The sequence below is a fragment of the Ruegeria sp. HKCCA5929 genome (assembly GCF_013034525.1).
GTDB lineage: Bacteria > Pseudomonadota > Alphaproteobacteria > Rhodobacterales > Rhodobacteraceae > Ruegeria.
Genome location: NZ_WQGE01000003.1, coordinates 287300 through 402642, shown reverse-complemented (window position 1 = coordinate 402642; position 115343 = coordinate 287300). Strand labels below are relative to the sequence as shown.

The window sequence follows — 115343 nt, the reverse complement described above, 5'->3', positions numbered from 1 at the left end:
CAAGTAATTTGGTATTGGGCGGACCATCCGGAGACTTGATCCGATCAATCAGCATCTCTGCGGCCATTTCCCCGGCTTGGCGGACAGATGATCGGGTCGCTGTGAAAATCGGGATGTCTTGCCCGTTCTTCAGATACGAAAGGTCATCGTCATGTGCGATGACCGAAACGTCGCGCCCCATAACTAAGCCTGCTTCGTCAATCGCGCGTCTGACCCCGATGGCGGAAATCATCGAGGATGCCAAAATAGCTGTTGGAGGGTCATCAAGCTGCAACATGCCGTGCGTTTCCCGATGCCCGAAAACCTCGGTCATCTCGGCGCTGCGCATCAGGTCAGGGTCTGCGATTATACCGCCTTGCTCCAGCGCCGCCAGATACCCCGCACGTCTGCGCTGTGCAAAATCCATCTCCTCCAGCCCGTTGATAAGGGCGATCCTGCGGTGTCCAAGATCAATCAAAAACCGGGTCGCCCGCAAAAACGAGCTTTTGTTGTTTACATCTATCCAGTCGTAAGGCGTATCCGCGCCCGTTGAACGCCCATGCACGATGAACGGCACTCTCATACGTTTGAGGACCTCGATCCGAGCTTCGTTCACTTTTGGACCTTGCAGCACAATACCATCAACGGCCCCTCGCTGAAAAAGGCTGCGATAGGCTTCTTCGATCGAGGTATCGTCAGCGTTGGTGAACATCATGTCGTACCCATGTTCCGCATATTTCTTTGCTGCTCCAGCGACAAAATCTCCGAAGATCGGGTTCACCATTTCATGTTGCGACGAACTGGGGATCACATGTCCGATAACCATGGATCGACCGGTTGCCAGCCCCTTTGCTCGGCTGTTGGGACGATACCCATGTTTCTGAGCGGCGGCTTGCACACGTACACGCGTTCCCTCGCTGACCTCGGGATAGCCGTTCAGCGCACGGCTTACCGTTGTTTGCGAAAGACCCAGAATTTCTGAGAGCTGCTTTAGGTTCATTATGCTATTCAAAGCGCCTTCAATTGTGTGCACGCACTTGTTGTGTGGGCAATTTAAGCGTCCGTCAACTTGTTTTGCCGCAAATGCCAGATTTATTAATATTGCTGGATCGGGAAAGCGAATTATTGACAGAGAGAAAATGTTAGCGGATAACACATCGCATCCAAAGCGCTTTGAAACTGAGTCTGCAAGCGCGCGAAAACTAGGGAGGAGGATGAGATGAGACACTCGCTTTATGCAGGTGCGGCGGTGTTCGCCCTGATGGCTGGGTCTGTTCAGGCGGAAGGTGAATTGATCCACGCCGTAGGTGAGGGCAGCTTTGACTGGGACGGGTTTCAGGCTTTTGCCGATGCAAACGATCTGTCCGGGGAAAGCCTGACCATTTTTGGTCCTTGGCTGGCGGGTGAAGGCAAATCCTTTGAGAACCTTGTTGCGTATTTCGACGAGGCAACAGGCGCGAGTTCCAGCTATGTGGGTTCAGATTCGCTTGAGCAGCAAATCCTCATTGACGCGGCAGCAGGCTCGGCGCCGAACCTGACGGTATTTCCACAGCCCGGTCTGGCGGCAAATCTTGCGAAGCAGGGGTATCTGACACCGCTGGCCGAAGGATCGGCTGACTGGATCAAAGATAACTTTGCCGCAGGTCAGTCCTGGGTCGATCTGGGCACCTTCGAGAACGATCAAGGCGCTGCCGAGTTCTATGGTTTCTTCTTCAACGTGAACGTGAAATCTCTGGTCTGGTACATCCCGGAGAATTTTGAAGATTTCGGGTACGACGTGCCTCAGACCATGGAAGAGTTCAAGGCGCTGATGGACCAGATGGTCGAAGATGGCGAAACCCCCTTGTGTGTTGGTCTGGCTTCAGGTGGTGCAACCGGATGGCCTGCAACCGACTGGGTTGAAGACCTGATGCTGCGCACCCAGCCGCCGGAAGTCTATGACCAGTGGGTGTCGAATGAGATGAAATTTGACGATCCGCGCGTGATCGCCGCAATCGAGGAGTATGGCAGCTTTACCCGCAACGACGACTACGTTGTCGGGGATGCTGACGACACCGCCGCGATTGACTTCCGCGACAGCCCCAAGGGTTTGTTCGACAGTCCTCCGGCCTGCATGATGCACCGCCAAGCGTCGTTTATTCCGGCGTACTTCCCTGAGGGCACCGAATTGGGCGTTGATGCCGATTTCTTCTATTTCCCGGCATATGCTGAAAAGGATCTGGGTACTCCGGTACTTGGGGCGGGCACGCTGTTTACCGTCACCAACCCGAATCCTGCCGCCGAAGCGTTCATGGAGTTCCTCAAGACACCTTTTGCGCATGAGATCATGATGTCTCAAGACGGCTTCCTGACGCCTCACCTGGGTGCTAACCCTGAAAACTATTCCAACGACACCCAGCGTGGGCAGGGTGAAATCCTGACCAATGCCACCACTTTCCGCTTTGACGGGTCTGACCTGATGCCAGGTGCCGTTGGTGCGGGAACGTTCTGGACCGGGATGGTGGATTATTCGTCGGGTGCAAAAGACGCAGCCACCGTGGCCAGCGAAATCCAGTCGTCCTGGGACGCGGCCAAGTGATCAACCGCTGGGGCGGTCTTAGGATCGCCCCGCTTGCCAAACGGATGAGCGCACCATGACACCGGCACTTCAAGGCCTGCTGACGATCGCCATCGGCGTGTCGGGTTGTGTGGGCTATTTCTACCTCTCCAACCAGTTTCTGGACAAAGTCCTGTTCCCGCCGCGCGGGCCGAATGCGGGGCGCAACATCAACCGGGCCAACATGATCCGGCCATGGCTGTTTCTGTTCCCTGCGCTTGCTGCGCTGGGACTGTATCTGGCCTATCCGGTTGTTGAAACCCTGCGCCTGTCACTCACGGAGCGTGTGCCCGGCGGCGGGTACAGATGGGTTGGTCTGGACAACTACTCTCAAATGGCGGCTGAGCCCAAATTTTGGGAGGCCATGCGCAACAACATGTTCTGGCTGATTGTTGTGCCGGCCATGTCCACGGCCTTTGGTCTGCTTGTCGCGCAATTAACCGACCGCATCCGCTGGGGTAACTTCGCCAAATCTCTGATCTTCATGCCGATGGCGATTTCTTTTGTCGGCGCTTCAGTGATCTGGAAACTGGTCTATGATGCGCGACCTGCAGAACAAGACCAGATTGGCATCTTGAACGCGCTCTATATCTTTTTTGGCGGGGCCGAACCGCAAACCTGGCTGACGGTCCCGTTCTGGAACAGCTTTTTCCTGATGATCGTTTTGGTCTGGATTCAGACCGGTTTTGCCATGGTCATTCTTTCCGCAGCCCTGCGCGGTATTCCCGAAGAAACTATCGAAGCAGCCATTCTGGATGGCGCGAATCCGTTCCAGATCTTCTTCAAGATCAAGGTGCCCCAGATCAAGACAACCATCCTTGTTGTTTGGACGACGATCACAATCACCGTGCTCAAGGTCTTTGACATCGTTTTTGCGATGACCAACGGCCAGTGGGAGACACAGGTTTTGGCTAACTATATGTACGACAAGCTTTTCCGGGCAAATGACTGGGGCGTCGGATCAGCCTCGGCCATGGTGATTATGCTGCTGGTTGCTCCGATCCTGGTGTGGAATGTGCGCAACGCCCGAAAGGAGATGGAGTAAGCCATGAGCGATATTGCAGGAACCAAACCGGCGCTCAGATGGGTTGTGCATCTTTCGGTCGTCTTTCTTGTGGTGCTGTGGGTCATTCCGACTTTGGGTCTGTTGGTCTCGTCCTTTCGGACAGCCGACCAAATCTCATCAAGCGGGTGGTGGCGATCGCTGTTTCCATCCGAGCAGAACCTGACCCTTCGCAGCGCTGCGCCTGAAACACAGGTGTTGGAAAACGGCGTATACGTGATTGAAGGCCAATTGTTTGACGCGGGCGAGCAGGCAAAGATTTCGAGCTGGGGCATCAGTGCGCGCGAAGTCGACGCCTTTGCGCCCGGCCAAACGGCTGAACTACGCCGAGGTGGCACGATCACAGTGGACGCTGATGGTAATTACCGGATGGAAAACACCGAAGAGTTCACTGGAAACCGCGGCGCACGTATCTTTGTGACGGCTGAGTTGCCGCCCGAATTCACTTTGGACAACTACCAGAAAGTACTTCTGGATCAGAGCAGTACGGACAGCATGGCCAAGGCGTTCTTCAATACGCTGACCGTGACGATCCCGGCAACAATCATCCCGATTCTGGTTGCCGCCTTTGCGGCCTATGCGCTGGCCTGGATGGATTTTCCCGGTCGGGCATTGTTAATCGCGGCGGTTGTTGGGCTGTTGGTTGTTCCGCTTCAATTGGCCCTGATACCCTTGCTGAAATTTCACCTGAATATCGGCATCGGTAAGGGTTATCTGGGCGTCTGGCTGGCACATACCGGGTTCGGGATGCCTTTGGCGATTTATCTGCTTCGCAACTACATGGCCGGATTGCCGCGTGACCTGATCGAAAATGCCCGCGTCGACGGTGCGACCGAGTTCCAGATCTTCACCAAACTGATCCTGCCGCTCAGCTTCCCGGCGCTGGCGTCTTTCGCGATCTTCCAGTTCCTTTGGACATGGAACGACCTTCTGGTTGCGAAGGTCTTCCTGATCGATGCAACCGGCCAGACGACCGTGATGACCAACCGCATCGTCGAGCTTTTGGGGACGCGAGGTGGCAACTGGGAAATTCTTGCGACCGCCGCCTTTGTCTCGATCTTTGTGCCGCTGGTCGTTTTCTTCGCAATGCAAAAATACCTGGTCCGGGGCCTGTTGGCCGGATCTGTAAAATAGAGGCGTCTGATGAACGTGCAGAACAACTTTGAACACGGCAAAGCAACAAAACTGTCTTCGGATTGGTGGCGAGGAGGGGTGATCTATCAGATCTACCCGCGGAGTTTTCAGGACAGCAACGGCGATGGGATCGGTGACTTGAAAGGCATCACCGCGCGACTGGATTATATCGCGTCGCTCGGCGTCGATGCGATCTGGATCTCACCGTTTTTCAAGTCACCAATGAAAGACTTTGGATACGATGTCAGCGATTATCGCGATGTCGACCCCATGTTCGGAACGCTTGAGGACTTCAAAGAGCTTCTGGATCAGGCGCATGCCAAAGGACTGAAGATCATGATCGATCTGGTTCTGTCGCACACGTCGGACCAGCACCCTTGGTTCAGCGAAAGCCGCAGCAGCCGTGAGAACCCGAAATCCGACTGGTATGTGTGGGCTGACCCCAAGCCGGATGGCACACCACCAAACAACTGGCTTTCGATCTTTGGCGGCTCGGCGTGGCAATGGGATTCTCGCCGCCTGCAGTACTATCTGCACAACTTCCTGACATCGCAGCCGGATTTGAACTTCCACTGCCCGGATGTTCAGGATGCTTTGTTGGACGTCGCACGGTTCTGGCTTGATCTTGGCGTAGACGGCTTTCGGTTGGACACAATCAATTTTTACTTCCATGACAAGGAATTACGCGACAACCCAGCCCTGCCGATGGATCAGCGCAACGCATCGATTGCACCAGCAGTCAACCCGTACAACCATCAGGACCACCTGTTCTCGAAAAGCCAACCCGAAAATATCGCATTCCTTGAACGGCTGCGCGCGCTGACGGACGAATACGAAGGCCGCGCGTGTCTGGGCGAGGTCGGCGATGCGCAGCGTGGGCTCGAGATCATGGGTGAATACACCTCGGGCGATCAGCGGATGCACATGTGCTATGCGTTTGAGTTCCTCGAGAAACGCGCGCTGACGGCCAGTTACACCAAACATGTCTTTGACCAATTGCAGGCCAAGGCAGGGGATGCATGGCCCTGTTGGGCGTTTTCGAACCATGACGTGCAACGCCATGCCTCTCGCTGGAATTTGGATGATGCCGCGGCCCGGCAACATGCGGTTCTCATGATGTGCCTACGTGGCTCGGCTTGCCTGTATCAAGGCGAAGAATTGGGCCTGCACGAAGCAGATGTGCCGTTTGAGAAGCTACAAGACCCCTATGGCATCGAGTTCTGGCCCGAGTTTAAAGGCCGCGACGGTTGCCGTACGCCAATGGTTTGGCAAGCGCAGGATGAACAGTCCGGCTTCAGCACCGCAGAACCCTGGCTGCCGGTCAGCGTCCAGCAGGCTGAACACGCGGTAGACCGGGCCGAGGCGGATCCGCAATCGATGCTGAACCACTATCGCCGCGCCATTGCACTGCGTCATGCACACCCGGCTTTGGCATCTGGACGCCTGTCTGAGATGAACGAAATAGGTCCGGTTCTGACTTTCCTGCGTGAGGATAGTTCCGAGCAAGTTTTCTGTGCGTTCAACCTCGGATCAGACACCACAGAGGTGAAGGTACCGGACGGCAATTGGCAGTCCATCGGTCTGGAATTGGGTGGCATTCAAGGCGACAATTCAATCACTTTGGCGGCTTCGCAATTCTGTCTGTTGGTTCGGGGAAAGGGATAAGACATGTCTGAACTCAACCTAACGGATGTCGCCAAGTCTTATGGCCCTGTTGACGTTCTGAAGAACATCAATCTCGACATTGAGCAGGGCGAACTGATCGTTTTTGTTGGTCCTTCCGGTTGTGGGAAATCCACTCTGCTTCGGATGATCGCCGGTTTAGAAAAGATTACAGGCGGCACGCTGGAAATCGAAGGGCAGGTCATGAACGATGTGCCGCCCGCACAACGGGGCATCGCGATGGTTTTTCAAAGCTACGCCCTGTATCCCCACATGACCGTGCGCGAGAACATGGCGTTTGCCCTGAAAATCGCCAAGATGCCTACGGCCGAGATTGATGCTGCGGTAGAGCGTGCCGCCAAGATTCTGCAACTGGACCCCTTTCTGGACCGGTTGCCCAAAGCTCTGTCCGGCGGTCAGCGACAACGCGTTGCGATCGGGCGCGCGATCGTGCGCGACCCAAAGGTGTATCTGTTTGATGAGCCTCTGTCGAACCTTGACGCAGCCCTCCGGGTCGCCACACGGATCGAAATCGCGCGGCTGAAAGAGGCCATGCCCGACAGCACCATGATCTACGTCACCCACGATCAGGTCGAAGCGATGACATTGGCCAGCCGGATTGTGGTTTTGGCCAACAAGGGTATTGCGCAAGTTGGCACGCCGCTTGAGCTTTATGAAACGCCCGACAACGAGTTTGTGGCCCAATTCATTGGCTCGCCTTCAATGAACCTTTTGCCCGGAACGATCACCGGAACAGGGGCGACAACGACTGTCGAGCTTGCCTCGGGCGGCACCGCCGTTTCCGCGATTCCGACCGAGGACAGTGATCAGGGTAAGCAGGTCAAGATCGGGGTGCGCCCTGAAGATTTTGTCATCACAGAAAGCACCGCGATCCTGACTGGAACCGTTGATTTCACCGAGGCTTTGGGTGAAGTCACACTGTTGTACTTTGAAAAAACCGCGGACGCAGAAGCGCCAATTGCCAAGCTGCCTGGTGTTCAAAGGAATATGCGCGGGCAAACGGTTTCTGTTACCGCAGCCCCTGAAAAAGTACACCTGTTCCACAACGGCGTATCGATGCGAAAGTGATAGCAACTGGCGTTCAACGCGACGCTTGACAACGCGATAGTTCGTATTCCACCATAATTGAAACGTTTCAATGGTGGTGAATGAGAGTTTCAGCCCAGCTTTATACCGTTCGGCAATGTGGCGATCTGTCAGATCAGCTGCGTCTGGTAGCAGCTTGCGGTTTTACTGATGTCGAAACCACTGGCCTGCATGATCTCAGCCCGCGGCAGATGGCACGCATTGTTCATCAATCGGGTTTAAACGTTCGGTCGGCGCATTTTGACTGGGAAGAGTTCGACACCCGTTTCGATGAGGTCGTCGAAGTTATGGGTCTTTTGGAATGCCAGGTGGCCGTCATGCCTTGGCTGGCGCCCCAGGTGCGGCCCGACACTGCCCGGGGATGGATGGCAGTGTCGGGCCAGTTATCTGAATGGGCCGATCAGCTTGGTGAACACGGCATCCGCCTTGCCTATCACAATCATGATTTTGATTTGGTGGGAAACCCCGGTGAAACGCCTCTGGATCAAATACTGGCCCAGGGGAACGTTTATTGGCAGCCGGATGTCGGCTGGCTGCAAGCTTCAGGTCTAGACCCTGCGGCAACACTCACTCTCCACGCGGACCGAATCCTGTCGGTCCATGCAAAAGACATCGATCCGGATGCTGGGACAGGTGACGAATGTTGGCGCGATCTGGGTGAGGGCGTTGTGGACTGGGGTGCCACATTAAATGCCCTCGCGCACAGCAACTGCACCGATCTGTTTGTAGAACATGACGAAAGTTCTAATCACAGACGCACGTTGAACACAGGGCGGATGTTCCTGACCGAACAGCTGATCGGGGCCACCTGATGGCGCGGGCGACGATCAAATCGATTGCCAAGAAGACAGGCTATTCTGTTGGCACAGTCTCGAACGCGTTGCGGGATGCCCCGTCAGTGAAACAAGAAACGCGGGAGGAGGTTCAAAAGGCCGCCGCCGCCTTAGGCTATCGCGTCAACCTGGATGGGCTCAAGCTGCGCACCAACAAATCCTATCGGATCGCGGTATTGGTGAGCGTGTCGGAAGAGTCCGCCGAGGAATGGGAAGGCGTAGAATTCACGCGTATTTTGGCCGGAATTTCAGGCGCGGTTCAGGGGTCGCGCTATCAACTCAGCGTTTTCAGCATCAGCGAAAGCGACACTGAACTGGAGACCTTGCGCTCAATCGTGCAAGAGGGTTTGGCCGATGGCGTGATCTTCTCGGGCACCCGTGTGAACGACCCACGCATCGCATACTTGCAGGCCAAAGGATTCCCTTTTGTCACATATGGTATGAGCGACAGTACCCGGCCGCATGCCTATGTAGACCTCGACAGTCAGGCGGCTGCCTTCGATGCGACCGCGCGACTGATCCGCCTGGGTCATCGTCGGATCGCATTGATCAACCCTCCTGATGATCTGATCTATGCGCAACAACGCCTCAAGGGTTATGCAGATGCTTTGTCAGAGGCAGGTGTGGGTTTCGACCCGACACTGATAGAAACCGGGCCAACGACAGCAGAGACAGGCCAAGTTGCCTTTTCCGCACTAATGAAATTGCCGAACCCACCAAGCGCAATAATTTGCGCTAACGAGGCGATGACCCTTGGTGCCTTGTCAGCCGCAGCCAAAACAAGAGTGAGGGTCGGGCAGGACGTTGTGATCATTTCAAATGATGACCTGAAACTCAGCCAGTACTTTGTGCCCCCGCCCAGCACCTATTACCTGCCCATAGGTGAAACAAGTCGCCTATTGGGAGAGTTCATGCTGAAAGCCTTGGACGGCGCTGACCCGCCAGAGATTCAAAAAAAGATCAGGGCCAAATTGATCGAGCGGCAACCTGACACGCCTGCGTCACAAGATGCGCAAGTAACCTAAACCAACAGAGGAGAGACCAAACATGTTCAAACACCTGATTGCCGCGGCGACGCTTGCCGCGATGGCAGCGCCCGCAGCTTTTGCCGCTGATCTAGAAGGTCGCGTGCTCAAGATCGGGACGGACGCGACCTATCCGCCGATGGAAACCGTGGATGAAACAACCGGTGAGATTGTGGGTTTTGACGTTGACGTCATGAACGCCATTTGCGAGCGCGTGAACTGCGTTCCAAACTTCGTCAACACGGCGTGGGATGGCATCTTTGCAGCCCTTCAGCAAGGCGAGTTCGATCTGGTGATCTCGGGCGTCTCAATCACGCCGGAACGAGAAGAAACAATGGATTTCTCCGAGCCATACATCGTGGTCAGTCAGGCGATCCTGCTTCAGGTCGACAACGCGGACATGACGTTGGACGATTTCAAGGCGGGTGGCCAGAAGCTTGCCGCACAAACCGGAACGACCAACGCGCAACTGGCCGAAGAACTGGTGGGCCGTGAGAATGTCAGCCTGTATGACAACTTCTCGGCCGCCATTCTGGCGCTGCAAAACGCAGACGTTCAGGGTGTGATTATCGATGGCACATCTGCATCCGCATACGAGCAGGAATTTGCTGGCGAACTGACGGTCGGGATAACCGGTCTGCAATCCGACCCGCTGGGTATTGTTTTTCAGGAAGGCGACCCAACCGTCGACGCAATCAACACTGGCCTCGCCGCCATCAAGGAAGACGGCACGCTGGACAAGCTGATGGCCCAATACTGGGGCACCAACTGATCCTCTGAACACCTACAGCCCCGGCGGAGTTTATTCGCCGGGGTTTTGACTTAGCGGAGAACCCCATGTCGCGCCTGAGCTCGATCCGCCCGAGCAATCTTGTGTTGCTCGCTGCCGCGCCGTTCATCATTTACCTGTTTGCCACCTCATCCAAGTATTTGCGATCTCTGGTCGCCATCCTGGGGATCGGCAACAATGCGGGGCCTATCTTTGTCGGGTTTTTGCTGATCCTGACAACGGCGATCCTGGGCTATCTCTGCGCCCGCCACTCTCGTTTCCAATTGCAGGCGCCAGCCTGGTTGCGTGTCGCGGCAATGGCGGCATTTCCGGCTGCGGTCGGGCTGTCGATCCTTTCCTTTGTTGCGCCTCAGATTCTTTTACCTTTCGCCGAGTCAGTGTTTTTTCATGCACTTAACGAAAACACTTCAACTTTGATTGACCGATCCAGCCAGACCTGGGTGCTGTTCCCCGAAGTGGTAAATCAGGTCCAGACAGGTTTACAGATTTTACTGGCGATCTACGCGGTTGTCGTCGCGCTGTGCTTTGTGTCGGGCCGTCTGACCAATCCATTGCGCAGTTATGTGCAAATTGGGTTTGAGGTTCTGACCGGAGCTTCTTTGTTCTACCTGATGTTCATGGCCCATTGGCAATTCGCCACCGGGGTTGCGATCACGTTCCGCGCGGCGATCTTTGCTTATATCTTCGCCGCTATCCTTGGGCTTATCTGGGTCGGGCTACAATCATTCAAACCCAAAGCGCGCACAATGATGGTCTATGGTGCGATAAGCTTGGGTCTTTTGGGCGTCTCGACCTTCTTCTTCATGCAGCCACAGGTGAATTATGTCCTTGTTGGCAGCACGGACGCCCGCATTGCCATTGTGCGCGGCACCCCGCAGGCGCAGGCAGACATTATCCGTTTCGGTGAATTCGAAGGTGGCGGAGAACAAAACTATCGCATTCGCAGCGCCACAGACGCAGAGGCGGCGCTTGAGCAAATAGAAACCGTTGACAGCGTGTCAGGGGCATTTGTCCCGGTTGAGGCGCATACTCAGGGTTATCCTGTGCTCTGGCAAACCAGCTTTTTGCCGGACAAGTTTCGCAATCCGGCGCTGGCTTTCGCAGTTTTTGGCTTTCTGCTTTTAACGCTGACCATAGGCGGAGCGCAGCATAAATTGCACCCGCTTGCAGTCGGGGCCGAGTTCTTTGTGGATACCATCCGGGGCATCCCGATGCTGGTGATCATTCTCTATATTGGTCTGCCGCTGGCCGGTGCGGTCAAGGACGCCACAGGGGGCGGTATAGACATGACGAATATGACACGCGGGATCATCGCCATCTCGGTGGGTTATTCCGCTTATATGGCCGAGATCTTCCGATCTGGAATCGAGGCGATCCCTAAAGGACAGTTGGAAGCGGGCAGTTCTCTGGGGCTGTCTCGGTGGCAAACTGCACGGCTGATCGTCCTGCCACAGGCATTGCGGATTGTGACACCGCCTTTGGGTAACGAATTCATTGCGATGATCAAGGACACCTCTCTGCTGTCGATCCTTTCAGTCCGGGACATGACCCAGAGAATGCGAGAGTTTCAAGCCGCCAGTTTCCTGCCGTTCGCCCCATTTAACACAGCGGCCATCCTTTATGTCGTGATTACATTGGGATGCGCCAGCTTCTTGAAGTGGATCGAGCGGCGCACCGCAAAGGACGATAGATGAGCAAGCTTGAACTGGGGGTTTGCTATTACCCCGAGCAATGGGACCCGTCCCAATGGCGCGACGATGCCAGACGCATGGTCGAGATGGGGTTGGATTGGGTGCGGATCGCCGAATTCACCTGGGGTCTGATCGAACCCGCGCGTGGGCAATTCCGTTGGGATTGGCTGGACGAGGTGATCGAAATTTTGGGGGATGCCGGTCTAAAAGTTATGATGTCGACCCCCACGGCCGCCCCGCCAAAGTGGCTGATCGATGAGCACCCCGAAATTCTGCCAGTTGGGCCGGACGGTCGGGTCAGAGGATATGGCGCGCGCAGGCATTACTGCTTTTCCAGCGAAATCTATTTGTCCGAAGCCCAAAGGATCGCAACCGAATATGCCCGCAGGTATGGAACAAACCCTCATGTCCACGCCTGGCAGATCGACAATGAATATAACGACCACGATACGGTGCTTAGCTATTCAGAAGCGGCACGCATCGGATTTCGGCGCTGGCTGGAACAGCAATACGGAACTATAGACGCGTTGAATCAGACATGGGGAACAGTGTTTTGGGGATCGCTTTACTCTACGTTTGAACAAATCGAGCTGCCAATCGGCTTGGTCGCAGCCCCGAACCCGACGCAGGCGCTGGACTTCATGCGGTATTCTTCAGACAGGGTACGTTTGTTCAACAAAGCGCAAGTCGACGTTCTGCGGAAATATGCTCCGGGCCGCGAGATCACGCACAACTTTATGGCCGGCAGTTTCGAGTTTGACCACCATGCCATCGCCGCCGATTTGGATGTTGTTGGATTCGACAGCTATCCTTTGGGGAACCTGATGGGCTCAACCTTGTCCGATGACGAAAAGCGTCGTTATCTGCGAACAGGTGCTCCAGATTACCAGGGCTTTCATTGCGATCTGTATCGCAGTCAGGGACGTGGCCGGATGTGGATTCTGGAGCAACAGCCGGGGCCGGTGGACTGGGCGGCTAAGAATCCCGCTCCGGCTGAGGGTATGGTGCGGCTTTGGACTTGGGCAGCTTATGCTCATGGGGCGCAAGCGGTTATGTTCTTTCGCTGGCGGCAAGCAAAATTTGCACAGGAACAATACCATACCGCCTTGCTGCGTTCAGATAACAGCCCGGATCAAGCCGCAACAGAACTGGCCCAGATCGTGAAAGATCGCAACGCGCTGCCCCCCGTTGAACGGTGCAAGGCCAAGGTGGCGATACTGCTGGACTATAGTTCGATCTGGGCGGCGGACATCCTGCCACATGATGAGGACTTTCCGAACGCGCATATTTTCCGAGAATGGTATACGGGCTTGCGCCAGCTTGGCGCAGACGTCGACTTCCTCGGGCCGGAAGATGATTTGGATGGCTACGCGCTGATCCTTCTTCCTCAGAGCATGATTGTTAGTGCAAACCTTGCCGCCAGAATTTCTGATTCGGGTGCGAAACTGGTGATCGGGGCGCGGTCCGGCAGCAAAACGCCTCGGATGCATACCCCAGAAAACCTCGCACCCGGTGCTTTGGCCGCGCTGACCGGAGTTCGTGTGACCCGTGTCGAGTCTCTTCCACATTTGGCGCAAGAGACTGTGCAACTGGCCGACGGTCAACGGTTTGCTTTCTGTGGATGGCGCGAGATTGTCGAGACCAAGGAACACGTTCTTGCCCGCTTTGACAGCGCCTATTGCGACGGAAGCCCTGCGGTCGTTCGATCAGACCGGGCGATCTATTTGGCCATGATCCCTCGCGACAGATTGCTTTTGTCCATTTTGCGACAGGCAATGGAATGGGCTGGCATAAGCACTTTGGAATGCGATCCTGACATTCGTTTGACCCGGCGTGGAAACTTGCATTTTGCGTTCAATTTTGGGGACGTTCCGAAACACTTGCCCGTCGGAGAGCACCGCACATTTTTGTTGGGCGCTGATCCAGTTGGCGCCAGGGATTTGGCTGTTTGGCAAGAAGATGTGACACCAAAAAGAACAATCTGAACGTGTTCTTGTAAGGAACTGGACTTAAGATTTCTGAAAACTGTCACTTTTGGACTGCCGTACTGACACGGAAAGTCCTATAAACAAAAAATAAAAACAAAACAGTCCATCAATGGGAGAATTCTAATGGCTGATAAATCGACTCTTTCCAGACGCTCGGTGTTAAAAAGCGCGGGCGCAGCTGCTTTGGCGGCACCGCTGTACAGCAAGAGCGCGCTGGCGTCTTCGGGTGAGATTAACATTCTGATGTGGTCGGACTATCTTCCACCCAGCTTTATCGAAGAGTTTCAGACCCTGACCGGCATCAAAGTCAACTACACCGGCATCGGTTCGAACGAAGAAATCATCAACAAGATGAAGGCCACCAAGGGCCAGGGCTTTGACATTGTCTCGCCCACCAACAACCGCTCTTTGCAGTGGGAACCTTTGGAGCTGCTGCAACCCTTTGACATGAACAAGGTTCCGATTGATCTGGTGAACCCGGCAATGGCCAAGATCGGTACTGACGCTTGGAACTTCGGCGGATCAGGCGCGCATTGGCTGCCGCATATCTGGGGCACAGAAGGTATCGCATATCGCACCGATTTGTGGCTGCCGGAAGGTGATGCGCCGTCTTATGGCGATGTCTGGTCGGAAGAAAACGCGGGCAAGACCATGGGTCGCGCGCATTCGATGATGCTGGGCGCGGGTCTGTTCATGGAGCGTTCTGGCGAAATGGAGCCGGGCTCGGTCTGGGCTGCGTATGGCGACGAAGACACAATGCGCAAGGTCTGGGGTCAGATCACCGACTGGTGCATCGCGCGCAAGGATCGCATCAAATTGATCTGGAATGACGCCGATACGCAGAAGAACGGTCTGCTGAACGAAGGTGTGATCGTTGGCCAAACTTGGGATGGCCCGCCACTGGCGCTGAAGTCCGCCGGTGAGCCCGTGCACTACCAGGCGCCTGTCGAAGGTGCGATGGCCTGGGTTGACGGTATGTCGATTCCAACAGGTGCTGCGAATATCGATCAGATCTACGCGTTCATTGACTTTGCCTATCAGGCGAAACCTGCTGGTGTTGCTATCGACAGCCATGGATACAACTCGCCGGTTCTGGGTGCCGATCAATATTCGGGCGACACTTACAAGAAGAACTTTGCCGAAGCCTATCCGGGTGACTCGTTGGCCAACCTTAACCCGTGGCCGGCCGAAGCACCTTGGTATGCAGAAACACGGACCGAGTTCGTCAACAAATTCAAGAGCGCTTAACCGCTTAGAAAACGGCCCTCCGCAAACCGCGGGGGGCCACAATCTGCGCGCCGTCCCGGCGTGACGGAAAGCAATGTGGTGTGAAGACAATGCGCACCTCAGGGAGATACCTAAAATGAGTGCAGGGGTCGGCGTCGATCTTGAAAACCTGTGGATCCGCTTTGGTGATTTCGTCGCTGTGCGGGACGCGAATGTGAACATCAACGGGGGCGATTTCTTCTCGTTTCTCGGGCCATCGGGCTGTGGCAAAACGACGATCCTGCGCGCCGTTTCAGGTTTTCTGGAGCCTAGTGAAGGCAAAGTGCTGATCGGCGGCAATGACATGCGTGGCATCGGCCCTAACAAGCGACCCACGGCGTTGATCTTTCAGAACCTGGCGTTGTTTCCGCTGATGAAAGTGTGGGAAAACATTACTTTTTCGATGGAAATTAAAGGCGCCAGTGCAGCCGAACGTCGTAAGCGAGCCGATGAGCTTCTGGACATGATCGCGCTGCCGGGACAAGGCGACAAACTGCCCAGCGAACTGTCCGGCGGACAACGCCAACGTGTGGCCATTGCTCGTGCGCTCTGCGCTGAGCCTGATGTTTTGCTGCTAGATGAGCCGCTGTCGGCACTGGACCTGAAACTGCGTCAGCACATGCGGACCGAGCTGCGTGAGATTCAGCAGCGCGTGGGTATCACCTTTATCTACATCACCCACGATCAGGGTGAGGCGCTCACCATGTCGGACAACATCGCGGTCATGCGTGCAGGCGTGATTGATCAGATTGCGGATGGCAAAACTATCTACAACGACCCGAACACCGCGTTTGCCGCCTCTTTTGTTGGCGAAAACAACGTATTCCGCGGTAAAATTAAACAAGTCATGGGAAATGAGGCGCTGATTGCGACCAACCGATCGGGCGAACTGGTGGCGCGCATTTCAACAGCCAATCAGGGTAAGATGAAAGAGGGCGACGACGCGATGATGTTCGTGCGCCCCGAAGCCTTTACCATCGCTCCGGATGGCAGCACAGGGGACCATTTCGTGACCGCCCGGGTTAAGCACGAGGAGTTCGAAGGAAACGTCTTCAATATCTTCACCGAAGGCGATGGTGGCAAAGAGATCAAAGTGTCTCTGCCAAACCTCGGACAGTCCTTTGAAGACCACACCGGCCAGACTATCACGCTGGAATACGAGACCCGCAATGCGGTTCTGGTGCCAGCGGGTGAACTGGCCGCAGAGTAGGGGTGTAGCAGATGCCCCAGTTTCTAAAAGAATTCTTCAACCGCAATGGCACGGGCATGGGGTTGGCGATCTTGGGTCTGGTCCTGTTTTGGACCATCGGCCTGATTATCCTGCCGCAGCTGTCGATGTTGGACTTTTCGTTCCGTCCGAACCTTCCGCCGCCCGAGATCGGCGGCCCCAAGGACGTCTATACGCTTGAGAACTACAAGTATCTGATTTACGGCCCAGAAGGTGGCAGTCAGGACTACAACACAGTCGATCTGAGGGTGTTTTTCCGCACCCTTATCGCAGCAGTTTGTGTGACGATCTTCAACCTGATTATCTGCTATCCAATCGCCTATTACCTTGGGCAATCCGAAGGCAGCCATATCCGCATCTTTGCGATCATGCTGATCATCCCCTACTGGATCAACGAAATCCTGCGGGCTTTTGCCCTGCGGATCATCTTTGGTGAAACCGGGGTGCTGAACACGTTGTTCATGGGCTTGGGAATCTGGGATACGCCGTTTGATTTTATCCGAAACGACATCGCGCTCTATGCCGGTCTGGGTTACGCCTATATCCTTCTGATGGTCTTCCCGATGTATAACGTCATAGAAAGTCTCGATAAAAACCAGATCGAGGCCGCCCGTGACCTAGGTGCGCCGTGGTGGCGGATTCACTGGCGTGTGGTCATTCCTTATGCGAAGCCGGGGATCAGTTCAGGCTGTACCATGGTTTTCATGCTCAGTGCCGGTGCGCTGGCCGCACCTCAGATTCTGGGCGGACCGTCGTCGCTTTGGTTCACGCAGCTGATCTATCAGCAGTTCAACGACAACAATGACTGGCCTCAGGGTGCCGCCTACGCCATCGTTCTGTTGGTGACGTGTATCCTGTTCGTGCTGGCGGTCATGCGCCTGTTCAAGGTGAACATGGGGGATATCGGGAAATGAACAATTCCTTCCTCCGTATAAGCGTCTGGGCATATCTGGCGATCTTCTTCCTGTATCTGCTGGGACCGCTTGTGATCATGTCGATCACCGCGTTCAACTCATCCGGTTTCCCAAGGATGAGCCCATGGGAATGCCTGACCTTCCAGTGGTTTGGTGAGTTGTTTCAGGACCAACGTATCCTGAACGGCATCAAGAACTCGGTGATTGTCGGTCTGGGGACAGTGATCCTGTCGGTAGCAATGGGACTGGCGGGCGCGTTGATGCTGACGCAGATCTGGCCCAAGCTGCGCGCGACCTACTATACGATCATCATTGCGCCAATCCTGATCCCCGGTGTGGTTCTGGGTATCTCGACTCTGGTGTTCTGGGACCGGATCAACCGGATGCTGGGGTTGGGTGCAGATAGCTTTCTGTCGAACGGTATCTTCCTGACGGTGATCGGCCAGTCCACCTTTATCGCAAGCTATTGCATGCTGGTGCTGGTGGCGCGATTGCAGCGCTACGATATTGCCCTGACCGAAGCAGCATTGGACCTTGGGGCCAGCCACGCACAGGCGTTCCGCAAGATATTGCTGCCGTTCATGCGCCCGGCGATTGCCTCGGCGGCGGTGCTGGCATTCCTCGCTTCGTTCGAGAACTACAACACCACCACCTTTACGTTTGGTGAATACCCGACGTTGACAATCGAGCTGGCCCAAAAAGTTCGCTATGGTATCACACCCGCGATTTCAGCGCTGGCGTTCATTATTGTGGCATTAACGGTGTTCTTTGCTTTGCTGAATGAAGCGAAACTCAAGCGTCAGGAACTGGTGGCAGCGGCGCGCAAGAACGCAACGGTTGAGGAACTGGCAGGCAAGATCAAATTGCCCAGCTTCTTTGCTGGAAACGCAGCTGCGGTTCTGGTGGTTGTTTTTGCGATTGCAACGATCACGGTTGTCGGCACCGCAACGGCCTACGACCCTGGTCAGTGCATTGCTGACGTACGCGAGCAGAAACAGCTGGAGGCCGAACAGCGCATTCAGCAACTGCGCGAGCAACGCGAAGAGCGCCGCAAGCAGCGCGAAGCCGAAGAAGCCGAACAGGGCGGGGCACAATCCACGCCGAAGCCGTCGAACAACAGTGGCTTTGGAAACGTGTTTGCCCCCAACTCTCTGGGCGGAGACGAAAGCGAAAGCGACGATGGTTCGTCCGAGGCCGACCCGGCCCCATCGAACAACAGCGGGTTCGGCAACGTCTTCGACCCCAACAGCCTGCAAAACGACGACTAACTTTGCCGGTTGATAGCTAAGGCATCCGCCCGGATCAGGATCAACCCTGTCCGAGCGGATTGCGTTTCAGGATGGCGACATCGCAGCCTTGAACAGTTTGCCCATTCCAGATCACCGGGTTTGCGTTGTAGTTGATCAGAAACACAAGATCAGCTGTCTCGCGCATCCTCAGGCCTTGAGGCATGGCCTGCACGCTCAACCCTGTGTGCCTTGCCGCCATCGCAATGACCCGATCCCAAAGCTGTTCGTCAGGAAACCCCGCCAGATACCAAACCCCGTTTTCCCCTTTGAGCGCGGCTGCCCCATCTTCGAAATTCAGCAAGTCCGTGGCGGAACCTGACAGTCGATCAACCCAATGCAGGGCTGCGCCACCGCCATTAACAGGTCGCTCAACTGTCGGAGGAAGCGTTTCGACCAGATCGACGTCACAGTCCAATGCACTCAATCCGGGGCGGCCATTCTCGGGAATTTGGAAATCGCGCGTTATGGCACCACTTCGAGGGCCGAGGATGGCGAGTTTACATGCCGATTGCAGATGGCGTTCCAAATCCTGATCAAGCGTCGCCAGCCCCGGCGCAAGGATCAGATCGTATTTTCCTGAGAGGTCATGAGTAGATACGAAATCCACCGACATCCCCGCGCGCCGCAGCGCGCGATAGGCCGCAAAGACCAATCGAAAGTAATCAAACCCGGCCCCCTGCGGCTGAGTGGCCCATGCCCAGTCCGATGCATAGTCGAACACGATAGCCACCTTGGCTTGCTCTTGCCGCACTTCACCCAATTCTGACAGTGCATCTGCAGTTTGGCGGGCTTCGGTCAAAGCAGGCGCGGGGCGGTTATTCGGCGTCAGCAAGCCTGCGTGCATCTGCTCTTGGGCGAAGGGGGCTTGTCGCCAACGAAAATAGCTCACCACTTCAGCGCCATGAGCAACGGCCTCAAGAGACCACAGCCGTACCATTCCGGGAAGGGGCGCCGGGTTATAAGGCGCCCAGTTTACGGGACCGGGTTGCTGTTCCATCACCCACCAACGTCCGCGTCCGACGGCCCTGTAAAGGTCATGATGAAACGCCTGCATATCCGGATCGCCTTGCTGCAGAAAAGCGATCTTGTGCCTGTCGTCATCTTCCAGCCGATCCGACAAAAACCCAATTGGGTAGCTGTCCCAGGTTGCAATATCCAGATCTGCACCGACCTCGAAGTGATCGAAATCCAGAACGCGGCCCATGTAATTGTGCAGCAGCGGGACGTCGGTCAGCTGCCGCAAGACGTCAACCTGAGCCTTGTTGAACGCCACAACCTGATCCGAGCTGAACCGCCGGAACGCCAAAACGTGGGCCGGGTTCGGTTCGGTCACGGTTTGATTGGGCAGGTCGATCTCATCGAAGCTGGCGTATTCCATCGACCAAAACACATTGCCCCATGCAGTGTTGAGCGCTTCGATCGACCCGTATTGTTTCGCAAGCCATTGTCGGAACGCGTGCAGAGCAGGGGCACTGTAGCTGACCGTCGTGTCATGGCACCCATATTCGTTGTCGATCTGCCATGCGGCCACGTGTGGGTTGTGGCCATATCGCTCGCCCATGATACGGGCAATGCGTGAGCATTCATCGACATAGCCTTGATGGCTAAAGCAATAATGCCGTCGCGACCCAAACTTACGGGGATGCCCCTGTTCATCCACGGCAAGCATATCCGGGTGTTTATCCACCATCCAGCGGGGCGGCGTTGCCGTTGGCGTGCCCAGCACCACCTTCAATCCGGCGGAACCAAGCGTTTCGATCGCGCGATCCAGCCATTCGAGTTGCAAGTGACCCGGCTGAGGCTCCATACGGCTCCATGCAAACTCACCGATCCGAACCCAGGTCAGGCCGGTGGCAATCATGCGTGCAGCGTCCTCCGCCCACATCGCCTCGGGCCAGTGTTCGGGATAATAGCAAACGCCAAGTTCCGGCTTCATAAAATGACCCTGTGTTCTGCCTGACCCCGCCCGACATTCAGCGCGGCAAAGGTCATTCCGTTGTTTGGTTGCGCTTCGATTTCGTCGGCACTTAACCCCTGACGCGCTGTTGTGCAGAACAGCGTACTCAGATCACTGCCGCCAAAGGCCGGGCAGGATGTATGCGCCGCGTCGTAAGAAACGGCACGCAGGAATTGTCCCTCAGATGTATAACAGGCAACCCGGCTGGCACCCCATTGGGCAATCCAGATGTTGCCAGCGGCATCAACCACAGCACCGTCAGGGTTCAACCCTTCGGCCCGAAGGTCCAGAAAGACCGTATGATCCCGTTCAGGCCAACCGGTTTCCGCGTCCAGCTTCCAACGCCGAACCTGCCCCGTCACGGTATCGCAAAAATATGCAACCGACCGATCCGGAGCAAAACAGATCGCGTTTGAGATTGTCACATCCGCAACCAAACACCTCAACGCGCCTTTCCAGAACCGATAGATCGATCCTGCCCCGGGTTCGGCTTCCTTCCCCATCGTTCCGATCCAGAAGCCACCCCAAGGATCAGCACGGCCATCATTTGAGCGGGTCACGGGGTTGTCTGCCTCCAATGGCGTGATCAGGCTGCGGTCCGCGGTATTGAGGTCAAAACGCCAAAGCCCCGTTTCCGACGCCAGAAGCAGCGTATCGCGGTCTACCCACCCGGCGGCCGAGACATGTTCATCAAATGCCCAGCTATGCGGTTCTTGCCCGTCACGGGTCATCAGGCGTTTGCCGATGATGTCAAACCAATACAACTGTTGCCGCTCGGGGTGCCACAAAGGGCCTTCGCCCAGTTCACAGGGGCGATCATCGAAAACAGTGCTCATCCCGCCGCCTTGTCATAGGCGGCAACGATCTGGTGGGCGCGATCAGCGATTTCGGTCACGTCCATCCCAGGTTTATACAGCGCCGATCCGATCCCGAACCCATCCGCACCGGCCTTGATCCACTGATCGAAATTCTCAGGTCCCGCACCACCCACGGCAAAGACCAGCGCACCGTCAGGCAAAACCGGGCGCAAAGCGGCCAGTCCGGCGGGTCCTGCCATCACTCCGGGAAACAGCTTTAGCCCTGTCGCCCCGGCCTTTAAGGCCGCAAACGCTTCGGTCGGGGTGTAGATACCCGGCCAGCTTTGCAGCCCCAAGGCAACCGAACGTCCGATCACGTCCGCATCATAGTTTGGGGACACGATCAGTTTGCCCCCAACAGTTGAAACAGCTTCAACTTGATCGACGGACAACACAGTGCCCGCTCCGATCAGTGCCTGATCCCCGAATGACCCGGCCAGAATGGCGATGCTGTCTAACGGGTCGGGTGAATTGAGCGGTACTTCGATCCGGTCAATCCCTGCGTCAAGTATCGCGTGCCCAACGGCTTCGGCCTCGGTCGGATTAAGCCCACGAAGAATGGCGATGATGGGACGGCTCATGAATTCACCTTGTCTTTTGCCAGAGCAAGCCCTGCCAGCGTTGCCGCAGTGACGTTTTCAGTTTCGACAAACGCGCCCTGCAATTTAAGAGCAGTTGCATAGATCTGCGACACACCGTCGGCACCAATCACGGCCAGCTGTTGTCCCAACCAATAGGGTCGGGTGGCGGCCAGCTCGGCACCGATCAGCAACCCCGAAAGCTGCGCGCGTGCGGTGCCTTTGTCCTGTCCTTGCAACAAGTCTGCAGCGCGTAGACCGAATAGGCGTGCTGCCAGTTGTTCGGGCTTGGACAGTGTATCTGCAACGGCGTCTACAAACGCGTTCTCATCCCAACCTTCGCAAACCGAATGCCGGAGCACCGATTGACCGGACAAAAGGTCGAACATCTCTCCCGTCATAAACGTCCGAAAGCTGACAACTTCGCCCGCGCTGACCTGAACCCATTTTGTATGCGTTCCGGGCAAGCAGATCACCCCATCCCAATTCTGACGAGTGGCAACAAATCCCGCGATCTGCGTTTCTTCGCCCCGCATAACGTCCGGTGGTGTTACCTGTTTCAACCCCGGCACGACAAAAGCGCGGATGCGCGGATCGGTGTCTGGAACTTGCACCGGCGCACCGGGCAGAGGTTGGGTTGGAACAGCGCCATAAGGTGCTTCCACCCAGCCTTGCCGTGCTCCGACCATACCGCAGGCAATCACATCGATGCGGGTATCTGTAAGCCACGTTTCAATGAGATCCAGCAAAGCCGCTTGAAATCCACCTTTGCCAACATGAGCCATACCAGCACCGGACTGCGCCTGATCCAGAACCTCAGTCCCCTGCATGGCCCAAGCCCGCAGATGAGAGGTGCCCCAATCAACAGCGATCCAATCTGCTTTCATCCCATCACCCCGTTACAACAACGCCACCGTCAACGACCATGCACTGCCCGGTCATCGCGCGGCTGGCCTTAGACGCCAGAAACAAGGTGGGTGCAATCATATCGTCAGGTGTCAGATGCTCTTTCAGGCACTGCCGATCCAGATGTGCAGCCAAATCTTCGGGCGTGGCCCACATGTCCAGCTGTTTCTGTGTCAGAACCCAGCCAGGGGCCAGAGCGTTGACCCGGATGTTCTGCGGCCCAAGTTCGCGCGCCAACGAGCGTGTCATACCGGTAATTCCGGCATTTGATGTCGTGTAGATTGGATAACCTGCGTTGCCCATCATGTAGCTGATCGAGCTGAAATTGATAATCGCTCCGCCTTCTTTCATCTGCCGGGCCGCTTCCTGACAGGCGAAGTAGTAGGCTTTCAGGTTGACCTCGATCATCCAGTCCCAGAACTCTGGCGTTGTTTCGTCCAAGGCGTGCCGCTGATCGTTGGCCGCGTTATTGACCAACACATTCAAGGGACCATGCGCCTCAGCTGCCTTTTGCATAGTAGCGTGCAGCAGTTGGGTGTCAGTCATGTCACCCTGCATGAAAAGGGGGGCGCGGCCATGTTTGTCGCGCATCTCTTCGACAAACGCATTGGCATCCGAGCGACCGATGAAGGCCACATTGGCGCCTTGAGCCATGAAACCGTCGGTCAGCGCAGCGCCCACGCCGGAGCCACCGCCTGTGATGTAAACGGACGCCCCGTTCAGGTCGTGAAATGTTGCTGGTTGTGGCATCAGTGGCTCTCTCTGGTCACAAGGCGTGTGTCTTTGCCCACAAGGAAATCAAGGTCGGCCCCCTGATCGGCTTGCAGAACGTGGTCGATATAAAGTTTCGCATAACCGCGGGTATAGTGAGGTTCGTCCGGTTGCCACGCGGTGCGGCGCGCGTCCAGTTCCGCTTCATCAACCAGTAAATCCATCTCACCCTTGCTGGCCGAGATACGAATGCGGTCACCGGTTTTCACCAGTGCCAGTGTACCACCGGCTTGCGCTTCGGGGCTGACATGCAGAATGACGGTTCCATAAGCGGTACCGGACATGCGCGCGTCTGAGATGCGGATCATGTCACGCACACCTTCTTTCACCAGCTTGGCCGGGATCGGCATGTTGCCTACTTCGGGCATGCCGGGATACCCTTTGGGACCGCAGCCTTTCAAGACCAGAATGGTTTCGGGTGTGACCGGCAAGTCATCCCGGTCGATATTGGCTTTCAGGTCCTCAATATTTTCAAAAACATAAGCCTCGGCTTCCGTTTCCAGAAGTTCATCAGTCGCCGCCGAAGGCTTCACGATGGCCCCGTTGGGCGCCAAGTTGCCTCGCAAGACGCGCAGACCGGCGGCAGGTTTCACCGGATCGTTGAAAGGGCGGATGACGTCCGTGTTGAAGCACTCGGCCCCTTCATAATGGGCTGAAATGTCCTTGTTCAACACGGTTTTTGCCGGGCGAAGGAAAGGTTTAAGCTCGTTCAGCACGACGGGAACCCCGCCTGCGTAGCAGAAGTCCTCCATCAGGTATTTGCCCGAAGGCATACAGTTCACCAACAGGGGAATTTCCGATCCGATCTCAAAATCCTTGAGCGTCAGATCAACGCCCACACGGCCTGCCAGAGCCAACAGATGAACGACGGCGTTGGTAGACCCACCCACGGCGGCATTGGCCAGAATGGCGTTTTCAAAAGCTTCCTTGGTCAGAATGTCCGAGGGTTTCAGGTCTTCGTCCACCATCTCGACGATCCTTTTGCCGGTCAGATGCGCCAGCGCCATACGGCGGGCATCCACGGCAGGCAGGGCAGCATTGGTAGGCAGGGACATACCCATCGCCTCAACCAGCGATGCCATAGTGGAGGCTGTTCCCATTGTCATGCAAACGCCTGCGCTGCGAGACATGCCGGATTCGGCGTTCATGAAGTCCTGCAGGGTCATTTCTCCAGCACGGACCGCTTCCGAGAATTTCCAAACATCTGTGCCCGAGCCGATATCCTGCCCGCGGTACTTGCCGTTCAGCATCGGGCCAGAGCTGACCACGATTGACGGCAGATCGACCGAGGCCGCGCCCATCAACTGCCCCGGTGTTGTCTTGTCACACCCACCCAGAAGGACAACGCCGTCGATGCCGTAAGCGCGAATACTTTCTTCGACGTCCATCGCCAGCAGATTGCGGAACAGCATGGCGGTCGGCTTCATCTGTGTCTCGCCCAGTGACATAACGGGGAATTCGACCGGAAAGCCACCTGCCTCCCACACGCCACGTTTGACGCCTTCGGCCAGATCGCGCAGGCCCGAATTGCAGGGGGTCAATTCCGACCACGTGTTGCAGATTCCAATGATAGGTCGCCCGTCGAAAGCGTGATCGGGAAAGCCCTGGTTTTTCATCCAGGAGCGATGAATGAACCCGTCCTTGTCGAGCTTTCCGTACCAATGCTGTGAGCGGCGTTTTGTCATTTTTGCGGTACTTTTCTTGGCTGCGGTTGGAATTGAGTATTTTCAAAAAGATGAAGATCAGGCGGCCCGCGCGGGGCGGCACCAATCGGGCAGCCAGTCGGCATGGGCTGTTAATAGGTCACTCACCAGGTTGCGGATTTGGCGCAGGTCGAGTTCGGCCGCGGTATGCGGATCTATCATGGCGGCGTGATAGATGTATTCGGGGTTCTGATCGATCAGAGCCCGAACGGTCAGTTCCTGCACGTTGATCTGAGTGCGCATTAAGGCAATCAGTTGCGGCGGGATATCGGTGATGACCGAAGGCTGCACACCGTTGCTGTCGACTAGGCAGGGCGATTCAACCGCTGCACCCAGTGGAAGTTGGGGAATTTGGCCTGTGTTGGGCAAGTTGCCATAGGCTGTATAGGGCGTATCCGTGACGATGGCGTTCATCAGGTCAGCGGCAAATTCGTGGCTGCGGATGACTTCAATGTCACGACCGTCGGTCAATGTCTTGGCTTGTTCTTTCCAGTTGGCCACCTGTTCAACGCAGCGGGTCGGGTACTCGTCCAGCGGGATCGAGAATTGCTCGATCAGGTCCTGACGTCCGTCCTTGATGAACCACGGGACGTACTCCGCCAGATGTTCCGAGCTTTCAGTGCAAAAATAGCCAAGGTGATCCATGACCTCGTAACGTACTTTGTTGGGGCAGCGTGGCATCAGCAGCGGGGCCTTGGGAATTTGGCCACTTGCATAGCCTTGCCGCAACGCGGGGTAGAGGTCGCGCCCCTGATGTTCGAGTTTCAGGAAAAAGGCGACGTGATTTACACCGGCAACCTTGTAGCGGAATTCGTCTTTGGGCAGGTCAAGATCATGGGCCAGTTCTTCGACCGTATTCTGAACCGAATGGCACAGGCCAACCTGTTTCAGCGCCGGGAATTGTTCGGCCAGCGCCCAGGTGTTGATTGCCATAGGGTTCACGTATTGTAGCAGCGTCGCGTTGGGGCACAGCTGCATCATGTCGCGTGCGACGTCCCACAACACCGGAACCGTGCGCAACCCGCGCATGATGCCGCCGACGCCCAGTGTGTCGGCGATGGTCTGGCGGAGACCATATTGTTTGGGTATCTCAAAATCGGTGACCGTGCAGGGCTCATACCCACCGATCTGAAAGGCAGTGATGACAAAATCCGCGCCGTCCAATGCGGCGCGTCGGTCTGTATGCGTGGTAACTGTCGCACCCGTGCCGACCGAGCGGATCATGGCGCGCGCCACAGCTTCGCTTTCGGCAAGCCGCTCGGGATCAATATCCATCAGCGCAAAGTGGCTGTTTGCCAGTGCAGGGGTCAGCAGGGTGTCACCAACGATATTCTGCATGAAAATCGTGGAACCTGCACCGATAAAGGTGATCTTTGTCATCTTACAAACTCTTGGTTTGACGTTATTTTACTGCACCGAGGGTCAGGCCCGCGATGAAGTGTTTCTGCATCAGGAAGAACATGGCAACAGGCGGCAGGGCTGCGACGATCGAGCCTGCACTCATCAATTGGTAAGCAGCTCTGAACTGGGCGTTAAAACTGGTGATCCCCGCCGTAACAGGCTGGCTTTCTGCGCCTTGGGTTAGAACAACGGCCCAGAAATAGTCGTTCCAGATAAAGGTAAAGATCAGCACGCTGAGCGCAGCGATTGCAGGCTTCATCAAGGGCAAAACGACATACCAGAAGATACGGATTTCGCTGATACCCTCGACCCGCGCAGCTTCGATCAACTCGAAGGGCAGGGCGCGAATGAAGTTCCGCATGAACAGGGTGCAGAACCCTGTCTGGAACGCGATGTGGAACAGGACAAGGCCAGTTTTGGTGTTGTAGAGACCGAGTTCAAGCGTGAGATCACGGACAGGCACCATCAGAATCTGGAAGGGTACGAAGTTGCCCGCAACGAACATGAAAAAGATCCAGAGGTTCGATTTGAACTTGTAGATCCCAAGCGCAAAGCCAGTCATGCAGCTTAGCGCGACAGCTCCGATCACCGTCGGGACGGTGATCATAAACGAGTTCAACAAATAGCGCGGCATGTCCGAGTTGAAGAACACCTGCCCATAGTTGAACGCACCTTCAAAGCTTGATGGCAATCCCCAGTAATTGGCGTTTGTGAAGTCTGCGGCGGGCTTGACCGAAAACAGGGCAACCGCCAGCAATGGACCAAGCCACAGCAACAGGGCCAGTGGCAGCATGGCCTGATAGGTGATCTGCGCCGCGCGAGGTTGTTTTTCGATGGGTTTGGGAAACATTTCAGTGCCCCTTTTCTTCGCGGTACATCGACCACAGGAAGTAGGCGATGAAGCAGAGCATGATGAGGAAGAGGATCACTGCGATCGCGGCGCCATATCCCATGCGGAAGCCGTATTCAGACAGGGCAACCTCGAACATGTAGTAGGCCAGCACCCGAGATGATCCGAAGGGCCCGCCTTGGGTCATGATCGAGATCAGGTCGAAGCTGCGCAACGCGCCGATGATTGTAACTACGAAAGCGATGAAGGTGGCGGGGCGCAATTGTGGCAGGATGATATGCCACAGCATTCTCCACCCTTTTGCGCCGTCCAATCGCCCGGCCTCGATCTGTTCTGGATCCACTGCGTTCAAGCCCGTCAGATACAGGATCATGCAATATGCGGTTTGCGGCCAAAGACCGGCGAAGATGATGCCATAGGTGACGAACCGTTCGTCGCCCAGCACATTCAGCGGGCCAAGGCCGAAGAAACCAAGGAATTCGTTCAAGAGCCCGAAGGTCGGGTCATAAAACCATGTAAATACAAGGCCGACGACCACCTGAGAGATCACGAACGGGAAGAAGAACAGGGATTTGTACAGGCGGATGCCCCAAACCGTCTGGTTCAGGAATAATGCGATGAACAGGCCCGCCGGAATCGCCAGAAGATAAAGGACCAGCCAGATCAGGTTGTTTTTCAGCGAGATGAAAAAAGCATCCCGATCCACCCATTCCCAATACAGGTCTTCGTAATTCCGGAACCCGACATATTCGGCTGCGCCCAAACCGTCCCATTCGTAAAGGGACAGGTTGAAGGATTGGAATACCGGGATTATCACATAGACCATGAAGAACAGCAGACCCGGTGCCAGAAACAACCACGGCGCAATTCGCTGCTGGTTGCGGTGAAACCAGCTTTCTTGTTCTGGGATGTCGGCGGCAACGGTCATGACGGTGTTCCGGGTGATAAGGGGTGGCGGACTGAAGCCCGTCCTATATTTCAGGGGCTAGGTAGGCCGGGCAATTAGCCCGGCCCGATCCGCTTAGTTGTCGTAGATGCGCTGACGAGCGCGTTCCAGTTTCGCCAGAATACGATCAGCATTGTCCGGCTTGACCATGAATTCCTGGAAGCCTTCCATCGACACTTTGGCCATTTCAGCCGGTGCATCGCGATCCCAGAACTGAGCGACACCGCCCGGGCTGTTTGATGACAACATTTGGAAGCCCTGCTGCAGGAACTTGTCGTCATCCACCGAAGACTGCGCGTTCACAGGCAGCTGACCAAGGTTTGCACCATTGTTGATCTCGGTCTGCTCGTCTGCCGAAACCACAAAGCGCAGGAACTCACGCGCGGCTTCTTTGTTGGACGCATTGGCCGGGATGTGGAACGTGTCTGTCGGCGCGTCTTCGGCCAATTCGACGTCAGGATTGATCGAAACGAACTGGTAGAAGTCCAGTTGATCATCCGTCAGCCCCGCATCCCGCAACGGCGCAACGGCGAAATTGCCCATAAGGTAAGCAGCGGCTTCGCCGTTGACCATGAAGGGCAGGGCCTCTTGCCAGCTATAGGTCTGGTGGTTGTCGATGAACGCACCCATGTCGATCAGCTGTTTCCAGTTGGCGAAGGTCTGTTTGACGCGATCATCTTCCCAGCTGATTTCGCCATTGGCGAGTTGGTTGTGGAAGTCAAACCCGTTGGTGCGCATGTTCAGGTAGTCGAACCAGCCACCGGCGGTCCACAGGAACTTGGTGCCGATGGTATAGCAGGCGCGACCTGAATCGACGATCTTCTGGCAGTTGGCCAGTTCTTCTTCCCAGGTCGTCGGCTCGCTCAGACCCAGCTCATCAAAGATGTCTTTGCGATAGTAAACGCCCCACTGGTAGTAGGTGTACGGCACACCCCACTGCTTGCCATCGATTGTCATCGCGCCTTTGGTCGAAGCCAGGTTCTCGGCAATTTCGGGCTCGGCCCACAGGTCTGATACGTCTTCGAACAGGCCAGCCTCAACATACGGTTTCATACGGTTGGCCGCGTACCACGTGGCCACGTCCGGAGTATCGGCCGTGAGGAAATTGCGGATCTGCGTTTTATAAGCTTCGCGGTCGATCACGGTGGTTTCGATTTCCAAACCTGGATGCTGTTCCGCAAACCGCTCGATCATCGCTTCCATCGTCGCACGCGGCGCCGGGTTAGACGTGTCCAGGAAAATGCGCAGCTCTCCGGTCAGTTCCGCAGCTGCTGGCGCCGCCAGTGCGACGCCAAGCGCCAGCGCAGCCGTTGTGCGCTTGAAAGTGGAATACATGGTCTCCTCCCTGTTGCTCCCATGTGAGGTTCCAAATATTGAAACCAAGTTTTATATATTGAAAACTACACATCGACTCGGTTAGTCTTGTCAAGACCCATCGAGAGGAAGCGATGGAAAACGGAGGAGAACGCAAGGCCGTGTCAGGTGATGGAACCATAGGCAAAGCATGTGACGTGTTGGATCACGTCGCGGCTTTTCAACGCCCTGTGCGGTTTTCTGAACTGCTGGACAGCAGTGCCTTTCCCAAGGCAACGCTCTACCGATTCCTTCAATCCCTGACGAATCAGGGAATGTTGTCTTACGACCCGGACAGACAAACCTATGCGCCTGGAATGAGGTTGGTTCGGCTGGCCCATGCCGCATGGACACAAAGTTCTCTGGCACCGATTGCCCGCCCGTTTCTTGATGGGTTGAGCCGGGAAACCGGGGAAACCGTGCACCTGGCACAGCTCGATTCGGGGCAGGTTCTGTATGTCGACAAACGCAATGCGGCGCAGCCCATAGAAATGTATTCGCAAGCTGGCAAAGTCGGCCCAGCTTACTGCACTGGGGTCGGCAAGGCGATGATGGCGTTTTTAGAAGAGGAAGCGCTGAACAGGGTGATTTCTCAGCAAAGCTATCACCGTTTCACCGAAAAAACCCTGACTTCCGAACAAGCGCTGCGTGAAGATCTTGATCGGATAAGAACCCGGGGATTTGCGGTAGACGACGAAGAACACGAACCCGGCATCATTTGTATCGCCTGCCCGGTATTGACGTCGAACAATCGAATGCTGGGCGCGATTTCCGTGACAGGCTCGACGGAACGGATGGATTTCAAACAACTCGAAGCCTGGGTGCCGCGTGTACGCCGCGTGGCTGAACAGATCGGGGCCGAAGCGCAGGCATGGCGCTTTCCCGAAACAGGTCCAAACCATAGCAATGACAGGATGCAAGTGACATGACAGGAGTAACTCTGAACCAGGCGATCAAGCGGTATGGTCAGACGCAGGTCATTCACGGGATTGACCTGCAGATCGACGATGGTGAGTTCTGCGTTTTTGTTGGCCCCTCGGGATGCGGCAAGTCCACATTGTTGCGCATGATTGCAGGGCTTGAAGAGACCTCGGAAGGTCAGATTCACATCGGTGCGCGGGACGTCACGCATATGGACCCTGCAAAACGTGGGGTCGCGATGGTGTTTCAAACCTATGCGCTTTACCCGCACATGACGGTCGCCGAAAACATGGGGTTCGGCCTGCGTATGAACGGTGTCGCAAAACCCGAGATTGATAAGAAGGTTCAGGAAGCTTCGAACATTCTGAAGCTGGATCAATACCTCAAGCGTAAACCCAAGGCTCTGTCAGGGGGTCAACGGCAGAGGGTTGCAATCGGTCGGGCCATTGTTCGCGGACCAGAGGTTTTTCTGTTTGATGAACCCTTGTCGAACCTGGACGCCGAGTTGCGGGTCGAGATGCGGGTCGAGATCGCGCGTCTACATCAGGAAATCGGCGCTACCATGATTTACGTGACACACGACCAGGTAGAAGCGATGACTATGGCCGACAAAATCGTAGTCCTGCGCGATGGTCGTATCGAGCAGGTGGGTGCCCCAATGGACCTCTACCGAGATCCCGACAACCGCTTTGTTGCCGGCTTTATTGGCTCACCCGCGATGAACTTCCTGGAATGTGAGTATGCCGATGGGCACGTTACCCATCCTGCCCTGGCTCAGCCTTTGCCGATCACTGCAACGGTTCCTGCCGGACAGAGCAAAGTAACTTTGGGGATGCGCCCGGAACATATCCAGATCGACCGCTCGGCGCAGACCTGCACCGTGGATCTGACCGAGGCACTAGGGGGCGTTTCCTACTCCTATCTGCTGACACCAAATGGCGACAAACTGATCGTCGAGGAGCGGGACGATCAACGCAGTAAAACGGGTGACCGGATTGGCATTTCAATCCTGCCTGAACGTGCCATGGTGTTCGACCCCGAGACAGGGCAGAGGTTTCGGTAGCAAGCAATTCAGGGGCGCCGAACTCTGCCAGGACACATATAAGTCGTTAACAAACTCGCGTTTTGTGATCTTTAACTGGTCCGCTTACGGCGAATGCGCGAAAGGTATGAACTATTGCGTCAGGCAGCATCCAAATCCGACCCGTGGCAAAACGCGCGCATGTAGGCAATTGATTCCAAGCCAAACCTGATTTAAGGGAAGCCCTGTCAAAACAGAGTCACCCAGGGGCGGTATCGTGGTCGCGCCCCTCCCGCGCCGCGCTATTGCGGCCCTTAACTCTTAGATCGCACGCCCCGAAAGGCTTAAAAAAGGTAAAAGAATATGGCAGATAAATCGAACTTCGACATATTGTATACCATTGTAGACGAAGCGCCCGAGCTGGCCAGCGCCTCGTTCCTGCCCATCATCCGCAAGTTCGCATCTGCAGCGGGCGTCAGCGTTGGAACCAAGGACATTTCACTGGCTGGGCGCATTCTGGCAACCTTCCCCGAGAAGTTGACAGATGCGCAGCGCATCACCGACGATCTGGCCGCTTTGGGGGATCTGGTAAAAACACCGGACGCCAATGTCATCAAGCTGCCGAATATCTCGGCCTCGGTCCCACAGTTGGTTGCCGCCATCGAAGAGCTTCAGTCGCAGGGATATGACATCCCCGCTTACCCGGAAGAACCTTCCACGGACGAAGAAAAAGCAATTCGCGCTCGGTATGACGCGATCAAGGGTTCCGCTGTGAACCCAGTTCTTCGTGAGGGCAACAGCGACCGCCGCGCCGCTCGTGCCGTAAAGAACTATGCCCAAAAGAATCCCCATTCTATGGGTGAGTGGGTCTCGGACAGCAAAACCAAAGTGTCGTCCATGACCGGCAATGACTTTTATGCCAATGAAAAATCCGCAACCATTTCCGCTGCTCAGGCCGGTGACGCCAAGATCGAGTTTGTCGGCAAAGACGGCAGCGTCACCGTTCTGAAAGACGTCTGGCCGCTGGAAGAAGGCACTGTGGCCGACGCTACCTTCATGTCGGTCAAGGCTTTGTCGTCTTTCCTGGCCGACGCTATCGAGGACACCAAGAAAGACGGCACCATGTTCTCGCTGCACATGAAGGCGACGATGATGAAGGTCAGCGACCCGATCATCTTCGGCTATGCCGTCAAAGCGTGGCTGGCCCCGGTGTTTGAGCAATTCGGTGCCGAATTGGACGCACTGGGTGTGAACCCGAACTCGGGCCTGGGTGACTTGTTGGATCGTGTGAAAGACAACGCCGATATCATGGCCGCCATCAATGCGATCAAAGGTGATCGTCCGTCGATGTACATGGTCGACTCGGATCGTGGTATCACCAACCTGCACGTGCCCTCAGACGTAATCATCGACGCCTCTATGCCTGCCGTGATCCGTGCAGGCGGCAAGGGTTGGGATGAGACAGGCGCCAAGGGTGACACCAATTGTGTGATCCCTGACCGCTGCTACGCGCCGGTCTATGACGAAACCATCAAGTTCTTCAAAGCCAACGGTGCGTTAAACCCAGCGACCGCAGGTGCAGTCGCTAACGTCGGCCTGATGGCACAGAAGGCCGAAGAATATGGCTCGCACCCGACCACGTTCCAAGCCCCTGCCGATGGTACGATCCGCATCGTTCTTGCGAATGGTGAAACGTTGCATAGCCACGAGGTCGAGGCCGGTGATATCTGGCGGTCTTGCACCGTCAAGAAAGCACCGATCGAGAACTGGATCCAACTGGCGATGGACCGTCAGCGCCTGACCGGGTCCGAGGCGATTTTCTGGCTGGACGCAAACCGCGCCCATGATGCCGAACTGATCAAATACGTCAAACCGGCGCTCGAGGCCGCTGGCGTTGCCGACAAGTTCCTGATCATGGCCCCGCGCGAAGCCACCCGTCAATCGCTGGAAACCATCACGGCTGGCAACGACTCGATTGCCATCACCGGCAACGTGCTGCGGGACTATCTGACCGACCTGTTCCCGATCCTCGAGCTGGGCACTTCGGCCAAGATGCTGTCGATTGTGAAACTGATGAATGGCGGCGGATTGTTTGAAACCGGGGCAGGAGGGTCCGCTCCGAAGCATGTGCAGCAGTTGGTTGAGGAAAACCACCTGCGCTGGGACTCGATGGGTGAGTTCTGTGCGCTTGGTGAATCTCTGAACTTCCTTGCTGACAGCAAAGGCAACGCCAAGGCAGGTGTTCTGGGTGCTGCTGCCGAAGCTGCAACGCAGGGCATTCTGGACAACAATCGCTCACCAAGCCGCAAAGTGGGTCAGCCGGACAACCGCGACAGCCACTATTGGTTCGCACGCTACTGGGCAGAAGCTTTGGCAGCCCAATCCGATGACGGCGAACTCGCAGCCGAATTCGCGCCCTTAGCAGACGAACTGGCAGGGAAGGAAGAGCAAATTCTGTCTGAACTGGCTGCTGCTCAGGGTGCTGCTGCGGATCTGGGAGGGTACTATCACACAGACCCGGGCAAGACGGCCGCTGTGATGCGCCCCAGCGCAACACTGAACGCGATTATCGGCTAATCAAAATAACAGCAGGTGCTTAGGCATTTGCCATGTATGCCACCAGGGGTCAGCACACAGTGCGGCCCCTATTTTTTTTGGGGTCGGTCAGCCCAAAGTTATGGTGTCACAAAAATTTGGAACTTTCTCTAGGTCTCGGGTGCTCGTTTGAAACTCACAGGAGTCCGAGAACACGGGTGGAATAAAATTAGAAAATCTTTTCAATACGATGGAGTGAAACTGCACTGACCTACGGGATTCCCCCAATAGCTGCGACCATCACACTACGTTAAACGTGTGGTAACAGAGAATTTCACTGGTGAGGCCTTAGGGCTATATCACTCACTCAGAAAATGACCAGCATTTGGGGTGCTGGTCATTTTGCTTTTTGAAGCCCGAGATCGGGAAAAGTCCGTAACAACCAACACGGAGATACAGAGCACGCAAACGCTGTTGGGTGCAGTAAACCAATTTTTGAAAATACGATGCCCGTCAGGCGAATTTGCGTGACTTGGCCTTTGCAAAGGAAGTTCGCATCCGGTTCACCCCTGAGGCCGCGACACCTTCATATTGAAGGTAGGACATGCGGCGCGCCTCTCGCCGCGCAAGGGCAAGAGATTGCAGGATAAGTGCGCAGACTATCGACAGCATCGAAGCAACAAACCCCGATACGGCAACAACCAGTGATGGAATCCGGTCAACCAGCCCTGTATCCAGAAACTCGCGGAAAACCGAAATAAAGACCAACAGCGAAGGTAAGAAAGCCAACGCGGCCAAGGACAGGAAAAACGAGATGGGTTTTTCGTCTTTGATCAGAAGGCCGATCATCTTCAAAATGCGCCAACCATCCGAAAAAGTGGCCAGTTTGGAGTTCGAATCCGGCAGTCGTGAAAAGTAGCGGGTTTCCACTTCGCCAATCGGCATACGCATCTGCATCGCGTGCACGGTGAGTTCAGTTTCAATCTCAAACCCGTTCGATACTGCCGGAAAGCTTTTGACAAAACGCCTGCTAAAAACCCGATAGCCGGACAGCAGATCGTTGATTTTGCTCTTGAAAAAGAACTTCACGAGCCCGCTGAACAGGGCGTTCCCGAATTTGTGCCCGCGACGGTAAGCATCCGTTTGATCATTCACGCGCGCGCCATTGACCATGTCCAGGTTCTGCGAAACCAACAGGTTGATTAAGTCCGGAGCAGCCGAGCTGTCATACGTCGCATCTCCGTCCGCCATGACGTAGACATCAGCATCTACATCGGCAAACATTCTGCGCACAACGTTGCCTTTGCCCTGATAAGGCTCAGAGAAGACCAGCGCACCAGCCTCTTCCGCGATCTTGACCGAGTCGTCTGTGGAATTGTTGTCAAATACGTAAATGACTGCATCAGGCAGGGCGGCACGAAACTGTTTTACGGTTTCACCAATGGCAATCGCTTCATTGTAGCACGGTAAGATCACGGCAATATCCAGGTCCGGCCTGTTCACAGGCGTGACCGATTTTTTCCTAAGATCCAAGGCACCTTGTATCATGCGTCACTCATGCTTTTGCGGTCCCGCAAGGGGAATGATGATTGCGCTTCAGGCTCAGAATGCTGTGCCTATGAGGCGGTTATGCAGCAGATAAACGGCCAAAATTTGTCTTCCGAAGAAATTGGACGCTTCCTGAAAGAAAAAAGGGCCGGTTCAAAGACCGGCCCGTAGTTTCAGCTGAACCGAGGGATCAGTTCGAAGCTGCGTTCAGTTTTGCATTTTGTTCACGTAGCGAGTCTGAAATAATCGCGTACCATTCACCGGACTCGCGCATTTCGTTCAGGCCTTTGTTCATCATCGCAATATACTCACGCGCGAACGGGTTTGTACGATGCGCAAGGAAACTCATCGATGACAGCGTCGAAACATAGGGGTTTTCAATGATGTCAGACGAGGTCAAACCCATGTCGTTCATTGTGGATGCGAATAGATCAACCTCGAACGCGGCCACATCGGCCGTGCCGGTCAAAACCGCATCCAGGCATTCACGCGCGGAATTCGGCTGGACAACAGTTGTATTCTCACGGTTCAAGCCGACTTCTTCCAGGACAACCATGCTCCAACCTGCCATCCGACAGATGGTGGATCCTTCAAAATCCTTGAAATCCGTAGCGTTAGCATACTGGCTTTCTGGCAGGGTGAAGAAGCCACCAACGATGTCGTAAACTGGAACCGAAGCAACAAACTGGGTACAGCGCGCGGTTGTTTCAGCTGACCATTCGTATGTGCGGTTCGTACAATCTGGGATAGTCCAAGCGATGGAGATGTCAAACGCACCAAGTGGCAACAGGGTATCAAGGTGCGAGCTCCAGTCATCAACGAAACTGACCGAATAATCGCGTTGGTTACCCGCGCGCTGAAGGCTGGTCGTCGCCAGACGAGTCATGATGCCGCCACCGCTAAGGTTCTCGGTTGTAAACGGCTCCCAGCCGTTACCGGCAACCATCTTGATGGGAGGCGCATAGACGTTGGAACGCTTGACACTCGCCGCGCGCTCTTCTTCTTCTGCGATGATTTCCTGAGCAGTTCGGCCGTTTGGCAGGCTCCCGTCTTCGCAAGGCAGCGCCAGTACCAGGCCCGGCTCCAGAGCGTTCGGGTTGATGATCTCGTTGCGGTTCGCGTTGAAGATCGGCTGATAGTTCGAGGTGCCATAGGCTGCGATTGCGATAGTCGCCATCGTGTCGCCGTCCTGAACGGTGTAGTTGGTACAAGCTTCCTGCGCTGCGGCTGCACCAGCAGTCAGTGCTGTAACGGCGGTGGCCGACAGGGCTACTTTTTTAAGGTTGAATTCAAACATGTCCACGTCCTCCAGACTTTAGTTTTGTCAGGCCAGTTGGGGCCTTATCCATTTTCCATTTGATGCCGCAGAGCGGTCGACACGATGTCGCGCCACTCTCCGGATTGCTGCATGATTGCCAGACCCTGATTAAGCGTCTCAAGGATCGCCTCCCCATCAGGATTATCTTTGTGGGTCATGACGTTAAGCGACTTAATCGCCGCTAGGTTGGGGTTTTCGATGATGCGGTGTTCGTATCCCAGGCGTTGGATTGCTTCGACCGCCAGATGGGCTTCGATTGCGACAATGTCCGCGCGGCCTTCGATCACCGCGTGAAAGCAATCGTCCGGCGAAACCGGGCGCAACAAAGTGACGATCGGCTCGTAAAGGCTGACAGCATCCATGTGAGAGGTCGACCAACCTTCGGGACGGCAAATCGTTGTGCCTGCAAAGTCGGCATAGCTCAGCGCCTCTTCATACCCCGAGCCTTCGAAGGCAAAGAAGGTGTCCACAACTTCGTAGAACGGGTTCGAGAAGTTATAGGTTTCACAGCGCGAGCGATCGCTTTCGGACAGAGCTTCTGGCTCTTCGCAATTCGGGCGCGACCAAGGGAAGGTTCCGTCAAATGCTAGCGTTGGCATCAACAGATCCAGATGAGATGACCAGTCGTTCACAAACTGGATCTTGTAGGACTGTTCCGGTGCAGCGCGCAGCATGGCCGTTTCTACAAGGTTGGTATACAACCCACGGTTTGGCAGCGCCTCGTCAGTAAAGGGGGCATAGTTCCCGCCGGTGATCAACAAAAGCTGCCGGTCCCGAATTTCCGGACGCTCTCCTGCGTCGGCATTCCGGATCAACGCAGCGGCTTCTGATCGGGCGGCCTCAATTTCTTCTTTGGCCGCGGCTCGGGCTTCGACGACTGCCGCTTCACTGGCTTTCTTTGCTTCTGCTTCGGCTGCTGCCACACGGGCTTCGGCCTCAGCCACAGCTTTTGCGGCGCGTTCCTCGGCGGCTTTCACCAGCTCTGCTGCCATTTCCGCAGCAAGACGTTCTGCTTCGGTATCGGCAAGGGCCGGAGCTCGGCCGACATCTTCCAGACACGGCAACTCCAGTACATCGCCAACACGGATTATGTTTGGATTCGACCCAATGACGTCACGGTTGGCGTCGAAGATAATGCGGAAGTCTTCGGTAGAATAAACTTCAATCGCCAATTCTCTGAGGCTGTCACCACGTTGGATTTCGTAGCTGGTACAAGCCTCTTGCGCTGACGCTGCGCCGGTGGCGGCAGCAAAAGCAAGGCTGGATATGATGAGGTGCTTTTTCATGGGTCCTGTTGCTTTGCCTGATTATGTTCTTGTGAATTTCGCGACAGCGATGGACAGATTGTCCTGATCCGGATCGTCTTTGGCCTGAACCGCCAACAGCAACGCCTCGGCGATATCCTGAGCCAGAGAGTGTTGGTGCTTGCACAGAACCGATTGAATTTCGGCGTCGCTGAGATACTGCAGGCCATCACTGCCAAGGATCAGAATATCCGTTGATGTGACCTGCATGGGATGTTCGGGGCAATCCACTTTGGGAATAGCGCCGCCCATGATCACGGAAGTCAGTTGGTTTCGGTCCAAATCCCGCGCGTCAGCCTCTGTGATCTCTCCCGCGCTTAGTTTCGCATCGATCACGGGCGCCATTGAGTGATCTTCATTGATCTGCGTCAACGTGTTGTCGCGGAACAGAAACAAAGGGCTGTCCCCGATGGAAATCCAGAAAACGCGTTGTCCCATAAGCAAGACACCCAACAAGGTCGAGCCCATGTTAAAGCCCTGTCCCTGCGCCTCGTTATGGTTGGCGATCGCTGCATTTGCCTGCATGGCCGCCAATGGAAGGGCATCAATCGCGGATCCTTCGTTCAGCGTTTCGGCCTCAAGTTCTGCGTCCAACGCGTCACGCCAAGCTGAAATCACCATCTCTGACGCGACTTCACCGGCGTCGTGACCGCCCATACCATCGGCAATCACGACATAGCCCGCATCTGACGCGTCGAACATGCGCGCCGCGATGGCGTCTTCCTGCGTCTCTCGCTGACCCTGGTTCAGGATCAGCGCAACATCATATGCCGGAGTTGCCAGCATCTATCAGGAATCCCGCCAATCAAAACCTTCGTCGCAGAAGGCTGTAAATCGGATGGAGGTTTCGCTGATACGGATCAAATCACCGCTGGACAAGGCCACGGTGCTCAACACGGGCTTGCCGTTCAAACGAACAAGGTTGGCCTTGCCGCCATGACCCAGGTAACACTTTCGATCTTCAGGGTCATAGGCAATGACGGCATGGTTCGAACGAGAGATACCGGTATCGCCAAAGTCGAGTTGGATTGCCTGGTCATCATTTCGACCAATCTGCATCAGGCCTTCGGTCAATGTGATGCTGGCACCGCGACCGGGCCCGGACGTAACGACCAGCCAGCCAACGGGGAAGGTCTCTTGTGCGGCTTCAGTCTTGGCGACGGGTTCCGAGGTTTCGATCAACTCTTGCACGTGCGTATCTGCACGCTCAAAACCCAGGAAGGTTGTTTTGACGCGCGAACGGCGGTCTTCCGTCGGAGCAGGGGCAGCGGCAGGGGGCGTAGGCTGGGCTGCCTCAGCAACCGGTTCAACGGTCTGTTCCGGCTCTTGCACCGGGGCCTCTGCAGCTTCGGTAACCACCTCTTGCGCGGCTTCCTCAGCTTCCGGTTCCACCGTTTCAACCATAGTGCTTGCTGAGGTCACTTCTACAGGGGTCATCGCCGGGTCTTCGGCGATATGCAAGGTGATGATCTGTTCGTCTTCGACCACTTCCTCTTCTTCAGCGATTTCAGCGGTCAGGATTTCTTCCGGTGCGTCATCCTCGCTTGCCGTGTCTTCGGCGGAAATGGACTGTTCGACGTTTTCAGCGACCTCGGCCTCGGCCTCGTCGAATTCGGGCATTTTCTCTTCGGGGATCAGTTCATCCGTTTCCTCGTAGGACTCGGACGTCATGTTCCCACCAGCCAGCGCCGCCCGTAGAGCGTTAAAGTCCGCAATGGGCTCTTGTTTTTCGCCTTCAGCTGCAGGGGTTTCTACCGCGTCTGTGGTTTCCGAAGTATCTTCTTCTTTGGATTTGCCGGCACCTTCTAGAAGCCGGCTCAGAGGGCTTTTGTATTTGAACATGGTGTCGACACCTTTGATTTGGCGGCACGAATTTCCTGTGCCGTAGGCTGCTACTTATCCCGCACACGCAAGCGCGGAGACACTCATCGGGTACTCAAGGGAACTGGTACTCTCTGCGGCGGGCCGGTCCCCGCCGGGGTGACAAAACTGGCTGCCACCCTCAGCAAACACACGCTGGCAGATCACAAACGAACCGGTCAGATCACTCCTGTGCAAGCTGCATGGTTGCAGCGGCTTCTGCACCATTGCGCAGGACGGTTAGATTAGCTTCCGGCTGACCCTCAGCGACCAGCTCTAAGAGCATCGCGTCCAGGCTTTCCGATCCATCCAGGTTCATGCGGGATTGGCTTTCGCTCAGCAGGACGTCACCTCTTTGCAGGCCGCCTGCGGCGTCGGACGGAACTGATTCCACCACAGTTTTCCAGCCCTCATCATCCGAACTGCTGACGGTAAAGGTGTAACCGTTCTCGAGCCCGACCGAGCGCACCACTGGCAGGGCAAGCAGCCCATTTTGTGCCCGGGTTTGTCCAAGCGGACGATAGCGGGCGGCCACACGGGTATAGCCGTCAGGGTCGATGCTCAACTTGTCCAATACCTGAGCCGCAAAAGTGGCGTCCTCGCGGACGGGCTTTCCATTCAATGTAAAGATCACCGCGCCGCGCTGCACCCAATCGCCAATCACACTCATGTCCTGATTTGGGTTGAGGCCGGTCACAGCGATGGTAGGCCCGGTCGAACCGCGACGGCGAGACGTCTGGAAAGGAATTTCTACATCCCAATGGGCAAAAGATACCTGCTGTTCCGCTGGAGTAGCACCAGATGCAGCGACCTCTGGTTCCGCCACTGCGACGGTAGCGACCTGAGCCTCAGTTTCCGACGTGTCAGGGGTTGCGGGCGCTGTTTCTGTGACAACTGTCTCCGCAGTCTCGGCTTGTGCCTGCTCGACAGGCTCTTCTGCTAGAGGTGCAGTTTCTGGCTCTGGCACTGCTGCGGTTTCAGCTTCGGGCTCTTCCGTTATTGTGCTGGTGACCTCACTTGCTGGCGTTGCAGCTTCGGTTGCCTGCGCTTCTTCAGCAGCTTGCGCAACAGGTGCCTCAACCTGTGCTTCAGGCTTATCACCAGACATCGCAAAATATCCACCAGCCGCCAGAGCAACCGCAACCACTGCCACACCAGCGATCAGTTTGCCGCTGCCGCCAGAACCGCTTTGAACCACAGTATCGACAGCGACAGGCGTTTCTTCTTTCACGGTGAGTTTTGCCAGATCCTCATTCTTCTTGTCGTCGTTGCCAACAACGATATCGGAGTTTCCAGCCAGCAGCGCAGTCACGACGGCTTCGGCGTTTTCACTTTCCGCCTTGATCCGCGCCTTTTCTTCTTCTTTGTCTTTCCGGTCCATGCCCACGATCACCGAGACCGGGCGATAGGCAAAGGTATCAAACATAACACCCGGGCCGCGGAACATGCGCAACCAATCCAGCGCTGTCTGCAAGCGATCTGTCGTGTGAACTTCCATCGCCTTGTCAATCGCTTCAAGGAATCCGTCGGGATACCCTTCGAAACGACCCGCAAGGGGGGAATAGGGATCGTCCTGTCCGTTGTTAAAGGCGTTCAAGCGGCTCTGGCCATCGACCGGGCGTTCACCACTGATGGCATGGTACAGCGTTGCAGCCAGTACATACAGGTCGCTGCTCGGCCCCTGCTCGGCGCCCCGTACATAGAATTCGTGCGGAGAATACCCGTCTTTGATGACACGAAGGGTGAGCAAAGCCGCGGATTTGTTTGCAGCCTGCTCCCGCGCCGCGCCAAAGTCGATCAGGACCGGATCGCTGTTCTCATCGATCAGGATGTTGTCCGGTGAAATGTCGCGGTGCAACATGCCGCTTTGGTGGATGAACGAAACCGCAGACAGCATCTTCTCCGTGACTTGCACGATGAAATCGGGGCCTGCATCGTTTTCCGGGTTTTCAACATAATCCAGCAGATCGCAGCCGCGTATCAGATCCATCGCGATGTATGCGGTGTCATTGTCTTCAAACACCTGATGCACATCGACGATGTTGGGATGCACAAGGCGTGCGTGATTGCGGGCTTCCTGAATAAACAGGTCAATGATCGCGCGCAGGTCTTCTTTGTAAGAGGGGTCGTTTGGCTCGACCAGATCACCGTTGCGCCGACACAAAGCACCAGGGAAACACTCTTTGATCACCACGTCGCGCTCCAGGCTGTCGCGCGCTAGATAGGTGATCCCAAATCCCCCGTTGCTTAGAAAGCGGAGGATCTCATACTGACCGCGCAGCAATTTTGCGCCCGGTTGCAATCCTTCAATTTTTGGTTCGTCGTGCGTCGCACCGACAGCCTGGTTGTGGCTCATTTCAATCCGCCCGTTCTACTCGTTTTGCGGCTAAATCTAACAGGGCCAACTGCCCACGAACTCACAACCAAAAACAACCGCAGGACACTTAAGAACGGTTAGACGTTTCAAATTTGACTTTATTGGGGCCGCCTGATGGCTTCACTATGGATCGTTTTTCGATCTATAGCATATATAGTTATTTGGGTGTCAAAATATCTATATATTGATAAATGGGGCGACGGCATTGAAAACGTACACCCCAAATTTAGCCGGTTGGTCTACGAACTCGAAACAATAAAGGACCGATTCCTCGGCCCTTCGAATCGCTGAAATGCGCTCAATCTTAACGGGAGATTATCAGGTTCCGGTTTTGGACTGAGCTGCGGCAACCGTGCTGCCGGCCCATGCCAGGTTGTCTCCCAACTGTGCAAGTATGCTGATTGCATCCTTTAATGGTGCATCGCCGCTTTCGAACTGCAACAACAAAAGCAAGTCGGTTGCCTTTTCAAACTCGGCAGGAATCCAATCCGCTTCAGGGTCAATTTCGCCGCCTTGCTCCAGCCGTTCCGCAAAGTCTTCGACAATCTCCTGACAGCTTTGCAAGAAGGCGGCGGGCTCAATATCCGAGGACTCGCGCAGATCTTCGTAAATGCTTGCAATCGCGGCCAGCCAGTCTTCAAGAATGGGGTTGTTCAAGGGGGGCAGGGCGGAGCCTAATGCGGATTGCATTGTTGAAGTATCCGAAAGAGCCGGTTCCGGTTCGGGTCCCTGTAGCTCTTTAAGATACGGCAGGAATTCATCCTGCAAGTCTTTCTGAGCGGCCTCCAGGTCATTGCGACGCCGGTTCGAAGCTACGTCCAGAACTTGTTCGGCAAGGTTCTGTCCTCCGCAAGTTTCCCAAAGTGCGAAGTCGGGTTCCGGCTCTTGAGCCATTGCCTTGACCGCCACCGGAGTGCCAATCGGAACGACCTCGCGGAACATCCCTTCCTTTTCCTTGTTAAGACGAGCCAAAACGCGGTCCAGTGAACCCTGTACCGGCGGCAAGTCTGCGTGTGTTACTGCAAGCAGGCTATTCGAGCGTAGTTCAGGTGGCACTTTCGACCACAGGTGGCGCTCAGTCTCGCGCCACGCGTTTGTACCGTTTGTGCACCAGATGGCGCAGTCGACAAATTTCAGCAGATCCAGCGTATTTTTGTAGGTGTCGTCCAAAGCACCCGAACCAGGAAGATCAAACAGGGAAATTTCCTTAAGCGCAGGCGTATTGATCCCCACCGAGATGAAATCAGGCTCGTCCGCCGCCGCTTTTTCAAGGGCGATACCGGAATATGTCTTCGGCTCTTTGTTCCACCAGCCTACAGTTGTTTCAGGCGTTTCGGCGTAAGCTACAATCACCAGCGGCAGTTTCAGATGTTGCGGACCGGTGGGCAGAATATCTGCACCGGCCAGCATGTTTGCGAGGCTCGACTTGCCCGCACCAAATTCCCCGGCAAACCCGATATTGACCGCGTTGGACAGCCGTTCAGCGTGGGCCAGAGCCCTTGCGCGCATATCCTCCAAAGTCTCGTCCGACGACAGTTTTTCAGTCGCGGTCAGAAAGCGCTCCAGCTGGTGCACTTCCTGTTCGGTTCCGGGAAATTCAATCATTCCGCAGCCTCTGCTTGTCGTTCGTCCGCATTGCCAGTTCCAAAGACGCTCTCCAGATCCGAAGCAATTCGGCGTGCTCTGTCGAATGCAGCTTGTGCTTCGGCCTGAGCATTCAATTCACCGGCACCAGAACGGTGTTCAAAATGACCCGCCAACAGCGCGACATAGTGATCCAAAACTGTGTTCAGCCGTTCCAGCAAGTTGTCTCGTGTGGTGTCGATCAAATCGTCTCCGATCAGTTCGAACTCTTGCACAATCATTCGTTCTGCCCGCGTAACGACACTGTTGCGCGAGATCAGGCGCGACAACCAGTTTACACGCAATTCAACCGTAATTCCACGGGTGAGGGCAGTGGTATCTGGTCTGAACCAGCGAACTGCGCTGGTGTTCATGCGATTGTCGACGGGCTCCTGCCAACCCGGCAATGCGCGTAAAGCTGCGTTGCATTGCATGTCGATCGCATAGAGTTCGCTCAGCATACGCTGGCGGACCACTTGCGATGCACCTTGCACCAGTTCCCGCATGTGTTCGCGCAACGGGGTAAAGTTCAGCTCAGTTGCGCCCCCCTTGGCCAGCAGAGGTGATTGACCATTTGGTCCACGCACCACGGCCGAGACGGATTCAGCAACCGTGTCATCCATCACACCACGCAGATTGGACAGGACATCATCCATGTCACGCGTGATGTCCTGGGTCTTATCGGCAACCAACTTGCGCAATTCGCCAAGCGTCTTGTCACTGTCTTCAGTGTTGCGCGTACCCGAGCTGTTTTCGTCCTTCAACGCACGCAAATGAACCCGTGATCGCTCAAGCTCGCCCCTTGCGAAACTGTCAAGGTGTTGCCATGCCATACGAAGCTGTTCGTCAATTGGCCCGTCAGTGAGGGCTTTGGTGACGTGCCGGCGCAGATCAGGCAGACCAGAGGCGATCATTGCTGCAAAGCGCAATACAGCCTCTCGACTGATCGGACCTGGGCCTTGTTTAATTTCGGCCACGCCGTTTAGGTATTGTTTCATCTGTTCCGGATGCGCCCGCAGCCACGCCAGAACATGATCATGGTTCACACCGGTCTCATCGCCGGTCAAAGCATAGTGCGCCCATTGAGCACTGCCCATCAGCACATCGATATCAGAATTGCCGAGCGCTTTTTCCAACCCGTCCAGAACATCAAAACGGACCTTGGCCGCATCCTCGGGGCCGTCGCCCAATTCATCAACTCGGTTGATGAACACAACAATCTGGCCAAGCTCCAAAGCCTGCATAAGACGGAATAGTTTCAGGTCTGCGCGCGACAAAGCCTGATGTGCGGACAGAACCACCACAAAGAAATCAGATTCCTTGAGGTATTGGCGCGAAATCTCTTCACGGATCAGCAGGGGGTCATTGACCCCCGGAGTATCCGTTACAGATAAGGGAAACGGGAAATGCCCGATGTCAAAATAGACTTCGGCCTTCCGGGTGATGTCACTGTAAAGTCCGCGATCACTGCCGGGGTCAACGCTGCCATCCTCAGCAGGATCATCGCCGGCGCAGACGTAACGCGCCAGGTCGTCTGAGTTCAGTTCATCCAGATCGTGGTGTTGCCCCAACAACTGCTCATAGCTGTCACCCAGGCGCAGACGGGCCCGGGTCTTCATGGCCTCGACCTGTTCTTCAATCATCTCGCGCTTATAGCTGTCCTCGTCATCGGGGAACATGTTACGCAGTTCTTCACCTTCGGCGATCAGGGATTGCCATTGGTGGTTGTCGAAGAAATGAAATTCAGCCCCATCGGTGCGACCGGATGGATGCCCGAAATGCATATCGGTGATCACGGTGGTCCATGGATTGACGTCCGATGGCAGGTACTCCGCCTGCCCGGTGAACCCGTTGATCAGACGGGATTTACCAGCCTTGATCTGACCGACAAAGGCGATTGACGGCTTCAGACTTCCCAGATCTCCGATGATACGCGAAATGAAATGGCGCGTTTCATCATTGCTGGTTTCGTTCATGTCTTCTGCGATGCGAATAAGCTCGCGGCGATGTGTTTCACTCATTACTTACTACCTTGGTCACACAAAATCGGATTGAATTAATCGAAAATTTGAATGCTCGGGGGGAAGTCATCCCTTTTCCCCCTGTAAAGACGTCCAAAGATTGACGACTGCCCCCAGTTTGCGCGCGTCGTGGATAGCAACGGCGATCTGCCCGCTGTCGCTGAGCGCAGCAATTCCAGCACCCTTACCTCCAGATGGGCGCATGACGATAAGGTGGGGGCCGTCAAACTCGTCCCGAGTGTCGTTATCCCAGCCTGCAAGATCCACAGCAAAACGAGCTACGACGTTCTGGTCGGGATGCACATCTTCGGAAGGCTGACAAGAGTCCGCACAGGACAGGGCGGTTTTTTCCACACTGTCGATCAAAACACGGCCAGATGCAAAACGCCTGGCACCGTCAAAAAACTTTTGTGCCAGAAGTGTTTCTGTATCTTCCATCTGAGCTGGCAGAGGTTCGTCCTCCGTGAGCATCTTCACATCCGGCACCACCGAAACAATCGGTTCAGCAGACAATTCGATGGCCGCGCAGGCCCCTTCGATTTCACTGTAAGTCAAGCCAACGTCGTCTGCCTCAAGATCTGAATCCGGCTTGCCGGACATCATTTCAAGCGGGGCAGGGGCGTTCGCGATGTCAGACACAAGTTGAGCCAGTTTTTCGACCAACTCACCGCGCCCTTCGGTTTCGAAGTCAGGCTTCGGTCCAGTCGGCACCTGGAAAACATCTGTGACACGTGAACTGTTCACTTCGATGGCCAGACACGCGCCATTAGAAGCCGTGAATTCCAGCCGACGAGGTAGAACAGTACCACGAATAGCATGCAAAACAGCGCTACGCCTCGCTGCAGCGGACTCGCCCGCGATCGTTACCGCTGGTGACAGCCGCGCAACCGAGGACCGCCCGATGTCTTCGAGCATGTCCAGAATGTCAGTGTCCATCATACCGTGACCCCCTCTGGTCCCGTTCAAACTGCGGCCGCGACCGGCCCCAGACTGAGATGTGATTTTGTAAGCGCCAACCCGACATTTGCGCTGTTGCGGCAGATATAGCAGACCACGTGATCAGGATATTCCTTGGTCCGCAGGAAAATATTAAGGCGATCTTTTGAAAACACTGCGATTTCCCCAAACCCTGCGTTTTCCGACTCTTCGACCCCGGCCTGACGCAAAAGCGCCTCGAACGCAGCCACACCGCGCCCTTGAAACAGGTTGGCCACAGCGATTGCCAACGTATCCAGAGATTCCGTGCTGTTTGGCTCCGAAATGCAACTGCCCAGCAACATCCCGGTTTCCATATCGATATACCCGGCTGCGATGCAGTCGGGTATTGATTCGATCGCTGTGCTCAAGGCGTCCTGAATAGACATTTAAGTCCTTGTTTTTATTAAAGTGTTTCAGTTAGATCGATTCGGCTTTCATTACAATACGTGCCACTCTGCTGCGCTGTTCTCTTTGGCTTTCGGAATGGGCCGCAATGCGTCCTTTGTCTGCTTTTCGCTGTGTTCGATCGCGATTTGGTCGAACTCTGCCAAAAACGCTTGGAACACGTTTCTGAGCCCATCTGCATCCTTGGGCAGATCCGCGCTGTTCGCAATCTCACGCCACATGTCCGATGCGCTCAGGGGTGAGCCAACCGCGACTTCCGGCAATTCCCCAAGCACTGCAATATTCGCGTCCACCTGATCCGGCAATGCAGCTTCAATCAGCCCGCTGGTTTCGGGCTCCGGTTCATAGTCGTCGGCATTGTTTCCGGGCTGAGCCGCCATCAAAGCTGCAATAGACGAAACCGATACTTCAATCCCACGATCTTCAGGTTCGTCGACGTCTCGGATGTGAGCAACCGAGGCGTCCTCATCAACGGTCTCGTTTTGCAAGGTTGTGTTCAACGAAGCCAGAACATCCTCAGATGTATCTTCCTCGTCAGCCGCAGCGCTGACGTCTTCGATGTCGGTGTCCTCGTCAAGAAGATCGTCTGTTTCATCGTCGAAATCGGTACCGCCTGACAAGTCGAATTCATCGACGGTGTCATCCAACCCGGCCACACTGGTCAGTTCCAAAGGATCATTCGATGTGTCCTTGAAAAAGGCACGTAGATCATCGCTTGTATCTGGTTCTTCCAGCGTCGGCGGCTCGGGTTCCGAGACCATTTCAGCCCGCAAACGCTCAGCCTCTTCCGCGTTTATACGCACGCGTTCGGCTTCGTCCGTGCGTCGTTCCACTCTGGCGGGACGAACGGGAAAGCTTGTAACGACCGCAGCATCATCCTGTTCTGACTGAGCTTCCGAGTCCACTGGGTTGACCAACCGCAACGGTGCGGCTTCTGACTGTACCTCGCTGTCAGATTTCCCCGCTGGCCGCACGGGTTGCACTTTCGGCGCATCCGATTGACTCTTGTCGATCTGATACCGGGCCAGTTGATCGGCGCGGTTTTCCATGATCTGCTCTGTGATCTCAAGGAAGCTGTCGATCATCTTTCCGCCGCCGCTACGCGACCACATTTCGGCGTCACCGGTTTTGTCGCGGGCGACGATCGCATCGCGCGCAGAAAACAGAATGGACCGATTGAACAAGTGGCCCGCTTCACGGTTCACGCGGCGCAGAACTTTTTGACGGTCTTTGATATTCAGCGCATCCGCCCGTGTGATCAAAAGCAACGAGTTGTGCTGTAGGCGTTCGGGCAAGGAAACCCAAGTCGCACGCTCGGTCTCGCGCCAGGCTTGGGTCGCATGGGTGCACCACAAAACACCATTAGCCTGGCCGACGGCGCGTTGCCAAACATCGGTTGAGATTTTTGGATCCGAAATACCGGGGGTGTCGATCAGGTCGACCGCCTCAAGAATGTCGGCTTCAAGAAAGACACGTATGAACTGTGCATCGTTGACGCCAACGCTCTCAAGGTCGTCCAGCTCAATGACTTCAATGCTTCCGTCGTGACGTTTGACGTAAGGAGCGCGATTGCCCCAGCTGAACCAAACCGGAGGCAATTGGGTCGCGGTGACCTGCGTCGGCAAGGTCTGCGTTCGCAGCAGAAAGTTCATCAACGTGGACTTGCCGGCGCTGAATTCGCCCATCAGGGCAAAAACCGGCTTGCGGCGGGACCAATGCTCGATACGTTCCCATGCCTTCGGTGAAACAAAGCGTGTTTGTGAATCTTTTGCCATTTTTCTACTTATGCCGCTTCGTTGCTTAGATCTTTTAGGATGTCACCCAGAATCTCATCTTTGGATTTCTGAGGCTGCAAACCCGCCATCGCCGCTGCAGTTTGGCCTGCATTTTTGTCAGCCGATGCCGAAATGCTCAGCAGTGTTTCTTTCTGCTCGCGCATGAAGTCCGTCAGAGTCGCGCGGACGTTTTCAAGCACCGCGGCAATCTGGTTTTCTTCAATGTCCTTGGTGATTGAGTTGGCTTCGGACGCGATCAGACGTGTGTAGTCTGCAGCATAAGCCTCGAACCCTTTGCGTCTTTGCCACCATCGACGCCACCAAGTGCTTTGCAAATCCAGCGCGATGGTCCGGCCAATGCCCAGCGGAGGTGGAACACGGGGTACGATGGGTGCTTCGATGCTGAATTCACCCAGATGATTGCCCAGAATCTTGTGATACAACGCTTCGACATCCGCAGCTGCGGTGGCATATAGCGCCCCGGCGTCTTTGCGCATCGCGCGGGCAAAGCTGAAATAGGCTGCCTTTTGCAGCGTCCGCAATCCCGCAGGGTCGTATTGCCACGTACCTTGTTCACCGTTTTTCTCAAGATGGGCGATCAAAGAGTCTGTTGCGCGTTTGACAAAGCTGGATTCAGCCGAGTTCAAACGTTCCAGCACTTTGTCGCGCAGGGCATTTGTCAGTTCTGCCGCTTTCTTTTCATATTCCGCCGACACGGTGTTGATTGCGTCTTCTGGTGACACGCCGTCCAGGTCTCTGGTAACACCTTCACCTTCGGACAGGTTTTTCGCGACTGCTGTAGCTCGGATTTGGCTTGCGATATTGCGTGCACGGTGACGCACACGGTCCATCAGCCGTGTTCCTGCGCCTTCGGCAATACGCTCATTGATAGCCAAAAGCAGATCGGGCAGGCCGGACAGGGCCCAAATCTTGTCCAACGATGCAGCTTGATCACCGAAACCTGCGGCCAAGTAGAATGTGTTCAGCGCTTCGCGCGACTCTTCGGTCAGAATGTCCGGGTTTCCGGTCAAGGCTGCCTCGGCCCACAAAGCACTGCCAAACACCACGCTTGTATTGGTGTCGATATTGTTTTGCTTCAGTGTATCCTGAATACGATCGCGGATTTCTGGAACTTGGTTGACGGGATCAGAAAGCTCGTCAATCCGGTTGACGAACAGAACAATCTGTCGATTTTCGAACTGCGCAATAATGCGCATCAAAGCCATGTCCATTGTGGTCAGCGCCTGGCTTGCAGCAAGGACGACTACACAAACCTCAGACCCGCGCAGACTGCGCAGCGTGATCTGTTCGCGCACCATGAATGTATCGTTGACACCCGGTGTGTCACACAGCTTCAGCGCGATGGGATATTGCGGAATATCCATGTAAAGCTCAGCCGATTTTGTGACGTCGGCAAATCGACCGGTTTTCGGATCAATATCCGGATCATCTTCGTCGCCCAGGCACACATAGCGTTGGATCAGTTCTTCGTCGAAGTGATCGTACTGATGGCTCTGACCCAGGATCAGGTCAAAATGCTTGCCAAGGCGTTCTTCTGATTTGGCTTTCATCTCGCCAATCTGACGGCGGATGTCATCCATTTCGTCATCTGCACCAGCCCGGTTCGCTAGTTCGCCTAAACGACCGCCGCCGACCATCAGGTTGTCCCATTCCTCCTGCTCAAAGAATGTGAACTTGGCTTTGGTGTCGCCTGGCGGGCGTGTGTTGATGTTCAGGGTCGTGACCACAGATGTCCACGGGTTGACGTCCGACGGCAGCAGGGCAGGGCGCCCGGCCAGAATATTCACAATGGATGATTTGCCTGCTTTGACCTGGCCCACCATTGTGATGCTGGCGGTGAAATTTTCCATCCGCGTCTTGAGGGTCGCCAGACGTGCCGAGGAGCGCGCATCAGCCACCTCAGTCAGTTGATCGATCTGCGCCGTCAGCGACGTCATGGCAGAGGTCATCGGTGCCAGTGCTTCGTTGCCGACAGACAAAAGGTGATCGTTGCGCGCCATGCTTAACCTCCGGTTCCCGTAGCAGCAATCTGGGGTTCGTGCGGCACGCGACCCGCAGGGATACTTGTCAGAGTGTCGATGCGTGCGATCAAATCCAGGGCATTGCTCAAAATCTCGGCCTCGGCACGCGGAGAAATGGTTTCGTAAGCTTTGGAGTCCGCCAAGACTTCGATCGAGCTGAAACGATCGCCGTTCTCAAGGCACGCGACACGACGTCCAGTGGGAAATCCGTGTGATTTCGCGGCAGGCAAAGGCATTCTGGCATTCGCCAAAAGATAGTGTTCACCCGAGTGGGTGCGCAGCGAAATACCAAAGCCCGTATTGGGATGATCTCGGTTCAGTGTCTTGAGTTCACCAAGAAAACTCTCGCGAGCGAAGAAGACAGCGTCTTGCTCGGCGGCAACGGTAGGGTTTAGATCGGTCACAATAGAAAACCTTGTACTGGAGTTGAGCAGAAGACTCGTACCGATGCCAAAGTGGCGAAAAAGACTCATTAACTCCTGTCACACAAGAAGACCCTTCAAGGCGGTCTTATTTTGACGCGAATAAGATTTTTTGGCGGTTGAAATGTGGCGGCTTCATGGCGAGCCTCGCATAAGAATGCCTCAACCCATGCGAGCATAGCAATTTTCTTCGCTTACCGTGCCTGCTGTCGGCAACTATGTAGAGTCTTTGAGTATGGTGTGTGGCAAGTGGATTGCTAAAGTTCTGATTAATATTCAGTAATGTGGATATAATGCTGTTCGGGAACTGTGTTGAGGGCAATTTGTCCGCCTCGCAAGGACGAATTACGCCTCACCGTTGAAGCCAAAGAAGGAAACACTTTCTTTGATCGCTCAACGTAAACGCGTCAGCGAGGATGGCGAAAAACTGGAGCTTTCGAATGGATCCCGCGAAGAATAAGGATGGAAGAAACGGCTCAAGGCGACCAGAAGTTCCCGTGAACTTAGTTCAAGTCGTTTTGTTGGGGGTTCAAATCGACCTTGTTTTGCTTGTGCTCCAAATCAGAGCGACAGGCGTGCTTCAATCAAGGCAACAAAGTTCACGTTTAGCCCAATTTACCTCTCGCACTCGGACGCAAGCTTTGTTATCAGCGCCCCAGTCTGGCGCTGCGGCGCTTGGTTGCGGGTGTGGCGAAATTGGTAGACGCACCAGATTTAGGTTCTGGCGCCGCAAGGCGTGGGGGTTCAAGTCCCTCCACCCGCACCATATTCAACATAATCTTGATTATACCGTTGAGTTCGTGAATTCGATCCTAATTGTTCTGAGGTCTTCGCCACGGGATTCCAACCGCGGCTCACAATCCAGACCTCACCCTTGTAAGCCGAAGCAAATCGGTAAAACGTCGTGCTACCAGTGGCTTGTCTTGGACAACGGCTCCGATGCGAAGACTAAGAGGTTTCGCACCAACCTAGGGAAATTCCTATATTCTTCGACTTTGTCGATTGCGCGATTTTAATACCAGCATTCAATCCAATGCGTGGCGGCACCTAAGTGCAAGGTTTCGCGTAACAAATCGAAAGGAGACCAAGCTTCATGGAAGCTTTTAATGTGTTATTGGTTATTGCCTTTGTATTGGGCTCAATTTTCATACTGATGAACCAAGCCAAAAAAGCCAGGGAAATCTACGGCTTCAACATGGTTTTTAATTGGACATTTGTTTTGGTTGTCCTCAGCCTTGGAACATTGTTGTTTGGCGCTTTGATGAGCAACCCGAACTCCGAAACTTATGATCCTACAAATGCATTGGTTCTGAAGATTGCTACTGTTGCGCTGGTTGCCGGGGCTGGCTTTATCAACGTTCGGCGATCAACTGTAGGCTTTGGAATTTGGTTCACATTTTTACAGTATGTCGCCGCGATTGGTATCATTGTACCGATATTCGTCATCTTTAGCCAAATCCGCTCAAAAGGCGTGTTGTCAAACATGACGCGCTAAATGCAGCCCTGCCCTGCCAAAACAGTACAGCGCCAGGATTTTGGAACTTGCATACCGATAGTTCCCGGTTTCTAGGGCACTGCTTCAGGCAGTAGCATCAAGGAGCAACATAGTGGACAGCTATAGGAACAGGAGCCTGTGCCAAGTGTTTGGCGTTCGGACAAAAATCGGTTTCGCCGTACTCTTTTCATTCATTTTTTTGGCGGCCTGCAAGCCCAAAGAAATCTCGTTGCGCCATATTGGTTCGGTGAAAAGCAGCAGCTCTTTATTTGGTATGAGCCTCGAGAATTGCGCTGTGCGATTTGAGCTGGAAAACGGCAATTCAGAAATCATTCACCACCTGGGCTTTGAGGTCACTGTAATGGACCCTCTGGCGGCACAGGAACCTAAGTACGATATATTCAAGGATAAATGGACAGGTGGTCCGCGTAACGCCTACTCAAGATCCGACCATGTGCGCTATGTCGACCTGCCCAGCGGGAAAAGCACCTTGTTTGTGGAGTTCCCGAAACAAGCTTGCGAAGCCTCATTCGAGGTTCACTTAACGGACATAAGCTGTCGCATCGGCGAAGAAGACTGTGCAGAAGCCGTTGTTTATGAGAACTGAGACTTTGGATTTAAAAACGCTTGGACAAGCGAGGATAACTATGAAGATCGTTAGGTTTACGGCCATCCCATCTGTGGCTCTAGTGCTTGCCGGGTGTTGGGGAGACCGAGACAAGTCTGCATTTGTTGATTTTTGCCTAAAAATGGGGGCAAGCTCGAAGGGGTATTGTACATGTCAATACGAACTGGCCAAAACCGATCTTGATGAGGAAGTTTTTGCCATTGTCATGGCTGGTGCAAAAGGAGACCAGGTCGAAGCCGAAAGGCTTCGAAAAGAGGCTGGATTTGAAGGGTTTCTCGATATGGCGGCCTTATCTATGATTTTGCTGAACTTTGAAAGCAAGACAAAGAAACAGTGCGGCAGTTGACATTCTGCCAGCCTTTGAAAAATTTACGTAGTTTTGCAATCTTCGCCTTTTGTCAGCGGGTACAGCAAATCGAAGCGCCACTTGGCTGCGCATTGTTATCATTTTGCGCGAACGTGTGTGTGCAACTTCGGCGATTTCCCTTTGATCTAAATAACTTGACGGACTGATCATTTCGACGCCAAGATAAACGGCATTGGTGAGTGGTATTTGTTAAGTGCGAAATGAAAAGAATTACTTATATCGACAAAGAAAGAACAAGTAATCTTCTTGAGTTTTCTGAAAAGCTGTCAAATGCAGCAACCGTTGATCTTGCTTGGTCACACTATTCCGACACTTTGTCTCAACTCGGAGTAAAGAGCGCAGTTTATGGCTTTTTCCCAAAGACTGTTGGCCGTTCGATTGCTTCCGAGGTTGTCGCGATGTCGTCTCATGTTGAAGAGTTCAACAAGCTGTACCTTGACGAGGGCTACATTGATCACGACCCATTTGCTCAATATGCGTTGACCGAAGATTACCGACCGATCTCATGGCGAGACCCCCGCGCAAAAAAGTACCAGACTGAAAAATCGGATTTCTTTCTGAATTCTCTGAAAGAGTTTGGAATGGCCTACGGAATTACTGTTCCCGTTCGGGATGCATCGAACTGGAAACTGGGCGGGACAGGCGTGTGTTTTGACGCTGAAAACGACAAAGAAGGGGACAAGATTGTTGCGCGCGCAACTCCGCTGATTGAAAGCATCGCCATGCTGTTTCATTCCCGAGTGCAAGAGGGCGATATGATGCGACAGTTTTTTCCGCTCTCTTCCCGCGAAAAAGAGTGTTTGCTGTGGGTTGCCGCTGGTCTGACCAACAAGGAAATCGCTTTCAAGCTGTCCGTTGCGGACAAAACAATCGAACTGCACATAAAGAACGCGGCTAAACGCTTGAATGCGCGCAACAGAGCGCATGCAGTGTCGCGCGCGTTAATCTATGGTGTCATCGAGCCGTAAGTTGAAACTAAGAACCTCGCTTCCTTTGGGCATCCCGAACAAGTGCCGCGAGACGATAGAACCCATGCGCCATTTTGGTGTATGGTGTCAGCAGGAAGAACGCCAGAACCGAACCCAGATGGATCGCGAGCAGCTGGGGCATTAGAGCCGTCGAGCCAAGGGCGTAGAGCACCAAGCCGCTGAACCCCACAAACCCCAGCAGCAGGATGAAGGCGATATCGCCGCCCCATGCCGACGGGTCGCCAAGATTTCGGTCAGATTTTCGCTTGAGAAGCACCATTGCGCCACACCCGAGTGTCAGAAGAATCCCACCGGAAATCCCGAATAACTTGGGCAAAGACCAGAAACTGTAGGGTGCGTGCAGACCAAAGCCGTAATGCATGACCGTCGCCACCGAGGTCGATGCAAAACACAGCAGGAACCCATACATGATGGCGTGGTGAATGTGCCGTCGGCCCTGGCTGAACCGGTCTTCATCCTCGAAATTGCAGCCCTCACCATGGCCTGCGGCCAAATCCTGCATCTTGCCTGCGCGTTTGAAAGCAGTTGTCAGGTCAGAGATTTGAATCGGTTTGCCGTCAACCTCGGCCCAATAGCGCCTGAGGCTGATGGCTATGCCGAACAGAGGCAGCAGGAAAGCGGGCGCAAAGATAGCGACCATCGCATTGTGGGACAGGACGGCGTAAAACCCCTCACCTCCGCTGGACCCGATGGCGCGGATAGCCCAGAACAACAGGGCAAATCCAATCACAAGTGCCAAAGCGATAACTCCGCCTTGCGTATGGAACCGGCGCGCCAGCGGCTGCGGCCATGCGAAGCTTTCCCAACTGTCCCTCCGCACCTCGGCCAAGGCTTTGGGAAGGTTCAGGTCGAACTCGTGGGGGGCTGTGTACTGGCAGGCATAGTAACAACCCCGGCAGTTGTGGCAAAGGTTGGCAAGTTGGGTAATGTTTCCGTCCGAGAACGCGCGTTCCGCGTGGAGTGACGGGAAGACCGAACAATACCCTTCGCAATACCGGCAAGCATTACAAATCTCGGCCTGTCTGCGGGCTTCCTGTATCAATTCAGTTTGCATAAGTGGCGGCCTCACGTCCTGCGATGCGTCCGAAAACGGTTCCGATGGTCATCCCAAACCCTGCCAGATACCCCTGCCCCAAAATCGACCCGGCCATGGTTTCCCCAGCGGCCCAAAGGTTCTTGATTTTGCCGTTCGGGGTCGAACACTGCGCTGTATCGTCTACTTTCAGCCCGAGATAGGTGAAGGTCACGCCAGTTCGCAGTGAGTAGCCATAAAACGGAGGCTCCGTAATCGGGCGCGCCCAGTTGGTCTTAGGTGGGGTCAAGCCCGAGGTCGCGACGCCGTCCAATTCGGTTGGATGGAAGCCGCTGGTGTCACCACAGGCTGCGTTGAACTCGGCAACTGTTGCTGTCAGCTTGTCTGCCGGAAGGCTCATCTTCGCGGCCAATTCTTCCAACGTGTCCGCCTTCAGCGGCGGAAAAACAGACGGCATGAATAAGTTCAGCGATTTTGCGTCAATGATAACGAAGCCAACCTGGTCCGGTTGCGCCGCCACCAGACGACCCCAGATCGCGTACCGCTTGGGCCAAACGTCCTCACCTTCGTCATAAAACCGTTCGGCGTTCTTATTCACAACGAATGAAAACGGAACGCAGTCCAGGCGGGTCACAATACCCCCGTCGAATTTCGGTGCACGCCCATCAATGGCAACGGCGTGGCACTGCGTAGGATCCCCGACGCTTTCAACGCCTTGTTCCAGTAGATCGGCCAAAACAACGCCCCGGTTATATGGGGTCCCTCTGATCAGGAAGTTCTTCGCGGGCTCTCCCCATGCGCGGGTCAGCCAATCGGTGTCGGCCTGGAATCCACCTGAGGCAACGATGGCGGCCTTTGGAGTGATGCGATGAGACTGGCCTTCATAGGTATAGTCCACCCATTCGATCTGATCGCCGTTCAGCTCTAAATGCGTCACAGCGGCCTCGTATAGCACATCGACGCCCAGACCCGCCGCTGTCCTGTAATACGCATTCACCAAAGACTTGCCGCCGCCCATGAAAAACGCGTTTGTCCGCGCCAGCGAGAGTGTTCCCGACAAAGACGGTTGAAAGCGAACCCCCCTCTCCTCCATCCACGGCAGGCATTCCTCTGACGTTCGAATGGCCAACCGAGCCAGATGTTCGTCGGTTTTCCCATCAGTGACCTTGAGCAGGTCCGAAAGGTATTCGTCCTCGCCGTAGGCATCGACCAAAGGGCCCAAAGGGCTCTGGTGCATACAACGAAAATTACGCGTGTGGCGCGAGTTCCCCCCGCGATAAGGTTTTGGAGCCGTCTCGAGGATCAGAACACGGGCACCGGCCTCGGCCGCCGTCATTGCCGCACACAGAGCCGCGTTTCCTCCGCCAATCACGGCAATATCGTAAGCTTCGGTTTGGGTTGCCATGGTCTATCTGCCTACTGATTTTCGTCGATTGAACGGTCGCGTTCCTGCAACGCACGAATCCGCATTCGCTGTGCTGCCTGAATATGTGCGCGCATTTCGGTTTCAGCCGAAGCACCATCACGGGCTTTCAGTGCGGCCATGATGCGCCGATGCTCGGTCACCGCTGCCGCTGCTCTCTCGCTGTCCAACAATTGCGAGGGCCCCAGGATCAGAAGCGCCTTTTGTAAAGACAACATTGACTTGGCCAAAAACCGATTCTTGGTGGCATCCAGAAGCGTGGCGTGAAAAACCCTGTTGATCTGAGCCGCGTCAGGACCCGTGCCCGCCTCGGCAAGCCGATCATTCAATATGTCCAACTCATCCAGCTCTATGTCCGACGCCGCACGGGCCGCCAGTCGTGCCGCAGTGCCCTCCAGCACCGCGCGCATTTCGTACAACTCCATCACCTCGGCATAATCCAAACTGCGCACAGTCGCGCCCTGTCGTGGGACATGCGTGACCAATCCGTCCGCCTCTAACTGTCGGATCGCCTCGCGCACGGGGGTTCGGCTGACACCCAGGCGCTCGGACAGTTCAATCTCGCGCAGGCGGTCACCGGGCAAAAGTATTCCATCGCGAATCTCTTCCAGCAGACGTTGGTACGTGGAATTGCCTTGTGGACCGGGCTGTAAGGCGGCGTCCTGGATCGTCATCACGGGCTCTCTTGCTTCTTTGCGTGCACTTGTATACACTTGGATACACAATACGTCAACGACGTCGGAACCTGAATCTTGCGTATCCTGTCAAACCAACCTTCTCTCATGACCAAGCGGGCCATGACGTTCAGCCTTGCGGTTTTGGGCACGGGATTGTTCTGGATGTTGAACCTACCCCTGCCCTTTTTGTTTGGCCCGATGAGTGCGTGTCTCATTGCAGCTCTGGCGCATGCCCCCATGGAAGGGTTTGGGCAGATTTCGGTGGCCGCTCGAACGATACTGGGTGTTGCGGTTGGGGCGTCAATTACACCCGCCTTGTTTGCCCAACTGCCCAAAATGGCTTCATCGATACTACTGGTTCCATTCTTTATCTTGCTCATCGCGTTGGTTGGTGTTCCGTTTTTTCGCAAGTTTTGGGGTTTTGACGCGAAAACCTCGTTCTACGCGGCGATGCCCGGCGGGCTTCAGGATATGATCATCTTCGGCACCGAAGCTGGCGCCAACCCTCGTACGCTGTCGCTGATCCACGGAACGCGTGTCCTGATCATTGTAACCCTCGCCCCAATAATATTGACGGTGTTCTACGATGCAGATCTGACCAACCCGATCGGGCAACCCGCACGTGACCTTCCGGTGCATGAACTGATGCTTATGGTGGTCGCAGCATTTGTCGGCTGGAAAGGTGGTGAGCGGATTGGCCTGTTCGGCGCATCGATCTTGGGGCCCATGATTTTGACGGCGGCGCTATCCTTGGGTGATTTCATTCATACCCGGCCACCACGCGAAGCCATATTGGCCGCGCAATTCTTCATTGGCTGTGCAATCGGAGTAAAATTTGTAGGGGTCACATGGACCGAACTACGCCGTGTTGTGGCGGCGGGCGTAACTTACGTGTTCGTTCTTGCCATTCTGGCGGCAGTGTTCACAGCAATAGTCACCACACTGGGGCTGGGGCACCCTGTTGAAGCCTTTCTGGCTTTCGCTCCGGGCGGTCAGGCCGAAATGACTGTTCTAGCGATCGTGTCAGGTGCCGATCTGGGCTTTGTTATTACCCATCACCTAACGCGGATCGTATTGGTCATCATAGGTGCACCCATTGCCGCCAATCTCATTTTGAAATGGACAAAACCCGGAGGATGACTCAGCGCAACACCCTTGAACCTTAGATTTGCGCGACTCAGATCACTTCATTCGGTGTGCCGACCTCATTACGGCACAGGGCTACTTAGCGTAAATTTCGAACAAAGGCTGAAAGGTGCTGTTTTTACCCTCGCGCGTGCGGTTTCTTGCTCAAAAAAACATGTGCAAACTTGGCAAGGCTGAACTAGTTTTTTAAATGCGCGATGCTTGCTGGATTGATGGGGATCGAAAACAGTGAAATCTGAACACCGCCTATCCGCGCCTCCGCGCCATGAACTGCGCAATGTGCGGAATCAAGGCGTCGCGTTTCTGGGGCTGGCGTTTCTGTTCAGCATCTTCGTTAATTTGCTGATGCTGACAGGCCCGTTGTTCATGCTACAGGTTTATGACCGGGTTTTGGGCTCGCGAGCGATTGAGACTTTGACTGCGCTTTTCTTGCTGGTTGCCATGCTTTACGCTCTTATGGCGATGCTCGATTTTGCGCGCGGCCGTATCGTCGCGCGGTTTGGTGCGCGGTTCCAATCCCAATTGGACGAGCGTGTGTTCGAAGCGACGATGCGTCGGTCCCTTGTTCCGCAGGTGCGTTCTGCCCCGGCGACGGCGCTACGCGATCTGGAGTCTATTCGAAATCTATGCTCGTCGCCGGTGCTTTTGGCCGTTATGGATATTCCGTGGACGCCGGTCTTTTTGGGTGCGATCTTCCTGTTTCATCCACTGCTTGGATGGTTGGCCGTCGGCAGCGGTGTCTTGCTTGTTGTAATCGCGCTGCTCAATCAGGCGATGACCAGCCGAAAAGTGGCCGAGGCCCAATCTGCAACTGCGCGGGCCAACGCTTTTTCTGAACATGCCAGGCAAGCAGCCGAGGTTGTGCGTTCGCAAGGAATGCAAGCAGACGTCACAAAACGATGGTTGAGCCAGCGTTCAGACGCCCTGCGTCAGTCAATTGCTGCAAGCGATTGGACTGGAAGTTTTACGTCTCTTACCAAATCACTACGGCTGTTTCTTCAATCAGCCATGTTGGCTTTGGGTGCTTGGCTGGTGCTGCAGAACGAGATGACCCCCGGCGCGATGATTGCGGGTTCGATCCTTCTGGGGCGTGCCCTGGCCCCTGTTGAGCAGGCCGTTGGTCAGTGGGGGGCTGTCGAGCGCGCCCGAACAGCGTGGGTCTCATTGAACCAATTCCTTGATCATACCCCACCGGAAGAAGAACGCATTCGACTGCCGGTGCCAAAAGCGCAGCTTGAGGCCAAATCTCTGACTGTCATCCCACCGGGCGCTTCAACGCCGACATTGCGGAATGTGAACCTGAAGCTCGAGCCCGGCAAAGCCTTGGGCGTCATTGGGAAAAGCGGGTCGGGAAAGACGACATTGGCCAAGGCACTGCTGGGGCTTTGGCATCCTGCCGCCGGTGAAATCAGGTTGGGCGGTGCCACGTTGGATCAGTACGACCCCAACGATCTTGGCAGCCACATAGGGTATTTGCCGCAGCAGGTGACCCTGTTCAACGGGACAGTTGCTGAAAACATTGCACGTATGTCGGAAAACCCGGATCCCGACGCGGTTGTGGCAGCGGCGAAGAAAGCCAACGCGCATGAATTGATCCTGTCGCTGGACAAAGGCTACGGCACCTTCCTGGAGGGCAATGACAGCCAATTGTCTGGCGGTCAGAAACAACGGATCGCTCTGGCGCGCGCACTTTACGGAAACCCCGTTCTGCTCATTCTGGATGAACCGAACTCGGCCTTGGATGCAGATGGGACCGATGCGCTGAACGCGGCGGTACGGGGTCTTAAGGCTGCGGGCAAGTCGACTATCATCATGACGCATCGACCACAGGCCATTTCTGAATGCGATGATCTGGCGGTTGTTGAAAAAGGACAGGTGGTCAAGTCGGGCAGCCGAGATGAAGTCCTGAGCGCGATGGTGCAGAACGCTGGCGCAATCAAACGCAAGCTCAGCCCCGTAGGTGAATGATGGCGAAAAAATCCACTAAAAACCCAGCGCAGGTCTGGAACATGAGAGTACCTGCGTTTGTCGGATTCTTGGCGCTTGCCCTGCTGGTCGGCGGTTTGGGGTATTGGGCCGTCGAGACACGTTTGGCCGGGGCCATTGTGTCTTCGGGCGTGATCGAGGTGCAAAGCAATCGTCAGGTTGTCGAGCACCCTGACGGCGGCGTCGTCGGTGAGATTTTTGTGCGCGATGGCGATGTGGTGGCGTCCGGCGATATGCTTTTGCGCCTGGATGATACTTTCCTGTCTTCCGAACAGACCATCGTCGAGGCACAGCTATTCGAGCTTTTGGTCCGGCGCGCCCGGTTGGAGGCAGAGCGGGATGGTCTGACAACCGCTGAACTTGCAACCTTGCTGAGTGAAGTTCAGCGGGAATACGATATTGATGCCGACCTGATTTCAGGGCAGCAGAACCTATTCGACGCCAGACTAGAGACGCTGTCCCGGCAGGACGAACAACTCCGCAAACAAGTCGTGCAAATCGAAAGCGAGATCGAAGGCACGCAAGCCCAATTGGTGTCACTGCGGCGTCAGGTTGAACTGATCGAAGATGAGCTTGAAGATCAGCAAAGCCTGCTGAATCGCGGACTGACACAAACCAGCCGTGTGCTTGCCTTGCAACGCGAAGAAGCCAGCCTGAACGGCGAGATTGGCCGGTTAGAGGCCGCTGTTGCGCGACTGCGAGGACAGATCGCCTCGACCGAGATCCAGATCGTTGAACTGACCGCAACCCGTCGCGAAGAAGCGATTACCACATTGCGGGATCTGCAGGCACAGGTCGCGGAATTGTCCGAACGCAGATTGTCCTTGTCCGAGCGTCTGACCCGCCTGGACATTCGCGCCCCTGTGACCGGAAGGGTTTACGGAAGTCAGGTATTTGCGCTGCAGTCGGTCGTACAACCGGGCGAGCCAATGATGTATGTGGTGCCTCAAGATACGCCTTTGCTGGTGGCCGCACGCGTGGACGCGATCCATGTGGATCAGCTTCATGTTGGACAGCCTGTGGCGTTGCGTTTCCCTGCGTTCAATCAGCGTGAAACGCCTGAATTGGACGGGCAGGTGTACAATGTTTCGGCTGATACATTCACCGACGAACAATCAGGGTTTACGTTCTATCGTGCAGAAGTCGAGCTGAACGACGGCCAGATTGATCGGTTGAACGGGCAAGAGCTTTTGCCCGGCATGCCGGTGGAGGCGCTGATCAAAACCGATGAGCGTACACCGTTGTCTTATCTAGTCAAACCAATGGCTGACTATTTCAATCGCGCCTTCCGCGAATAAGTCAGACTCCGCTAGTTCTGGATAACTGCGCTTTCCCACTCTGCCAGGAATCTGCGACGCTTCAACCTGTCCAGAAACGTAAGCAGCGCGGGATCCAAGCCGATTGCTTCACGCTCGGACTCAGTGTCATAGGGCGCCAGAGGCGGTAGTGAAAAAGCACCCGTGCCCAGGCCAGACTGGTTTTCAACAAGGTGGCGCACAAATGACGAAGCGGCTTCGGTCTCTGGAGTACCCTCCATGACCAATGCCGTACGCATCATGATGGTTTGAAAGTCTGACGGTTGGATGATCTCCAAAACATCCTTACCGCCCGCTCTGGCAGAGGCGTAGCTGCCCAGTACATTATAGGCTACGGCAATCTGTCCGGTGACAAGATCATCAATCATGTCGGCAGAGCAGCAATATAGACGAACATCCAGCCCGCCCATAACCTCCATCAGACGCCAGTAGGTTTCTGACGCGCGCGCATCCTGCGTGGCGAACAAATAGCCCAGACCGGATTGCCGGATGTCATAGGTCCCTACCCGCCCAAAGAAATCTTCCGGTCGGGCACGCAAGATTTCGATAAGCTGCTGGCGGGTCTCGGGTAAAGGGCCATCTTCGAAAGCGGCACGATTGATCACGATCGTTGCGGGCTCGAACGTAAAGGCAAACAAGCTTTGGTGCCATTGCGCCCATGCCGGTAATTGAACGCCTTCAATGGCCCGGCCAAATCCATCATTTGCCAGTTTCAGCTGCAAGTCCATTGCACTGGAAATAACGATATCAAAATCATCGGGGGCCGCTCGGACAATTCGGTCAATATCAGCTGTACCCGTCACCATGTAATCGACCGAAATACCGGGGTTGTCCGCGACAAACGCGGCAATCAACGGCTCGAACAGAAAGGTATCCGTGCTCGAGATCACGCGCAGAGGTGTTTGGCCCGCTTCTGCATTGAAAACTTGTCGGTCCTCCCAAGCTTGAGCCAACACAGCCGCTGGTAAGACGCACAAAATCAAAGCGATAATGTTACGCATGCGCCGCCCCCTTGCCGATTGGCCAGTTCAAGCGTGCCACCATGTGCCGTTGCTACGTCCTGCACGATGGTCAGACCCAGGCCGGAGCCAATTGTGCCACTTGCGTTTTTGCCGCGCTCAAACCGGCGCGTCAGTGTATCGATTTCGTTTGGCGGGAACCCGGGTCCGCGGTCTTTAACGCGGATTTGAATATGCGGGACTGACGACACTTCGATGCGGACGGCACTGTCAGGCGGTGCATACTTCAGGGCATTGTCGATCATGTTTCGCACGGCGTTCTGGATGAGGATGGGATCACCCGAGTACAGAACCTGAGGATCGCCGTCCAAGGACAGCGACAGGTCCTTCATTTCGGCGATGGGTGTTAAACGTTGCACCAGGTCGTTGATCAGGGCGACAAGGTCGATTTCTTCCCGTTCCAGATGATCGGCGCGAAACGTGATCATCGCATGATCCAGTAACTGCCCCGCGGCCCGAGAGCTTTCATCAATGGCGCGCACCATCGAACGCAAAGCCTCGCGGTTCTCTTCTTTTTCCACCCTTTGTAACGTCGCATCAGCATAAGACCTGACCGTAGCCAACGGCGTCCGCACGCGGTGGGCTGCCTCGGCGATAAAGTCTTCGGATTGGCTTAGGGATTGATCAAGCCGACCCATCAAAGAGTTCAGTGAAGCCACCAATGGTGCCATTTCCCGGGGCACCGGTTTCCTGAACGGGCTAAGGTCCTGCGGCCCCCGGCGGGTGACAGAGGTCGTCAACCTGTTCAGCTGACCAATGGTCGAAGACGTGGCCCAAAAGGACAAGGCCGCCGCAAGGGCGAAAAACCCAATCCCAAGGACCGCTGCATTGCGTGAAATCTGTTCCAGAGTTTCTGCCAGTGCATCCTGCGTTTGCCCCAGTACGATTTCGATTACAGTCTGTTTTTCTAACCCGACCAAAGTGCGGCTGGCACTGACCTGACGGATGGTTTCGCCTCGAATTGTACTGGATTGAAACTGCCACCGGCTGTCACGCTGCCCTGTCAACAGTGACAGGTCCTCGTATCCAGAAAGGAATTCACCGTCCTGAAATATTGCATAAAAAACCCGGTCGTCCGCCGGCGTGCTGAGCATTGCAAAAGCGCCGTATGGAATATCAACCTCAAGCTCGCCTTCACGCAGGGCCGCCGCATCTAGAATAGAGGTCACCGAAGCACCCAGAATATTGTCCTGTCCTTGTTGCGCGACCTGGGCCGCATAGTTGCGGACAGCGACAAACAGCAAAAACGCAAGAAGAGCAGCACCCCCGATGAGTGTCAGAACCAATCTGTTCCGCAGTGATCCTGAGACATTTGGCTCAAGTGGCATGATCCAACCTATACCCCAGACCGCGAAGTGTCGTGATCTTCAGTTCAGATGGCTCAAGATGTTTGCGTAGGCGGGCCACGTAAACCTCGATCGCGTTGTCTGACACCATGTCGTCGTAAGAAAACAGTCGATCTGTCAGTTTTTGCTTGGAAAACACCTGACCCGGCGCATTGATGAACAACTCTAGCAGCCGCAGTTCGCGGTTGCGCAGAGAAACTGTTTGGTCGCCGACAGTCAGGTGGCCTGCCAGCGGATCGAACACGATGCCCCCCACTTCGATCCGTGTTCTTGCGTTCCCAGATTTTCGTCGCAGAACCGCCCGGCAGCGGGCTTCAAGTTCGGCGTGGTCGAAGGGCTTTGTCACATAGTCATCCGCCCCTAGATCCAGCGATCCGATTCGATCCGATACCTGACTGCGGGCCGTCAGAACAATGACGGGGGTGTCCCTATTGCCCGCGCGATGTCGTTTCAGAAAGTCACGCCCATCCCCGTCTGGCAGCATGATGTCCAGCAGTATCAGGTCATAATCCTGGGTTTCTACAAAACCCGTCGCATCATCCAAATTTGCTGCATGATCAACAACATGTCCGTCCAACCTCATCCGTGAACAGATCGCGTTGGCAAGGTCTGGATTGTCTTCAACAAGCAAGAATTTCATGAGGCCTTGGTACTATTTTCAGGCGTGACAGGTTGATGTCAGGTTGATGTGTTTTTGTTCCGTCCAATCTGAGCCGCGACGCGGCCGGTTGTCAAATGGGAGGACATCATGACGACATTCACACTGGGCCGCCGCGCCCTGATCGCAGCTGTGGCCGCAATTGGCCTGACAGGGCCGGCTCTAGCTGATGGCCATCAGGTTGTGGACAGCATCCACTTTCTGATCCCTGGGGGCGCTGGTGGCGGCTGGGACGGTACCGCACGTGGCACCGGCGAGGCGCTGACTAATGCAGGTTTGGTGGGTACGGCATCTTACGAAAACATGTCGGGTGGCGGCGGCGGCAAAGCCATCGGCTATCTGATTGAAAACGCCGACAGTAATCACGGAACGCTGATGGTGAACTCAACACCGATCGTGATCCGTTCACTGACCGGCGTGTTCCCGCATAACTTCCGCGACCTGACTCTGGTCTCGGGCACCATCGGTGACTATGCCGCGATTGTTGTGGGCAAAGACAGCCCCATCAACTCGATGGATGAGCTGCTTGCCGCCTTTGACGCCGATCCGGGCGGAACAGCGATTGGTGGCGGTTCGGTTCCCGGCGGCATGGACCACTTGGTGGCCGCGATGGTGATGGAAGCCGCGGGCAAGGATGCACTCGGGGTGAAATACATCCCGTATGACGCGGGCGGCAAAGCCATGGCAGCCCTGCTTTCGGGCGAGATCGCGGCGCTGTCCACTGGATTTTCAGAAGCCGTTGATCTGGCAAACGCTGGCGAGGTTAAAATCATCGGCGTGACGTCGGAAGAGCGCGTTGATGCCGCTCCGGATGCGATGACCATGAAGGAACAAGGCATCGACACCACCTTCGTGAACTGGCGTGGTTTCTTCGCGGCCCCGGGCCTGCCCGAAGATAAGCTGGCCGCCTATCAGGCCGCGATTGCCAAGATGTATGACACCCCGGAATGGGAAGAAGTTCGCGCACGTAACGGTTGGGTGAATATCCACAACTCGGGCGACGATTTCCAGTCGTTCCTGGAGCAGCAAGAACAGCAGATCGGCGATCTGATGAAAAAGCTGGGCTTCCTCTGATACCACAATTGGCAGAGCGGGCCGCCGCTCTGCCATCCCAACGACAAGAAAGGAGGGGGCCTTATGGCGCTGGATCGCTGGATCGCGCTCATTCTTCTGGGTGTGTGTTTAACATATGGCTACGCCGCTTGGTTCACGATGGATGGCAGCCTGCCCCCTTTCATGCAGAGAAACCCCATCTGGCCCAGCACCTTCCCAAAAGTGCTGTCGGTTCTGGGTATCATCACCACCACGATCATTCTGCTGGGTTTTGAAAAGGCCGAGCCCAAAGAGGCTGATATCGATTACAGAAGGTTGGGTGAGTACCACCTTGATCAAGCGCTCATGCTCCTCGCTCTGATGGTGATCTACGCGCTTTGCTTGCGCCCTGTTGGGTTTCTGATCTCGACCTCGGCTTTCCTGATCCTGGGATCGTTCATTCTGGGCGAACGTAAGTGGCACATCATGCTTCCTGTCGCTTTCATCGCGACAGGTGCCGTCTGGTATCTGGTGCAGGAAGTTCTTGGCATCTACATGCGCCCCCTGCCGGGCATTTTCGGAGGCTGACATGCTTGAAGGACTTCTGATCGGCCTGCAAACGGCATTCTCAATTCAGAACCTGCTGATGGTCATCGCAGGATGTCTGATCGGTACATTCATCGGCATGCTGCCGGGCCTCGGCCCGATGTCAATCATCGCCATCATGATCCCGGTTGCGATTTCCATGGGTGACCCTTCAGCCGCGTTGATCCTGTTGGCCGGGGTCTACTATGGCGCCATCTTTGGCGGCTCGACATCTTCAATCCTGCTTAACGCGCCGGGGGTCGCGGGTACGGTGGCCTCCAGCTTTGACGGCTACCCAATGGCGCGACAGGGCAAAGCAGGTAAAGCCCTAACTGTTGCCGCCATAGCAAGTTTCGCGGGCGGCACTTTGGGCGCGGTCCTGTTGATGGTCTTTGCCCCTGCCCTGTCATCCGTGGCCTTGCTGTTCCACTCGGCAGAGTATTTTGCCCTGATGGTGGTTGGCTTATCGGCCATTGCCGCCTTCGCGGGTACGGGTCAGGTGGCGAAAGCCGTCATCATGACGGTATTAGGCTTGATCATGGCCACTGTCGGCGAAGGTGCGTTGTTCAACCTGCCGCGTTTCACCATGGGCATTATGGATCTGCAATCAGGCTTTGGCTTCATCACGCTTGCTATGGCCATGTTCGCTTTGCCCGAAGCACTTTTCCTAGTCTTAAAACCAAAGGACCTGAAAGGCGACGATGGTGAAATCAAGGACCTGCGGATCACCAAGGCCGAGGCCAAGGACATAGCGCCAGTGGTCGGTCGTCAATCGGTTCAAGGGTTCTTCATCGGCGTTCTGCCCGGCGCAGGCGCAACCATTGCCAGCTTTCTGGGTTATGCGGTCGAGCGCAACATCGCGCCGAAAGAGGAGCAGGAAGAATTCGGCAAAGGGTCAATCAAAGGGCTGGCCGCACCCGAAACAGCGAACAACGCCGCGTGTACCGGTTCATTTGTGCCCCTACTGACGCTGGGCATTCCCGGCTCTGGCACGACTGCGATCCTGCTTGGCGCTTTGATCGCCTTGAACGTCACGCCCGGCCCGCGTCTGATGCTGGACGAGCCGCAAATTTTCTGGGCCGTGATCATGTCGATGTTCATCGGCAACCTCGTTCTGCTGGTGCTGAACCTGCCGCTGATCCCTTACATCGCCAAGGTTCTCTCGGTTCCGCGCAACTATCTGATCCCTTTCATTTTGTTCTTCACTCTGATGGGGGCCTATATTGGCCAGAACAATGCGACTGAGCTTTTGATACTTGTTGGCTTCGGTGTTTGCGCCACGGCGTTGAAATTCGCCGACTATCCGCTGGCACCGCTGCTGATCGGTTTCATCCTTGGCGGGATGATGGAAGACAATTTCGCGCGCTCGATGCAGCTCTATGATGGCATCGCCTTTATCTGGGAACGCCCGATGACTCTGGGTTTGCTGGTCATCGCAGCACTGCTTGTGCTTCTGCCCAGCTATCGCGCACGCCGTGCACGGGCGCGGGCGGCTGGGGTTGCTGAAGGTGACTGAACCGCTGGCAGGAATACGGGTTCTCGATCTGACAAATGTCCTTGCGGGTCCGTATTGCTGCTATCAACTGGCGCTGATGGGTGCCGAAGTGATCAAGGTCGAACGCCCCGGTGGCGGCGATCTTGCCCGCGTTCTGGGCGCTGATCCCGACAGAAACAAGGCGGGCATGGGGATCAGCTTTCTGGCGCAAAATGCTGATAAGAAATCGGTAACGCTCGATATGAAATCGGAAAAAGGCAAGGCGTTGCTGAAACGCCTTGTCCAAACCGCAGATGTTCTGGTCGAAAATTTTAGACCTGGCGTCATGGATCGGCTGGGCCTTGGCTACAACGTCCTGCGTGAGGTCAATCCAAACCTGATCTACTGCGCCATAAGCGGGTTCGGTCAGGATGGCCCACGAAAGGACGATCCGGCCTATGATCAGATCGTTCAGGGCGTCAGTGGCGTGATGTCCATCACCGGGGCACCAGACACTGCCCCCTACCGCGTAGGCTACCCTTTGGCGGATACGGTTGGCGGGATGACGGCCGCTTTTGCCGTGTCTACTGCACTGAACGCGAACCCGCGTGGAACTTTTCTGGATGTTGCGATGTCCGAGGCCGTCGTTTCCACTATGGGTTGGGTCGTGTCGAACTTTATAGTTGGTGGTGTCACACCCGCAGCGCATGGAAATGAAAACACAACGTCTGCCCCATCGGGTACGTTTGCCACGCGCGACAGCCCAATAAACATCGCTGCAAACCGAGATGAACAGTGGCAGGCCCTTGCAAGACATCTGGGGCGGGACGATCTTTTAAACAACCCCGACTACGCAACCCGCGAGGACCGCAAACAAAACCGTCATGCCTTACGCGACGCGCTGGAGCAAACTCTTCGAACCAGAGCCGCAACCGACTGGGTGCGGGAACTCAACGCAATTGGCGTGCCAACCGGGCAGGTTCTGACCGTTCCCGAAGCTCTCGCCGATGAACAACTTTCTGGGCGTGGCCTGATCGGCTCTGTGCGGGTTCAAAGCGAAGATATGAAGCTTGCGGGAAGTCCCGTTGTCATGGACGGCACGCGGCGCACGCCACAAAGCGCACCACCTGAACTGGGGGCTGACAACAATGCGATCTGGTCTGAAATCGGACTGTCCAACGCAGAAATTGAAGCGTTGAACAAGGAGGGGGTCATATGAGCGATGTTTCCGATTGGTGGACGACATCTATCATCGACATGGAGCCCGGCCGGATCGATCTGCGCGGTGAACCAATCCAGAACCTGATCGGAGACCTCAGCTTCGCCGAAATGATCTGGTTCATGGTGCGCGGGGATCGTCCTTCGGACGCGCAGGCCCGATTGTTCGAGGCCGCGTTGGTTGCGGCAGTAGACCATGGGCCTCAGGCACCATCGATTGCAACTGCACGCATGGCAGTGACTTGTGGCTTACCTCTCAACAACGCGATGGCAAGCGCCGTAAATATGTTGGGCGACATTCACGGCGGGGCTGGTGAGCAAGCCGTAACTCTCTACCATTTCGTTGCGGAACATCCCGGTCGCTTGGAACAGGCATTGGACGACTGGATTGAAAGCGAAGGAAAGATACTGCCAGGTTTTGGCCACCGGTTTCACACCCCAACGGATCCGCGCGCTCCGCGTTTGATGGCAATGGTGTCAAACGCGGTACAGGACCAAGCGTGTGATGGTCGGTTCATGCGGATTGGACAGGCGATCGAGGTGGAATTGGCTAAACGGAAAGGAAAGCCCGTTCCGATGAACATAGATGGCGCAACCGCTGTTATCTACGCCGAACTTGGTTTTGCGCCCCCGCTGGCGCGTGGTCTGTTCTGCCTGTCCCGATCTGTTGGAATTTTAGCCCATGCGTGGGAACAGATGCAGCAAGGGGGCCGGAACAAGGGCCCTACCCCACCCGCCTATCGCTGGACCTATAAGCCTACATGAACTGCCGCTAAGCGGTTTTCAGATGCGGACGGCGGGCCAACAGGTCCGCTGCAGCGCGGGCAATCATCAGTTCTTCATTCGTCGGGATCGCCATGACCACAACGCGGGACAGATCGGTTGAGATGATCAGATCATTATCTGCATTCGCATCCGGGTTCAGCTCGATCCCCAGCCACCCCATTCCGGAACACACCCGGTCACGTACCAGACGAGAGTTCTCTCCGATCCCTCCGGTAAACACCAAGGCGTCGATACCGCCCAGAATGGCCGCCATAGCCCCAAGCTCCCGTCGAATACGGAAGGTGAAATAGCTGATCGCTTGACGGCTTTCGGGCGTGTCTGCCTTTTCCAAGGTGCGCATATCATTCGATAGCCCCGAAAGGCCCAGCAACCCCGATTTCCGGAACAGAAGGTCGGAGATTTCGTCGGCGCTTAACCCTTCCTGATCCATCAGGTACAGCACCACACCGGGATCAAGCTGGCCACAACGCGAGCCCATCGGCAGCCCATCCAAAGCCGAAAACCCCATGGTCGAACCGACAGATCGGCCCCCGATCATTGCACACATAGATGCACCGTTGCCCAGATGGGCAACGACCACTCGCCCTTCATGCAAAAGCGGTGCAGTCTTTGCCATATGATCCGAGATGTACTCATAGCTCAGCCCGTGAAAGCCATAGCGACGGACGCCCTTGTCGTAGTACTCACGCGGTAGGGCAAAGACGTCATTCTCCCAAGGATGATTGCGGTGAAAAGCTGTGTCGAAACAGGCGATCTGAACGGCATCAGGAAAACGTTCCATCGCCGCCTTCGCCCCGGCCAGATTGTGCGGTTGGTGCAAGGGTGCGAACGGAGACAGCTTGTCCAGCGCTTCTATGGCAGCTTCGGTCAGCGGCAGCGGCGCGTCGATATTTGGCCCACCGTGGACAACACGATGCCCAAATGCAGTCACCTCGCTGTTTGGAAATGAACGTGCCAGCAGATTCAGCACCCAATCCAGGGCCGCAGCGTGATCATGGATTTCGCCCGCAGTGCCGGTTGCAAGAACACTACCATCTGAAGATTTCGCCTTAACCAGCGGATCGCCCTCGCCAATCCGTTCAACCGCTCCGGTGCAAACCATAATCGGATCGTCATTGGTCAACTCGAACAGACCAAATTTCATCGAAGACGATCCAGCGTTCAATGTCACGACATGTGTCATGCGTGTGCTCCGGTTTGCGGCATAGTAAATGCATCGTGCAGGGCGGCTACTGCGCAGGATGCCAGCCGCGCCTTGTCGTCATCAGCCCGGCTGGTCAGAATGATGGGCGCTTTGGCCCCCATCACCACCCCTGCCCCTTCGGCATTGGCGATATAGGTCAGTTGCTTGGCCATCATGTTTCCGGCATCCAGATTGGGCACCACCAGAATATCTGTTTTGCCCGCAACGTCCGAGACTATTCCTTTAGATCGCGCAGCGGCGAGGCTGACGGCATTGTCCATGGCCAGGGGGCCATCAACCAACCCACCTGTGATCTGACCGCGTTCTGCCATTTTCGACAGCAAGGCCGCATCCACCGAGGAACGGATCGCCGGGTTGACGGTTTCGATGGCCGACAGAATACCCGCTCTGGGATTCTCAATCCCCAGCGACCGGGCCAGATCGATAGCGTTTTGGACAATATCAATCTTGGTTTCCAGATCCGGTTCGATGTTGATCGCCGCATCCGTCACCAAAAGCGGTCTGGGCTGTCCGGGCACGTCCATGACAAAGACATGGGTGAAACGGCGATCCGTGCGTAAGCCATTTTCACGCCTTAGTGCAGCTTTTAACAATTCGTCCGTATGCAAGTGCCCTTTCATCAAGGCTTTTGCGCGACCCGCAGCCACAAGATCGACTGCAGTGTTGGCCGCACTGAAATGATTGCGCTCTGGCACAATCTCAAACCCGTCCAGTGAAACCTCGATTTCAGCGGCGGCAGCGTGAATTTTGTCCGGGTCTCCGATCAAAATGGGGGTAATGATTGTTTCATGCGACGCCAGCAACGCCCCACCCAGGGAATTCGGCTCTTCCGGGGCTACGATGGCCGTGGGCATGGGGGGAAGCGGGCGGACCTTGTCCAGCATCTCGTCAAAATGGCGATGGCGTTTGACCACAAGCCCGGGCAACTCCAGTTCCGCAAACACCAGCTCTTTGTCCGGCGCGACCACAACGGCCTGCCCACTGACTATTACGGCACCATCGGACGGGCGTGACACGATTGTATCAAAGACAACTTCGCGGTTTGGCCGCTTTTCAACAACCGTGACTTTCGAGACCAGTTCATCCCCAGCATGCGCCCGTTCCACAAAGTCAAAGCTCTGTGATTTGTAGAGCGTCCCGGCCCCCGGCAGTACGTTCCCCAAAACAGCCGAGATCAAAGCCCCCACGAACATGGCAGGCGCAACCGCTTCGTTGATATGGTCGCCGTTACCATCTTCACTGGCCAGATGCAGCGGATTGTGGTTGCCGGAATTGTTGGCGAAGACATAAAAATCGTCGACCGAGCAGGTGCGAACCAGCTCGGCAGTATCGCCGACCTGAAGCTTGTCATAGGGTTTGTTGTGATACTGCATGAAATTTCGTTTCTGTTTCGGCACTTGGGGCGGCGCAGTGAACTCTCTTGCTGATACTCAGTTCAGCACTCAATGAAAACAAATCAATATGGCCGCCCGTGTTGGTCGATACATTATGTCCGGTATGCAACGGCTTCGTGTCGTCGCGCCCGGAAACTGAGCACATTGCTGATCAGGCGCGCCTCTTTCCACCGCCTCCCTGTTTTCGCATCGTCAAACCGATCCGTTTTCTTGGCACATCCACCTCAACAACCCGGACCTTTACAACCTGCCCGGTTTTAACGACCTCATGCGGGTCTTTGACAAAGCGGTCCGCCAACTGGCTGACATGAACCAACCCATCCTGATGTACTCCCACATCCACAAATGCGCCAAACGCTGCCACGTTTGTCACGGTGCCTTCCAATACCATTCCGGGCTTCAGGTCAGTGATCTCTTCAACGCCATCGGCAAAGGAGGCGGTGACGAAACTTGGGCGGGGATCGCGCCCGGGTTTTTCCAGCTCGGCAAAGATATCCCGAACTGTCGGCAGACCGAATTCTTCAGTTACGAACTGCTCGGCCCGCAGCCCCTTCAAAGCGCCATCGTGACCCATGATGCGTCGGATATCGCGCCCACAAGCCGCGACAACGCGTCGGGCGACGTCATATGCCTCGGGATGAACCGAGGACGCATCCAGCGGTTCCGCACCGTCCCGGATACGCAGGAATCCGGCGCATTGTTCAAATGCACGCGGGCCCAGCCGTGCAACGGACAACAGATCCTTGCGAGATTGAAATGGTCCATTCAGATCACGATGGGTGACGATGGCTTCGGCCTGAGCAGTCCCGAGACCAGAAACACGCGACAACAAAGGGGCAGAGGCGGTATTCAGATCGACCCCAACCGCGTTCACCACATCTTCAATCGCGGAATCCAGTGACTGGGAAAGCCGGTGTTGATCTACGTCGTGCTGATATTGCCCAACGCCGATGGATTTGGGCTCGATTTTGACCAGCTCCGCCAATGGGTCCTGCAACCGCCGTGCGATGGAAACGGCCCCGCGCAGCGAAACATCCAGATCCGGAAACTCGCGCGCAGCCAGTTCCGAAGCGGAATAGACCGAAGCCCCGGCCTCGGACACCACCACCTTTGTCGGCGCTTTCACCGTCTTCGGCAGCAGGGAAAGTGTGTCTGCGACCAGTCGCTCGGTCTCGCGGCTGGCGGTTCCGTTCCCGATGGCGATCAGTTCGATCTGGTGGGTCGAGATCAGGTTGAGAATGGCCGCCTGCGCCCCGCGCAGATCATTCTTTGGCTGAAACGGATAAAGCGTATCGGTGGCCACCACTTTCCCGGTTGCATCAACAACGGCTGCCTTCACACCCGTACGAATACCCGGATCAAGGCCCAAAGTCGCCTTGGCCCCCGCCGGAGCGGCAAAGAGCAAATCCTTGAGATTGCGCGAAAAGACCTGAATAGCCTCGTCCTGCGCACGACCGCGCAGATCCCCCATAAGCTCGACCATCATGGATAGCGAAAGCTTGACCCGCCATGTCCAACCGGCGACCTTACGCAGCCATGCATCCCCCGGCCCCTTGCCGCGCGTCTGCAGATGTGCGGCGACAATTGTTTCGGCACGCGCCGCGCCGAATTCCGGTTCCGGAGCGATGTCCAGTGTGACAATCCCCTCTTTTGACGCGCGCAGCATCGCCAACGCCCGATGCGACGGTACATCGGCCCAAAGCTCGGAGTGGTCGAAGTAATCGCTGAATTTCGCGCCTTCCTTTTCCTTACCGTCGATAACCTTGGCACTCAGCATGGCTTCGCGCTGCATGAAGGCCCGCAGTTCCCCCAACAGGCCAGCGTTTTCCGTCAATCGCTCGGTCAGAATATCCCGAGCTCCGTTCAACGCGTCGCGCTGGGTCGGTACGGCCTCGGAAAGATATGCCTCGGCTAGCATCTCGGGCTCTGCATTGCGGTCGGCCAGAATAGCATCCGCCAAAGGCTCCAGCCCGTTTTCGCGCGCAATCATCGCCTTGGTGCGCCGCTTGGGTTTGTACGGCAGGTAGATGTCTTCCAATTGCGCTTTGGTCTCGGCCCGCGCGATGGATTTGCTCAGATCCTCGGTCAGCTTTCCCTGATCTCGGATCGAGTTCAGGATGGTTTCGCGTCGCGCCTCAAGTTCGCGCATATAGGTCAGCCGATCAGAAAGTAAGCGCAATTGCGTATCGTCCAACCCGCCGGTGGCTTCTTTCCGGTAACGGGCGACAAACGGCACGGTAGCGCCATCGTCCAGCAGTTTAATCGCGGCCCCGACCTGTTCGGAACGGGCGTTGATCTCGGTAGCAATTGTGTGGGCGATACGGTCCAAGGGGGCCTCCTGAAAGGACGGTGGAAGGGTTTCTTAACCACCCGTTTCAACAAGTGAAAGACCCCAGACCTTTCAAGATCGCAATAATTTGGGCGGTTACTCGCGTCGCAAAACCGAAGCTTCCAAAGTCGCCTTCAGCAATTGCGCGTCAATGGGCTTGTAAAGCAATGGAAGGTCAGCCTGCGCGCAGTAATCGACAATATCCGGGGACCTGTTGGCCGAGATGATGCACCCCGGTAGCGGGCCAAACGCACGGACCAAAGCGTTTACAGCATCGATTCCGGTTTCATCATTGTTCAACTGATAGTCTGCGACAATGACATCGGGCAGGATGCCTATTTCGTGCAAAAGTTGGACAGCACCCTCGCCACTTTCGGCTTCCAGAACCTCAACGCCCCAGGCCTCAATGGTCATGCGCAAGGCACTGCGCAAGTTCTCGTCGTTTTCAATCAGCAAGGTGACGGTGTTGCAAGGCAAACTGGGATTTGGTGTTTGACGTGCAGATGGAACGCGGGCCCCCGCCGGTTTTGTCTTTGCCAGAGGGGTTTCAACCGAAAAACCGGTGCCCTTACCTACCTCTGACCGCAAGTTGATCGGGTGGTGCAACAGACCGCAGGCCCGTTCGACGATCGCAAGACCCAAACCCATACCTTCCGCTGCGCTGGCATCTGAGTGTAAACGCTGGAACTCCTGAAAAACGGTGTCTCTGTGATCAGGCGCGATCCCAATCCCAGTATCCCAAACTTCAAGAGACACAGTTTTCTTGCGCCGCCTTACACCGACCAAAACCTTTCCCGTTTCAGTATAACGGATCGCATTCGACAACAGGTTTTGAAGGATGCGTCGCAAATAGCTGGCATCACTGGTCACAACGGCGCTTGTGTCCACAAAGCGCAAATCCAAGCCTTTGGCCTGCGCAATCGGGCGAAATGCATCTTCGATTTGAGAAAACATCTGCCTCAGTGAAACCGGGGACAAATGTACGCGGGCCCGTCCCGAGTCCAGTTTCGAGATATCCAGCAAAGCCTCGAGAATGTGTTCCACGCTGTTCAAGGCGCTCTCTGCTTTTGCGGCAACCGTCTGAGCATCCACTTGGTTCAATCCACTGCCCAGTGAAGCGACGTATAGTTTTGCAGCCGACAAAGGTTGCAGCAAATCGTGGCTGGCGGCGGCCACAAATCGCGATTTTGATGCGTTTGCTCGTTCGGCCTCGTTTAGCGCATCCGCCAGCTCCATCGTGCGCGATGCCACGCGCTGTTCCAGCAGTTCCTTTGCCTCATAAAGCGCCTCGGCTGATTTTCGTTCTGCCGTGACGTCGGTGAACGAGATCACAAACCCTCGGTCCGGCATTTCCTGAGCAAAAACAGATAGGATTTTGGAACGACCCCGATGCATCTGAAACTGCAGCGGCCGTCGTGAGGTTCTTCGGCGAACCCAATTCAGCAGATCTTGTTCATTTATTCCCTTTTGAAAGGAAATATTCGCGCTAAGGCGTTGAGACAGCGTGTCAAAACGTGTTCCCATCTGAAACTGGGTCATTGGAATAGCCAGCAATTCGCTCGCACGATTGTTCCAACCGATCAGGCGGTGTTTGTTGTCAAAAATACAAACGCCCTGTTCGATGTGTTCCAAGGTTGCCCGGATCAGCCGGGCCTTGTCATCCAGAATCCGATCCCTCTCCTGCCGTTCGATGCGCATAATGTCGGTCACATCGGTCTGCAGGATCACAGTTCCACCATCTGGGGTGCGGTGTTCGGACACCTGCACCCAGCGATTGCCAACCAGCCGGACGTTGAAGACCACATGATCTTCGCTGTGCCGGTCCAGACGGGCTTGACCCCAATCATCTGGGGTTACCCCTTCCGGCAATGACAAGAATTTGGACTGGCTTAACAGCTGGACATAGTCAGCAAAACCGAGCCCCGGGTTCAGCCATTTTTGAATGTCAGGCATGTGCGACCCGAAACGGCTATTGCAAAGCACCAGCTGCTCATCCCGATTGAACAGGGCAAACCCTTCCTGCACCGTTTCGATTGCATTGGCGAGGTCGGCCCGCGCGGCTTCGGTTTCCTTGTTGGCTTGTGCCAACCTCGCGTTGGAGTCGTTCAACAGCTCAAGCGCGCGCTCAAGATCATCCGTTCGGGCGCGGACCTCTTGTTCCAGAACGGCCGCACGTTGGAACTGCGCATAAGCGGCCCCAGATGCATCGGTGGACTCTTCGACGCGCCGCATCAACGCCTCGACGATTTTGCGCAGCTTCTCATTCTGACGCTCTATGGAGTCCGAAGGATCCGTAAGATGCTCGATCATGGGTTACTCTTTCTCGGGCGGATAGATCGCAACACCTGTAAGGGTCTGGTTCACGTGGATCGAATTGTATTGTTCGCCGTAGGTCGAGAACCCAAACACATGATTGCGCGCCAGGATGTCCGAGATGTCCCGCGTTTTCTGTTTTTCCTGCGCTTCCAATCGGCGCAGGATACAGTCGCAGCCCAGAATCGTGTCGGGTTGTTGCCTTTCGGACAGCGCCCCGATTTCCTCCTCCAGATGTTCAACCATGTCCCGCGGCTCTGCCAGTGTCAGAACGAGACCTTCATCGATGGCCGAGAAAAACACCAAATCCCCATTACCCGCCACCTGCTGAATCGCACGCACATGGTGCTGCCCGCCAATTTGGACGACCACAGGATGGGCGGCAAATGTAAAGGTTGTCAGTTGCTCTGGGTCTTTCCCCAGTATGCGCGCGTATTCGCGGGCGGCTGGCTCTGCGTTGATCTCTTGCACAATCCGCTTGCCCGGATCAGCCTTGGTCACGACCATGCGCCGCTGGGCAGGTACAAGGTGATCGGTTTTGAACACCCTGATCGGACAGCGCGTGCGGACCTGGGTCAGAATGGCAGCATTGCTTCGCGCGCGGCCCTCGTGCAGCACATAAGTTTGCCCAAACCGCGTGCCATCACCGGCTGAACCACCAAACAGAGGCACAGGCCCCAAGCCAACTGCAAGCTCAGAAGTCAGTGCATCCTCTTTGGTCGATAATCCATCAATCATCAGGAATGTGAACTCATGTAGCCAGTCGGGCGAGGACTCCATCATGTAATGACGGTTGTTGATCATCTTGTTGATGATGTTCTCTGCATCGAAATCGTCCAGGTCGGGAACCAGGACGGTGCGGGTTTCAAAGTGGCTCTTTGGCATGGCAATAGCGACGATCTTGTCTTCACTATAGCCATCATCAGCCAGCTCTCCGGCGGTGGTGCAACCCACGACGGGTGTTGGGGCAAAAACCTCCTCAGCCTCTGATATGACGGCAGACGCATCCGCACTTGAGCTCACGAAAAGAATGACAAGCGCAAAAGGCCCGTCACCCAGGTTACGTTCAAGCGTTTTGATTGCCTGAGCGCTGTCGTATTGGACGAAAGCCGTTTTGACGATGCCTGGCGCACGGGCCGGGGCCTCTGCCCACCCGAAAGCTTGGTCCATCGTGCCTCCTCCCTCAAAGCGCGACGATGGGGCGAGACTATGACGCTTAGCCCTGTTCTTGCAAGACACTGGCAAAAGACGCTTTCTTGGCAATCAAAACCGCTTGCGTACGGCTTTGCACGCCCAGTTTCCGCATAATTGCAGTCACATGCGCCTTTACTGTGGTCTCAGCAATTGAAAGATCATAGGCGATTTGTTTGTTTAGCTTACCTTCGCAGATTAGCTGTAGAATACGCGATTGCTGATTTGTCAGCGTTGCCAAACGGTTGACTGCATCGCTGTGTTCATCGTCGTCTTCCGCTTCGATCAGCACGCAACCTTCAGGTACAAAGATATTGCCGGATTGCACCGTCTCGATTGCGGTACGAAACACATCGCGTTGACTGTGCTTGGGCACATAGCCTGATGCCCCGGCCTGTATTACCTGACTGACGACTCGGCTGTCCGTCAGCGAAGAAACGACAATAACCGGAACACTCGCGGCCGCTTTCAGGCGGACCAGCCCGTCCAGCCCATCCACGTCCGGCAGGTTAAGGTCCAGCATGACGGCATCCGGCTTCAACCCCTGCGCCAGTAGGTCCATGGCCCCTTCCAGCCTGTCTGCTGTGTGGATGTCGCCGATCTGCGCCACGGTTTGCAACGTCATCGAAAGCGCGTCGCAGAACAGGGGGTGGTCATCAACAATCAGTACGTTCTTGAAATCTGCCCGGCGGGCGGAATCGGCAAGCATTTGGTATCGCCTTTTGTAATCGGGTTGGCTCCAGCCTAAACAATCCTAACACTCAATGAAAACCACCCCTACTGGGCGAAGGTCGTAGATGACAAATGCGTTGCCTGCGGCGCAATGGGGCGTCAGAGTAGTTAACATTGCCCCCGCTCACGGCGATGACTACGCCCAAGGTCTTATAGGCATGGCAGTCAACACCGCGTAGCGTAACAAAAAATGTTCGGAGACGTTTAATGGAACTCAGTGACAGTCGCGTCATAGCCGCGCCACGATCTAAGGTCTGGGATGCGCTTTTGTCGGCAGACGTTCTGAAGGAATGTGTGCCGGGGTGTCAGGAAATGACAGGCTCGGTAGAAGAAGGTTTCGAAGCGACAGTCGTGCAGAAAGTTGGACCTGTCAAAGCGACCTTCAAAGGGGCCGTTACCCTTTCTGATCTCGTGGCGCTTGAAAGCGTGAAGCTCTCGGGTGAAGGTAAGGGCGGAGCGGCAGGGTTCGCCAAAGGATCTGCAGAGGTCAGTCTGGCAGACGCCCCCGAAGGCACTTTGCTGACATACAACGTCGACGCGCGTGTTGGCGGAAAGCTGGCCCAGTTGGGAGGACGGGTCATCGACGGCGTTGCCAGAAAACTGGCTGACCAGTTTTTTGAGAATTTTCAGAACGCTGTCGAACCTCAACCAGAGCCCGAGGCGGAAACTTCGGATGGCGTTGAGGACAAGGAAGAAAAGAAAGGCTGGTTCAAACGCGTATTGGGCGATTGAACCAAAAGAATTCAGGGAGGAGAAATTCATGAAGATTTCAATGACCGTGAACGGCAAAGCCGTAAGCGGAGACGTCGAAGGGCGGACTTTGTTGTCCGGTTTTCTGCGCGAGCATCTGTCTTTGACGGGCACTCACGTAGGTTGCGACACAGCGCAATGCGGTGCCTGCGTGGTGCATGTGAACGGCGAGGCTGTGAAGTCTTGCAACATGCTTGCGGCTGAAGCCGACGGGGCCGACGTAGGAACGATCGAAGGTCAGGCCAATGCGGATGGGTCGTTGAACGTGATCCAGCAGGCGTTTCAGGACCATCATGGACTTCAGTGTGGGTTCTGCACTCCGGGGATGGTGATGAGCGCAGCCGCGCTGTTGAAGGACAATCCGCGTCCCACCGAGGCTGAAATCCGGAAATATCTGGAAGGCAACCTGTGCCGCTGCACCGGCTACCACAACATTGTCAAAGCGATCATGGCCGCATCCGGTCAGGACGTTTCCAGCATCGCCGCCGAGTGAGGCGGGCAAGAGTTTTCGACGAAAATTCTTTTCCAGGGAGGAGAACAAGCAATGCCCAAAGACAGTGGCATCGGAGCCAGTTCCAAGCGGCGTGAGGACGTACGCTTTCTGACCGGAGCAGGTAACTATACCGACGATATCAACGTACATGGTCAGGCCTATGTACATTTTCTGCGGTCCGACATTGCGCATGGTCGGATCAAATCAATAGACACCTCTGCCGCCGCAGCCATGCCCGGTGTGGTAAAGGTATTCACCGGCAAGGATTTCGAAGGCGTAGGCGGGATGCCCTGCGGCTGGGAGGTGACCGACAAGCACGGCGCACCCATGCAAGAGCCTCCGCACCCCATTCTGGCACAAGGCAAAGTGCGCCATGTGGGCGATCCGATTGCCGCAGTTGTGGCCGACAGCCTTGAACAGGCGCGTGACGCTGCCGAAGCTATCGATCTGGACATCGAAGAACTGCCCGCTGTGATCGACATGAAGGCTGCAGCGCAGGATGGCGCAACGCTGGTTCATGACGATCTGAAGAACAACATCTGTTACGATTGGCAGTTGGGTGAAACTGACGACGCCAAGGTCGATGAAGTCTTTGCCAATGCCGCGCATGTGACAACGCTGGATCTGGTCAACAACCGTCTGGTCGCGAACCCGATGGAACCGCGCGTCGCCGTTGGTGAATACAAGCGTGGAACGGACGAATATACGCTCTATACCACGTCGCAAAACCCGCATGTGATCCGCTTGTTGATGTGCGCTTTTGTTCTGGGCCTGCCCGAGCATAAGGTGCGCGTTGTAGCCCCTGATGTAGGCGGTGGTTTTGGCACGAAGATCTTTCATTATGCGGAAGAAGCGTTTTGCACCTTTGCTGCCAAGGCCTGTGGTCGTCCGGTCAAATGGACCTCCAGCCGGTCCGAAGCGTTCATGTCAGATGCCCATGGCCGTGACCATGTCAGCACTATCGAACTGGCGCTGGATGCAGATAACAATTTCATCGGTCTGCGAACCAACACCTTTGCCAATTTGGGCGCGTATCTGTCGACCTTCTCAAGCTCGGTTCCAACCTGGCTGCATGGGACACTGATGGCGGGCAACTACAAGACGCCGGTGATTCAGGTGAATGTGAAAGCAATGTTCACCAACACAGTGCCCGTGGATGCCTATCGTGGTGCAGGTCGCCCCGAAGCGACGTTCCAGTTGGAGCGCGTAGTGGATAAGGCGGCGCGCGAGTTGGGCGTCGACCCGATAGCGCTGCGTCGTCAGAACTTTGTCACTCAGTTCCCCTATGACACACCGGTGGCGCTGACCTATGACACCGGGGACTATAACGGGACGATGGACAAGCTTGAGGCCGCTGCTGATCTGGCAGGCTTTGCCGCGCGTCGCTCGCAAAGCGAAGCCAACGGCAAACTGCGGGGCTTGGGCATCAACTGCTACATCGAAGCGTGTGGCATTGCGCCATCCAACATTGTTGGGATGCTCGGGGCCCGCGCGGGTCTTTATGATGCAGCCACTGTTCGCGTGAACGCCACCGGTTCAATCAGTGTTATGGTCGGCGCACACAGTCATGGGCAAGGGCACGAGACCGCCTTCCCGCAGGTTGTGGCCGACATGATTGGCATTGATGAGTCGATGGTCGAAATCGTACATGGCGATACGTCGAAGATTCCGTTTGGCATGGGCACATATGGTTCTCGTTCGTTGGCTGTCTGCGGCTCGGCTATGGTCAAGGCAACTGAGAAGGTGATCGAAAAAGCCAAAAAGATCGCCGCACACCTGTTGGAAGCGTCCGAGGCCGATATCGAGCTGAAAGACGGTCAATTCAGTGTGGCAGGCACCGACAAGTCAGTGGCCTGGGGTGACGTGACCCTGACAGCGTACGTCCCGCACAACTTCCCGCTGGAAGTCGAACCAGGACTGGAAGAAACTGCCTTCTATGATCCGGCCAATTTCACCTTCCCGGCTGGTGCTTATGCCTGTGAGGTTGAGGTCGATCCGGACACCGGTCAGGTCAGCATCGAAAAGTTCACGGCAGCCGATGATTTCGGCAACATCATCAACCCGATGATTGTTGACGGTCAGGTGCATGGAGGCATCGGCCAGGGTATCGGTCAGGCCCTGCTTGAGAATTGCGCCTATGATGAGAACGGCCAACTGCTCAGTGCGTCCTATATGGATTATGCGATGCCACGCGCGGATGATGTACCGTTTTATGGTGTCGACCATTCCAGCCAGACGCCCTGTACGCACAATCCACTTGGTGTGAAGGGTTGCGGTGAAGCTGGTGCAATTGGCTCGCCACCTGCGGTGGTCAATGCGGTACTGGATGCGTTGAACTCGGGCGGCAAGGCGGTGGATCACATCGATATGCCAATGAGCCCGTCTCGCGTCTGGTCGGCGATGAACAGCTGAGGTGTTGGGGTGCGAGGGGCCAGCCCCTCGCGCTCCCCGGAGTATTTCCAAAAAGATGAAGGCCAAAGAGCGCCTTTCGGAAAGGAAAACGAAATGTACAATTTCGAGTTTGAAAAACCCTCGACCATTGCCGACGCCGTGGCTGCGTTAGGGGCTGAGGACGCGCAAGCGTTGGGAGGTGGGCAGACCTTGATCCCGACGCTGAAGCAGCGGCTTGCCGCACCGTCCAAGCTGGTGTCGATGAGTGGCATTGCCGAAATGCAGGGTGTCTGCGTTGAAGATGACGGGTCTGTCTCAATCGGTGGGGCAACGACACACGCCACTGTGGCGCGCGAGGCCGCGGGGACTTATCCCGCGCTTGCGGCGTTGGCAGGGCAGATCGGTGATCCTGCGGTGCGTAACCGCGGTACCGTCGGTGGGTCGGTGGCCAACAACGATCCGGCGGCCTGTTATCCGGCCGGGGTTCTCGGGTCTGCGGCAACCATTGTGACCAACACACGCCAGATCGCGGCGGATGCGTTCTTTGAGGGCATGTTCAGCACCGCACTTGAAGAAGGTGAAATCATAACCTCGATCCGGTTCCCTGTGCCGCAGGCTGCAAGCTATCAAAAGTTCCTGCAACCTGCGTCTCGGTTTGCGCTGGTCGGCGTTTACCTTGCCCGTTTTGCCGACGGCGTGCGGGTGGCTGTCACTGGCGCAAGTGAGGATGGCGTGTTCCGTTGGTCCGAGGCCGAAGACGCATTAAGTAAGGAATTCCGCCCGGACGCGTTGATGGATCTTCGGGTCAACCCAGCCAACATGATCTCGGACTTGCATGGTAGCAAAACGTATCGCGCGCATCTTGTATCTGTGATGACTAAACGCGCCGTTGAAGCCTGCATGTAAGTCTTTACACCTAAACCCGAAAGGCCCCGGTTCTGCCGGGGCTTTTTTCATGCCAGGCTAAAAACTTATCACCTTCGTTCTTACAAACTATCAGGCCGCCCATTTGGACGGCCTGACTAATCTGACGATAACTGGCGTGACTATTCAGCCGCCTGCGTGCTCACTGATCCGTGTTTGTCACGCTGGCTGTCCCGGAACAGAGCTTTACCCAACGCAAGGCACATAAGACCCATCACCATGGTAAACGGCAGCGCGCCGATGATCATGGCGTTGCGCAATGCGTCCAGTGGGTTGTTCGCACCGGCTGCCAGAATAAGCGCACCGATCACTGCAGTCAGGATCACGCCCCAGATTATCCGATGCTTGACGCCGGTTTCCTGGCTGCCACCAGACATGATGGTGTTCATCACCAAAATGCCTGAGTCAGCTGAAGTGACCAGAAAGGTCAGGATCAGGATCACGCACATCACGTTCAGCATGGACAGGAGCCCACCGTCGATCATGTAAGACAGCGTCACGAACAGTTTGTTGGTGTTCGAAGCGCCAATGATCGCACCTTCGGCCGCGCCAGCCAGTTCAAGGTCAATTGCCGTGCCGCCCAGAACAGTCATCCAGGCAAAGCAGACAAGCGCAGGGGCGAACACACAGCCCAAGATAAATTCACGCACGGACCGGCCTTTGGAGATACGCGCAAGGAACAGACCCACAAAGGGCGAGAACGCGATCCACCAGGCCCAGTAGAACGTGGTCCAACCGGCCTGCCAACCAAATTGACGCCCTTGTTCACCTGCAGCGTATGCCGCCTCAAGGGTTGCTTGGTCCAACTGCGCGGCAGCGCCTTCCAAGCCACTTTTGAAGCCGTCAAAGCTGCCCCAAGCGTTGGTCGCACCACCCATGAGGTCTTTTGCGTGAGCCTGCGCTTCGGCAGGCAAAGCTGCTGCAAAGGCTTCCGCCGATAGCGGGCCATAAGCGTTAAAGCTAAGCGACAGGAAGTGCAGGATGTAATCGACCATTGCCGACCCATAGGTGGTCATGGCGAAAACGAACGAGCCAAAAACGATGAACGTACCCAGCAAGATGACCGAGAGAACAAGGTTCAAGTTCGACAGATATTTGACACCGCGCCCAACGCCCGACACAGCAGACAGGATCGACAAGGTCATAATCACGACCAGCCCTGTAATCAGACCCACTTTGCTGGGGGTTGGCACCTTACCGCTCAGGTCCATGATCCAATCCATACCAGTGATGGCGTACAGACCGTCAATGAATTGGCTGACGCCGTATCCAATGGTGACGGACACACCAAGGATCGTAGCAACAACGCCCAGAACATCGACAACATGACCGAAAAAGCCGTTGACGAAACGACCGAACAGCGGGGTCAGGGCCGAGCGAATAGTCAGTGGCATATCACGGGTGTAAGCGTAATAGGCCAGCGACAAGCCGGTCACGACGTAGATTGCCCAGGCATGGAAGCCATAGTGCAGGTAAGTGAAGCGGTAGGCCGATTGCAGAGCTTCGGGCGAGTTTCCTTCGACCGCGCCGGATACCACCACCGGGTTCGACCCCCATAGCCCGAGGGGTTCAGCCGTGGCAAATACCATAAGCCCCACGCCCAGACCTGCGCCAAACATCATGGAAAACCAAGAAAAGTTTGAAAACTCGGGCTTTTCACCCGGCGTTCCCATAATCCGACGCCCCGTTGCCGGAATAATTGCGACGATGGCGAGGAAAAAGAAAAACAGGCCTACAATGATGACGTAGAAACTGTTGAAAATTTCAAGCAGCTTTCCATTCAAACTGCCCAGAGTGCTGTTTGCATTGGCAGGGAAAACCAAGGCCCACAAAACCAGGCCGACCATGATCGCCTTGCTGAGCAGGGCAATCGGGACGCTGTAATTCTCATAGAAACCGGCATTCGCCGTTTCTATTTCAACGTCCGTAAAGGGTTCAGGTATCGACATGTTGCTTGCTCCTCCTTGCATATGCCGTTTTTTTTGGTGTGCGAAACTGAACTGAGAGGCGACGGGGCACAGAGCAAAACGCTTTGTTGCACCCACCATACCCTGAACGGGCTCTGCCCACTTTGGCTTGAGCTACGGTAATTTCACCACGTCTCCCGGCATGGTGTACCGTTGGATTCCTCCCGCTTTTTTCACCACTTGCGATGCTTTCGGTTCTTGGAGGCAGACTAAAAAGCCGCCGTACCAGCACTTAAAGCTGCAAGAGATTTTGCGTGTTTCGATTGGAGGACCCTATAAACGAGGGGGGAACAGGTCATTCAAAAAACCGACGCTTACGCCGAGCGAAGCGACCAACACATTCACACACCTTAGTGTTAGCGTAACCAAATGGGATTGGAGCACACCGACGTTCGGAACCGACTGAAGCGGCCGGTCTGCCGCCGGGGTGGACGCGTCTTGTTCAGCATATGCTGGCCGCGGGTCAGTTAACGGTACATGGCACATTCAGCGTATCCACCCCGAAGAGTTTTCCTTGTCGGACCGTGCCGCGCTTAAGTACGACCCGAACAGCCTAAGGCGCTTGGTGACCGAGCCTCATAAGCCCTTTGCTACTTCCGTCAACGCATGGTGAACCGAGATCGCGTAGCTGCGCGGTGCATAGACAGAAAAGGTCGTCCCCGCCTGATTGCAGCGCAGCAGGCATCCCACGTGATGAATTGCGGTGCGGGTGAATGCGCCCGCCGACATCTGTTCGACATCTAGGACGGTAAGGCGTTGAAACAGGTCGACGACACCTTGTCCGGACACATCAATCCGAACAAAGGCATCCGTCTGATCCGTGATTGACGCGATGCCTGCCAGTGCATCCGCAAGGCGACGGGCCAAAACCAACGGGCCAGAAAACGCCTCTTCACACAGATATTGATTTGCGCCAAGCCAGTGCAAACTGTTGGCTGTACCGTCTTCGCTGCATCCAGGCGCGGGGATTGCGACGGAGCACAGGCTGGCCAACTTGGCTTTCAGCGCCTCCTCCTGACCCAAACGGGCTGAGATCGACGCCAAAGCGATGTCGTCACGCTCTTGAAAGGTCAGCGCTCCAATCACGTCCTTCCGAGGTTCGGTACCGCCCAAGGCGGCCTTGGCAACAAAATCACGCACGGAGCCTGTCTCCTTCAGGGTCAACGAAGTGAGCGCTGACAAGGGTTGCTTGGATGTTCACGTTGTCCACCGGGCTCACGATCTGAACCGTCTCGCCCAGACGCTCGGCGCCGCGCTGGACAAACGCAAGGCCGATGCTGCTGGACAAGTGTGGCGAATAGCCGGCCGAAGTGACATAGCCCTGATCGTTCTGCGGCAGATGTGACGCGCCTTCCGCAAAGACATGCGACCCGGCCAACACAGTATCTGAGGCATCAACGGGTTGGATGCCGACCAAAGCCAATCCATCAGGGTCAACCAAGGCCTCTCGTGCGCTGAGCGGTGCGCCGATACTGTCTTTTTTGGTCGAAACCATACGGCCCATACCCAAGTTATGGGCGCTGACAGTTCCGTTGAGTTCATTCCCCGTCACATGACCTTTCTCGATCCGCAACACACCCAGCGCTTCCATCCCGTATGGGGTGACCCCCAAGGGTTGACCAAGCTCCATCAGGTGCCGGATCAACGCATCGCCATACCGCGTGGGCACTGCAAGTTCAAAAGCCAACTCACCCGAGAACGAGATGCGGAACAACCGCGCCGGGATGCCGCCTGCAATGGTGATTTCGGCGCACCCCATGAAGGGAAAGGCCTCGTTGCTGATGTCAAAATCTCGATCAACGACCTGCTGCAACAGCTCACGAGATTTCGGGCCGGCAACGGCAAACTGCGCCCAGGCGTCGGTGGCCGAAATCAACTGCACGTCCATGTCCGGGAACAAGCATTGATGTACAAATTCCATATGACGATAGACGCCCACCGCGTTGGCTGTGGTTGTGGTGACCACAAAGTGATCCTCGGCCAGACGCGCTGCAGTGCCGTCATCCATGACAAGGCCGTCTTCTCGCAGCATGAGCCCATAGCGGGTTTTGCCTACGGGCAGCTTGGCAAAACCGTTGCAATAGATCTTGTTCAAGAAGGCGGCTGCATCTGCACCCTGAACGTCGATCTTACCCAATGTGGTGACGTCGCAGACACCCACACTGCTGCGCACGGCCAGGACCTCGCGGTCCACCGATTGACGCCAATGGGTTTCACCGGGCTGGGGGAACCATTGCGCACGCAACCACGGGCCAACCTCGACGAACACAGCGCCCTGTTCTTCAGCCCATTGGTGGCTGGGCGTCAGACGGGTGGGTTTGAAATCTTTCCCGACCGACCGTCCTGCCCACGCGCCCATCGACACCGGCGAATACGGCGGTCGGAAGATGGTGGTGCCTGTTTCAGGTATGCTCTTGCCCGTGATCTCGGCCATAACGGCCAGCGCGCCTACGTTTGCTGTCTTGCCCTGATCGGTCGCCATACCCAGCGTGGTATAGCGTTTCAGGTGCTCGACACTTCGGAACCCTTCCTGCTCTGCCAGCTTGACGTCCTTGACCGTCACATCGTTCTGAAAATCCAACCAGGCGCGGCCCTTACCAGGCACATGCCAGAGCGGAGATATTTGGTATTCTTCGTCTTTGCTTTCCGGCAAATCGATCCGTTTGGCTTTGATCCCCAAATCTTTCAAGGCAGCAAGCGCCGCATCCTTGCCGGACGCAAGCGCGCCGGAATTGGTAAGCTCGCCTGCCGCGGCCCCTGCAACACACATACCCGTTGGCAGATCTGCCGACGGCACGAAAGCTGCAAGCGTGTCTGACCATTGCGGACGACCGCGTTGGTGACACGTCAGTTGCACATTCGGGTTCCACCCACCCGAGACACCCAATCCGCTTACCTCAATCGGTCGGGTCTGACCGTCGGACAATTGCACGGTGATCATTTTCAATCCAAGACGGCCCCGCGCATCTGTGACCTGTGCGCCCGCCAGTAACTCGCACTCGGCAATGCGTGGCACGTCGTGACGAGGGTCGATCACAGCGACGACTTTTACCCCTGCGCGGATCAAGTCTTGCGCGGCAAAGTGGCCTTCGTCGTTGTTGGTGAAGATCGCAACGCGCTGACCCGGTGTAACCGCCCAACGGTTTGCATATTCGCGCATCGCACCTGCCAGCATGATGCCCGGTCGATCATTGTTGGCGAACGCGATGGGCCGTTCCGTCGCCCCGGCACACAATACCGAACGCTTGGCGTAAACGCGCCACAGAATCTGCCGCGGCTTGCCCGCTTCGGGCACCGCGAGGTGATCTGACACGCGCTCGAGCGCACCAAAGATGCCATGGTCGTACACACCAAACACAGTGGTGCGTGTCAGCAGGCGGACATTGTCCATCGACGCCAGCTCGCCCAACGTCTGGGCAACCCAATCGGCATTCGATACACCCTCGAACCGGTCACTGTCGGCCAACAAGCGACCGCCCATCTGGCTGTCTTCGTCCGCCAGAATGACTCGTGCCCCGGACCGGGCTGCCGTCAATGCGGCGATCAATCCCGATGGACCCGCCCCGATCACAAGCACATCGCAATGCAGGTAACCTTTGTCGTAGATGTCCGGATCGTCTTCTTGTGACAGACTGCCCAAACCCGCGGCCTTGCGGATCATTGGCTCGTACAGCTTTTCCCAGAACGCTTTGGGCCACATAAAGGTCTTATAATAGAACCCTGCCGTCAGAAACGGCGACAACCGGTCGTTGATCGACATCGCATCAAACGCCAATGAGGGCCAGCGGTTCTGCGATTTCGCCTCAAGCCCGTCAAACAGTTCGATCGTCGTCGCGCGCGTGTTCGGTTCCTGCCTGTTGCCCGTCCGCAATTCGACAAGCGCGTTGGGTTCTTCCGAACCCGCAGCCAGAACGCCGCGCGGACGGTGATACTTGAAGGAACGGCCAACCAGCCGCACGTCATTGGCAAGAAGGGCCGAGGCCAGCGTGTCGCCCTGATAGCCTTCGTATGACTTCCCATCGAAGGTAAAACGCAGCTTTTTCGAGCGGTCGACCAAGCCCCCTTGCAAGCGATTTTTCTGAGTCATTTCCCGCGCCCCATCTTGCGGGCAACGTCCCGCGCCAGTTCCGTTGCCAGGATTTCATGCGTCAATGTATTGCGGGTAACCACCAGCCAGGACCGGTCACCCTGTTCATGAAACCAAAGCTCGCGATGCGTGCCCGCAGGGTTGTCCCGCAGGTAGACATAGTCGTGAAATTCGTCTTTCGCCGTTTCTGACTGCCAATCTGGCCGTTCGATCAACGAGGCGTCGCCCAGATAGGTGAACTCGGATGCATCACGCGGGCCAAGCAATGGGTGATTGATAATCATGTCCTGGCTTCCTCAGTGCAGATTCGGTTGCGGGCCTGCGCCTCTTTCGTCAATCATCCGACCGGTTTTGAAGCGGTCGAGGCGATATCCGGTGGCGACCTCATGCGGGCGATCAGTGGCCATCAAATGCGCAAAGCAAAAGCCCGAAGCGGGGGTTGCCTTGAAGCCGCCGTAACACCAACCCCCATTGAAATAGAGGCCCTCGATGCCCGTGTGATCGATAAAGGGTGATCCGTCCATCGACATGTCCATCACACCGCCCCACATCCGAAGCAGGCGCGTTCGGCCAATCATCGGCATGACAGCCATGCCCCCTTCAACAACATCCTCTACCACCGGCAAATTGCCCCTTTGGGCATAGGTGTTGTAGCCGTCGATATCGCCACCAAACACCAGCCCGCCTTTGTCGGACTGGCTGATGTAAAAATGCCCGGCCCCATAGGTGATTACACCGTCCAAAACAGGCTTTAGACCTTCAGACACAAAAGCCTGCAAAACATGACTTTCGATAGGCAGACGCATTCCCGCCTGCCCCATCACGCGACCAGACGAACCTGCAACAGCAACGCCCACCTTTTTGGCTCCGATGTAACCTCGGGTGGTTTCAACACCCAGAACTTTGCCGTTTTCGATACGAAACCCGGTGACTTCACAGTTCTGAATGATATCGACGCCCCGCTGGTCCGCCGCGCGTGCATAGCCCCAGGCCACCCCGTCATGTCGCGCCGTGCCACCACGCCGGTGCAGCAAGCCGCCAAGGATCGGGAACCGCGCGTTGTCAAAATTCAGGAAGGGATACATCGCGCGCACGCCCTCTGCATCCAGGAGTTCGGCGCCTGAGTCGGTGAACATCATCGCGTTGCCCCGACGACGGTAAGCGTCGCGCTGCGAATCCGTGTGACAAAGGTTAAGAATACCGCGTTGGCTGACCATCGCGTTATAGTTCAGGTCCTGTTCAAGGTTTTCCCATAGCTTGAGTGAGAGCTCATAAAACGGCTGGTTGCCGTCCAGCAGGTAGTTGGCCCGGATGATCGTTGTGTTCCGACCGACGTTACCACCACCGATCCAGCCTTTTTCCAAGACCGCGATTCTGGCTGCACCATGTTCCTTAGCCAAATAGTAGGCAGTTGCCAGACCGTGACCGCCACCGCCAATAACGATGAAATCATAGTCTGATTGCGGCTCGGGATCTCGCCACGCGGGGCCCCAACCCCTGTGACCATTCAGAACCTGTCGCAAAATAGCGAGAGCCGAATACCGCATCTGGATGTGTTCCTAACTGTCTGTGCACCGGCGCATATTGAGGCAGGTGAATGGCCGCGTCAGTGCTTATTCCGTCATGCACTTTAACAAGAGCGACAAATTGCAGACGAGTATGTGACTGTTCTGATGAGATGTGAATGCAAGAAGCCTTTTGTTTTTCTCAGGAGCGGGAAACTATCGAGTTGAAAATCTACCAAACCGTTCATGCCCCAGATAACGCTTAGCGGATCGTTTGCCTGACCGGCTTTACGATTCAAACTCCGGATTTCTGCACGTTTGCGGCGAAACAGTATCCGATTCCATGAACCGTCTTGATAAATGTCGGCTGGGTCGGGTCGGGTTCGATTTTTTTGCGAAGCCGTAATACGTGGACGTCAATTGTGCGGTCGCCGACTACGGTCTCGCGCCCCCGCGCCTTGTCCAGCAACTGATCGCGTGAAAAAACCATATGCGGGCTTGTGACAAAAGCTTGCAATACGTCAAACTCAGTCGTTGTCAGGGGCGTTTGCTGTCCACTGTCTTTGGAGGTCAGCGTCCGTTCATGAGGGTTCAAAACCCAATCACCGAATGTGATTAGCGCAGATTCAGACCCGTTTTCAGAGGTTGCGCTCTCTTCAGTTCGGCTTCTGCGCAGTACGGTTCTGATACGCGCCAGAACCTCACGTGCTTCAAAGGGTTTGGTGATGTAATCGTCGGCCCCGAATTCCAGGCCGACAACCCGATCAAATATGTCATCGCGGCCCGACAAAACGATAATCGGGATATTGGATTCAACGCGAAGCTCACGCGTAATGTCAAAGCCATTGCGCCCCGGCAAGCCGATATCCAGCAGGATCAGATCCACGCCCCCATGGGCCAGAACCGCATCCATTGCAGTGCCATCCGCCGCGCATGTGACCTGACAACCCTGTTTCTCAAGATACCTCTGCAAGAACGAGGTGATCTGCGGATCATCATCAACAACAAGAATATGTTCTTTGACCATAAGGGTTTCCGGGCGGGCGTTACTGGCTGGCGCAGACCTGTTGTAACCGCGCGCGCTTGGATCGTGCAAGCCGCGAGCGGTAACAGTTTTCAGCATAACGTGCGACATCAGAACCTTAGAAAGCCCAGCCCCTGCCCTGGGGACATTGTTTCGGTTTCGGCCGGGATGACCGCCAAGCCGTCGGCCTGCGCCAGCAACGCGACCCGCCCGCTATAGGACGGGGCCATCAGCCGCAGGCGCGGCGAGCCATCTGCCGAAAAGCCTTCGATCTGGACCGGTCGGTATTCTTGCCGGCCAGCGCGGCGTTGCAGCGGCTCCGCCAGAACCGCTTGTTCCGGCACTTGAGGTGCGCGATGCAATCCGGCTCGTCTTGCCGTCATTTGCGATCCGATAATTTGCCAGGTCACATAGGCCGACACTGGATTGCCTGGCAACCCGACATAAAGAGCATCCCCGCGCCGTCCGAACATGATCGGTTTGCCGGGCTTCATCGCAACCTTCATCACTTCGGTCCGGCCGCCGATCGCCTCAAACAAGCGTGGCATGTGGTCTTCATCCCCAACCGAAACACCGCCGGTCGTGATGATCAGATCAGATGTCTCACACGCATCACGCAAAACCTGCTCCAACAAGGCTGGGTCATCTTCGACCGGCCCCTTGTCGGTCAAATCGATCCAGGGCTTGTCCAACAGCGCCCGTAGCATATAGCGGTTCGAGTTGTAGATCTGACCGGGCCCGAGATCGTCACCCGGCTGTTTCAGCTCGCTTCCCGTTGAAAAGATCGTGACCTTCAGCTTGCGCACCACTTTCACCACACCATACCCGGCAGAGGCAAGGGCCGCTGCTTCTCGTGCAGTAATCTCGCATCCCCGACGCAGGATTGGGGCGCCTGCCTTCAGATCTTCGCCCACCCTGCGGATATGCTGCCCCGGTTTCGGCCGGCGGGTGAACCGGATGCCGTTCTCTGTGACGTCGCAATCTTCCTGCATCAACACCGCGTCGAAATCGCTTGGAACCGGCGCGCCGGTGAAGATACGCAGGGCACTGCCCAGCGGGGCCGAATGCGCACCGCTGTCTCCCGCTGCAATGCGCCCGCCAACCAGCAAATCGAACAGCGGACCGTCGCCCAGATCCTGAGTCCGAACCGCATAGCCGTCCATTGCCGAATTATCGAAGGTTGGCATGTCGACCTTGCTTGTGCAGTCCTCTGCCAGCACCCGTCCGATCGCTTGGATCAACGGTAATGTTTCCGTGTCGGTCAACGGATCAGAGACGGCCAAGCCGCGATTCAGTGCCTGTTCGACGGACAGGTACATATGAGCGTGGCGGTCACAGGCGCATCCATCAGCCATTTTGGTTCTCCAATTGTTCGAACAGCGCTTCAAACCCAGCCTGCTCGGCCTCACCGAGCTTGGGCAGATAGGCGCGCGCTTCTTCCAGGTTCGAGTTGGGATCGCCAACAACCAGCAGCATCACCATTCCGTGTCGGCCATGCACGCGGCAGCGAATACCATAGACGCCCTCTTTCTCGAAGGTCAGGTCCATCTCGGGCTTGCCCCTGATCTCGAAACTACGGGCTCCGACGGGGATCATTCGGATAATCGACGTTACCGTGTGACGCCCGGTCGACCCCTTGAAACGCACGGTTGCACCGGCGGGTACACGCAACAGGTTCGGCTCAAACCGAAAGGTATGCGCCGGGGTATCGGCATTCAAATCGATGATTTGATGCACAACGACAACCTCGGGAACGTCCGCGGCCTGCGCGACAGGAGCAAATGCCAATGCCCCTGCCAATATCGCTGCACATGGTTTCAGCGAAAATGTCATCTGTCCCTCCGGGTTCAGGCCGCCCGTGAAGGTTCCCCCAACAAATCGGCCAGCGCGCTTATCATTACCGGCCATTCGGCGCGGTGGTCTTCGTCGCGCAACTCGGTCAGCAATTGGCGACCAATGGACATCACTGCAGGGGCGTCGTCTTTGACATAGGTCAGGATTCGCTGCTCGGGGTTGGCCAGAAGGAACGGCACAATGGCAGCGCCTGCCTGATCCGGTGCTGTCACCGACAAAAGACGCATCGCTGCTTGCCGTACCGGGGCCGAGATGTCATCCAGCAGGCTGCGCGCCACGTCCGGGGTGCCATCCCATTGGGTTAGGACGTGCATGGCGTCGATGCGAAAGGCGGTATCTCCGGTTTTTATCATCGCCCGCAACTTACCTCTCAGCGCGTCTTGCGGTGGCAGATCGGCCTTTTGCAGCAGTTTCAACGCTTGCAGCGAAAGGGTGGAATCTGTGTGCGAAAGCCCCTGAGTGATCAGGTCGACAAGTTGCGCTTCGTCCAACTCAAGCCCGTTGCGCACAATCGAAACGCCAAGCGCTGCAAAGGCGTGTTGTGCTATGTCGGTTTCGGGGTCCTTGGCAATCTGAGCAAGCATGATCTGCATCCCGCGAATTTCGCCCAACAGGCGGATGGCAGACATGCGAGTTTCCCTTTCTAACGCCTCGGCATCGTCGTCCAACGCCACGCGACGGCGTTTGGGATGACGGGTCGCCTTGGCCAACAGAGCTTGTTCGCGTGGGCTAAGCGGCTGGACGTCGTCTTCCGAGGCCTCTTGTGTCATTTCAGCAGCAATAGCGTCATGACCCAAGATCGCGCCGAGGCTGGATGTCGGGCCGTTCTCGCCGCCTTCTGACACATCAAGACCCGCGTCTTGCAACGCGGCGATGTCGGTTAGCGGAGCGTCTCTTTCTTCCTCTTCTATTGCAACCGGCATCGGGGCCAACGCGTAGGACAGCAACAACTCGCGTCCCTGTTGTTGGTTTACATGCGGGCGATCCATGTCAGTAACGATCAAGGCAAGAGACGCCACAGCCTTGAGCCGAACGGACCGGAAGGGCGAGCGACATGCACGCTGCAACCATTCAGCCGCTTCGCGCAGGGGCGAAGTCGCAAGAGCATCCACGATAGCCCATTGCACGCGCTCAGCCTTGAGGTCATCGCTTTCAACAGAAAAAAGCGCATTCAGGCGATCCGCCACCAAAGTCGGCGCCAAAGCTGACAACAGGCCCAACGCCTGCGCCGAGACCTCGGGCTGTTGACCGGTGGCAAGGAAGTCCAGCACTTGCCAGCGCAAGTCTTCCTGATCCGCGATAGGCTGGCTACGATCCAGTCGATCGATCAGCGCCATTTGAACCTTGGCGCCGGGGTCACGCATCATACGATCCAGCAGTTCGGGTTCCGAAAAACCGGACTGATTGAGCGCGGCAATCCGAATTTCTTCCACAGAGTCCGTCAATGCCCGCTCGACCAGAACCGGATTGTTAGGCATCAGTGCCTCATAGGCAATCAAACGAACGGCACCATCCTTATCATTCAAAGCCTTGCGCAGAAGACCTTCGGCTTCTTCACCACCAATCGTCGCCAGGGTACGTAAGGTGCGGTGGCGCAGGCGGCGGTTTGAAGACTGTGTGAAAACGCCCAGAGTTGGCACGGCTGGTACGCCAATCCGTCCCAAAGCCTCGCAGGCAACATCGCCCAACTCCTGCCCGTCTTCGTCCATCAAAGCCATGACAATGGGTTCAATCGCGGCTGCATCCCCCATCTGGCCCAACGCCTTGATGGCCGCGATTTGGGTGTCCAACCAGTCGTCCCACTCATCCTGATGCAGCTCGTCTTCGTCCCACGTGATCTCGTCGCCTCGTCCGGTTACGAGCGTACGCAGATAGGGCGCGGCATCCGCTGCCTTCAACTCGGCCAAGGCGGTAACGCAGGCCAGTTTGACCTCACCACACGGGTCGTGGATCAGGTTTTCAAGCAATTGCGGGGCGGCTTCTTTCACACCCAATGCCCCTAAGGCTTGGGCGGCATCCTGTCGGACGTCCTCATCGTCGTCCAGCAGCGCTTCGATCAGGGCCGGGCTATTGCTGGCTCCAATGGTCGTCAGGGCCTGAATCGCGCGCAGGCGAATGACGTCATATTCGGATTTTGCATATTCGGAAAACAGGCCGGTGGCCTCGTCTCTCAGGGCGGTGTTGGTCTGAATGTTCATATCAAGCTGCCATGTTTGTGTTGGGAAGGTTGGGAAGTGGAAGGCAGGTTTCCCAACCGATACCTGCCTTCCAGGTGGTCCCTTCTGCAGTGGGACCGAACCAGAGGGGCGGCATGTCGTCCGCCCCCCGGTATGCTGTCATCAGGCGATGTCACGCGGTGCAAAGGACATCGTGCGGAACGACGTCTTGTAGGGGCTGGGCCCAAGTTTGCGGACTTTGGCAACACCCATCTTGTAGTTGTAGTTGCCGCTGATCCAGTCGACGATCCGGCCCTCAAGCGCGTTCGCAGGCTGCTGCATGTGCAGGAAGTCCATGTAGACCACGCTTTTCTTGATGGCGGGCGTGACCATGGCCACGGCGGTGATCGCCGCTTTGGTCAATTCGATATGCCCGTTCTCCATCAGTTTCGAGAACTGGAAGTCATCGCCTTCCACACCCAGCAGCGTGTGTTTGTTGCCCGGAACGCGTTCCGAATACACCATCACATAGTCGCCGCTTTCGATGCCGCGTTCAGCCGCATCGTCGGGATGGATTTCGACCCAGTTTTCCGGCCAACGCTGCACGATGTACGGGCGACGGCGGTCGTCAAAACCGGATTGCCAGCGTTCGTTGATCCGACCCGAGGTGGCCCACAGCTCGCCTTCTTCCTTGTTCGGGCTGAGCCATTCCCAATAGTCCGAGAACAGGTTCCAGGGCGATTTCTGGATGTTGCACTTGCCGGTCTGGCTGTTGAAATGCGTCAGCTTTTTGTTGAACACATCCGCGCCTGCCGCTCCGGTATCGGGCAATGTGCGGGTTGTGTCGTGCAGACGCTTGGTTTCAATCAGCGTGACACCATCGGCATCCAGCATGACCGGGCATTGTACACCATCGGTGCCGAACTCACGGACCTTCTGGTGCAGGCCTTTGCCCTCTTTCTTGGCCAAACGGTAAACAGCGTGGAAGTCCTTGCGCGACCCACGGGTAAAGCGCACGGCCTCTTCCGCTACCTCGTTCGAGTTCTGCCAATCGAACCCGTCAAAGCCCATCCGCTGCGCCAACTGCCCAACAATCCACCAGTCAGGTTTCGCTGAACCGGGCGCATCATAGAACTTCTGATACAGACGCAGGCGGCGTTCGCCGTTTGCACGCAGGAAGTCTTCTTCACCCCAGGTCGCTGCGGGGAACACGATGTCGGCATAGCGGTTGCCGATCGGGTCCTGCAGATAGATGTCCTGGTTGATCACCACCATGCCACCACTGTCGGCGCGGGCCTTCAACGTGTCGATCATCTCTTGCTTGTCGAAAGAGGCGATCTGGTGCGGGTTGCGAACGGTGAGTTCTTCGAACTTGTCTGCCAGCTGCTGGCTACCGCACATGGATTGGATCCAGGTGGTGCCGATAACGTGGGCCATACGGGTATGGCCCGCGATCAGATACCGGTCAGTATCCATGGCACGGCGACGACGACCCGGCAGTTTCTCAGGCGATTTGTTGCGCGGGTATTTCCCGCCCTTCACGCCGCCCCGCTGGTGGCCACCGGCCCGGCCAATGACCTGACCCGGACGACCGCCACACCCACAGATGATGCCCAGAGCGGAAATCGCCTGCGTGTTGCCGGTATTGTTGGACCAATAGAACCCTTTCTCGATCATGATCGAGGTTTTCGGGCGCGAGCCGTCATCCTTGGGTTTAGCAAGCCGTTCGGCGGCCGTGTAAATCTTCTGCACGTCGATCTCGGCCATGGCCGCAGCGGTCTCAGGCGCGAACTCGTCCTGCGACAGAAGCCATTCCTTCCAGTCGTCAAAGCCCTTGGTCTGGAACTTGCCCCAGGTTGTCCGCCACTGCCATGGCGTGTTCCGGGTGCCCTGACCAAAGCCGGATGAGCTTTCCCATTTGTTGTTGACCCATTTCTTGATCCAGTCGCTGTCTTCCCAGCCATTTTCCACGATGACACGGGCAATGGCGTTGACGACAAGCAGGTCAGTGCCCGGCAGAACGTCGATATGCAGACCGCCCATTTTCTCGGCATGGGCAACACCGGCAGACCGGCGTGGGATCAGATAGATTTCTTTCTGACCGTTCTGCATCCCTTTCATCATCCACTGGGTATAGAGGATGGTCTTGGTCTCATACGGGTCGGTGCCACAGACCAGCAGGGTTTCCGCATCGCGCCAGTCCTCATAGGAGGGGCCAAAGTTGTCAAAGCCCGCATCCCTGAAACCGGGGGTCGAGGTCACGTCAGACGGCGTGTCGTGGAAGGTGAAGTTGGCAGTGTTGATATGCCGCAGCGCGTATTTCGAGATCGCATAGGTGTTCTCGATATACTGGTAGCTGAAGGTTTTCACGCCATAAGCGTTGGTGCCGTGCTTGGCAATGACGTGGTTGCCCACCTCAGCCGCCACATCCAGCGCCAGATCCCACGGAACCGGCATCAATGTGCCATAAATCCGCATCAGCGGGGTCTTCAGACGGTCACGTGTCGGTGTCTGCGGGTTATAGCATTTCTGCGCGATACACCCGCCCCGCAAGGAGCTGTCGCCGTCAGTGTTGACGTATTGCGTGTCCTTGTCAGGAATGATCACCACGTGGTGCGGCTGACCTTTGTGCAGCACGATATTGTGCTGGTTCGGCGCGACCCAGGCACCCAAGGGTGCAACCGGGAAATCTTCGCCAAATGCGTTCTCGTCCGCAGTGGGGCCACCGGGCTTGGCCGTCACGGGCCAGCGGTAGACTTTGTAACCACAGGCCACGATGCAGTAATCGCAGGCGGTCGAGATGACCTCGGCACCTTTGGGCGGCAGCGGAACGTTGGTTTCGGGTACGTAATACGGGGTTGCCATGATACCGTCTCCCCTTATGCAATCAGGTTGTCGTAGCGGCCGTAGATCAGGCCGAACATGCCAACGGCGTAAATGTCATCACCGTCCAGTTCCAAAAGAACCTGAGGCAAAGACTGGTAGGCTTGCCCCGAAACGAGGATACCGTGCCGTGTCACGTCATAGGTGGACAGGTGCAGCGGGCATGGGCCCAGCACCTTATGTTCGGGTTTGTAGCTGTCGTACATCGACCCGCCCTGGTGGGTGCAGGTGAGGTTGAAAGCCACAACATCCCTTTCCGGACCGATGCCACCGCCGCTTTCCACGCCGGTCTTGACCAGGATCGAGTCCGAATAATCGCCCTCATCCGGGTAGTAGAATTCGACCGGAACATCCTGTTCCAGCTCGGACAGTTTGCCGATCAGCTTGCGCGGATAGGTGGATACTAGGGCGGGAACCTGTTCGGCCTGGCCGTGACGGGTGGGCATGGCCACCATCACGGCAAAGGTCGCGGCCCCCGAGGCGAACAGGAACTGACGGCGGTTCACGGTGCAGGCCTTTTTGGCCTCGCCCGAACAGCTGTATCCGGTTGCGTTATGATCTGTCATGACGCTTACTCCTCTGCTGCCGCAGGAAGCGGCTGGTAATCCGGCAGATCAGGTTCCTCGACCAGGATCTCGTCACCGGACAGGGATTTCAGGAAGGCCACCAGATCCGCCTTTTCCTGATCATTCAGGCCAAGGGGTTGGATCAGCTGGGTTTTGTTGGCCGAGAACTCATTCTCGCCACCGCCCTGGTTGTAGAATTCGACCACATCCTCAAGCGTCTCTAACATGCCATTGTGCATGTAAGGTTCGGTATAGAGGGTGTAGCGCAGGCTTGGTGTTCGGAACTTGCCCTTGTCAGCCTTTTCCTTGGTGCGGAAATAAAAGCCGGGGTCGTCCTTGGTGTGGCGATACATCTCTTCGGTCGAGCCTTTGGCATAAAGCTCATACCGGAAAGTGACTTGAGCCAAACCATCATCCTGCCAACCGTCATAGGGGGGCACGCCGGTGTTGTAATATTTCTCATCCGACAGCAGCGCACCGTTGTGGCATTCGGAACATTGCGCCTTGCCAGTGAACAACTCCAACCCGCGCTTTTGCTCGTCCGTCAGTGCCGCATCATCCCCGCGCAGATAATTGTCGAAGGGCGTGTCGGTCTGAACAATGGTGCGCTCAAACGCGGCGATGGCGCGCCATGCGTTCGAGATACGCGGCCATTGATCGCCAAAGACATCATTGAACCGTTCGACATATTCAGGAACGAAGGCCAAACGCGCCTCCATCATGTCGGCCTCGCCATTGCCGGCGACTGCACCGCCTGCGGCGGATTTCGCTTGGCTCTCAAGACTCTTGGACGAACCCGCCCAGAACAGTTTTCCATAGTAAGCCGAGTTCACAACGGTCTGGCTGTTGCGCCAGTGGGTTGTACCCGGATAGCCAAACGAGATCGGTGCCTCGACATCCCAGCCCACTTCGGGCAGGTGACAGGCTGAACACGGGGTCGATGGGTTACCGCCCAAACGCGGGTCGAAGAACAGCATTTTGCCCAGTTCGATCTTGGCGTCGGTTTGCGGGTTGTCCAGCGGGATGGGTGGTTCACCCAGCGCTACCAGTGGCGCATCCGGGTCGGGGTCTGCCCCGCCGATACCGGCCTCAATCTCCATACTGGTTTCCGCGATGGCCTGCGAACCAAGGACGGCAAACAGGGCAGCGGTGGCGATTGTGCCTGAAAGGTAAGACTTAAGGTCTTTCATGGGTCCACTCCTCAGTTTGTTGCGTCTTGCCAGTTTTCGATCGGCGCATAGTCCGTATCGATCTCTTCGGCGACGAATTCGGGGCCGGTCAGTGGCTCGCCGGACAATGCCTTGAGGAAGGCCACCAGTTGTGCTTGCTCGGTCTCGTTCAGGTTCAGCGGTTTGATGCGCGGATCCTTGTTTTCGTCGTCACCGCCACCGGCGTTGTAGAAAGCGACCACATCCTCCAGCGTCGCGATTGAGGCGTTATGCATATACGGTGCCGTATAGGTCAGCTCGCGCAGCGTTGGGGTCATGAAGGTGCCGAACGTGTCAGCGGTGTGGGTGCGGATATACGCACCAGGATCGGCGCGCAGGTTCATGTAGTTCTCGACGCCGAGGAACTTCATCATGGTCACGAAAGTGATGTGACGTTCCGGAGTTGCCCAGATATCGGGATTGTCGCCAACACCGATATTGTGCGGCAGGTCATCGGTGAACCGCTCACCCGAGTGGCACGAGTTACAGCCGCTTGCGTTGAACAACTCGTACCCCGCTTTGGCCTCATCCGACATCTCACCCGAGTCAAAAGGTGCCCCGCGCGAAATCAGCGTTTTCAGGTATTCCGGGATCGCGTTGCGAACACCGCCGTTCGAAGGTTCGCCAAATCCGGCGGCTTCGAACATCTCGACGTAGACCGGGTCCTGCTTGATGCGTTCCTGCATCAGGCGCATGTCCATATTCATCGAGTATGTCTCGGTGATGCTTTCGCGGGTCACATCGTTGAGGTTGGTGCCTATGCGACCGTCGTGGAACCACGCTGCGCGCTTGGCGCTGTTGATCAGCGTCGGCACGTTGCGGAAATGCAGGCTGCCCGCATATGCGTCTGACAGCGCTTGTCCGTCGGTGAACCCGTTTTCCGGCTGGTGGCAGCTGGCACAAGACAGCTCGGTGTCGCCTGACAGTCTTGGATCAAAAAACAGTCGTTTGCCAAGGGCCGCCTTGGCTGGGTCGAACTCTATGGCTTCTACCGGGCCCGGCTCATCCGCCTGGGCCTGGTGAACCGGGAACGCGACGCCCATCGTCAGCAGCGAAACTGTCGATAGCGCCGAGAACCATGTTCTGGCTTTGGTCATCATCTAAAAGCCCCTTTTTCGCTATTCCGATCTCTCGGCGTGGCCAAGGACCGGCTAAGCAAATACTAAGGAGCAGTTGTTTCGTGAGAATTTGAGCTTTGTTAAACTATGAGAAGAGATGTTAAATTATGTTACAAGCTCAGGTCATTTGAGATCGGATGATCCGGGCAAGCGACTGAACTTCCAGTGGTTTTTGAACCATGATGGGCGAGGCTCCGGCAACCGTTACCTCGGCATCGTCGAAATAACTGCTGATCAAAATCGCAGGCAAATCAGACCGCACTGCGCGTACGGATTCGATCAGATCTGTACCCCGAAGGCCAGGCATCATCAGGTCGCTGATCAGGATGTCATAGCCGTCGGGGTTCTCGCGAAACGCATCACGCGCTTTTAGCGGATCGGAATACGCCTCGACCCGATAGCCATATCTCGTCAGCAATCGACGGGTCACGTAAAGGATGTTCTCATCATCGTCGACCAACAGGACATGTTCGTCACCGGCTACGGCCTCGACCTCGGCCTGATCTTCAAGGCTGAGCGCAGGCATCAACGGATAGTACAGGCTGAAACAGGTGCCTTTGCCTGGCTCCGAAAGCAGTTCAACACGACCATGGCATTCCTCAACCGTGTTGTGCACGATGGTCAGGCCCAGACCGGTGCCTTTGCCAACAGGCTTCGTGGAAAAAAAGGGTTGGAATACCTGTTCCTGCAGGTCCTGGGCAATCCCCGGGCCCGTGTCACTGACATCCAGACGGATTACGCCGATGGCGCCGTCTGGCAGGTCATCCAGCGCATCCTTTTCGGCCAAGCCTATGCGCAACACAACTTCGCCGGGCTGATCGCCGATAGCTTCAAACGCATTGTGACACAGGTTCAAAAGAGTCTGGAAGAACAGGGTGCCATCAAAATCGGAAAAAGCAGTTTCGATCTCTACATCAAAGCGTGTTTGGACACTGGGTGGTGCAGACACCCGAATAAGGTCCAGTGCTTCCTGGGTGGCTTTGACCATATCGCCACGGCGCGGGTTACGTGGTCTTTGCCGGGCGAAGGTCAACATCTTGCGGACTAACGCTTGCGCGCGGCGCGCAGCGATTCGAATATGGTTGACCGAGGTCTGGATGTCGTCATTCCCTTCCGCATCCAGTTCGATCAAATCGGCATTCCCGGTGATACTCATCAACACGTTGTTGAAATCATGCGCAACTGAGCCTGCCAGAATGCCCACTGCTTCCATCTTCTGCACTTGGGCAAATTGCTCATGCGTGCGCCGGGTTTCGGTGATGTCTTCGCCAATCCCAATGTAGTGGGTAACTTTGCCGTTTTGATCGACCAAAGGAAAAATCGCGGTCGACACCCAGAAATGATTGCCGTCTTTGCTCAGGTTCCGAAAGATGCCGTACCAGCTTTGCCCACGTTGCAGTTTCTGCCTTAGATCGGTGTAAACCCCCTGCCCCGAATGTCCTGATTGCAGCATTTTGGGGGTGCGTCCATAGATCTCGTCGGCTTCGTATCCGCTGAGATCAAAGAACTTGCGATTGGCATATTCGATCTTCAGTTCCGTGTCCGTGATTATGATCGAGGCCGGGCTTTGCTCGACTGCCCGTGCAAGTTTGCGCTCGGCCAGTTCCACCTGTTCACGCAACTCCAATTCGGCTTTCAGACGACGATTGGTGCGTAGGATATTGGCGATAAGCAACGTGGTCAGGATCGCGATCACGCCGACAACAACAATCAAGCCAACCAGCAGGACAGAAAAACGCCGCACCAGCTGTTCCCCTTCCGAGAACGCCTGCACCATATCTGACAAGCTTTGATCCCGCTCGGTGATCCAAAGCGCCTCGAGCTGGGACAGCGCTTCTAGTGCGTCGCTGTCATCGACCCGCACCAGAGCATCTATTTCTTCGGCACGCAGGCCGTCGGCTATGCCCGCTTCGATCTTGGGAATATTCCCAATATACTCGCGCGCCACCTTTTCGATCCGCTGCAACGCATCCAGTTCGATCTGCGAAGGGGCAGCATTTCGATAGGTCTCAATCGTTGTAAGCAGGTTCTGCGACTGCGTTTGCAAGATCGGACTGTATTCGGCGTCAAGCCGCAAGACGTAGTTCTTGAAGTTGTGGATCAGCCCGCCATACCCAAAATATCCCCGGATTTCCGATATCCAATATCCGCGTGGGGTCGTCTCGACAGAATAACCCTGCCAAACCTTTCGCATCTCGCCGATACGGTCTGTTGTTTCTCGGGACATGTACAAAAATACCGAGAGTATAAATGCTAGCGCGACACCCATCGCGATGGCCACACCAAGCGGTGCGGTCAAAGATTTTTCTGGTGGGGCACCTTTGGTTGTCGCGGGTTGGCTCATTGTGAACACCATTGTTCCTCCGACCTGATCCTTGCCGTTTGGACTTACCCTTGGTACCCGGACGACACACTTTTTGCGAAGCGCTTTTAGCGCGGCAAATCGTGCCTTCTTTGGGATATGCGGATTTGCTCAGACAATCTTGGCTGAGTGCCAGACGTTTTTGACCGTCATGTAATTCTCAAGCCCTTCGGTTCCGCCCTCACGGCCGGACCCGCTGGACTTGACCCCTCCGAAGGGTGTTTCCGGCATCGACGCTTCAAGAGTGTTAATCGACAGGTTGCCAACCTCAACCTCATCGACAAGTCGGTCGATGTAGTCTGCCCTGTTGGTAAAGGCGTATCCGGCCAGGCCATAGGGAACAGAATTTGCCTGTTCGATCGCTTCGTCCAACGACGATACAGGGTTGATGACGGCCACTGGACCAAATGGTTCTTCCTGCATGATCCGCGCAGTCTCAGGAACGTTCAACAAGACCGTAGGTTGGAAGAAGTAACCTTGGTTTCCCAAAGGCGCGCCTCCTGTGGCGACAATCGCGCCTTTGGCGCGCGCGTCTTCGACCAATTCACTCAGCGCGGGCACGCGTCGGTCGTTGGCAAGTGGGCCCATTTCGACCTCAGCATCCAAACCGTTACCAACAACGGTGTCAGCAGCCCGCTGCACAAAATCACGAGCATATGACTCAAAAATGCTTTGATGCACAAAGAAGCGAGTGGGCGAAGTACAGACCTGCCCCGCGTTGCGCATCTTGCGCACCGCGCCAGAGATGGCCGCAGCTTGTACGTCGGTGTCTTCGCACACAATGACCGGTGCATGCCCGCCCAACTCCATCAGAACGCGTGTGTCACTTTGCGCTGCCAGAGCGGTCAGGTGTCGCCCAACGGTTGTAGATCCGGTAAAAGCCACAAGGCGTACCGGATCCTGAGGGATCAGATGCCCGGAAATTTCCGCCGGTTCCCCAAATACCAAATTCAGAACACCCGGCGGTAACCCGGCATCTTCAAACGCCTTGGCGATATGTAAGGCCCCTGCGGGGGTTTCTTCTGCGGCTTTCAAAATCACCGAACACCCCGAAGCCAATGCACCGGCGATTTTCCGGGCCGGTTGGCTCATGGGAAAATTCCACGGTGAAAACGCGGCGACAACGCCAATTGGCTGGTGATGTACGGCGAATTTGTGACCCCAAGCCGCCGGAATGATACGCCCATAGGTTCGCATGGCCTCGCCCGCGTCCCATTCAAAGAACTCAGCGCCTCGGATCACTTCAAGTCGGGCTTGCTTGAAGGGTTTGCCATGCTCCAGGGTCATTGAATGCGCAATCACGTCGATGCGTTCGCGCATCAGGGCCGCAGCACGCAGGATTGTATCCGCGCGTTCGCGAGGAGACGTGCGGCTCCAGACGCGGAAGCCTTTGACAGCAGCTTCCAGCGCATCGTCCAGGTCCTTGACCGACGCGCAGGGCAGCCGTCCAAGCTCTTCTTCGGTCGCCGGGTTAATCACCGGGATGTCACGCCCGGTCTTTCGCCACGCGCCATCTATGTACAGTTTGAGCTCTGGATACATGAAGCTGACACCTCTTCTTGCCTTGTTTTCAAATCGCGCGACGCCTCGTATTACATCAAGTGAATTGAACAAATACGGGTATCACTTTGGCGAATAGCTGATCGGTTTACCCTGCGCCGCCCTGTGCAATGCTGTCTTAAAGGCCCGGCCGGCGGGCGACAGATCATCGTCTGCTCGGAAAGACACACCAATCGGTCCCTGCCCGAACGGAACCGCCCAGGCCAGCTGGGCAAGGTGCCCGTTTTCGATATCCTGCGCGACGACTTCTGCGGGCATAAGGCCGATCAAGTCGCGTGATTGCAACAGCGCCCGGTTCGTCAGATATGACACCGACTCGATCATAACTGGCGGCACATATTGCTGCTGGCCAACAAAGAAATGATCGACCTGACGGCGCAACGTGGTCTCTTGCGGGGGAAGTATCCAGCCGAATGGTTTGGTTTGGGCAAATGTCACGTCGTCCCGACCGGCCAGCGGGTGCTGCGGACCGACAATGGCCAATATTCGATCCTCAAACAGTTTTTCCTGCCGGATCTTGTCGCGATGCCGATGCGAGGGCAGACGGCCCACAACCATGTCGATCTCTCCTGAAAGCAGCCGGGGCATAAGGACCTCGTTGGTGCCTTCGCTGATCTTGACCGCCACATTCGGGCGGTCTTCCAGCAGCAGTTCAATGGCCGCAGGCAAAAGACTGGTCGACGCTGCAAGCAACGTGCCAACCACAACGCGACCCGAATTCCCTTCGTTTAAGTCATCAAGTTCCTGCGCAGCGTTCGAAACCTGGGCAAAGATCAGCTTCCCATGACGGATCAGGGTCTCTCCGAAAACAGTTGGGACCACCCCACGATTGGTGCGCGTGAACAGTTTAACCTCGAAGTCCAGCTCAAGATCCTGAATCATCTTGGTGGCAGCGGGTTGAGAGATTCCCAACTCGCGCGCAGCATTCTGGATGTTTCCATGCGCACCCACCGCGACCAGCAGACGCAGTTGGCGCAGTTTCAGCCGGGTCAACGCACGATCCACGATGCGGGAATGACGCCCAACCATGGCTAGAGAACAATCGGTTTGCAAAGCTGATCCAGCTTGGACAGCACGCTCATCGCCGCAAGCGCCGAGCTTCGCGGATTGTCGGGCAGAGCTGTGCCACTGATCCGAAACTGAAAGGTGCCAAAGTCGCCTTCGGCCTCGACCTCGTGAATGTTCTTCTGAATTGTCGGATCGGCGATCAACCGAACTTGTGTTTTGTCAAATCCAACACCCGCCAATGCAACGGCAGCTGCGACATTGGCATTCTTGGGATAGGCCAACGCTGCTTCTCGGGCAGGACCCTGAAAATGCGTTTCGGCCTTGCTGATATTGCCCAGATCAAGAGATTGCTCAGCAAGCGACCCTTTCCACCCCGCAGGTGGTTTGCGCCCCACATAGGTAACGGACTTAAGCGGACCAACTGCAGCAGCGCTAAGGCAGTCCAACCCTCCAATAGCGCCACTAGCCAAATGCAAGCGGCCCCCACCTTGTCGCGCGGCCCTGTCCAACCGGTCCGCAACCTGCTGATCCGCCAGCGCCCCGACCGAGACACTGATTATATCGGTACCCCGTGCCAGAATGTCTGGCCCCAAACCGGCCAAAGCCTCGTGCCCTGCGCAGTCGAGAACCATATCAACACCATCGGGCAGATCCTCAACCGAGCCGACGGACAGGGGCGATTTTGAATCGACACGATGCGGCCTGACCATAATGGCCGCCAACTCGTGCCCATGTTCTGACAAGGCGTGCTGTACATATTGCGCTATTGCGCCGGTTCCGATGACTGCAATTTTCATGCCTGAACCCTAGACCAGCACTGAAAAAATCTGAATTGGTAAGTTTGTGATATAAATAATTCCGATAGCCATTTCCCTGAAATTGCTCTGGATCGACTGTCGCGTTGTGCTTTTCATAAGCTCAAAGCCACTGGGACTGCGCTAAAAATGAAATACTCAAAACACGACGCCAAAGCCTACGCACGCGAAAACATGACGGGGATCTGGGCTGCGGCGTTGAATCCGTTCAACGAAGACCTGACGCTGGATGAGGCCGGACTGCGCGCCAACATCCGCCATTGGATCGACGATCTGGACATTCAGGGCCTGTTCATTGCCGGAAAACAGGGCGAGTTCTTTTCGATGAGCCTTGAGGAACGCAAGCGGAACTTCGAAATTGCCGTCGAAGAATGCGCAGGCAAGGCCGGCGTGATTGTCTCGGTCTCAGATCAGAACATGAATACGGCGTTGGAGCTGGCGCATCACGCGCAGAATTGCGGAGCGGACTACATCGTGCTGCACGCGCCGGTTCTGAGCTTTGTGCAGGATCGCGGTGAAGTTTTGTATCAGTATTACAAACGCTTTTGTGACGAACTGGACATCGGCATCGCCATGTGGAGCCACCCGGACAGCGGTTATCTGATGCAACCCGAAGAATGCGCGCGCATAGCGGATCTGCCGAACATTGTGGCCATCAAATACTCGGTCCCACGCGAGATGTATGTGAAGCTGACCCATATGGTAGGCGACAAGATCCATGTCTCGACCTCGGCCGAGCATGAATGGCTGGACAATATCCTGGAACTCGACTGGAAGCTCTATCTTTGTTCCTCCCCGCCTTATCAGTTGCAAAGCAAAGTTGATCAGCGGATGAACGAATACACGCAACTGGCCTTTGCCGGAAAGGCTGATGAAGCGCGACGTGTGTTTGACAGCCTGAACCCGGTTCGGGATGCCATGAAACGCACGCGACCTGCAGGTAAACCCACGGCATTTGGAAAGTATTGGCAGGAGTTACTGGGTCAGGTCGGTGGCCATGTGCGTCCACCGATGCTGGAATTAACCGAGGCTGAAAAGACGATCATTCGCAAAGCCTTCGACGAATGCGGCCTGCGCGTCTAAAACGGTTACGCGCTGAGCTTTATAAAGAAATCTGATAGCTAGATGCTGATAATTTCTTTGCTGTTATGGAAAAACGCGCCAAACTTTCGGGGATAGGGAGTGGGACATGTCAAAACTGAAAGCATTCAACTTCAAAGCCTGGATCGACGAACACCGCCATCTGCTCAAGCCACCTGTAGGCAACCGACAGGTCTGGGAAGATGCCGATCTGATGGTCACGGTTGTTGGTGGGCCGAACAAGCGGACCGATTATCATGACGATCCTGTGGAAGAGTTTTTCTTTCAGCTGGAAGGCGACATGGTTCTGAAAATCTTTGACGGCGAGGAATTCTATGACGTTCCGATCCGCGAAGGTGAAGTGTTCCTGCTGCCACCGCATGTGCGCCATTCTCCGCAACGCCCACAGGAAGGCTCGATTGGGCTTGTTATCGAACCAAAACGCCAGACAGGTGAGCTGGACGCCATCGAATGGTACTGCTTCGAATGCGGATCACTGGTGCATCGTGCGGAAATGCAGCTAAAGTCCATCGTTGATGACCTGCCTCCGGTTTATCAGAAGTTCTATGCCTCGGAAGAAGATCGTACTTGCCCGAACTGTCAGGCGGTGCATCCGGGCAAGGAACCGCCCGAGGGCTGGGTTACGTTGTGAAATAAGATCAAAACAGGGGAAGTCATGAAACATATTGCAAAAATTGCCGCCTCTGCGGTTGTGCTGGCAATGTCATCCGTCGCCGCTCAGGCCGAAGAATTCCGGTTGGGGCTGATCACACCTCCACCGCACATTTGGACCAAAGCTGCTGAGGCGTTTGGGGCTGAATTGAATGAGGCCAGTGGCGGCGCGCATTCGGTGTCGGTTTTCCCGGCGCGCCAGCTGGGGAACGAAGCTGAAATGTTGCAGCAATTGCAAACCGGTGCGTTGGACATGGCCTTCATGACGGTGGCCGAGGTTTCTAACCGCGCGCCCGAGTTAGGGGCTTTTTACGCTCCCTATCTGGCAGATGACATTGGTCACGCGGGTCGCATCCTGCGATCCGACACGGCTAAATCCATGCTGGAACCGCTGCCAGGACAAGTTGGCGTCGTGGGCTTGGGATATGGTATGGCCGGGCTGCGCCAGATCGTCAGCCGCGGCGATGTTTCATCCGCCGAAGATCTGTCTGGCCTCAAGCTGCGGATCACGCCATTCACGCCTATCCTCGACTTCTACAACGCAGTAGGTGCCGCGCCCACACCAATGCCCTTGCCAGCGGTCTATGATGCACTGGCCAACGGCCAGGTCGACGCCATCGACATGGATGCCGAGCTGATCTGGGTTCTGAAGTATTATGAACACGCTGACACCATCGTGCAGTCGGATCATATGATGTTCCCGATGGTTGGTCTGGTATCGGCCAAGGTCTGGGCGGGTTTGTCGGAAGAAGACCGAGCGATGATTTCTGAACTGATGGCCAAACATGTCGACAGCACCATCGACGCCTATGTCGAAAACGATTCTAAATGGCTGGAGCAGATCGAAGGCACGGGCAAAGCCTACAAGAAGGTTGACGCCGCATTCTTTGGCGACGCGATTGAAGAGTGGAACGGGATCTGGTCCGAGAAGACCTCCTCACTTGACGCTTTGCGGCAGACTGCGGCAGAAACAAAATAACGAAAACGGCATGACGAAAAGGGCGCAGGTCGAACCTGCGCCCTTTCTTACGGGAGAACAGCGATGTTGTATCGGCTGTCGGCTGGCTTGGCGCGGGTCGAATTGTGGTGCGCTGCCTTTCTGGCGGTCTGCATAACCGTTCTGATTTTGCTGAATGTCGTGACACGTACAGCGGGCAACGCGCTGTTCTGGGTCGATGAACTGGCAATTTATGCCATGGTTTGGATGACGTTTTTGGGGGCATCTGCAGCGTTGCATCATCGCAGTTCGGTGTCGATTTCCATTCTCTCCGACAATGTGCCGGATCACGCTAAACGGGTAATCCACAAGACGGTCGATGTGGTTGTGTTCGCCTTTTCCATTGCGATGCTGTGGTTCTGTTGGCGCTGGTTTTTGCCGTTGGACATCGCGCGCAACGGCTTTGACGCCGTGGCTTTTCAAGGACAGACGTTCAATTTCATCTATGCCGAGCCGACACTGACCCTGGGCCTGCCAAAGTATCTGTTCTGGCTTGTTATGTGGCTGTTTGCGCTTGGTGCAACTTTGCATTCCACCATGCACTTGCTGCGCGCTCCGGCGAAGGGATCGCAACCATGAGTCCCATCGTCTTTCTGGCCACCCTTCTACTGTCTGTTCCTGTGGCGATCGTACTGGCCATCACGGCCATCTGGTACATTTGGGAAAGCGGAAACACGATACTTTATGACAGCTTCGCGCAGAAAATGTTCGGGGGTCTTGAGAACTATGGCCTTCTGGCTATTCCGCTGTTCATGCTGACCGGCGAGCTTATGAATGAGGGCGGCATGACCCGACGCCTTGTTGCGCTGGCGCGGGTGTTTGTTGGCGGGTTTCGTGGCGGGTTGGCTTATATCAACCTTCTGGCCAATATGTTCATGGCGGCGATCATCGGCTCTGCCACAGCACAGATCGCGGTGATGTCGCGCGCCATGGTCCCTGCGATGGATGAAGAAGGTTATGACAAAGGCTTTGCCGCCGCGACCACAGCCGCTGGTGGCCTATTGGCCCCGGTCATTCCGCCATCGATGATGTTTGTGATCTTTGGTGTGCTGGCCCAGATCCCCATAGGTGATATGTTCATTGCGGGTATTTTGCCGGGCTTAATTCTGGCTGGTGCTTTCGCGCTGGTCATCACTTTGATTGGTTGGCAGCAACAATTTCCCAAAGGCCGCTGGATGACGCGTGCCGAGGCTTTCAGGTCTCTGATCAGCGCAGCCCCGGCCCTGCTGATCCCGCTTTCGATCATCGGCGGCATCCTGTTCGGGATCGCCACCCCGACCGAGTCCGCCGCGATTGCGTCCCTGATCGCCTTTCTTGTGGGCTGGCTGGTTTATGGCGACCTGAAGCCGCAAAACCTGGCCGAGATGTTCAAACGCACCGCCGCCAATGCTTCGATGATCCTGTTCATGATTGCGGCCGCCAGTGTGTTTGGTTGGGTCATCATCTACGAAGAGATACCGCAGCATCTGGCCGGGTTGATCACATCCGTCACCTCGAACCCCTTTGTATTTCTGCTGATTGTAAATCTGGCTCTGTTGCTGGTTGGAATGGTGATTGACGGCATTGCAGCGATTATCCTGATCACGCCTATCCTGCTGCCCATTGCAACCGGGTCTTACGACATCAGCCCCTATCAATTCGGCATCGTCGCCTGCCTGAACCTTGTGCTTGGTTTGCTGACCCCGCCTGTAGGGATCGGATTGTACATCGCCTCATCCATGAGTGGCACAACACCCGGTTCGATCCTCAGATCGCTGTGGCCTTTCCTGATCGCGGTGGCGTTGGTTCTGCTTTTGCTCAGCTATTTCCCCAGCCTGTCGACGGTGTTGATCTAAGGTTGATCCCAAAAGCCCACCAACCCAAGCAAATTGACAGGAAACATCCTGTCCTCGCACCGCGCTCTTGACCCGCCCTGTCCTGTCGTTCTTGATGAGATCAAATACTCTTGTCGGCTCGCAAGCCGAGCTTAAGGGTTAAACGAAAAAGCGGAGAGCGTGGCACCGCATCGACGATGTCACGCGCAAGGTCAAATGGCTGATATTGCGAACTGGCTGAGCGAACATGGCTTGTCCAAATATGCAGATGCCTTTGCCAGGCATGAGATCGAGTTGGGTGATCTCTCGGAACTCAGCGATGATGACCTTGTAACCATTGGCCTGCCCCTTGGGCCAAGACGCCGTTTCCTGAAAGCTGTTCGCCAAGGTGCTCAAGGTCGATCCGGCACAGAGGCCAATATCATTGCTGAACGCAGACAGCTGACAGTGATGTTTATTGACCTCGTGGGCTCTACACCGCTGTCGCAACAGCTAGACCCCGAAGATCTGGCCGAAGTTCTGAGATTGTTCAAAGAAACTTGCGCAGCAGCCGTTGCAGCCTATGACGGCCACATCGCCAGCTATTATGGCGATGGCATCATGGTGTTTTTTGGATTTCCGCACGCGCACGAAGATGATCCCGAACGTGCCATTCACGCAGGTCTACGAATTATTCGCGAAATCCCTGCCTTGCGAACGCATGCCCAGCTTCAGGTGCGGATCGGCATCGCAACCGGATTGGTCGTTGTGGGCGATTTGCGTGGCGAAAAGATGTTCGAGGATGGCACGGCGATGGGGGAAACTCCCAACCTTGCCGCGCGGCTGCAGTCCATGGCGGATCCGGGCACGCTTATTGTCGCGCCGACAACCCACGAACTTGCGGGTGACACGTTTGAATATGTGCGTCGTGGGACGTTTCAGCTGAAAGGCTTCGCCAAGGGAGTCGAAGCTTGGCAAGTCACCGGAACGCGCCAAACCCTAAGTCGGTTCATAGCGTCCGGTGACATCGCGATGAACTCTCTTGTTGGTAGAACGCTAGAGTTCAAAACGCTGCACAGCAAATGGGATTTGGCCCGCCAGGGGCATGGTCAGGTGGCGTTGGTGTCAGGCGAGGCTGGTATCGGCAAATCGCGTCTGATTGAAGAGCTGAGCCGTACGATCCCCGAAGCCTCTTTCCGGCACATCCGTTTCCAATGCTCACCTTACCATGATGCAAGTGCGTTATATCCCGTTATTCGCCAACTTGAGTCCGCCGCAGGGTTGAGAGCGGACGACAGCGCGACCCAGAAATTGGACAAGCTAAAACGCGTTTTGGGCACACAGTCCGAAAGTGCGTTGAAATTGGCCGCGTCGCTTCTGTCAGTTCCGTTCGAGCATCAGTTGGGCCCGCTAGATCTGACCCCTGAGCAGGTCATGAAACAGACCCTGGATATGCTGGTGGACCATCTGGTCACAATGTCTAGGAAGGCCCCGGTTTTGGTGCTTTTTGAAGACGCGCATTGGGTAGACCCAACGACAAAGACGCTGCTGGATCTTTTCGTCGATCAGATCGGCGACGCATCAGTCCTTATGGTGATGAGTTTTCGCACAGGTTTTGACCCGGACTGGTCATTTACCTCAAATCTCACTCATTTTGATTTGAAGCAGTTGGGCTTTGCAGAGATCAAGGAGATTGTAGACGAAGTCGCTACTGGCGCAGCCGTTCCAAATGCAGCCTATGACCTGATCGCG

General features: G+C 55.9%; 92 protein-coding genes and 1 tRNA gene (2 of these 93 running past the window's edge). 40 read left to right on the top strand and 53 right to left on the bottom strand.

Annotated elements, in window-relative coordinates:
- Positions 1-979 carry the 5' portion of a LacI family DNA-binding transcriptional regulator gene (locus tag GOV90_RS10635; RefSeq protein WP_171094807.1) on the bottom strand. Its footprint begins 53 nt before the window's first position, so 979 of the gene's 1032 nt are visible here — the first part of the coding sequence; it begins with the start codon at positions 977-979; its stop codon lies beyond the left edge, outside the window.
- A gap of 219 nt (positions 980-1198) precedes the next feature.
- Between GOV90_RS10635 and GOV90_RS10630 the strand changes: the two genes are divergently transcribed.
- From GOV90_RS10630 to GOV90_RS10565, 14 genes are all read left to right on the top strand, one after another.
- The gene (locus tag GOV90_RS10630; protein ID WP_171094805.1) at positions 1199-2557 is read left to right on the top strand and encodes an ABC transporter substrate-binding protein; all 1359 of its coding nucleotides are present in this window, start codon (positions 1199-1201) and stop codon (positions 2555-2557) included.
- A gap of 55 nt (positions 2558-2612) precedes the next feature.
- Complete coding sequence (locus GOV90_RS10625) at positions 2613-3620, top strand: carbohydrate ABC transporter permease (RefSeq protein WP_171094803.1); 1008 nt, start codon at positions 2613-2615, stop codon at positions 3618-3620.
- A 3-nt stretch (positions 3621-3623) separates the two neighbouring features.
- Positions 3624-4772, top strand: a complete 1149-nt coding sequence (locus tag GOV90_RS10620; RefSeq protein ID WP_171094801.1) for a carbohydrate ABC transporter permease — start codon at positions 3624-3626, stop codon at positions 4770-4772.
- A 9-nt stretch (positions 4773-4781) separates the two neighbouring features.
- Positions 4782-6437: an alpha-amylase family glycosyl hydrolase gene (locus tag GOV90_RS10615; protein ID WP_171094799.1), complete on the top strand. Its 1656-nt coding sequence runs from the start codon at positions 4782-4784 to the stop codon at positions 6435-6437.
- 3 nt (positions 6438-6440) lie between these two features.
- The gene (locus GOV90_RS10610) at positions 6441-7523 is read left to right on the top strand and encodes an ABC transporter ATP-binding protein (protein ID WP_171094797.1); all 1083 of its coding nucleotides are present in this window, start codon (positions 6441-6443) and stop codon (positions 7521-7523) included.
- Between the two features lie 80 nt (positions 7524-7603).
- Positions 7604-8353 (top strand): sugar phosphate isomerase/epimerase, encoded by a 750-nt coding sequence (locus GOV90_RS10605; protein WP_171094795.1) that lies wholly within the window; start codon positions 7604-7606, stop codon positions 8351-8353.
- Entirely contained in the window at positions 8353-9399 is a 1047-nt protein-coding gene (locus tag GOV90_RS10600; protein WP_171094793.1) for a LacI family transcriptional regulator, read from the top strand. Before GOV90_RS10605 ends, GOV90_RS10600 begins: the two co-directional genes overlap by 1 nt.
- Before the next feature lie 22 nt (positions 9400-9421).
- Positions 9422-10171 carry a basic amino acid ABC transporter substrate-binding protein gene (locus GOV90_RS10595; RefSeq protein WP_171094791.1) on the top strand — a complete coding sequence of 250 codons (750 nt, stop codon included), beginning with the start codon at positions 9422-9424 and terminating at the stop codon, positions 10169-10171.
- A gap of 65 nt (positions 10172-10236) precedes the next feature.
- Complete coding sequence (locus GOV90_RS10590) at positions 10237-11883, top strand: amino acid ABC transporter permease (RefSeq protein WP_171094789.1); 1647 nt, start codon at positions 10237-10239, stop codon at positions 11881-11883.
- Positions 11880-13865 (top strand): beta-galactosidase, encoded by a 1986-nt coding sequence (locus GOV90_RS10585; protein WP_171094788.1) that lies wholly within the window; start codon positions 11880-11882, stop codon positions 13863-13865. The genes GOV90_RS10590 and GOV90_RS10585 overlap by 4 nt, the downstream gene beginning before the upstream one ends.
- 126 nt (positions 13866-13991) lie before the next feature.
- A complete protein-coding gene (locus tag GOV90_RS10580) occupies positions 13992-15116 on the top strand; it encodes an extracellular solute-binding protein (RefSeq protein ID WP_171094786.1) in 1125 nt (374 codons plus the stop codon).
- Positions 15117-15231: 115 nt separating this feature from the next.
- On the top strand, positions 15232-16344 hold the full coding sequence (locus GOV90_RS10575; protein ID WP_171094784.1) for an ABC transporter ATP-binding protein: 1113 nt from the start codon (positions 15232-15234) through the stop codon (positions 16342-16344).
- A gap of 11 nt (positions 16345-16355) precedes the next feature.
- Positions 16356-17276: an ABC transporter permease gene (locus GOV90_RS10570; protein WP_171094782.1), complete on the top strand. Its 921-nt coding sequence runs from the start codon at positions 16356-16358 to the stop codon at positions 17274-17276.
- Complete coding sequence (locus tag GOV90_RS10565) at positions 17273-18544, top strand: ABC transporter permease (protein WP_171094780.1); 1272 nt, start codon at positions 17273-17275, stop codon at positions 18542-18544. Before GOV90_RS10570 ends, GOV90_RS10565 begins: the two co-directional genes overlap by 4 nt.
- Before the next feature lie 40 nt (positions 18545-18584).
- Here the strand turns inward: GOV90_RS10565 and GOV90_RS10560 are convergent, their stop codons facing one another.
- The 10 genes from GOV90_RS10560 to GOV90_RS10515 all read right to left on the bottom strand — a co-directional run bounded on the left by GOV90_RS10560 (position 18585) and on the right by GOV90_RS10515 (position 29869).
- Positions 18585-20501, bottom strand: a complete 1917-nt coding sequence (locus GOV90_RS10560) for a beta-galactosidase (RefSeq protein ID WP_171094777.1) — start codon at positions 20499-20501, stop codon at positions 18585-18587.
- On the bottom strand, positions 20498-21358 hold the full coding sequence (locus tag GOV90_RS10555) for an SMP-30/gluconolactonase/LRE family protein (protein ID WP_171094774.1): 861 nt from the start codon (positions 21356-21358) through the stop codon (positions 20498-20500). Before GOV90_RS10555 ends, GOV90_RS10560 begins: the two co-directional genes overlap by 4 nt.
- Entirely contained in the window at positions 21355-21960 is a 606-nt protein-coding gene (locus GOV90_RS10550; protein WP_171094772.1) for a 2-dehydro-3-deoxy-6-phosphogalactonate aldolase, read from the bottom strand. The genes GOV90_RS10555 and GOV90_RS10550 overlap by 4 nt, the downstream gene beginning before the upstream one ends.
- Positions 21957-22844 carry a 2-dehydro-3-deoxygalactonokinase gene (locus GOV90_RS10545; protein WP_171094770.1) on the bottom strand — a complete coding sequence of 296 codons (888 nt, stop codon included), beginning with the start codon at positions 22842-22844 and terminating at the stop codon, positions 21957-21959. The genes GOV90_RS10550 and GOV90_RS10545 overlap by 4 nt, the downstream gene beginning before the upstream one ends.
- Before the next feature lie 4 nt (positions 22845-22848).
- Positions 22849-23613 (bottom strand): SDR family NAD(P)-dependent oxidoreductase, encoded by a 765-nt coding sequence (locus GOV90_RS10540; protein WP_171094768.1) that lies wholly within the window; start codon positions 23611-23613, stop codon positions 22849-22851.
- Positions 23613-25319, bottom strand: a complete 1707-nt coding sequence (locus GOV90_RS10535) for an IlvD/Edd family dehydratase (protein WP_171094766.1) — start codon at positions 25317-25319, stop codon at positions 23613-23615. The genes GOV90_RS10540 and GOV90_RS10535 overlap by 1 nt, the downstream gene beginning before the upstream one ends.
- A 57-nt stretch (positions 25320-25376) precedes the next feature.
- Positions 25377-26717, bottom strand: a complete 1341-nt coding sequence (locus GOV90_RS10530; RefSeq protein WP_171094763.1) for an alpha-glucosidase/alpha-galactosidase — start codon at positions 26715-26717, stop codon at positions 25377-25379.
- A gap of 22 nt (positions 26718-26739) precedes the next feature.
- Positions 26740-27588, bottom strand: coding sequence for a carbohydrate ABC transporter permease (locus GOV90_RS10525; protein WP_171094761.1), 849 nt, complete (start codon positions 27586-27588; stop codon positions 26740-26742).
- A 1-nt stretch (position 27589) separates the two neighbouring features.
- A complete protein-coding gene (locus GOV90_RS10520) occupies positions 27590-28516 on the bottom strand; it encodes a carbohydrate ABC transporter permease (RefSeq protein WP_171094759.1) in 927 nt (308 codons plus the stop codon).
- Between the two features lie 93 nt (positions 28517-28609).
- Positions 28610-29869, bottom strand: coding sequence for an ABC transporter substrate-binding protein (locus GOV90_RS10515; protein ID WP_171094757.1), 1260 nt, complete (start codon positions 29867-29869; stop codon positions 28610-28612).
- 140 nt (positions 29870-30009) lie between these two features.
- Between GOV90_RS10515 and GOV90_RS10510 the strand changes: the two genes are divergently transcribed.
- The 3 genes from GOV90_RS10510 to GOV90_RS10500 all read left to right on the top strand — a co-directional run bounded on the left by GOV90_RS10510 (position 30010) and on the right by GOV90_RS10500 (position 34406).
- Complete coding sequence (locus GOV90_RS10510) at positions 30010-30816, top strand: IclR family transcriptional regulator (protein ID WP_171094967.1); 807 nt, start codon at positions 30010-30012, stop codon at positions 30814-30816.
- Positions 30813-31871: an ABC transporter ATP-binding protein gene (locus GOV90_RS10505; RefSeq protein ID WP_171094755.1), complete on the top strand. Its 1059-nt coding sequence runs from the start codon at positions 30813-30815 to the stop codon at positions 31869-31871. Before GOV90_RS10510 ends, GOV90_RS10505 begins: the two co-directional genes overlap by 4 nt.
- A 321-nt stretch (positions 31872-32192) precedes the next feature.
- Positions 32193-34406 (top strand): NADP-dependent isocitrate dehydrogenase, encoded by a 2214-nt coding sequence (locus tag GOV90_RS10500; protein WP_171094753.1) that lies wholly within the window; start codon positions 32193-32195, stop codon positions 34404-34406.
- 471 nt (positions 34407-34877) lie between these two features.
- Here the strand turns inward: GOV90_RS10500 and GOV90_RS10495 are convergent, their stop codons facing one another.
- The 13 genes from GOV90_RS10495 to GOV90_RS10435 all read right to left on the bottom strand — a co-directional run bounded on the left by GOV90_RS10495 (position 34878) and on the right by GOV90_RS10435 (position 52019).
- Entirely contained in the window at positions 34878-35912 is a 1035-nt protein-coding gene (locus GOV90_RS10495; protein ID WP_171094751.1) for a glycosyltransferase family 2 protein, read from the bottom strand.
- A gap of 190 nt (positions 35913-36102) precedes the next feature.
- The gene (locus tag GOV90_RS10490) at positions 36103-37209 is read right to left on the bottom strand and encodes a transporter substrate-binding domain-containing protein (protein WP_171094749.1); all 1107 of its coding nucleotides are present in this window, start codon (positions 37207-37209) and stop codon (positions 36103-36105) included.
- A 44-nt stretch (positions 37210-37253) separates the two neighbouring features.
- Entirely contained in the window at positions 37254-38516 is a 1263-nt protein-coding gene (locus GOV90_RS10485; protein ID WP_171094748.1) for a transporter substrate-binding domain-containing protein, read from the bottom strand.
- Positions 38517-38537: 21 nt separating this feature from the next.
- Positions 38538-39320, bottom strand: coding sequence for a PP2C family serine/threonine-protein phosphatase (locus GOV90_RS10480; RefSeq protein ID WP_171094746.1), 783 nt, complete (start codon positions 39318-39320; stop codon positions 38538-38540).
- Positions 39321-39323: 3 nt separating this feature from the next.
- On the bottom strand, positions 39324-40376 hold the full coding sequence (locus tag GOV90_RS10475; RefSeq protein WP_171172845.1) for an FHA domain-containing protein: 1053 nt from the start codon (positions 40374-40376) through the stop codon (positions 39324-39326).
- Positions 40377-40578: 202 nt separating this feature from the next.
- Positions 40579-42750 (bottom strand): serine/threonine-protein kinase, encoded by a 2172-nt coding sequence (locus GOV90_RS10470; protein WP_171094742.1) that lies wholly within the window; start codon positions 42748-42750, stop codon positions 40579-40581.
- A gap of 339 nt (positions 42751-43089) precedes the next feature.
- On the bottom strand, positions 43090-44376 hold the full coding sequence (locus GOV90_RS10465) for a dynamin family protein (protein WP_171094740.1): 1287 nt from the start codon (positions 44374-44376) through the stop codon (positions 43090-43092).
- Positions 44373-46415 (bottom strand): dynamin family protein, encoded by a 2043-nt coding sequence (locus GOV90_RS10460; RefSeq protein WP_171172844.1) that lies wholly within the window; start codon positions 46413-46415, stop codon positions 44373-44375. The genes GOV90_RS10465 and GOV90_RS10460 overlap by 4 nt, the downstream gene beginning before the upstream one ends.
- A gap of 66 nt (positions 46416-46481) precedes the next feature.
- The gene (locus GOV90_RS10455; RefSeq protein WP_171094736.1) at positions 46482-47354 is read right to left on the bottom strand and encodes a hypothetical protein; all 873 of its coding nucleotides are present in this window, start codon (positions 47352-47354) and stop codon (positions 46482-46484) included.
- 23 nt (positions 47355-47377) lie between these two features.
- A complete protein-coding gene (locus GOV90_RS10450; RefSeq protein WP_171094734.1) occupies positions 47378-47779 on the bottom strand; it encodes a hypothetical protein in 402 nt (133 codons plus the stop codon).
- Positions 47780-47830: 51 nt separating this feature from the next.
- Positions 47831-49573, bottom strand: a complete 1743-nt coding sequence (locus GOV90_RS10445; protein ID WP_171094732.1) for a dynamin family protein — start codon at positions 49571-49573, stop codon at positions 47831-47833.
- A gap of 8 nt (positions 49574-49581) precedes the next feature.
- A complete protein-coding gene (locus GOV90_RS10440) occupies positions 49582-51594 on the bottom strand; it encodes a dynamin family protein (protein ID WP_171094730.1) in 2013 nt (670 codons plus the stop codon).
- A 2-nt stretch (positions 51595-51596) separates the two neighbouring features.
- Positions 51597-52019: a hypothetical protein gene (locus GOV90_RS10435; RefSeq protein ID WP_171094728.1), complete on the bottom strand. Its 423-nt coding sequence runs from the start codon at positions 52017-52019 to the stop codon at positions 51597-51599.
- Between the two features lie 699 nt (positions 52020-52718).
- Here GOV90_RS10435 and GOV90_RS10430 point away from each other — a divergent pair.
- The 5 genes from GOV90_RS10430 (at position 52719) to GOV90_RS10410 (ending at position 55495) form a co-directional block, all read left to right on the top strand.
- Positions 52719-52803 (top strand) — tRNA-Leu (locus GOV90_RS10430).
- Positions 52804-53130: 327 nt separating this feature from the next.
- A complete protein-coding gene (locus GOV90_RS10425) occupies positions 53131-53532 on the top strand; it encodes a hypothetical protein (RefSeq protein ID WP_171094725.1) in 402 nt (133 codons plus the stop codon).
- A 145-nt stretch (positions 53533-53677) separates the two neighbouring features.
- The gene (locus GOV90_RS10420) at positions 53678-54139 is read left to right on the top strand and encodes a hypothetical protein (RefSeq protein ID WP_171094724.1); all 462 of its coding nucleotides are present in this window, start codon (positions 53678-53680) and stop codon (positions 54137-54139) included.
- Positions 54129-54506 carry a hypothetical protein gene (locus GOV90_RS10415; RefSeq protein WP_171094722.1) on the top strand — a complete coding sequence of 126 codons (378 nt, stop codon included), beginning with the start codon at positions 54129-54131 and terminating at the stop codon, positions 54504-54506. Before GOV90_RS10420 ends, GOV90_RS10415 begins: the two co-directional genes overlap by 11 nt.
- Before the next feature lie 221 nt (positions 54507-54727).
- A complete protein-coding gene (locus GOV90_RS10410) occupies positions 54728-55495 on the top strand; it encodes a LuxR family transcriptional regulator (RefSeq protein WP_171094720.1) in 768 nt (255 codons plus the stop codon).
- Positions 55496-55502: 7 nt separating this feature from the next.
- On the opposite strand, the gene tcuB is transcribed toward GOV90_RS10410, so the two are convergent.
- Genes tcuB through GOV90_RS10395 form a run of 3 tightly spaced genes read right to left on the bottom strand, consistent with a single transcriptional unit; the run spans position 55503 to position 58646 of the window.
- The gene (tcuB, locus tag GOV90_RS10405; protein WP_171094718.1) at positions 55503-56570 is read right to left on the bottom strand and encodes a tricarballylate utilization 4Fe-4S protein TcuB; all 1068 of its coding nucleotides are present in this window, start codon (positions 56568-56570) and stop codon (positions 55503-55505) included.
- Positions 56560-57954: an FAD-dependent tricarballylate dehydrogenase TcuA gene (tcuA, locus tag GOV90_RS10400; protein WP_171105435.1), complete on the bottom strand. Its 1395-nt coding sequence runs from the start codon at positions 57952-57954 to the stop codon at positions 56560-56562. Before tcuA ends, tcuB begins: the two co-directional genes overlap by 11 nt.
- 11 nt (positions 57955-57965) lie before the next feature.
- On the bottom strand, positions 57966-58646 hold the full coding sequence (locus GOV90_RS10395) for a GntR family transcriptional regulator (RefSeq protein WP_171094714.1): 681 nt from the start codon (positions 58644-58646) through the stop codon (positions 57966-57968).
- A gap of 123 nt (positions 58647-58769) precedes the next feature.
- On the opposite strand from GOV90_RS10395, the gene GOV90_RS10390 reads away from it, so the two are divergent.
- The 3 genes from GOV90_RS10390 (at position 58770) to GOV90_RS10380 (ending at position 63079) form a co-directional block, all read left to right on the top strand.
- The gene (locus GOV90_RS10390; protein WP_253284768.1) at positions 58770-59789 is read left to right on the top strand and encodes an AbrB family transcriptional regulator; all 1020 of its coding nucleotides are present in this window, start codon (positions 58770-58772) and stop codon (positions 59787-59789) included.
- A 234-nt stretch (positions 59790-60023) separates the two neighbouring features.
- A complete protein-coding gene (locus tag GOV90_RS10385) occupies positions 60024-61763 on the top strand; it encodes a type I secretion system permease/ATPase (protein ID WP_171094710.1) in 1740 nt (579 codons plus the stop codon).
- Between the two features lie 41 nt (positions 61764-61804).
- Positions 61805-63079: an HlyD family type I secretion periplasmic adaptor subunit gene (locus GOV90_RS10380; protein WP_253284767.1), complete on the top strand. Its 1275-nt coding sequence runs from the start codon at positions 61805-61807 to the stop codon at positions 63077-63079.
- An 11-nt stretch (positions 63080-63090) separates the two neighbouring features.
- On the opposite strand, the gene GOV90_RS10375 is transcribed toward GOV90_RS10380, so the two are convergent.
- The 3 genes from GOV90_RS10375 to GOV90_RS10365 are packed head-to-tail and all read right to left on the bottom strand — an operon-like array spanning position 63091 to position 66102.
- A complete protein-coding gene (locus GOV90_RS10375) occupies positions 63091-64098 on the bottom strand; it encodes an ABC transporter substrate-binding protein (protein ID WP_171094706.1) in 1008 nt (335 codons plus the stop codon).
- Positions 64077-65444, bottom strand: coding sequence for a sensor histidine kinase (locus GOV90_RS10370; RefSeq protein WP_171094704.1), 1368 nt, complete (start codon positions 65442-65444; stop codon positions 64077-64079). The genes GOV90_RS10375 and GOV90_RS10370 overlap by 22 nt, the downstream gene beginning before the upstream one ends.
- Positions 65434-66102 (bottom strand): response regulator transcription factor, encoded by a 669-nt coding sequence (locus GOV90_RS10365; RefSeq protein WP_171094702.1) that lies wholly within the window; start codon positions 66100-66102, stop codon positions 65434-65436. Before GOV90_RS10365 ends, GOV90_RS10370 begins: the two co-directional genes overlap by 11 nt.
- Before the next feature lie 108 nt (positions 66103-66210).
- Between GOV90_RS10365 and GOV90_RS10360 the strand changes: the two genes are divergently transcribed.
- From GOV90_RS10360 to GOV90_RS10340, 5 genes are all read left to right on the top strand, one after another.
- Positions 66211-67194: a tripartite tricarboxylate transporter substrate binding protein gene (locus GOV90_RS10360; protein ID WP_171094700.1), complete on the top strand. Its 984-nt coding sequence runs from the start codon at positions 66211-66213 to the stop codon at positions 67192-67194.
- A 63-nt stretch (positions 67195-67257) separates the two neighbouring features.
- Positions 67258-67740, top strand: a complete 483-nt coding sequence (locus GOV90_RS10355; RefSeq protein ID WP_171094698.1) for a tripartite tricarboxylate transporter TctB family protein — start codon at positions 67258-67260, stop codon at positions 67738-67740.
- Position 67741: 1 nt separating this feature from the next.
- The gene (locus tag GOV90_RS10350; RefSeq protein ID WP_171094696.1) at positions 67742-69253 is read left to right on the top strand and encodes a tripartite tricarboxylate transporter permease; all 1512 of its coding nucleotides are present in this window, start codon (positions 67742-67744) and stop codon (positions 69251-69253) included.
- Positions 69246-70430, top strand: a complete 1185-nt coding sequence (locus tag GOV90_RS10345; RefSeq protein ID WP_171094694.1) for a CoA transferase — start codon at positions 69246-69248, stop codon at positions 70428-70430. Before GOV90_RS10350 ends, GOV90_RS10345 begins: the two co-directional genes overlap by 8 nt.
- Entirely contained in the window at positions 70427-71194 is a 768-nt protein-coding gene (locus GOV90_RS10340; RefSeq protein WP_171094692.1) for a citryl-CoA lyase, read from the top strand. The genes GOV90_RS10345 and GOV90_RS10340 overlap by 4 nt, the downstream gene beginning before the upstream one ends.
- A 7-nt stretch (positions 71195-71201) precedes the next feature.
- On the opposite strand, the gene GOV90_RS10335 is transcribed toward GOV90_RS10340, so the two are convergent.
- The 6 genes from GOV90_RS10335 to GOV90_RS10310 all read right to left on the bottom strand — a co-directional run bounded on the left by GOV90_RS10335 (position 71202) and on the right by GOV90_RS10310 (position 80355).
- The gene (locus GOV90_RS10335) at positions 71202-72398 is read right to left on the bottom strand and encodes an acetate/propionate family kinase (RefSeq protein WP_171094690.1); all 1197 of its coding nucleotides are present in this window, start codon (positions 72396-72398) and stop codon (positions 71202-71204) included.
- Positions 72395-73792, bottom strand: coding sequence for a bifunctional enoyl-CoA hydratase/phosphate acetyltransferase (locus tag GOV90_RS10330; protein ID WP_171094688.1), 1398 nt, complete (start codon positions 73790-73792; stop codon positions 72395-72397). The genes GOV90_RS10335 and GOV90_RS10330 overlap by 4 nt, the downstream gene beginning before the upstream one ends.
- Positions 73793-73964: 172 nt before the next feature.
- Positions 73965-76142: a Tex family protein gene (locus tag GOV90_RS10325; protein WP_171094686.1), complete on the bottom strand. Its 2178-nt coding sequence runs from the start codon at positions 76140-76142 to the stop codon at positions 73965-73967.
- A 96-nt stretch (positions 76143-76238) separates the two neighbouring features.
- On the bottom strand, positions 76239-78452 hold the full coding sequence (locus GOV90_RS10320) for a PAS-domain containing protein (RefSeq protein ID WP_171094683.1): 2214 nt from the start codon (positions 78450-78452) through the stop codon (positions 76239-76241).
- A 3-nt stretch (positions 78453-78455) separates the two neighbouring features.
- Complete coding sequence (locus GOV90_RS10315) at positions 78456-79625, bottom strand: FIST N-terminal domain-containing protein (RefSeq protein ID WP_171172843.1); 1170 nt, start codon at positions 79623-79625, stop codon at positions 78456-78458.
- A 46-nt stretch (positions 79626-79671) separates the two neighbouring features.
- Complete coding sequence (locus GOV90_RS10310) at positions 79672-80355, bottom strand: response regulator transcription factor (protein WP_171094679.1); 684 nt, start codon at positions 80353-80355, stop codon at positions 79672-79674.
- 230 nt (positions 80356-80585) lie between these two features.
- On the opposite strand from GOV90_RS10310, the gene GOV90_RS10305 reads away from it, so the two are divergent.
- From GOV90_RS10305 to GOV90_RS10290, 4 genes are all read left to right on the top strand, one after another.
- Complete coding sequence (locus tag GOV90_RS10305) at positions 80586-81110, top strand: CoxG family protein (protein ID WP_171094677.1); 525 nt, start codon at positions 80586-80588, stop codon at positions 81108-81110.
- Positions 81111-81138: 28 nt separating this feature from the next.
- Positions 81139-81621 carry a (2Fe-2S)-binding protein gene (locus GOV90_RS10300; RefSeq protein ID WP_171094676.1) on the top strand — a complete coding sequence of 161 codons (483 nt, stop codon included), beginning with the start codon at positions 81139-81141 and terminating at the stop codon, positions 81619-81621.
- A gap of 51 nt (positions 81622-81672) precedes the next feature.
- Positions 81673-84033, top strand: coding sequence for a xanthine dehydrogenase family protein molybdopterin-binding subunit (locus tag GOV90_RS10295; protein ID WP_171094674.1), 2361 nt, complete (start codon positions 81673-81675; stop codon positions 84031-84033).
- A 93-nt stretch (positions 84034-84126) separates the two neighbouring features.
- On the top strand, positions 84127-84918 hold the full coding sequence (locus GOV90_RS10290) for a xanthine dehydrogenase family protein subunit M (RefSeq protein ID WP_171094672.1): 792 nt from the start codon (positions 84127-84129) through the stop codon (positions 84916-84918).
- A 140-nt stretch (positions 84919-85058) separates the two neighbouring features.
- Here GOV90_RS10290 and GOV90_RS10285 read toward each other — a convergent pair whose 3' ends face one another.
- The 17 genes from GOV90_RS10285 to GOV90_RS10205 all read right to left on the bottom strand — a co-directional run bounded on the left by GOV90_RS10285 (position 85059) and on the right by GOV90_RS10205 (position 109031).
- A complete protein-coding gene (locus GOV90_RS10285) occupies positions 85059-86885 on the bottom strand; it encodes a BCCT family transporter (protein WP_171094671.1) in 1827 nt (608 codons plus the stop codon).
- Between the two features lie 594 nt (positions 86886-87479).
- Entirely contained in the window at positions 87480-88043 is a 564-nt protein-coding gene (locus tag GOV90_RS10280) for a sarcosine oxidase subunit gamma (protein WP_171094668.1), read from the bottom strand.
- Entirely contained in the window at positions 88036-90990 is a 2955-nt protein-coding gene (locus GOV90_RS10275) for a sarcosine oxidase subunit alpha family protein (protein ID WP_171094666.1), read from the bottom strand. Before GOV90_RS10275 ends, GOV90_RS10280 begins: the two co-directional genes overlap by 8 nt.
- The gene (locus GOV90_RS10270) at positions 90987-91274 is read right to left on the bottom strand and encodes a sarcosine oxidase subunit delta (RefSeq protein WP_171094664.1); all 288 of its coding nucleotides are present in this window, start codon (positions 91272-91274) and stop codon (positions 90987-90989) included. The genes GOV90_RS10275 and GOV90_RS10270 overlap by 4 nt, the downstream gene beginning before the upstream one ends.
- Before the next feature lie 12 nt (positions 91275-91286).
- The gene (locus GOV90_RS10265) at positions 91287-92537 is read right to left on the bottom strand and encodes a sarcosine oxidase subunit beta family protein (RefSeq protein ID WP_171094661.1); all 1251 of its coding nucleotides are present in this window, start codon (positions 92535-92537) and stop codon (positions 91287-91289) included.
- 253 nt (positions 92538-92790) lie between these two features.
- Positions 92791-93618 carry a response regulator gene (locus GOV90_RS10260; protein ID WP_253284766.1) on the bottom strand — a complete coding sequence of 276 codons (828 nt, stop codon included), beginning with the start codon at positions 93616-93618 and terminating at the stop codon, positions 92791-92793.
- An 11-nt stretch (positions 93619-93629) separates the two neighbouring features.
- Positions 93630-94874: a gephyrin-like molybdotransferase Glp gene (gene glp / locus GOV90_RS10255; protein ID WP_171094660.1), complete on the bottom strand. Its 1245-nt coding sequence runs from the start codon at positions 94872-94874 to the stop codon at positions 93630-93632.
- Entirely contained in the window at positions 94867-95352 is a 486-nt protein-coding gene (locus GOV90_RS10250) for a plastocyanin/azurin family copper-binding protein (protein ID WP_171094658.1), read from the bottom strand. Before GOV90_RS10250 ends, glp begins: the two co-directional genes overlap by 8 nt.
- A gap of 14 nt (positions 95353-95366) precedes the next feature.
- Complete coding sequence (locus tag GOV90_RS10245) at positions 95367-97571, bottom strand: HEAT repeat domain-containing protein (protein WP_171094656.1); 2205 nt, start codon at positions 97569-97571, stop codon at positions 95367-95369.
- 141 nt (positions 97572-97712) lie between these two features.
- Complete coding sequence (locus tag GOV90_RS10240) at positions 97713-100394, bottom strand: arsenate reductase (azurin) large subunit (protein WP_171172842.1); 2682 nt, start codon at positions 100392-100394, stop codon at positions 97713-97715.
- 14 nt (positions 100395-100408) lie between these two features.
- Positions 100409-100978 carry an arsenate reductase (azurin) small subunit gene (locus tag GOV90_RS10235; RefSeq protein ID WP_171094652.1) on the bottom strand — a complete coding sequence of 190 codons (570 nt, stop codon included), beginning with the start codon at positions 100976-100978 and terminating at the stop codon, positions 100409-100411.
- Positions 100979-100983: 5 nt separating this feature from the next.
- Complete coding sequence (locus GOV90_RS10230; RefSeq protein WP_171094650.1) at positions 100984-102168, bottom strand: cytochrome-c peroxidase; 1185 nt, start codon at positions 102166-102168, stop codon at positions 100984-100986.
- An 11-nt stretch (positions 102169-102179) separates the two neighbouring features.
- Positions 102180-103283 carry a cytochrome-c peroxidase gene (locus GOV90_RS10225; RefSeq protein WP_254440146.1) on the bottom strand — a complete coding sequence of 368 codons (1104 nt, stop codon included), beginning with the start codon at positions 103281-103283 and terminating at the stop codon, positions 102180-102182.
- Positions 103284-103422: 139 nt separating this feature from the next.
- Complete coding sequence (locus GOV90_RS10220; RefSeq protein WP_171094648.1) at positions 103423-105648, bottom strand: PAS domain S-box protein; 2226 nt, start codon at positions 105646-105648, stop codon at positions 103423-103425.
- Between the two features lie 129 nt (positions 105649-105777).
- Positions 105778-107208, bottom strand: a complete 1431-nt coding sequence (locus GOV90_RS10215) for an NAD-dependent succinate-semialdehyde dehydrogenase (RefSeq protein ID WP_171094646.1) — start codon at positions 107206-107208, stop codon at positions 105778-105780.
- An 81-nt stretch (positions 107209-107289) separates the two neighbouring features.
- Positions 107290-108255: a LysR substrate-binding domain-containing protein gene (locus tag GOV90_RS10210; protein WP_171094645.1), complete on the bottom strand. Its 966-nt coding sequence runs from the start codon at positions 108253-108255 to the stop codon at positions 107290-107292.
- A 2-nt stretch (positions 108256-108257) separates the two neighbouring features.
- Positions 108258-109031 carry an aspartate dehydrogenase gene (locus GOV90_RS10205; RefSeq protein ID WP_171094643.1) on the bottom strand — a complete coding sequence of 258 codons (774 nt, stop codon included), beginning with the start codon at positions 109029-109031 and terminating at the stop codon, positions 108258-108260.
- A 147-nt stretch (positions 109032-109178) separates the two neighbouring features.
- On the opposite strand from GOV90_RS10205, the gene GOV90_RS10200 reads away from it, so the two are divergent.
- From GOV90_RS10200 to GOV90_RS10175, 6 genes are all read left to right on the top strand, one after another.
- Positions 109179-110132, top strand: a complete 954-nt coding sequence (locus tag GOV90_RS10200) for a dihydrodipicolinate synthase family protein (RefSeq protein WP_171094641.1) — start codon at positions 109179-109181, stop codon at positions 110130-110132.
- Between the two features lie 106 nt (positions 110133-110238).
- Positions 110239-110781, top strand: coding sequence for a 3-hydroxyanthranilate 3,4-dioxygenase (locus tag GOV90_RS10195; RefSeq protein WP_171094639.1), 543 nt, complete (start codon positions 110239-110241; stop codon positions 110779-110781).
- Positions 110782-110805: 24 nt separating this feature from the next.
- On the top strand, positions 110806-111780 hold the full coding sequence (locus GOV90_RS10190; protein WP_171094637.1) for a TRAP transporter substrate-binding protein: 975 nt from the start codon (positions 110806-110808) through the stop codon (positions 111778-111780).
- Positions 111781-111843: 63 nt separating this feature from the next.
- The gene (locus tag GOV90_RS10185; protein ID WP_171094635.1) at positions 111844-112377 is read left to right on the top strand and encodes a TRAP transporter small permease; all 534 of its coding nucleotides are present in this window, start codon (positions 111844-111846) and stop codon (positions 112375-112377) included.
- Positions 112374-113633, top strand: a complete 1260-nt coding sequence (locus GOV90_RS10180; RefSeq protein ID WP_171094632.1) for a TRAP transporter large permease — start codon at positions 112374-112376, stop codon at positions 113631-113633. The genes GOV90_RS10185 and GOV90_RS10180 overlap by 4 nt, the downstream gene beginning before the upstream one ends.
- A 195-nt stretch (positions 113634-113828) precedes the next feature.
- Positions 113829-115343, top strand: the start of a protein-coding gene (locus tag GOV90_RS10175; protein WP_171094630.1) for an adenylate/guanylate cyclase domain-containing protein. The gene runs 1791 nt beyond the window's last position; only the first 1515 of its 3306 coding nucleotides appear in the window; the start codon lies at positions 113829-113831; its stop codon lies off the right edge, out of view.

Excerpts from the sequence above, each read along its gene's own strand:
- GOV90_RS10630 (WP_171094805.1), top strand. The coding sequence starts at position 1,199 with ATGAGACACTCGCTTTATGCAGGTGCGGCGGTGTTCGCCCTGATGGCT.
- GOV90_RS10625 (WP_171094803.1), top strand. The coding sequence starts at position 2,613 with ATGACACCGGCACTTCAAGGCCTGCTGACGATCGCCATCGGCGTGTCG.
- GOV90_RS10620 (WP_171094801.1), top strand. The coding sequence starts at position 3,624 with ATGAGCGATATTGCAGGAACCAAACCGGCGCTCAGATGGGTTGTGCAT.
- GOV90_RS10615 (WP_171094799.1), top strand. The coding sequence starts at position 4,782 with ATGAACGTGCAGAACAACTTTGAACACGGCAAAGCAACAAAACTGTCT.
- GOV90_RS10610 (WP_171094797.1), top strand. The coding sequence starts at position 6,441 with ATGTCTGAACTCAACCTAACGGATGTCGCCAAGTCTTATGGCCCTGTT.
- GOV90_RS10605 (WP_171094795.1), top strand. The coding sequence starts at position 7,604 with ATGAGAGTTTCAGCCCAGCTTTATACCGTTCGGCAATGTGGCGATCTG.
- GOV90_RS10600 (WP_171094793.1), top strand. The coding sequence starts at position 8,353 with ATGGCGCGGGCGACGATCAAATCGATTGCCAAGAAGACAGGCTATTCT.
- GOV90_RS10595 (WP_171094791.1), top strand. The coding sequence starts at position 9,422 with ATGTTCAAACACCTGATTGCCGCGGCGACGCTTGCCGCGATGGCAGCG.
- GOV90_RS10590 (WP_171094789.1), top strand. The coding sequence starts at position 10,237 with ATGTCGCGCCTGAGCTCGATCCGCCCGAGCAATCTTGTGTTGCTCGCT.
- GOV90_RS10585 (WP_171094788.1), top strand. The coding sequence starts at position 11,880 with ATGAGCAAGCTTGAACTGGGGGTTTGCTATTACCCCGAGCAATGGGAC.
- GOV90_RS10580 (WP_171094786.1), top strand. The coding sequence starts at position 13,992 with ATGGCTGATAAATCGACTCTTTCCAGACGCTCGGTGTTAAAAAGCGCG.
- GOV90_RS10575 (WP_171094784.1), top strand. The coding sequence starts at position 15,232 with ATGAGTGCAGGGGTCGGCGTCGATCTTGAAAACCTGTGGATCCGCTTT.
- GOV90_RS10570 (WP_171094782.1), top strand. The coding sequence starts at position 16,356 with ATGCCCCAGTTTCTAAAAGAATTCTTCAACCGCAATGGCACGGGCATG.
- GOV90_RS10565 (WP_171094780.1), top strand. The coding sequence starts at position 17,273 with ATGAACAATTCCTTCCTCCGTATAAGCGTCTGGGCATATCTGGCGATC.
- GOV90_RS10560 (WP_171094777.1), bottom strand. The coding sequence starts at position 20,501 with ATGAAGCCGGAACTTGGCGTTTGCTATTATCCCGAACACTGGCCCGAG.
- GOV90_RS10555 (WP_171094774.1), bottom strand. The coding sequence starts at position 21,358 with ATGAGCACTGTTTTCGATGATCGCCCCTGTGAACTGGGCGAAGGCCCT.
- GOV90_RS10550 (WP_171094772.1), bottom strand. The coding sequence starts at position 21,960 with ATGAGCCGTCCCATCATCGCCATTCTTCGTGGGCTTAATCCGACCGAG.
- GOV90_RS10545 (WP_171094770.1), bottom strand. The coding sequence starts at position 22,844 with ATGAAAGCAGATTGGATCGCTGTTGATTGGGGCACCTCTCATCTGCGG.
- GOV90_RS10540 (WP_171094768.1), bottom strand. The coding sequence starts at position 23,613 with ATGCCACAACCAGCAACATTTCACGACCTGAACGGGGCGTCCGTTTAC.
- GOV90_RS10535 (WP_171094766.1), bottom strand. The coding sequence starts at position 25,319 with ATGACAAAACGCCGCTCACAGCATTGGTACGGAAAGCTCGACAAGGAC.
- GOV90_RS10530 (WP_171094763.1), bottom strand. The coding sequence starts at position 26,717 with ATGACAAAGATCACCTTTATCGGTGCAGGTTCCACGATTTTCATGCAG.
- GOV90_RS10525 (WP_171094761.1), bottom strand. The coding sequence starts at position 27,588 with ATGTTTCCCAAACCCATCGAAAAACAACCTCGCGCGGCGCAGATCACC.
- GOV90_RS10520 (WP_171094759.1), bottom strand. The coding sequence starts at position 28,516 with ATGACCGTTGCCGCCGACATCCCAGAACAAGAAAGCTGGTTTCACCGC.
- GOV90_RS10515 (WP_171094757.1), bottom strand. The coding sequence starts at position 29,869 with ATGTATTCCACTTTCAAGCGCACAACGGCTGCGCTGGCGCTTGGCGTC.
- GOV90_RS10505 (WP_171094755.1), top strand. The coding sequence starts at position 30,813 with ATGACAGGAGTAACTCTGAACCAGGCGATCAAGCGGTATGGTCAGACG.
- GOV90_RS10500 (WP_171094753.1), top strand. The coding sequence starts at position 32,193 with ATGGCAGATAAATCGAACTTCGACATATTGTATACCATTGTAGACGAA.
- GOV90_RS10495 (WP_171094751.1), bottom strand. The coding sequence starts at position 35,912 with ATGATACAAGGTGCCTTGGATCTTAGGAAAAAATCGGTCACGCCTGTG.
- GOV90_RS10490 (WP_171094749.1), bottom strand. The coding sequence starts at position 37,209 with ATGTTTGAATTCAACCTTAAAAAAGTAGCCCTGTCGGCCACCGCCGTT.
- GOV90_RS10485 (WP_171094748.1), bottom strand. The coding sequence starts at position 38,516 with ATGAAAAAGCACCTCATCATATCCAGCCTTGCTTTTGCTGCCGCCACC.
- GOV90_RS10480 (WP_171094746.1), bottom strand. The coding sequence starts at position 39,320 with ATGCTGGCAACTCCGGCATATGATGTTGCGCTGATCCTGAACCAGGGT.
- GOV90_RS10475 (WP_171172845.1), bottom strand. The coding sequence starts at position 40,376 with ATGTTCAAATACAAAAGCCCTCTGAGCCGGCTTCTAGAAGGTGCCGGC.
- GOV90_RS10470 (WP_171094742.1), bottom strand. The coding sequence starts at position 42,750 with ATGAGCCACAACCAGGCTGTCGGTGCGACGCACGACGAACCAAAAATT.
- GOV90_RS10465 (WP_171094740.1), bottom strand. The coding sequence starts at position 44,376 with ATGATTGAATTTCCCGGAACCGAACAGGAAGTGCACCAGCTGGAGCGC.
- GOV90_RS10460 (WP_171172844.1), bottom strand. The coding sequence starts at position 46,415 with ATGAGTGAAACACATCGCCGCGAGCTTATTCGCATCGCAGAAGACATG.
- GOV90_RS10455 (WP_171094736.1), bottom strand. The coding sequence starts at position 47,354 with ATGATGGACACTGACATTCTGGACATGCTCGAAGACATCGGGCGGTCC.
- GOV90_RS10450 (WP_171094734.1), bottom strand. The coding sequence starts at position 47,779 with ATGTCTATTCAGGACGCCTTGAGCACAGCGATCGAATCAATACCCGAC.
- GOV90_RS10445 (WP_171094732.1), bottom strand. The coding sequence starts at position 49,573 with ATGGCAAAAGATTCACAAACACGCTTTGTTTCACCGAAGGCATGGGAA.
- GOV90_RS10440 (WP_171094730.1), bottom strand. The coding sequence starts at position 51,594 with ATGGCGCGCAACGATCACCTTTTGTCTGTCGGCAACGAAGCACTGGCA.
- GOV90_RS10425 (WP_171094725.1), top strand. The coding sequence starts at position 53,131 with ATGGAAGCTTTTAATGTGTTATTGGTTATTGCCTTTGTATTGGGCTCA.
- GOV90_RS10415 (WP_171094722.1), top strand. The coding sequence starts at position 54,129 with ATGAGAACTGAGACTTTGGATTTAAAAACGCTTGGACAAGCGAGGATA.
- GOV90_RS10410 (WP_171094720.1), top strand. The coding sequence starts at position 54,728 with ATGAAAAGAATTACTTATATCGACAAAGAAAGAACAAGTAATCTTCTT.
- tcuB (WP_171094718.1), bottom strand. The coding sequence starts at position 56,570 with ATGCAAACTGAATTGATACAGGAAGCCCGCAGACAGGCCGAGATTTGT.
- tcuA (WP_171105435.1), bottom strand. The coding sequence starts at position 57,954 with ATGGCAACCCAAACCGAAGCTTACGATATTGCCGTGATTGGCGGAGGA.
- GOV90_RS10395 (WP_171094714.1), bottom strand. The coding sequence starts at position 58,646 with ATGACGATCCAGGACGCCGCCTTACAGCCCGGTCCACAAGGCAATTCC.
- GOV90_RS10390 (WP_253284768.1), top strand. The coding sequence starts at position 58,770 with ATGACGTTCAGCCTTGCGGTTTTGGGCACGGGATTGTTCTGGATGTTG.
- GOV90_RS10380 (WP_253284767.1), top strand. The coding sequence starts at position 61,805 with ATGAGAGTACCTGCGTTTGTCGGATTCTTGGCGCTTGCCCTGCTGGTC.
- GOV90_RS10375 (WP_171094706.1), bottom strand. The coding sequence starts at position 64,098 with ATGCGTAACATTATCGCTTTGATTTTGTGCGTCTTACCAGCGGCTGTG.
- GOV90_RS10370 (WP_171094704.1), bottom strand. The coding sequence starts at position 65,444 with ATGCCACTTGAGCCAAATGTCTCAGGATCACTGCGGAACAGATTGGTT.
- GOV90_RS10365 (WP_171094702.1), bottom strand. The coding sequence starts at position 66,102 with ATGAAATTCTTGCTTGTTGAAGACAATCCAGACCTTGCCAACGCGATC.
- GOV90_RS10360 (WP_171094700.1), top strand. The coding sequence starts at position 66,211 with ATGACGACATTCACACTGGGCCGCCGCGCCCTGATCGCAGCTGTGGCC.
- GOV90_RS10355 (WP_171094698.1), top strand. The coding sequence starts at position 67,258 with ATGGCGCTGGATCGCTGGATCGCGCTCATTCTTCTGGGTGTGTGTTTA.
- GOV90_RS10350 (WP_171094696.1), top strand. The coding sequence starts at position 67,742 with ATGCTTGAAGGACTTCTGATCGGCCTGCAAACGGCATTCTCAATTCAG.
- GOV90_RS10340 (WP_171094692.1), top strand. The coding sequence starts at position 70,427 with ATGAGCGATGTTTCCGATTGGTGGACGACATCTATCATCGACATGGAG.
- GOV90_RS10335 (WP_171094690.1), bottom strand. The coding sequence starts at position 72,398 with ATGACACATGTCGTGACATTGAACGCTGGATCGTCTTCGATGAAATTT.
- GOV90_RS10330 (WP_171094688.1), bottom strand. The coding sequence starts at position 73,792 with ATGCAGTATCACAACAAACCCTATGACAAGCTTCAGGTCGGCGATACT.
- GOV90_RS10320 (WP_171094683.1), bottom strand. The coding sequence starts at position 78,452 with ATGATCGAGCATCTTACGGATCCTTCGGACTCCATAGAGCGTCAGAAT.
- GOV90_RS10315 (WP_171172843.1), bottom strand. The coding sequence starts at position 79,625 with ATGGACCAAGCTTTCGGGTGGGCAGAGGCCCCGGCCCGTGCGCCAGGC.
- GOV90_RS10310 (WP_171094679.1), bottom strand. The coding sequence starts at position 80,355 with ATGCTTGCCGATTCCGCCCGCCGGGCAGATTTCAAGAACGTACTGATT.
- GOV90_RS10305 (WP_171094677.1), top strand. The coding sequence starts at position 80,586 with ATGGAACTCAGTGACAGTCGCGTCATAGCCGCGCCACGATCTAAGGTC.
- GOV90_RS10300 (WP_171094676.1), top strand. The coding sequence starts at position 81,139 with ATGAAGATTTCAATGACCGTGAACGGCAAAGCCGTAAGCGGAGACGTC.
- GOV90_RS10295 (WP_171094674.1), top strand. The coding sequence starts at position 81,673 with ATGCCCAAAGACAGTGGCATCGGAGCCAGTTCCAAGCGGCGTGAGGAC.
- GOV90_RS10290 (WP_171094672.1), top strand. The coding sequence starts at position 84,127 with ATGTACAATTTCGAGTTTGAAAAACCCTCGACCATTGCCGACGCCGTG.
- GOV90_RS10285 (WP_171094671.1), bottom strand. The coding sequence starts at position 86,885 with ATGTCGATACCTGAACCCTTTACGGACGTTGAAATAGAAACGGCGAAT.
- GOV90_RS10275 (WP_171094666.1), bottom strand. The coding sequence starts at position 90,990 with ATGACTCAGAAAAATCGCTTGCAAGGGGGCTTGGTCGACCGCTCGAAA.
- GOV90_RS10270 (WP_171094664.1), bottom strand. The coding sequence starts at position 91,274 with ATGATTATCAATCACCCATTGCTTGGCCCGCGTGATGCATCCGAGTTC.
- GOV90_RS10265 (WP_171094661.1), bottom strand. The coding sequence starts at position 92,537 with ATGCGGTATTCGGCTCTCGCTATTTTGCGACAGGTTCTGAATGGTCAC.
- GOV90_RS10260 (WP_253284766.1), bottom strand. The coding sequence starts at position 93,618 with ATGCTGAAAACTGTTACCGCTCGCGGCTTGCACGATCCAAGCGCGCGC.
- glp (WP_171094660.1), bottom strand. The coding sequence starts at position 94,874 with ATGGCTGATGGATGCGCCTGTGACCGCCACGCTCATATGTACCTGTCC.
- GOV90_RS10250 (WP_171094658.1), bottom strand. The coding sequence starts at position 95,352 with ATGACATTTTCGCTGAAACCATGTGCAGCGATATTGGCAGGGGCATTG.
- GOV90_RS10245 (WP_171094656.1), bottom strand. The coding sequence starts at position 97,571 with ATGAACATTCAGACCAACACCGCCCTGAGAGACGAGGCCACCGGCCTG.
- GOV90_RS10240 (WP_171172842.1), bottom strand. The coding sequence starts at position 100,394 with ATGGCAACCCCGTATTACGTACCCGAAACCAACGTTCCGCTGCCGCCC.
- GOV90_RS10235 (WP_171094652.1), bottom strand. The coding sequence starts at position 100,978 with ATGACAGATCATAACGCAACCGGATACAGCTGTTCGGGCGAGGCCAAA.
- GOV90_RS10230 (WP_171094650.1), bottom strand. The coding sequence starts at position 102,168 with ATGAAAGACCTTAAGTCTTACCTTTCAGGCACAATCGCCACCGCTGCC.
- GOV90_RS10225 (WP_254440146.1), bottom strand. The coding sequence starts at position 103,283 with ATGACCAAAGCCAGAACATGGTTCTCGGCGCTATCGACAGTTTCGCTG.
- GOV90_RS10220 (WP_171094648.1), bottom strand. The coding sequence starts at position 105,648 with ATGAGCCAACCCGCGACAACCAAAGGTGCCCCACCAGAAAAATCTTTG.
- GOV90_RS10215 (WP_171094646.1), bottom strand. The coding sequence starts at position 107,208 with ATGTATCCAGAGCTCAAACTGTACATAGATGGCGCGTGGCGAAAGACC.
- GOV90_RS10210 (WP_171094645.1), bottom strand. The coding sequence starts at position 108,255 with ATGGTTGGGCGTCATTCCCGCATCGTGGATCGTGCGTTGACCCGGCTG.
- GOV90_RS10205 (WP_171094643.1), bottom strand. The coding sequence starts at position 109,031 with ATGAAAATTGCAGTCATCGGAACCGGCGCAATAGCGCAATATGTACAG.
- GOV90_RS10200 (WP_171094641.1), top strand. The coding sequence starts at position 109,179 with ATGAAATACTCAAAACACGACGCCAAAGCCTACGCACGCGAAAACATG.
- GOV90_RS10195 (WP_171094639.1), top strand. The coding sequence starts at position 110,239 with ATGTCAAAACTGAAAGCATTCAACTTCAAAGCCTGGATCGACGAACAC.
- GOV90_RS10190 (WP_171094637.1), top strand. The coding sequence starts at position 110,806 with ATGAAACATATTGCAAAAATTGCCGCCTCTGCGGTTGTGCTGGCAATG.
- GOV90_RS10185 (WP_171094635.1), top strand. The coding sequence starts at position 111,844 with ATGTTGTATCGGCTGTCGGCTGGCTTGGCGCGGGTCGAATTGTGGTGC.
- GOV90_RS10180 (WP_171094632.1), top strand. The coding sequence starts at position 112,374 with ATGAGTCCCATCGTCTTTCTGGCCACCCTTCTACTGTCTGTTCCTGTG.